Source organism: Pedobacter sp. SG908, from assembly GCF_011759615.1.
GTDB classification, from domain to species: Bacteria; Bacteroidota; Bacteroidia; order Sphingobacteriales; family Sphingobacteriaceae; genus Pedobacter; species Pedobacter riviphilus.
Window position 1 is genome coordinate 1 of sequence record NZ_JAAOYY010000001.1, and the last position, 115,343, is coordinate 115,343.

The 115,343-nt window shown below is 40.5% G+C and carries 105 protein-coding genes and 1 rRNA gene (1 of these 106 running past the window's edge); 56 read left to right on the plus strand and 50 right to left on the minus strand.

Annotated elements, in window-relative coordinates:
- Together rrf and FHT21_RS00010 are read left to right on the plus strand one after the other, a co-directional pair.
- A 5S ribosomal RNA gene (gene rrf, locus FHT21_RS00005) occupies positions 1-87 on the plus strand; the annotation flags it as partial.
- Between the two features lie 375 nt (positions 88-462).
- Entirely contained in the window at positions 463-2,223 is a 1,761-nt protein-coding gene (locus FHT21_RS00010) for a S8 family serine peptidase (protein ID WP_347878494.1), read from the plus strand.
- Between the two features lie 24 nt (positions 2,224-2,247).
- Here FHT21_RS00010 and FHT21_RS00015 read toward each other — a convergent pair whose 3' ends face one another.
- The 4 genes from FHT21_RS00015 to FHT21_RS00030 all read right to left on the minus strand — a co-directional run bounded on the left by FHT21_RS00015 (position 2,248) and on the right by FHT21_RS00030 (position 6,073).
- Complete coding sequence (locus tag FHT21_RS00015) at positions 2,248-3,030, minus strand: polysaccharide deacetylase family protein (protein WP_167292725.1); 783 nt, start codon at positions 3,028-3,030, stop codon at positions 2,248-2,250.
- 1 nt (position 3,031) lies between these two features.
- Complete coding sequence (locus FHT21_RS00020) at positions 3,032-3,964, minus strand: glycosyltransferase family 2 protein (protein ID WP_167292726.1); 933 nt, start codon at positions 3,962-3,964, stop codon at positions 3,032-3,034.
- Positions 3,957-5,144, minus strand: a complete 1,188-nt coding sequence (locus FHT21_RS00025) for a glycosyltransferase family 87 protein (protein ID WP_167292727.1) — start codon at positions 5,142-5,144, stop codon at positions 3,957-3,959. The genes FHT21_RS00020 and FHT21_RS00025 overlap by 8 nt, the downstream gene beginning before the upstream one ends.
- A gap of 293 nt (positions 5,145-5,437) precedes the next feature.
- Positions 5,438-6,073 carry a Crp/Fnr family transcriptional regulator gene (locus tag FHT21_RS00030; RefSeq protein WP_167292728.1) on the minus strand — a complete coding sequence of 212 codons (636 nt, stop codon included), beginning with the start codon at positions 6,071-6,073 and terminating at the stop codon, positions 5,438-5,440.
- 613 nt (positions 6,074-6,686) lie between these two features.
- On the opposite strand from FHT21_RS00030, the gene FHT21_RS00035 reads away from it, so the two are divergent.
- The 7 genes from FHT21_RS00035 to FHT21_RS00065 all read left to right on the plus strand — a co-directional run bounded on the left by FHT21_RS00035 (position 6,687) and on the right by FHT21_RS00065 (position 14,235).
- Positions 6,687-6,764, plus strand: coding sequence for a potassium-transporting ATPase subunit F (locus tag FHT21_RS00035; protein WP_082035969.1), 78 nt, complete (start codon positions 6,687-6,689; stop codon positions 6,762-6,764).
- Between the two features lie 38 nt (positions 6,765-6,802).
- Positions 6,803-8,521: a potassium-transporting ATPase subunit KdpA gene (kdpA, locus tag FHT21_RS00040; protein ID WP_167292729.1), complete on the plus strand. Its 1,719-nt coding sequence runs from the start codon at positions 6,803-6,805 to the stop codon at positions 8,519-8,521.
- A 91-nt stretch (positions 8,522-8,612) separates the two neighbouring features.
- Positions 8,613-10,640: a potassium-transporting ATPase subunit KdpB gene (gene kdpB / locus FHT21_RS00045; protein WP_167292731.1), complete on the plus strand. Its 2,028-nt coding sequence runs from the start codon at positions 8,613-8,615 to the stop codon at positions 10,638-10,640.
- Positions 10,641-10,742: 102 nt separating this feature from the next.
- Positions 10,743-11,306, plus strand: a complete 564-nt coding sequence (locus FHT21_RS00050) for a K(+)-transporting ATPase subunit C (protein ID WP_167292733.1) — start codon at positions 10,743-10,745, stop codon at positions 11,304-11,306.
- A gap of 305 nt (positions 11,307-11,611) precedes the next feature.
- A complete protein-coding gene (locus FHT21_RS00055) occupies positions 11,612-12,682 on the plus strand; it encodes a porin (RefSeq protein WP_167292735.1) in 1,071 nt (356 codons plus the stop codon).
- A 168-nt stretch (positions 12,683-12,850) separates the two neighbouring features.
- The gene (locus FHT21_RS00060) at positions 12,851-13,099 is read left to right on the plus strand and encodes a hypothetical protein (RefSeq protein ID WP_167292737.1); all 249 of its coding nucleotides are present in this window, start codon (positions 12,851-12,853) and stop codon (positions 13,097-13,099) included.
- 5 nt (positions 13,100-13,104) lie between these two features.
- Positions 13,105-14,235: a sensor protein KdpD gene (locus FHT21_RS00065; RefSeq protein WP_167292739.1), complete on the plus strand. Its 1,131-nt coding sequence runs from the start codon at positions 13,105-13,107 to the stop codon at positions 14,233-14,235.
- Positions 14,236-14,489: 254 nt separating this feature from the next.
- Here the strand turns inward: FHT21_RS00065 and FHT21_RS00070 are convergent, their stop codons facing one another.
- Positions 14,490-15,230 (minus strand): SDR family oxidoreductase, encoded by a 741-nt coding sequence (locus FHT21_RS00070; protein ID WP_167292741.1) that lies wholly within the window; start codon positions 15,228-15,230, stop codon positions 14,490-14,492.
- Between the two features lie 120 nt (positions 15,231-15,350).
- Here FHT21_RS00070 and FHT21_RS00075 point away from each other — a divergent pair, with 120 nt between their 5' ends.
- From FHT21_RS00075 to FHT21_RS00110, 8 genes are all read left to right on the plus strand, one after another.
- Positions 15,351-15,926, plus strand: a complete 576-nt coding sequence (locus FHT21_RS00075; RefSeq protein ID WP_167292743.1) for a Crp/Fnr family transcriptional regulator — start codon at positions 15,351-15,353, stop codon at positions 15,924-15,926.
- A 323-nt stretch (positions 15,927-16,249) separates the two neighbouring features.
- Positions 16,250-17,044 carry an SDR family oxidoreductase gene (locus FHT21_RS00080; protein WP_167292744.1) on the plus strand — a complete coding sequence of 265 codons (795 nt, stop codon included), beginning with the start codon at positions 16,250-16,252 and terminating at the stop codon, positions 17,042-17,044.
- A 162-nt stretch (positions 17,045-17,206) separates the two neighbouring features.
- On the plus strand, positions 17,207-18,301 hold the full coding sequence (locus FHT21_RS00085; protein WP_167292746.1) for a hypothetical protein: 1,095 nt from the start codon (positions 17,207-17,209) through the stop codon (positions 18,299-18,301).
- A gap of 126 nt (positions 18,302-18,427) precedes the next feature.
- Positions 18,428-19,030: an RNA polymerase sigma-70 factor gene (locus FHT21_RS00090; protein ID WP_208398841.1), complete on the plus strand. Its 603-nt coding sequence runs from the start codon at positions 18,428-18,430 to the stop codon at positions 19,028-19,030.
- 10 nt (positions 19,031-19,040) lie between these two features.
- A complete protein-coding gene (locus FHT21_RS00095) occupies positions 19,041-20,000 on the plus strand; it encodes a FecR family protein (RefSeq protein ID WP_167292748.1) in 960 nt (319 codons plus the stop codon).
- On the plus strand, positions 20,000-21,736 hold the full coding sequence (locus FHT21_RS00100) for an STN and carboxypeptidase regulatory-like domain-containing protein (protein ID WP_167292750.1): 1,737 nt from the start codon (positions 20,000-20,002) through the stop codon (positions 21,734-21,736). The genes FHT21_RS00095 and FHT21_RS00100 overlap by 1 nt, the downstream gene beginning before the upstream one ends.
- 461 nt (positions 21,737-22,197) lie before the next feature.
- On the plus strand, positions 22,198-22,803 hold the full coding sequence (locus tag FHT21_RS00105; protein WP_167292752.1) for a YdeI/OmpD-associated family protein: 606 nt from the start codon (positions 22,198-22,200) through the stop codon (positions 22,801-22,803).
- Positions 22,804-22,853: 50 nt separating this feature from the next.
- A complete protein-coding gene (locus FHT21_RS00110) occupies positions 22,854-23,816 on the plus strand; it encodes a YafY family protein (protein ID WP_167292754.1) in 963 nt (320 codons plus the stop codon).
- Positions 23,817-23,832: 16 nt separating this feature from the next.
- On the opposite strand, the gene FHT21_RS00115 is transcribed toward FHT21_RS00110, so the two are convergent.
- On the minus strand, positions 23,833-24,291 hold the full coding sequence (locus FHT21_RS00115) for a DinB family protein (protein ID WP_243853809.1): 459 nt from the start codon (positions 24,289-24,291) through the stop codon (positions 23,833-23,835).
- Positions 24,292-24,481: 190 nt separating this feature from the next.
- On the minus strand, positions 24,482-24,874 hold the full coding sequence (locus FHT21_RS00120) for a winged helix-turn-helix transcriptional regulator (protein WP_167292758.1): 393 nt from the start codon (positions 24,872-24,874) through the stop codon (positions 24,482-24,484).
- Positions 24,875-24,966: 92 nt separating this feature from the next.
- Between FHT21_RS00120 and FHT21_RS00125 the strand changes: the two genes are divergently transcribed.
- The gene (locus FHT21_RS00125; RefSeq protein WP_167292760.1) at positions 24,967-25,707 is read left to right on the plus strand and encodes an SDR family oxidoreductase; all 741 of its coding nucleotides are present in this window, start codon (positions 24,967-24,969) and stop codon (positions 25,705-25,707) included.
- 75 nt (positions 25,708-25,782) lie between these two features.
- Here FHT21_RS00125 and FHT21_RS00130 read toward each other — a convergent pair whose 3' ends face one another.
- A complete protein-coding gene (locus FHT21_RS00130) occupies positions 25,783-26,541 on the minus strand; it encodes a helix-turn-helix transcriptional regulator (protein ID WP_167292762.1) in 759 nt (252 codons plus the stop codon).
- Between the two features lie 88 nt (positions 26,542-26,629).
- On the opposite strand from FHT21_RS00130, the gene FHT21_RS00135 reads away from it, so the two are divergent.
- Both FHT21_RS00135 and FHT21_RS00140 read left to right on the plus strand, forming a co-directional pair.
- Positions 26,630-26,875 (plus strand): hypothetical protein, encoded by a 246-nt coding sequence (locus FHT21_RS00135; RefSeq protein ID WP_167292764.1) that lies wholly within the window; start codon positions 26,630-26,632, stop codon positions 26,873-26,875.
- Between the two features lie 5 nt (positions 26,876-26,880).
- Positions 26,881-27,612 (plus strand): DUF3667 domain-containing protein, encoded by a 732-nt coding sequence (locus FHT21_RS00140; RefSeq protein ID WP_167292767.1) that lies wholly within the window; start codon positions 26,881-26,883, stop codon positions 27,610-27,612.
- Positions 27,613-27,852: 240 nt separating this feature from the next.
- Here the strand turns inward: FHT21_RS00140 and FHT21_RS00145 are convergent, their stop codons facing one another.
- The 6 genes from FHT21_RS00145 to FHT21_RS00170 all read right to left on the minus strand — a co-directional run bounded on the left by FHT21_RS00145 (position 27,853) and on the right by FHT21_RS00170 (position 33,524).
- Positions 27,853-29,397 carry an FAD-dependent monooxygenase gene (locus FHT21_RS00145; protein WP_167292769.1) on the minus strand — a complete coding sequence of 515 codons (1,545 nt, stop codon included), beginning with the start codon at positions 29,395-29,397 and terminating at the stop codon, positions 27,853-27,855.
- Positions 29,398-29,473: 76 nt separating this feature from the next.
- A complete protein-coding gene (locus FHT21_RS00150) occupies positions 29,474-30,289 on the minus strand; it encodes a helix-turn-helix domain-containing protein (protein WP_167292770.1) in 816 nt (271 codons plus the stop codon).
- 75 nt (positions 30,290-30,364) lie between these two features.
- On the minus strand, positions 30,365-31,702 hold the full coding sequence (locus FHT21_RS00155) for a HAMP domain-containing sensor histidine kinase (protein WP_167292771.1): 1,338 nt from the start codon (positions 31,700-31,702) through the stop codon (positions 30,365-30,367).
- A gap of 1 nt (position 31,703) precedes the next feature.
- On the minus strand, positions 31,704-32,378 hold the full coding sequence (locus tag FHT21_RS00160) for a response regulator transcription factor (RefSeq protein ID WP_167292773.1): 675 nt from the start codon (positions 32,376-32,378) through the stop codon (positions 31,704-31,706).
- A gap of 5 nt (positions 32,379-32,383) precedes the next feature.
- Entirely contained in the window at positions 32,384-33,235 is an 852-nt protein-coding gene (locus FHT21_RS00165) for a hypothetical protein (RefSeq protein ID WP_167292775.1), read from the minus strand.
- A gap of 4 nt (positions 33,236-33,239) precedes the next feature.
- Positions 33,240-33,524 (minus strand): hypothetical protein, encoded by a 285-nt coding sequence (locus FHT21_RS00170; RefSeq protein WP_167292777.1) that lies wholly within the window; start codon positions 33,522-33,524, stop codon positions 33,240-33,242.
- A gap of 194 nt (positions 33,525-33,718) precedes the next feature.
- Here FHT21_RS00170 and FHT21_RS00175 point away from each other — a divergent pair, with 194 nt between their 5' ends.
- Together FHT21_RS00175 and FHT21_RS00180 are read left to right on the plus strand one after the other, a co-directional pair.
- Positions 33,719-34,516, plus strand: coding sequence for a DUF4382 domain-containing protein (locus FHT21_RS00175; RefSeq protein WP_167292779.1), 798 nt, complete (start codon positions 33,719-33,721; stop codon positions 34,514-34,516).
- A gap of 31 nt (positions 34,517-34,547) precedes the next feature.
- On the plus strand, positions 34,548-35,045 hold the full coding sequence (locus FHT21_RS00180; protein ID WP_167292781.1) for a hypothetical protein: 498 nt from the start codon (positions 34,548-34,550) through the stop codon (positions 35,043-35,045).
- A 51-nt stretch (positions 35,046-35,096) separates the two neighbouring features.
- On the opposite strand, the gene FHT21_RS00185 is transcribed toward FHT21_RS00180, so the two are convergent.
- Complete coding sequence (locus tag FHT21_RS00185) at positions 35,097-35,267, minus strand: hypothetical protein (protein ID WP_167292783.1); 171 nt, start codon at positions 35,265-35,267, stop codon at positions 35,097-35,099.
- A gap of 65 nt (positions 35,268-35,332) precedes the next feature.
- Entirely contained in the window at positions 35,333-35,632 is a 300-nt protein-coding gene (locus FHT21_RS00190) for a hypothetical protein (RefSeq protein WP_208398842.1), read from the minus strand.
- A gap of 146 nt (positions 35,633-35,778) precedes the next feature.
- Between FHT21_RS00190 and FHT21_RS00195 the strand changes: the two genes are divergently transcribed.
- Positions 35,779-36,588, plus strand: coding sequence for an FkbM family methyltransferase (locus FHT21_RS00195; protein WP_167292785.1), 810 nt, complete (start codon positions 35,779-35,781; stop codon positions 36,586-36,588).
- Here FHT21_RS00195 and FHT21_RS00200 read toward each other — a convergent pair.
- The 15 genes from FHT21_RS00200 to FHT21_RS00270 all read right to left on the minus strand — a co-directional run bounded on the left by FHT21_RS00200 (position 36,585) and on the right by FHT21_RS00270 (position 52,706).
- A complete protein-coding gene (locus FHT21_RS00200) occupies positions 36,585-37,988 on the minus strand; it encodes an undecaprenyl-phosphate glucose phosphotransferase (protein WP_167292787.1) in 1,404 nt (467 codons plus the stop codon). The two genes, FHT21_RS00195 and FHT21_RS00200, sit on opposite strands and share 4 nt — an antisense overlap.
- 46 nt (positions 37,989-38,034) lie before the next feature.
- The gene (locus tag FHT21_RS00205) at positions 38,035-39,231 is read right to left on the minus strand and encodes a glycosyltransferase family 4 protein (RefSeq protein WP_167292789.1); all 1,197 of its coding nucleotides are present in this window, start codon (positions 39,229-39,231) and stop codon (positions 38,035-38,037) included.
- Complete coding sequence (locus FHT21_RS00210) at positions 39,228-39,968, minus strand: FkbM family methyltransferase (protein ID WP_167292791.1); 741 nt, start codon at positions 39,966-39,968, stop codon at positions 39,228-39,230. The genes FHT21_RS00205 and FHT21_RS00210 overlap by 4 nt, the downstream gene beginning before the upstream one ends.
- The gene (locus FHT21_RS00215) at positions 39,965-41,065 is read right to left on the minus strand and encodes a glycosyltransferase family 1 protein (protein ID WP_167292793.1); all 1,101 of its coding nucleotides are present in this window, start codon (positions 41,063-41,065) and stop codon (positions 39,965-39,967) included. Before FHT21_RS00215 ends, FHT21_RS00210 begins: the two co-directional genes overlap by 4 nt.
- Before the next feature lie 12 nt (positions 41,066-41,077).
- The gene (locus FHT21_RS00220; RefSeq protein WP_167292795.1) at positions 41,078-41,947 is read right to left on the minus strand and encodes an FkbM family methyltransferase; all 870 of its coding nucleotides are present in this window, start codon (positions 41,945-41,947) and stop codon (positions 41,078-41,080) included.
- The gene (locus FHT21_RS00225; protein ID WP_167292797.1) at positions 41,931-43,355 is read right to left on the minus strand and encodes a hypothetical protein; all 1,425 of its coding nucleotides are present in this window, start codon (positions 43,353-43,355) and stop codon (positions 41,931-41,933) included. Before FHT21_RS00225 ends, FHT21_RS00220 begins: the two co-directional genes overlap by 17 nt.
- A 1-nt stretch (position 43,356) precedes the next feature.
- Positions 43,357-44,274: a nucleotide-diphospho-sugar transferase gene (locus FHT21_RS00230; protein ID WP_167292799.1), complete on the minus strand. Its 918-nt coding sequence runs from the start codon at positions 44,272-44,274 to the stop codon at positions 43,357-43,359.
- Positions 44,274-44,921 (minus strand): methyltransferase domain-containing protein, encoded by a 648-nt coding sequence (locus tag FHT21_RS00235; RefSeq protein ID WP_167292800.1) that lies wholly within the window; start codon positions 44,919-44,921, stop codon positions 44,274-44,276. The genes FHT21_RS00230 and FHT21_RS00235 overlap by 1 nt, the downstream gene beginning before the upstream one ends.
- A 10-nt stretch (positions 44,922-44,931) precedes the next feature.
- Positions 44,932-45,624, minus strand: coding sequence for an FkbM family methyltransferase (locus FHT21_RS00240; RefSeq protein ID WP_167292801.1), 693 nt, complete (start codon positions 45,622-45,624; stop codon positions 44,932-44,934).
- Positions 45,611-46,960 carry a flippase gene (locus FHT21_RS00245; protein ID WP_167292802.1) on the minus strand — a complete coding sequence of 450 codons (1,350 nt, stop codon included), beginning with the start codon at positions 46,958-46,960 and terminating at the stop codon, positions 45,611-45,613. The genes FHT21_RS00240 and FHT21_RS00245 overlap by 14 nt, the downstream gene beginning before the upstream one ends.
- Positions 46,953-49,310, minus strand: coding sequence for a polysaccharide biosynthesis tyrosine autokinase (locus FHT21_RS00250; protein WP_167292803.1), 2,358 nt, complete (start codon positions 49,308-49,310; stop codon positions 46,953-46,955). Before FHT21_RS00250 ends, FHT21_RS00245 begins: the two co-directional genes overlap by 8 nt.
- 7 nt (positions 49,311-49,317) lie before the next feature.
- Positions 49,318-50,079, minus strand: coding sequence for a polysaccharide biosynthesis/export family protein (locus tag FHT21_RS00255; RefSeq protein ID WP_167292804.1), 762 nt, complete (start codon positions 50,077-50,079; stop codon positions 49,318-49,320).
- A 123-nt stretch (positions 50,080-50,202) separates the two neighbouring features.
- A complete protein-coding gene (locus FHT21_RS00260) occupies positions 50,203-51,423 on the minus strand; it encodes an acyltransferase (RefSeq protein ID WP_167292805.1) in 1,221 nt (406 codons plus the stop codon).
- A 452-nt stretch (positions 51,424-51,875) separates the two neighbouring features.
- Entirely contained in the window at positions 51,876-52,367 is a 492-nt protein-coding gene (locus tag FHT21_RS00265) for a cupin domain-containing protein (protein ID WP_167292806.1), read from the minus strand.
- Positions 52,368-52,454: 87 nt separating this feature from the next.
- On the minus strand, positions 52,455-52,706 hold the full coding sequence (locus FHT21_RS00270; protein WP_167292807.1) for an FUSC family protein: 252 nt from the start codon (positions 52,704-52,706) through the stop codon (positions 52,455-52,457).
- A gap of 397 nt (positions 52,707-53,103) precedes the next feature.
- Between FHT21_RS00270 and FHT21_RS00275 the strand changes: the two genes are divergently transcribed.
- From FHT21_RS00275 to FHT21_RS00350, 16 genes are all read left to right on the plus strand, one after another.
- Positions 53,104-53,979, plus strand: coding sequence for an alpha/beta hydrolase (locus FHT21_RS00275; RefSeq protein WP_167292808.1), 876 nt, complete (start codon positions 53,104-53,106; stop codon positions 53,977-53,979).
- 555 nt (positions 53,980-54,534) lie between these two features.
- Positions 54,535-58,911, plus strand: coding sequence for a CusA/CzcA family heavy metal efflux RND transporter (locus FHT21_RS00280; RefSeq protein WP_167292809.1), 4,377 nt, complete (start codon positions 54,535-54,537; stop codon positions 58,909-58,911).
- A gap of 11 nt (positions 58,912-58,922) precedes the next feature.
- Entirely contained in the window at positions 58,923-60,095 is a 1,173-nt protein-coding gene (locus FHT21_RS00285; protein ID WP_167292810.1) for an efflux RND transporter periplasmic adaptor subunit, read from the plus strand.
- Between the two features lie 295 nt (positions 60,096-60,390).
- The gene (locus tag FHT21_RS00290) at positions 60,391-61,509 is read left to right on the plus strand and encodes a Gfo/Idh/MocA family oxidoreductase (protein WP_167292812.1); all 1,119 of its coding nucleotides are present in this window, start codon (positions 60,391-60,393) and stop codon (positions 61,507-61,509) included.
- A 237-nt stretch (positions 61,510-61,746) separates the two neighbouring features.
- Positions 61,747-62,598 carry a chromate resistance protein ChrB domain-containing protein gene (locus FHT21_RS00295; RefSeq protein WP_167292814.1) on the plus strand — a complete coding sequence of 284 codons (852 nt, stop codon included), beginning with the start codon at positions 61,747-61,749 and terminating at the stop codon, positions 62,596-62,598.
- Positions 62,599-62,666: 68 nt separating this feature from the next.
- On the plus strand, positions 62,667-63,851 hold the full coding sequence (locus tag FHT21_RS00300) for a chromate transporter (protein WP_167292815.1): 1,185 nt from the start codon (positions 62,667-62,669) through the stop codon (positions 63,849-63,851).
- Positions 63,852-63,861: 10 nt separating this feature from the next.
- On the plus strand, positions 63,862-64,392 hold the full coding sequence (locus FHT21_RS00305; protein ID WP_208398844.1) for a hypothetical protein: 531 nt from the start codon (positions 63,862-63,864) through the stop codon (positions 64,390-64,392).
- A gap of 184 nt (positions 64,393-64,576) precedes the next feature.
- Positions 64,577-65,065, plus strand: coding sequence for a hypothetical protein (locus FHT21_RS00310; RefSeq protein ID WP_167292817.1), 489 nt, complete (start codon positions 64,577-64,579; stop codon positions 65,063-65,065).
- Positions 65,066-65,181: 116 nt separating this feature from the next.
- Positions 65,182-66,033: an AraC family transcriptional regulator gene (locus FHT21_RS00315; protein WP_167292818.1), complete on the plus strand. Its 852-nt coding sequence runs from the start codon at positions 65,182-65,184 to the stop codon at positions 66,031-66,033.
- A 403-nt stretch (positions 66,034-66,436) separates the two neighbouring features.
- On the plus strand, positions 66,437-67,015 hold the full coding sequence (locus tag FHT21_RS00320; protein WP_167292819.1) for an RNA polymerase sigma-70 factor: 579 nt from the start codon (positions 66,437-66,439) through the stop codon (positions 67,013-67,015).
- Positions 67,016-67,130: 115 nt separating this feature from the next.
- The gene (locus FHT21_RS00325) at positions 67,131-68,279 is read left to right on the plus strand and encodes a FecR family protein (protein WP_167292820.1); all 1,149 of its coding nucleotides are present in this window, start codon (positions 67,131-67,133) and stop codon (positions 68,277-68,279) included.
- Between the two features lie 199 nt (positions 68,280-68,478).
- The gene (locus FHT21_RS00330) at positions 68,479-72,069 is read left to right on the plus strand and encodes a SusC/RagA family TonB-linked outer membrane protein (protein ID WP_167292821.1); all 3,591 of its coding nucleotides are present in this window, start codon (positions 68,479-68,481) and stop codon (positions 72,067-72,069) included.
- A 15-nt stretch (positions 72,070-72,084) separates the two neighbouring features.
- A complete protein-coding gene (locus FHT21_RS00335; RefSeq protein ID WP_167292822.1) occupies positions 72,085-73,545 on the plus strand; it encodes a RagB/SusD family nutrient uptake outer membrane protein in 1,461 nt (486 codons plus the stop codon).
- A gap of 59 nt (positions 73,546-73,604) precedes the next feature.
- Positions 73,605-74,852 (plus strand): TlpA disulfide reductase family protein, encoded by a 1,248-nt coding sequence (locus FHT21_RS00340; protein ID WP_167292823.1) that lies wholly within the window; start codon positions 73,605-73,607, stop codon positions 74,850-74,852.
- Positions 74,853-74,859: 7 nt separating this feature from the next.
- Positions 74,860-75,309 carry a protein-disulfide reductase DsbD domain-containing protein gene (locus FHT21_RS00345; protein ID WP_167292824.1) on the plus strand — a complete coding sequence of 150 codons (450 nt, stop codon included), beginning with the start codon at positions 74,860-74,862 and terminating at the stop codon, positions 75,307-75,309.
- 24 nt (positions 75,310-75,333) lie between these two features.
- Positions 75,334-76,479 (plus strand): AhpC/TSA family protein, encoded by a 1,146-nt coding sequence (locus FHT21_RS00350; RefSeq protein WP_167292825.1) that lies wholly within the window; start codon positions 75,334-75,336, stop codon positions 76,477-76,479.
- 263 nt (positions 76,480-76,742) lie between these two features.
- On the opposite strand, the gene FHT21_RS00355 is transcribed toward FHT21_RS00350, so the two are convergent.
- Complete coding sequence (locus FHT21_RS00355; protein WP_167292826.1) at positions 76,743-77,420, minus strand: LytTR family DNA-binding domain-containing protein; 678 nt, start codon at positions 77,418-77,420, stop codon at positions 76,743-76,745.
- Positions 77,417-78,472 (minus strand): histidine kinase, encoded by a 1,056-nt coding sequence (locus FHT21_RS25100; RefSeq protein ID WP_167292827.1) that lies wholly within the window; start codon positions 78,470-78,472, stop codon positions 77,417-77,419. The genes FHT21_RS00355 and FHT21_RS25100 overlap by 4 nt, the downstream gene beginning before the upstream one ends.
- Before the next feature lie 169 nt (positions 78,473-78,641).
- Here FHT21_RS25100 and FHT21_RS00365 point away from each other — a divergent pair, with 169 nt between their 5' ends.
- The gene (locus tag FHT21_RS00365; protein WP_167292828.1) at positions 78,642-79,940 is read left to right on the plus strand and encodes an erythromycin esterase family protein; all 1,299 of its coding nucleotides are present in this window, start codon (positions 78,642-78,644) and stop codon (positions 79,938-79,940) included.
- Positions 79,941-80,001: 61 nt separating this feature from the next.
- Here FHT21_RS00365 and FHT21_RS00370 read toward each other — a convergent pair whose 3' ends face one another.
- Positions 80,002-80,679 carry a LytTR family DNA-binding domain-containing protein gene (locus FHT21_RS00370; RefSeq protein WP_167292829.1) on the minus strand — a complete coding sequence of 226 codons (678 nt, stop codon included), beginning with the start codon at positions 80,677-80,679 and terminating at the stop codon, positions 80,002-80,004.
- Positions 80,676-81,764 carry a sensor histidine kinase gene (locus FHT21_RS00375; protein WP_167292830.1) on the minus strand — a complete coding sequence of 363 codons (1,089 nt, stop codon included), beginning with the start codon at positions 81,762-81,764 and terminating at the stop codon, positions 80,676-80,678. Before FHT21_RS00375 ends, FHT21_RS00370 begins: the two co-directional genes overlap by 4 nt.
- A 201-nt stretch (positions 81,765-81,965) precedes the next feature.
- Here FHT21_RS00375 and FHT21_RS00380 point away from each other — a divergent pair, with 201 nt between their 5' ends.
- From FHT21_RS00380 to mqo, 5 genes are read left to right on the plus strand one after another with little or no spacing between them, the layout of a single operon-like run.
- Positions 81,966-83,279 (plus strand): hypothetical protein, encoded by a 1,314-nt coding sequence (locus FHT21_RS00380; RefSeq protein WP_167292831.1) that lies wholly within the window; start codon positions 81,966-81,968, stop codon positions 83,277-83,279.
- A gap of 13 nt (positions 83,280-83,292) precedes the next feature.
- Positions 83,293-84,597, plus strand: a complete 1,305-nt coding sequence (locus FHT21_RS00385; RefSeq protein ID WP_167292832.1) for a cation:dicarboxylase symporter family transporter — start codon at positions 83,293-83,295, stop codon at positions 84,595-84,597.
- An 11-nt stretch (positions 84,598-84,608) separates the two neighbouring features.
- Positions 84,609-86,201: a phosphoenolpyruvate carboxykinase (ATP) gene (gene pckA / locus FHT21_RS00390; protein WP_167292833.1), complete on the plus strand. Its 1,593-nt coding sequence runs from the start codon at positions 84,609-84,611 to the stop codon at positions 86,199-86,201.
- Positions 86,202-86,248: 47 nt separating this feature from the next.
- Positions 86,249-87,445: a cation:dicarboxylase symporter family transporter gene (locus tag FHT21_RS00395; RefSeq protein WP_167292834.1), complete on the plus strand. Its 1,197-nt coding sequence runs from the start codon at positions 86,249-86,251 to the stop codon at positions 87,443-87,445.
- A gap of 21 nt (positions 87,446-87,466) precedes the next feature.
- A complete protein-coding gene (mqo, locus tag FHT21_RS00400) occupies positions 87,467-89,044 on the plus strand; it encodes a malate dehydrogenase (quinone) (protein WP_167292835.1) in 1,578 nt (525 codons plus the stop codon).
- A 401-nt stretch (positions 89,045-89,445) separates the two neighbouring features.
- Here mqo and FHT21_RS00405 read toward each other — a convergent pair whose 3' ends face one another.
- Positions 89,446-89,769, minus strand: a complete 324-nt coding sequence (locus tag FHT21_RS00405; RefSeq protein ID WP_167292836.1) for a nuclear transport factor 2 family protein — start codon at positions 89,767-89,769, stop codon at positions 89,446-89,448.
- A gap of 21 nt (positions 89,770-89,790) precedes the next feature.
- Positions 89,791-90,582 (minus strand): SDR family oxidoreductase, encoded by a 792-nt coding sequence (locus FHT21_RS00410; protein ID WP_167292837.1) that lies wholly within the window; start codon positions 90,580-90,582, stop codon positions 89,791-89,793.
- A 141-nt stretch (positions 90,583-90,723) separates the two neighbouring features.
- Here FHT21_RS00410 and FHT21_RS00415 point away from each other — a divergent pair, with 141 nt between their 5' ends.
- Positions 90,724-91,110, plus strand: coding sequence for a winged helix-turn-helix transcriptional regulator (locus tag FHT21_RS00415; RefSeq protein WP_167292838.1), 387 nt, complete (start codon positions 90,724-90,726; stop codon positions 91,108-91,110).
- Positions 91,111-91,244: 134 nt separating this feature from the next.
- On the opposite strand, the gene FHT21_RS00420 is transcribed toward FHT21_RS00415, so the two are convergent.
- The 10 genes from FHT21_RS00420 to FHT21_RS00465 form a co-directional block, all read right to left on the minus strand.
- Positions 91,245-92,105 (minus strand): SDR family oxidoreductase, encoded by an 861-nt coding sequence (locus FHT21_RS00420; RefSeq protein ID WP_167292839.1) that lies wholly within the window; start codon positions 92,103-92,105, stop codon positions 91,245-91,247.
- 78 nt (positions 92,106-92,183) lie between these two features.
- Positions 92,184-92,753 carry a Crp/Fnr family transcriptional regulator gene (locus tag FHT21_RS00425; protein WP_167292840.1) on the minus strand — a complete coding sequence of 190 codons (570 nt, stop codon included), beginning with the start codon at positions 92,751-92,753 and terminating at the stop codon, positions 92,184-92,186.
- 178 nt (positions 92,754-92,931) lie between these two features.
- Positions 92,932-93,762 carry an NAD(P)-dependent oxidoreductase gene (locus tag FHT21_RS00430; RefSeq protein WP_243853811.1) on the minus strand — a complete coding sequence of 277 codons (831 nt, stop codon included), beginning with the start codon at positions 93,760-93,762 and terminating at the stop codon, positions 92,932-92,934.
- A gap of 60 nt (positions 93,763-93,822) precedes the next feature.
- On the minus strand, positions 93,823-94,677 hold the full coding sequence (locus FHT21_RS00435) for a helix-turn-helix domain-containing protein (protein WP_167292841.1): 855 nt from the start codon (positions 94,675-94,677) through the stop codon (positions 93,823-93,825).
- A gap of 140 nt (positions 94,678-94,817) precedes the next feature.
- Positions 94,818-95,726 carry a helix-turn-helix transcriptional regulator gene (locus FHT21_RS00440; RefSeq protein WP_167292842.1) on the minus strand — a complete coding sequence of 303 codons (909 nt, stop codon included), beginning with the start codon at positions 95,724-95,726 and terminating at the stop codon, positions 94,818-94,820.
- 8 nt (positions 95,727-95,734) lie between these two features.
- Positions 95,735-96,091: a hypothetical protein gene (locus FHT21_RS00445; protein ID WP_167292843.1), complete on the minus strand. Its 357-nt coding sequence runs from the start codon at positions 96,089-96,091 to the stop codon at positions 95,735-95,737.
- A gap of 3 nt (positions 96,092-96,094) precedes the next feature.
- Positions 96,095-96,292 carry a hypothetical protein gene (locus FHT21_RS00450; protein WP_167292844.1) on the minus strand — a complete coding sequence of 66 codons (198 nt, stop codon included), beginning with the start codon at positions 96,290-96,292 and terminating at the stop codon, positions 96,095-96,097.
- A 19-nt stretch (positions 96,293-96,311) separates the two neighbouring features.
- On the minus strand, positions 96,312-96,746 hold the full coding sequence (locus FHT21_RS00455; protein WP_167292845.1) for a DUF2147 domain-containing protein: 435 nt from the start codon (positions 96,744-96,746) through the stop codon (positions 96,312-96,314).
- Between the two features lie 10 nt (positions 96,747-96,756).
- Positions 96,757-97,539, minus strand: a complete 783-nt coding sequence (locus FHT21_RS00460; RefSeq protein ID WP_167292846.1) for an SDR family NAD(P)-dependent oxidoreductase — start codon at positions 97,537-97,539, stop codon at positions 96,757-96,759.
- A 3-nt stretch (positions 97,540-97,542) separates the two neighbouring features.
- A complete protein-coding gene (locus FHT21_RS00465; RefSeq protein ID WP_167292847.1) occupies positions 97,543-97,716 on the minus strand; it encodes a hypothetical protein in 174 nt (57 codons plus the stop codon).
- Between the two features lie 61 nt (positions 97,717-97,777).
- Between FHT21_RS00465 and FHT21_RS00470 the strand changes: the two genes are divergently transcribed.
- The 6 genes from FHT21_RS00470 to FHT21_RS00495 all read left to right on the plus strand — a co-directional run bounded on the left by FHT21_RS00470 (position 97,778) and on the right by FHT21_RS00495 (position 107,670).
- Positions 97,778-98,371, plus strand: a complete 594-nt coding sequence (locus FHT21_RS00470; protein ID WP_167292848.1) for a sigma-70 family RNA polymerase sigma factor — start codon at positions 97,778-97,780, stop codon at positions 98,369-98,371.
- A gap of 86 nt (positions 98,372-98,457) precedes the next feature.
- Positions 98,458-99,477, plus strand: coding sequence for a FecR domain-containing protein (locus tag FHT21_RS00475; protein ID WP_167292849.1), 1,020 nt, complete (start codon positions 98,458-98,460; stop codon positions 99,475-99,477).
- Positions 99,478-99,514: 37 nt separating this feature from the next.
- Positions 99,515-103,108, plus strand: a complete 3,594-nt coding sequence (locus tag FHT21_RS00480; protein ID WP_167292850.1) for a SusC/RagA family TonB-linked outer membrane protein — start codon at positions 99,515-99,517, stop codon at positions 103,106-103,108.
- Between the two features lie 11 nt (positions 103,109-103,119).
- Positions 103,120-104,517 carry a RagB/SusD family nutrient uptake outer membrane protein gene (locus tag FHT21_RS00485; RefSeq protein ID WP_167292851.1) on the plus strand — a complete coding sequence of 466 codons (1,398 nt, stop codon included), beginning with the start codon at positions 103,120-103,122 and terminating at the stop codon, positions 104,515-104,517.
- 67 nt (positions 104,518-104,584) lie between these two features.
- On the plus strand, positions 104,585-106,585 hold the full coding sequence (locus FHT21_RS00490; protein ID WP_167292852.1) for a TlpA disulfide reductase family protein: 2,001 nt from the start codon (positions 104,585-104,587) through the stop codon (positions 106,583-106,585).
- Entirely contained in the window at positions 106,585-107,670 is a 1,086-nt protein-coding gene (locus tag FHT21_RS00495) for an alpha/beta fold hydrolase (protein WP_167292853.1), read from the plus strand. Before FHT21_RS00490 ends, FHT21_RS00495 begins: the two co-directional genes overlap by 1 nt.
- Before the next feature lie 246 nt (positions 107,671-107,916).
- Here the strand turns inward: FHT21_RS00495 and FHT21_RS00500 are convergent, their stop codons facing one another.
- Together FHT21_RS00500 and FHT21_RS00505 are read right to left on the minus strand one after the other, a co-directional pair.
- Complete coding sequence (locus FHT21_RS00500; protein WP_167292854.1) at positions 107,917-108,426, minus strand: GNAT family N-acetyltransferase; 510 nt, start codon at positions 108,424-108,426, stop codon at positions 107,917-107,919.
- 244 nt (positions 108,427-108,670) lie between these two features.
- Complete coding sequence (locus FHT21_RS00505; RefSeq protein ID WP_167292855.1) at positions 108,671-109,231, minus strand: Crp/Fnr family transcriptional regulator; 561 nt, start codon at positions 109,229-109,231, stop codon at positions 108,671-108,673.
- A gap of 121 nt (positions 109,232-109,352) precedes the next feature.
- Between FHT21_RS00505 and FHT21_RS00510 the strand changes: the two genes are divergently transcribed.
- The 4 genes from FHT21_RS00510 to FHT21_RS00525 are packed head-to-tail and all read left to right on the plus strand — an operon-like array spanning position 109,353 to position 112,799.
- Entirely contained in the window at positions 109,353-109,685 is a 333-nt protein-coding gene (locus tag FHT21_RS00510) for a DUF2147 domain-containing protein (protein WP_167292856.1), read from the plus strand.
- 53 nt (positions 109,686-109,738) lie between these two features.
- A complete protein-coding gene (locus FHT21_RS00515; protein ID WP_208398845.1) occupies positions 109,739-110,281 on the plus strand; it encodes a hypothetical protein in 543 nt (180 codons plus the stop codon).
- Positions 110,282-110,297: 16 nt separating this feature from the next.
- Complete coding sequence (locus FHT21_RS00520) at positions 110,298-111,419, plus strand: catalase family protein (RefSeq protein ID WP_167292858.1); 1,122 nt, start codon at positions 110,298-110,300, stop codon at positions 111,417-111,419.
- A 30-nt stretch (positions 111,420-111,449) separates the two neighbouring features.
- Positions 111,450-112,799, plus strand: coding sequence for a Dyp-type peroxidase (locus tag FHT21_RS00525; protein ID WP_167292859.1), 1,350 nt, complete (start codon positions 111,450-111,452; stop codon positions 112,797-112,799).
- A 187-nt stretch (positions 112,800-112,986) separates the two neighbouring features.
- Here FHT21_RS00525 and FHT21_RS00530 read toward each other — a convergent pair whose 3' ends face one another.
- A protein-coding gene (locus FHT21_RS00530; protein WP_167292860.1) for a two-component regulator propeller domain-containing protein crosses the window boundary here: on the minus strand, positions 112,987-115,343 show its 3' portion. The gene runs 1,708 nt beyond the window's last position; only the last 2,357 of its 4,065 coding nucleotides appear in the window; its start codon lies off the right edge, out of view; the stop codon is at positions 112,987-112,989.

Below are 115,343 nucleotides of genomic sequence, written 5' to 3' on the forward strand. Positions count from 1 at the left end.
ACCTCTTCCCATTCCGAACAGAGAAGTTAAGCCCACCAGAGCCGATGGTACTGCGGTAACACGTGGGAGAGTAGGTCGGTGCCAAATCTTAAAAGGAACCCTTCAGCAGAAATGCAGGAGGGTTTTCTTTGTTTAAGGCCTTTCTGTAGCCGCACCTGTCCCCGTTTCAGCATTGAGCAGCGGAGAAAAGTTAAGGGGTTTGTTCCTACAGGTTACGCCGATCTTTGCAGCGCATATTCCATCTTCCCTTTACACTTCCGCCCTAAGTGCAATAGCCCTGATGGGAGTGGGCACGGAGCCGATCCTTCATTGGCGGAGTAAAACGGACAGCAGGACGGGACCCAAACTAAAGGCTACTGCCACTGCGCTCCTAAAACTCTTGTTAAAAGATGTGAAATCTTTCATTCAGAAAGTAATAAAACCGTATTATTGCAGTATTACGTACATATTATGATGATAAATGTGAATCTCAAGAAATTAACTTTTCTTGCTTTTATTTTGTGTGTAAATTTTGGCGTTTTTGCTCAAAGTAAAAACGTACAACTCCCAGCAAATTGGTTTAACCTCGATTTAATAGAGAATGGATATTTTGGCATCAGCACGGAGAAAGCCTATCGTGAGCTTTTAAAAGATAAAAAACCTAAAGAAAACATTATTGTAGCAGTAATTGATGGTGGAGTAGATACTAATCACCCCGATTTGCAAGGTGTTTTATGGACGAATAAAAAGGAAATCCCAGGAAATGGAATAGACGATGACGGTAATGGTTATATTGATGATATTCATGGCTGGAACTTTATTGGTTCTAAAAAAGGCAATCTAGAGTTCGATAATTTAGAATTGGTTCGTTTGTTAAGAATTTATACGCCAAAATATCAATCAACAACTAATTTAACTCCTTTAGACAGTACGCAAAAGGAAGAATTTAAACTATATAAGAAAATGGTTGGCGATTTCGGTAAGAAATATGAAGATGCCAGCAATACCTTTTCAGTTCTGATTGCTATTAACAAAGTTTTAGATTCTGTGGCGAAGATTAATAGAAAAGAAATCCCAACGATGGATGACATTGATCGATATAAAGCTGATGATGAAACTGAAGAGCAGGTAAAAACAATCATCAGAAAAGGAGCTAAAGAAGATGGCAGTTTCGAGAAGTTTTATAAGAATATAAAGGAAGGATATAAGCAGTACGATGCGATGTTAAAGTATAACTTAAATCCTAAATACGATAGGCGTGCCGAACTGGTTGGCGATGATTATGGCAATTCTTATCAAAAAGATTATGGGAACAACGATGTAAAAGGTCCGGATGCTTTTCATGGTACACACGTATCAGGAATTATTGGCGCCGACCGTACCAATTCGATAGGTATTTTGGGCGTAGCCAATAGTGTGAGCATTATGGCCATTAGGGTGGTACCCACAGGTGATGAACGTGATAAAGATGTGGCAAATGGTATCAGATACGCTGTAGATAATGGTGCCAAGGTGATTAATATGAGTTTTGGTAAAAGTTATAAATGGGATAAAAAAGCGGTAGACTCGGCGGTAAAATATGCAGAACTTAAAGGTGTATTATTGGTGCATGCCGCTGGAAACGACAACCAGAATAATGATATCGACGAGAATTACCCTAATAAGTTTTTTGACGGTAAAGCGGCTGAAGCTTATAAAGAAGCCCATAAAAAACCAAACAAGCCTGATTTTACACTGCCTAAGCCTATGACACAAAATAACGGAATGGGGGTGAGGCCATCTTATGATCGATCTACATTAGTAAAGCCTGTATCTATTGACTCAGCAAAGTTTAACCTGCCTCATGCCAATAATTGGATTGAAGTAGGCGCAAGTGCTTATAAAGATGATGATAATCTGAAAGCCGATTTCTCTAATTATGGTAAATATAGTGTTGATGTTTTTGCGCCCGGATTTTTAATCAACTCAACCGTTCCTGATAACAAATATGAAGAGGCTGATGGGACAAGTATGGCCTCTCCTGTTGTGGCAGGCTTGGCTGCATTAATTTTAAGCTATTACCCAGATTTAAAACCAGCGCAGTTAAGAGAGATTATCATAAAATCGGTTTCGAAAGTAACACACAAGGTAAAATATAAAAATGAAAGAGGTGAAAACACCCGTGTGCCTTTTAGCGAAATATGTGTGAGCGGAGGTATTGTTAATGCATACAATGCCTTAAAATTGGCCGAAACATATAAATAGTTATCAGTTTACAATTAAAAGTTATCAGTTTGGAGAAATAGTACGAATAAATTCCTGAAAGGTCCCGAATGGATAATTTTTGCTCTTCATCCACGAAATGAGAATTTCCATACGATCGATCATTTTTCTACCTGTATTCTTCCTTACATAACCTGGGAAACCAAAGCGTTCGAAATCATTTAAATCGGTAAATTCCCAAGGGTGGAAATAGATATTCAGGTATTTATCTTTTTTATAAGTCCAGCTGGCTAATATTCTGTAAATGCTTAAAGGCAGATTATGAAAAGACAACCAAAATAGGGGGAACCTAATTAAGGGGCTTACTGAAGCTGGAATCTGCAACACATTATTTTTAATGAAGTGTGTTCTGGAAATATTAAAATTATTATATCGCCCAGGCAAATAGGTTGGGTTAATGGAAGTATTATAAGTATATCCGGCCCTTTCAATTTCCTTTTCGTCAACAGGCATCATTCTCGCCATGCGGTAACCTGTAATTTCTTTGCTAGAAAGTTCTTCGAGCTTTAGCTTTGACTGAAGCAAATGTTCGGGCTTAAAATCAGAATGATAATAACCATGAGAGGCAAGTTCGTGCCCCGTATCGGTAATCCGTTTAATCAGATCGGGAATATTTTCTGCAAAAGTAACGGTACAAAAAAACGTTGCCTTTATCTCGTATTTATCCAAAATGTCTAAAATGGCAATGGTACCTGCTCTCGAAATAGCAATCTGATCTTCGAAAGAAATATCTTTTCCATATTCAAAAGGCATATCAAACTCTTCGATATCAAAACTTAACAATACCATTTTATTTTTGCTGAATATTGGTTGAACGGATAATGTAATTTGGGCGGTTTTTAGACTGCATAAACATTTTACCTACATAAATGCCTATAATGCCCAAGATAATGAGTTGTAACCCTCCAAAAAAAACAATGGTCATAATTACTGATGCCCAACCAGAAACTTCTACATGGTTTACAAATGCATAAATAATGTAAGGGATGTACAGTACAGAGGCAAAAGACAAAGTGAAACCAAGATAAACTGCCGAATACAACGGTTTTATACTGAAAGAGGTAACGCCGTGCAAGGCCAGCCTCAGCATTTTTTTAAATGTATATTTGCTGTTTCCCGAAAAACGTGCTGCCGGGTTGTAGCGAATGGCAAACTGCTTAAAGCCAAGCCACTTTACCAAACCACGCAAAAAGGGCTCATTTTCATGGAAATTCCTGAAAACACTAACAACTTTTTGATCAAGTAAACGGAAATCGGCAGCGCCTGCTTCGAGATCAATATCCGATAGCCAGTTTAAGGTTTTATAGAATAAGTTTGATGAGCTTCTTTTTCCTTTTGATAAATTCTTATCCTCTTCCCTTATGGTGTACACCACTTCGAAACCTTCCTGCCATTTTTGTAACATTTCCGGAATCAGTTCTGGAGGATGTTGCATATCACAATCCATAGAAATTACACAATCGCCAAAAGCGTGGTCCATACCCGCCTTAACCGCCAGTTGGTGGCCAAAATTTTTAGAGAACTCGAGGAAAAATATATTTTCTGCTGTTGAAGCATAATCCTTTATTTTTTCGAGCGTATGATCGGAACTTCCATCATCAATCAGGATAATTTCATAACCATAATCGATGGTCGAAAAAACTTTTTTAATACTTTCGGCTATTACAAAAATATTATCGGCTTCGTTGTAAGCAGGGATTACTATAGAAACTAATTTACTCATTATCGGCAATCAGATAAGACTCAAAATCTTCTTTCATCATTTGATAAATTATAGTTAGCCAAATGATAACGCAAGGTAGGGCTTTAAGCGAATATAGACGAATAAATTCTTTAACCGGTCTGGGAAAAATATCGGTTGGCGATAGGCTGGTTAATACAAATGCAAAAACAAACAACGCTATTATCCACCCTTTTTTTGGGTTTTGCTGCACCATAAACCAAATGGCAACACCTGCAAAAGCTATAATATAGGTTGGCGATTCGGAACCGCTGCTAAATATCACCGTAAAAATAAGTGTCGATGCCAGTAACATTAACCTAAAGCCGAGGTATTTATATTGCCTAATCCGTAGATAAGGTAAACCAAATAATATAACACCAACCAATAAAAAGGGGGTATTCGGAATATTTATATTACCTGTTGTCCGCCTTACTATGCCCATCAAAGAAATATCTTGAAAGGAGGTTAATGATGCATTTAAATCATTTTTATGCGCAAGGGAATAATACCAATCGCTGTATGATTGGATTACAAAGGCCGGCGACGAAATAGCCATTGGCAAGGCAAATAGTGCCGCAAAGGCAATAAAACAACCAACGATGAATTTTAATTTATTCTTGCTAAAAAAGAAAAATGCCAGTCCAACAATTCCATATAATTTAACCAAAGTACCAAAAGCAATAAAAAAGGCAGACTGTATTTCTTTCTTTTTAAGGAGATAAGAAAAACTGAGTAAAATAATTCCAGTTAAGGCAATATTAAACTGAAAACTAAAGAGTGCAGTTAAAGCTTCGTGTGCACAGATCCATGCAATGATAGTACGTTTGTTTAACGATACAGGAAGACTATAAATTCCCCAAAGCAAAATCAATACATTGGCCACATTCCAAAGCACTGCGCCCAAACCATCGGGGAGCAATGCAAAAGGAGCGATAAGGACGGAAAATAAAGGCCCGTAATGGTTGCTGTCTAAATATTCCGGATAGTTATTGTATAAATTTTGCAGATCTACCGTGTGCCAATATACGTATTTGAAAATCAGATAGTTGTTGTAAGTATGATGGTGGTACTGTTTATAACCTGCAACAATAGCCAAGAGAAGGTAAACGGCAATTACGCACTCCTTTTTTAATAGAAATGAGAATAGTTTGTTAAGATTAGCGTTTTTTGAATTGTTCATTATGATTTAGCGCCGCAATATAACTATTTTAACAGTCTGCATAATCATCTATTCTTTTAACGATTCTCTTAGAAAAATACAAAAGCGCATGCTTTACCTTTTAACTTGTCCAACTTTTTGGGCTTCAGTTCCAGTTTTTATCGTGGCTTTAAAGTCTAATTTCAATCATTTATTATCTCTTATCTGTTGGCGACCAACAGGCCTTTCGCTTGATCTTTGATGCTTATAAAAATAAAGTTTTTTCGTATGCCAACAGGTACCAAACTAAATTAAAGGGTTTTATCCACTACTTTTTATATTGAAGCAAGAGATCCACGATTTTCGGCTTTATGCAGCTCTTTGCTTCTAATCCTGCTTAAAGTTTCTAATCTCATTCCCAAATAACTTGCCAAATAGCGGAGTGGTATTTTGTTTAAGTCTACTTTTCTGCTCGCTGCCAGCTTTTGGTACCGCCGCAATGCATTGGGTATTCTGGCCAGTATCGATCTTTCTGATGCAGCATAATAGTGTAGCGCCAGCAGTTTTCGCCCGATAATATTGGCCTCTTCGAAATGGGAATATGCATAGTCGATTAGCGTATAAGGAATACGGATCAGCTCGCAATCTTCTAACGCCTGTAAATATTCTATAGAGTGATTGGATTGTAAATCAGGGTGGCGAATGGCCCCTACAATATTATTTCCAAAGCAAAACCAGGTGGTAATATCTTTGGTGTCGTCTTTTATGAAGCCACGAACAATGCCACTTTTTACAAAGTAAAGTGATGCATTACTATCAACAGGGGAAACAATATGTTTATTCTTTCTGATTGTAACTAATGAGCAATGTTTTTCGTATTGTGCAATAAGGTTATCGGATAGCTCATGGTATTGTTCCATATACTGGATAAGTGGCCGTACAAAAGAACTGTTGTTGTTAGAATTGAGCATAACATGATAAAGTTTTAGTTTCAAAAGTGATCTTTTTTTGATAAAGAATCATCTAACAATTATAATATACAAAATAATCTGGAAGTTGTATTTAAATTATTAAAAGATTCTTCATTGCATGCAGAATGATAAGTATTATCTCTAGTTATCATCCTGGGGCCACGAAAGATCTCTAAGCGATGAAATACAGCAGCGAAACTACATATTTTAAAGCTATAGTTTCATAAGCAATTGCATCCTTCTAGTTTTATCGTCTCGCTAAGACTTTAGTTCTTGCCATGGAAACTTGGAACACGCAATTACATGATGGGGGCTTAACGAGGTGTTAAGACCAAAGTTTAGTCGGGGTAATGAGGGGATTAATTTTTCCCAAATGAAAAAAACCTTTCCAAAATGGAAAGGTTTTTTTTTGCTTCATTTTTATTTATGTAAAATTATTTGTTTAACTTGTTGTTTATCAGGTGTTTGTTTGTGTGATGTCTTTTGTGGTATAAGAGTTGGCAATTGGCCTGTAAAATCATTACAATCATGACAATATTACTTTTTTTAATTCTCGTTCTGCTCTGCTGGGCTACTTACAAATCAATCGACTGGTTCGAAAAAATCTAACATTATGATCGCATTATTTATTATCGCCATCGCCGTATTTATCTATATGATCTACGTGCTGATCAAACCCGAAAAATTTTAATCTTTTCTCCTTACGGAACGCAATTAACAAATCAAAAAATGAACACCGAATTAACAGGCATTATCGCCACCTTCCTGCTCACCCTGGTCATCGCAATACCATTGGGTAAATACCTGGCTAAGGTTTTTGCGGGAGAAAAAGTCTGGACAGATTTTTTAAAACCATTGGAAACTGGTATTTACAAGCTTTCCGGAATCAATATTAAAGAGCAGATGAACTGGAAACAGCAGTTAAAAGCACTGCTTACCATTAATATACTATGGTTATTTTATGGTTTTTTTGTACTTATTTTTCAGAATAAGCTTCCATTCAATCCAGATGGAAATCCTGGGATGACACCAGATCTTGCTTTTAACACCGTTATCAGTTTTGTTGCCAACTGTAATTTGCAACATTATTCCGGTGAAAGTGGCGTAAGTTATCTTACCCAGCAATATGTGCTCATGTTTCTTCAGTTTGTGAGTGCAGCTACAGGTATTGCAGCTGCGGTAGTCCTTTTTAAAGCTTTTAGAGATAAAACAACAACTGAACTTGGTAATTTCTGGGAATTTTTTGTAAAATCTATCACCCGTTTATTGTTGCCATTATCTTTAGTGATGGCCTTGATCTTGACTTTTAACGGTACGCCTGCAAGTTATGAGGGAAAAGATAAATTTATCTCCCTACAAGGAGACACGGTTAATGTTTCGAGGGGACCAGCAGCCCAAATGATTGCTATTAAACATTTGGGCACAAATGGCGGAGGTTATTTTGGAGCCAATTCAGCACACCCTTTTGAAAACCCAAGCTACTTTACCAATATGGTTGAAATGATTGCACAAACCATTATTCCTTTAGCGATGATCATTGCCTTTGGTTATTTCATCCGCAGAAAAAAACTAGCCTGGACCATTTTTGGGGTAATGACCATTGGTTTGTTCATGCTACTACTACCCACTTTAAGTTCAGAATTAGGTGGAAATCCGGCCCTGGCCAAAATGGGTATCGCTCAAACTACCGGAGCTATGGAAGGTAAAGAAGTGCGTTTTGGTCCGGCAGCTACGGCTTATTGGAGTACATTGACCACCGTAATTTCTACCGGATCGGTAAACGGTATGCACGATAGTACCATGCCTTTAACCGGATTATGGCAATTGTTGGCCATGATGATCAATTCATTCTACGGGGGCTGTGGTGTTGGTTTATTGAATTATTTCATTTACCTGATTGTTGCCGTATTTATTTCAGGCTTGATGGTTGGTAGAACGCCGGAGTTTCTTGGGCATAAAGTAGAAGCCAGAGAGATTAAAATTGCGGCCATTATCACTTTGTTGAGTCCATTTTTGATCCTGGCAGGAACTGCAATTGCAAGTTACATCTTCACTAATCATGGCAATGCTGCATGGGCTGTTCAGCCTAAAAGCTGGCTTAATAACCCTGGTTTCCATGGGTTTTCAGAAATGTTGTACGAAATGACTTCATCAAATGCCAACAATGGCTCAGGGTTTGAAGGATTAGGCGATAACAATATCTTTTGGAATCTATCTGCGGGGATTGTGATTTTCTTAGGCCGTTTCTTGCCGATTATTGGCCCGGTTGCCATCGCTGGATTATTAGGCGCTAAAAAATTTATACCTGAATCAGCCGGTACGCTTAAAACAGATACCAAAACCTTTGCACTGATGACTTTTGCGGTGATCATCGTGTTAAATGCACTTTCTTATTTCCCTGCCCTGGCTTTAGGCCCGTTGGCAGAATATTTTACTATGCTTAAATAATAAGAATTGTCACCAATAAACTTAGGATGACAAACCATACCATAATCTGTGAAATCGATTAAATCTGAGAAATCACATAATAAATAAAAAAATGAAACCCAATAATAAATTGTTCGAACCTGCCTTGGTGCAGACCGCACTAAAAGAATCTTTCATCAAGCTTGATCCAAGGGTAATGGTACGAAACCCGGTGATGTTTACCGTAGAAATCGGAACGCTGGTAATGGCTTATGTTACCATATACTCTTTCAGCCATAACGGGCAGGGATCGCCTTTATACAATTTCTTTATCTTTTTAGTTTTATTGCTTACCGTACTGTTTGCAAACTTTGCCGAAGCCATTGCCGAAGCAAGGGGTAAAGCACAAGCTGATAGCCTTCGTAAAACAAGAGAAGAAACACCAGCTAAAGTGCTTTTAGCAAACGGAACCATCGAGATCCGTTCATCAAACCAGTTAAAAAAAGGTGATGTGTTTATTTGTGAAACCGGCGATACCATTCCTACTGATGGAGAGATTATTGAAGGTATTGCGACTATCGACGAATCGGCCATTACAGGTGAGTCTGCCCCTGTAATCCGTGAATCAGGAGGTGATAAATCTTCGGTAACCGGAGGTACAAAAGTTTTATCAGATGAGATTAAAGTTCAGGTGAGTACTGCTCCCGGAGAAAGTTTTTTAGATAAAATGATTGCTTTGGTTGAAGGTGCATCACGTCAGAAAACACCAAATGAAATTGCTTTAACCATTTTACTGGCCAGTTTTACTTTGGTATTCATCATTGTATGCGTAACCTTGAAACCTTTTGCCGATTATGCCAATACACCGATAACCATTGCGGCATTGATTTCTCTTTTTGTCTGTCTGATTCCAACAACCATCGGCGGACTTTTATCTGCCATTGGTATAGCCGGAATGGACAGGGCATTAAGAGCCAATGTAATTACCAAATCGGGTAAAGCGGTAGAAACTGCAGGCGATATTGATGTGTTGCTGTTAGACAAGACCGGAACCATCACCATTGGTAACCGTAAAGCCACCAATTTTTATCCAACTACAGGGCTAAACATTAAAGCTTTTACCGATGCCTGCGTACTAAGCTCGTTGGCAGATGAAACCCCAGAAGGAAAATCGATTGTTGAACTGGCTGCTGAGCAGGGTATCAAATCTCCCGGAACACCAGAAGGATCTACATTCATCAAATTTACCGCCGAAACCCGCTCAAGTGGCTTAGATACAGCCGACGGGAGAAGGATTAGAAAGGGTGCTTTCGATTCGATCAGGAATATAGTTGAAAAAGCTGGAAATATTTTCCCTTCCGACATTGAAAATCATGTGAAAACTATTGCTACCAATGGAGGAACACCACTTGTGGTTTCTGAAAATGAAAAAGCCCTTGGCGTAATTGAGTTGCAGGATATTATTAAACCTGGCATCAGCGAACGTTTTGAACGCTTGAGGAAAATGGGCGTGAAAACAGTAATGGTTACTGGTGATAATCCATTGACTGCTAAATATATTGCAGAGAAAGCTGGTGTTGATGATTTTATTGCAGAGGCTAAACCTGAAGATAAAATGAACTACATCAAAGATGAGCAAACAATGGGTAAACTGGTAGCAATGATGGGCGATGGTACCAATGATGCCCCAGCTTTGGCCCAGGCCGACGTGGGTGTAGCGATGAACAGTGGAACACAGGCTGCAAAAGAGGCAGGTAATATGGTTGATTTGGATAACGACCCAACCAAATTGATCGAGATTGTGGAAATTGGTAAACAATTGTTGATTACCCGTGGTACACTCACTACTTTTTCCATCGCAAATGATGTGGCCAAGTATTTTGCCATTGTTCCGGCGTTGTTTATTGCGTCTATACCAGCTTTGCAAAGCTTGAACATTATGGGCTTGCATTCGCCAGAATCAGCTATTATGTCGGCTGTTATTTTTAATGCCATTATTATTCCAATCCTGATTCCGCTAGCATTAAAAGGGGTTGCCTATAAACCTATCGGTGCAACTGCTTTATTACGTAGAAACCTATTTATATATGGTATTGGTGGTGTAGTAGCTCCGTTTATAGGCATTAAAATAATCGATTTATTGGTCGGTTTATTTGTATAAAATTTTCGTCATTCCCGCGTAGGCGGGAATCGTAATGCAGGCGCTTTAAGATTCTCAATCAAGTTGGGAATGACGAATCGAATAAGAATTTAAAAAAATATTATGAAAAAGTACATTATTCAATCTATCCGCTTAACCCTAGTCCTATTGGTACTGTTATGCGTAGTATATCCTATCAGTGTAGCCCTTATCGGTAAAATGTCTAAAGGGCACGGTGGAGGAGAAAAAATCACCAAAAACGGTAAAACCGTAGGGTATGCATTATTGGGTCAGTCGTTTACCAAACCTCAATATTTCTGGGGAAGACCATCAGCTGTGGCCTACAATGCAGCAGGTTCTGCAGGTTCTAACAAGGGACCATCTAATCCCGATTATTTAAAAGAAGTACAGTCGCGTATCGATACCTTATTGAAATATAATCCGGGCATTAAAAAATCAGATATCCCTGCCGATATGGTTACCGCATCAGGAAGCGGACTTGATCCAAATATTTCGGAACAAGGTGCCGCCATTCAGATCCAGAGGGTTGCCGCTGCCCGTAAAATCGATGTTAAAAAAGTGAAAGAACTTGTAGCTATGAATACCCTGAAACCATTTATGGGTGTTTTTGGTCCCTCATCGGTAAATGTGCTAAAATTAAATCTTGCCCTTGATGAGCTTAATTAACAGAAATCGTCATTGCGAGAAGGCTTTTTCAGCCGACGAAGCAATCTTTATCGCAATGGTCGCTAGCATGAAAGATTGCTTCGTCGTTCCTCCTCGCAATGACGACATTTCTTAGGTATCTGTTATCCTGAGCTTGTCGAAAGACAAAAAGTTGTTCTTTTTAATGATTAAAGGTCTTCTACAAACTCAGATTGACAACAATTTAAGTAAACAATTTCCCAAACAATAACAATGGTAACGTTTTAAGGTCTGGTGTCAACAAGCCAGGGCCTTAGGCTTTGCCCAATACGAAACAATCAGATAAAATGAAAAAAATACTGTTACTTGCTGCTACACTTACAACAGGATTCTTTGCTAAAGCACAAGAAGAACCAAAAATTAAAGTAAGCGGTTATCTTGAAGCCTATTACGGATACGATTTTAATAAACCTGCAGACCATAACCGCCCAGGCTTTATTTATTCCCACAACCGCGCAAACGAAGTAAACCTGAACCTTGGTTTTATCAAGGCAGCTTACGATAGTGGAAATATCCGCGCCAATTTAGCGGTAATGGCCGGAACTTATGCCAATGCCAATCTTACTGCTGAGCCAGGAGTTTTGAAAAATATCTTTGAGGCCAATGCAGGTGTGAAATTATCCAAAACAGAAAATCTTTGGATTGATGCCGGAATCTTTTCTTCGCACATCGGTTTCGAAAGTGCGGTTTCGAAAGATTGCTGGGTGCTTACCCGAAATATTTCTTCAGAAAATACACCTTACTATGAATCGGGTGCGAAAATTACTTATGGTACCAAAGATGGTAAATTTACGGCTACCGCATTGTACTTAAACGGATGGCAGCGCATTACCCGCCAGAATGGAAATAATAAACCTGCAGGCGGACTTCAGCTAACCTGGAAACCAACAGACAAGATCACGGTAAACTATAGTAATTATCTTGGAACTGAAGGTGCTGATTCGGTTAGGGTAAACAGGTTTTACCACAACGTTTATGGTATCTTTCAGGTTACTGATAAATTTGGTGTAACCCTTGGATTTGACTATGGAACTCAACAGAAACAAAAAGGCAGTGATGATAAAAACGAGGTGATCTCACCTGTGGCAATACTTCAATATAAATTTGCACCTAAATGGGCTGTTGCCGGAAGATTTGAATATTATGAAGATAAAAACGGGGTTTTTATTGCAACAGGCACGCCACAAGGTTTCAAAACCAAAGGTTATTCCTTAAATCTTGATTACTCGCCAATAGCCAATGCCGTTGTACGGCTGGAAGGAAAAGCCTATGATAGTAAAGATAAAATTTTTGCAAGAGAGGGGGCAGCGGTTAATGCCAATGCTAGCCTAACAGCAAGTATTGCGGTATCGTTTTAATACGTGGTTCGTCATTCCCAACTTAATTGGTAATGACGATTACTCATTAAGATTTGTCAATCCTGAGCTTGTCGAAGAACTAGCCAAAATGTATGGTAAAGCGTTTCGACAGGCTCTCCGTAGGAGTCCTTTGGACAACGTGACTAGAATAATTTTAATATTAAAAGAATGCATCCTTATATAGAAATATTGTTCAGTCTGTTTTTAGCAACCTCTGGAATGCTGATGATCAGAAAACTCAGTTCATTAAAAAGGAGAAGAACATCCAACGTAAAGAACAGTTATGCAACAGAAAAACAGATCAAACTGATTTCCAAAAAGATTTCACTTAAATTTACGATGGTTTTATTCACCCTTATTATGATTGTTGCCATCACCATATTAATAGAAAAAGGAATAATGACTGTTACCTGGTAAAGATCATGGAAGAAGAACAAAAGGAAGAATCGGTTAAACACTTTTTAGATCTGGTTAAAAAATCCAGGCGTGGAAAGCTCAAAATCTATATCGGCATGAGTGCTGGTGTGGGTAAAACTTATCGTATGCTTCAGGAATCGCATGCACTGCTGCGAAATGGCGTAGATATTTGCATCGGTTATGTTGAAACCCACAAAAGGGCAGAAACAGAGGCCCTCGTTGCCGGCCTTCCTGTTATTCCAAGGCGCAAAATTTTCTATCGGGGTAAGGAAATCGAAGAGATGGATCTTAAAGGAATCATAAACCGCCATCCGGAGATTGTTATTGTCGATGAACTTGCCCATACCAATGCCGAGGGCAGCAAAAACACCAAACGCTGGCAGGATGTTTTCGATCTGCTTGAGGCAGGGATCAGCGTAATCTCGGCCGTAAATATTCAGCACCTGGAAAGCATTAATGAAGAAATTGAGCAGATTACGGGTATAGCCGTTACCGAACGCATCCCAGATAAGATACTGGAAATTGCCGATGAAATCGTAAACATCGACCTTACGGCCGACGAATTGGTTACCCGCCTTAAAGAGGGTAAAATTTACGATCAATCTAAAATCGAAAGGGCATTGGGCAATTTTTTTCAGTCAGATAAAATTCTTCAGCTGCGCGAGTTGGCCTTAAAAGAGGTGGTACACCAGGTAGAGCGGAAAATCCAGACCGAAATTCCCAAATCGATTAAACTTAGGCCCGAACGCTTTTTGGCCTGTATTTCTTCTAATGCCGAAACTGCAGGAGTGGTAATCCGGAAAACAGCAAGACTGGCTTCGTATTACCGATCACCTTGGATCGTGCTGTATGTGCAGAGCGATAGTGAAAGCATGGAACGCATTAAACTGGATAAGCAACGCCATCTGATTAACCATTTTAAACTGGCTACCGAGCTTGGGGCCGAAGTGATCAAAGTGAAAAGTAATGCGATAACCAAAACCATCATTGATATTGCAAACGAAAAAGAAATTACGACCATTTGTATTGGCAAACCCCATCTTAATATTTTTCAGGTTATTATGCGTACTGCGGTTTTTAATGGTTTATTGAAAAATTTAGCAATGAAAGACATCGATCTGGTGATTCTATCTTAAATAAAAATGACTGATCACATCATTCTCGAATAATCAAAACCATATCCCTTTATATTGGGTTGAAATATTAGCACTAATAACACAGCAAATTGTATGATATTTTGGAGTTGTGAAAAGTCGTCATCTCGATCCGAGCGCTATCGGATGAAACGTAATGGAATGAGGAGATTTTCAATAGATTTAGCTTCGCTAAGCACTACCTGGTTTCCAGACAGCGTTGCACCCCGATCGAAATGACGATTTTTTATTGTGGTTTATACCAGTACCGAACCACCATCTACCACAATTACTTGCCCTGTACCGTATTGTTGTTTCATGGTGTATAAAAATGCCTGTGCAATATCGCTGGCTTCTCCAACGCGCTTTACAGGTAAACGTTCACCTACACCAACATAGAGGTTATTTCTATCCTCATCGCTCATGCTGTTCCATAAATTGGTTTTAACCACACCTGGCGATACCGAATTTATACGTACTGGTGCCAGTTCTACAGCCATTGCACGGGTAAAACCTTCCATGGCGCCACAAATACTGGCCGCTACACCCCAGCCGGCACTTGGTCTTGGGCTGGCAATACCTCCTGTTAAATTAATAGAACCGCCTGCCTTAATCTTCTTTGCTGCATATTTAACTGCAGCAAAAGCACCCCAATACCTTAATGTAAAAAACTGACGGGCATCATCCAGATCAGTTTCATTAATCGTATTCAATACCATATTTTCGCCTGCGGTATATACCAGGTGATCGAAAGGTTCGACTGAATTAAAAAACTGTTTGATGTTTTCTTCTTTGCTCAGATCTATGGCAAAGCCTTTGCAGTTTTCGGGTAAGGATCTTAATGCTTCATTAATCCTGTTTTCATTACCGGAAACAATTACCACTTTTGCACCATCGTGTGCTGCGGCCTGTGCGGTTGCAAAACCTAGGCCTGAGCTTCCACCTAATATGATCACTGTTTTTCCATGCAGTGTAAATTCATTTGCTTTTATTTTCATGATGTTGTAAATTGAAGTGCAAATTTTAAGATATCAATAACCAATTCACTTACCAATTGGTAAAAACGGTCTGAGCTTGTATTTTTGTTCAACTCAATTCCATACCATATATAAATCCCAATGCCGAACAAACTTATCTGCTACCTGAAACTGTATCATCAAATTTCGGCAGAAGAAGAACAGTATATTGTAAAAGCCTTTAATCCCAAAATGTTTAAAGAAGGAGAAGCGCTCTCACAGCCAGGCAGTATTAGTAAAGAACTTTTTTTTATTGTTGATGGCGTACTCCGGATTGTTATCCGAAATGAAAAGGGGAATGAAGTGACCCATTATTTTTTAAAGGAAAATCAGTTTTGTACGATATTGAATAGTTTCCATAAGCAGATACCGGCAGAAGAGTGTATACAAGCAGCCTGCAATTGTGAAGTTTTAGGCATTAGCAGAGCAGCACTTTTGAAACTTTATGAACAGATACCATATCTTAAAACACTTATTGATCAGATTACACAACAAGCTTTAATAGACAAGATCAATATCCGAAATGCCTATTTGGGGCAGGATTCTGCTAATAGATACCGGTTGTTTATTGCCCGTCAGGCCGATATTGCCCTGCGCGTATCATTAACAGATGTGGCTTCTTATTTGGGCATCACGCCACAATCTTTATCCAGGATCAGAAGGCAGATCAATAGCTAGTTATTATCTTCACTAATTACAAGGTCTCTTTTTAACAGCAGATGAAACATGATCTACTGTGCCTGTTACATAAACGTAAATCAACTAACAAATCAGGGATACCTTTATGGATAAGAAAATATGTTTATTGGAAATGATAAGGGAGGCTATTTTGGCATTTCTTGCTTTAACCTGTCCCTGTTCAAAAGTAATATCCGATTATTTTAGTCTTGCCATTCATTTTAGCATATTCCTATGACACTTTTTAGCCAGAAAATTGTTCAATTTATATCACCCACATAGCAATATAAATTTTATCGTAAACATTATTTAAAAATCAAAGAATGGATTTACAGTTAAAGAATAAAACAGCTTTTATAAGCGGTTCTACCGCTGGTATAGGATTCGCAATTGCCGAAAGTTTATTAAAAGAAGGTGTAAAAGTAATTATCAATGGCCGGTCGCAAAGCAGCGTAGACGATGCCGTGAAATCGTTGCAAGGTATTGCCGGGAACGAATTTATTTCGGGCATTGCCGCTGATTTTTCGAAAGCCGATGAGGTAAATAACCTGATCGATAAACTTCCGGAGATAGATATACTGATTAATAATGCAGGCATTTTTGAACCTAAAGCTTTTGAAGAGATCAGCGACGAAGACTGGTTTAGGTTTTTCGAAGTCAACGTTATGAGCGGAATCAGGTTGTCGCGGCAGCTATTTCCTAAAATGTTAAAGAAAAACTGGGGGAGGATTATTTTTATCTCCAGTGAATCGGCTGTATTTATCCCGGATGAAATGATCCACTATGGTATGACTAAAACGGCACAACTGGCAGTTAGCCGTGGCTTGGCAGAATTAACTCAAGGTACCGAGGTAACTGTCAATTCAATTTTGCCCGGCCCTACAAAATCAAAAGGGGTTGGCGGTTTTATTGAAGATTTAGCCAAAAATGGAAATATTACCATTGCTGAGGTAGAAGCCGATTTCTTTAAAAACATGCGGCCTACTTCATTATTGCAACGCTTTCTTGATGTGAGTGAAATTGCAAATGCAGTTACTTTTTATGTAAGTCCGTTAGCCTCGGGAACCAATGGGGCTGCCATTAGGGTAGAAGGCGGTTTAGTGAGATCGATATTGTAGTATGTTATAGCTGATTTGGGAGCCTATAGGTACGCTAATGAACTTTTAATTTTTAGACGCTAAAAAAGACTTCTAATAATAATGATGTGCAAAAAATATATTTTTTTGCTGCAGATAGGGGTAAGTGTTGTATTTGTTGTCTCATTTTAAAATTAGACAGAAATGAATACAACTTCGACAAAAATTAAAAACAGCTTTGCAACAAACATCAACTTCAAAAAAGCATCTGGTGTTAAAACATTGGGTTTAGCGATATTATTAAGCACAGGTTTAAATAGTTTTGCACAGGAAGGTAAAAAGGGGAAAGTAAATATTGGTTTGGTATATCCGGTAAGCACAAACGGAACCCATGCAGCGCTAGATACAAATGTATTTTCTTTAAATGCTTTGGTTGGTGTTTCGGCAGCAGAAAAAGGGCTCTCATTTGCAGGCCTTTCCAATATTGTGCGTAAAAATGCAAGCGGTACACAGTTCGCAGGTTTTTCCAACCACATTGGTGGCAAAACAAGTGGTGCACAGTTTGCGGGTTTTATCAATACTTATGGTGGAGGGAATGGGGCGGCCATTGCCGGTTTCGCCAATATCTCAAAAGAAAACAGCGGTGCACAGGTAGCTGGTTTTATGAACTGGACTTTGAAAAATGTTTCTGCCGTGCAGGTTGGTGGTTTTATGAATAAAGCGGGCGATGTAAAAGGATCGCAAATTGCAGGTTTTATCAATGTAGCAAAGAAAGTAAAAGGCGTTCAGCTTGCCGGTTTTATTAACGTGGCCGATAGCAGCGATTATCCGATTGGGATTATCAATATTGTTAAAAACGGTGAGAAAAGTATTGCTTTAACCACCAACCAGAATTTAACTACCATGGCTACATTCAGATCGGGCGGGAAAGTATTATACGGTATTATTGGGGTTGGTTATAACTTCAAAAATAAAGATGAGGTTTATGCTTTCGAAGCAGGTTTAGGTGCTCACTTTTTTCAATCAGAACATTTTAGGTTAAATGCAGAACTTACCGCGGGTTCATTGCAAAACTTTAAACGGGGCAATTATTTCAAATCTACCTTCCAGTTACTACCATCACTTAGGATAGGCCAAAATTTAGAAATTTTTGCAGGGCCATCGTTCAATTTTGTGTCAACCAATACCGAAGAGGGAAAAAACTTACAGAAACACTATGTAAAAAGCTGGGACAGAAAAGACAATACCTTACATGCCCTATTTTTAGGTTATACAGGTGGTTTGGCCATTAGTTTTTAGATAGGTGAATGATTGAATGACTGAGTTTTGGATGATTGAATTTTAAGTGATCGATTTTAATATTCTCTCATTCCATCCTTCTCCCTCAATCACTAATTCTCTCATTAAATTATTAAAAATATATATTTGACTACAATTAAACCCGTGGAATTAACAGCAGTAGCTTCCGAAATTAGCCATCAATACCATGATGATACCGCATTTGAACATTTGTTCAAAACGCATTACAATGCGCTGCATGCTTATGCTCAGGTGATTTTAAAGGATGAAGATGTTGCTGAGGAAATTGTACAGGGAATGTTCTTGAAGTTTTGGGAAAAAAGGGAAAACCTTAAAATACAATCTATAAAAGCATACCTCTACAAATGTGTTTACAACGATAGTTTAAACTATATTAAACAGGAAAAAACCAAAAGCAAATACCAGGAATTTACGGTACACACCATGAATACAGAACATGAACCTGCCGCTGCAAAAGTTGAGTTTTCAGAGCTACAGCAGCATTTAAGAGATGCCCTGAATCATTTACCCGAGCAATGCCGCACCATTTTCCAAATGAGCAGGTTCGAAGAATTGAAATACCGCGAAATTGCCGATCATTTAGGTCTATCAATAAAAACGGTAGAAAATCAAATGGGAAAGGCTTTAAGGATTTTAAGACTAAAACTTGCCGATTTCCTGGTGTTTATTTTACTCGGATTATGGTATTACAACGATTTTTTTAATTAGAAGAAAGCACATGACTGATGAATTATTGATAAAGGTTCTTCTAAAAGAAAGTACTATAGAAGAAAACGAAAAGGTAGAAAAGTGGCTAAATGCTGCTGAGGCCAATAAAAAACATTTCTTGCAGTTAGAAACCATCTGGAACGTAAGCAACACCCTAAAAAACGAAAACAAAAGGGATGAAGAACAGGCATGGGCAAGTTTTAAGACAAGAAGGGCAGATTTAAAACCAGGGGGCGACAATATTAAGCCATTAAATCTTGGTAAGATTTGGCTAAGGATAGCTGCGGTATTGTTTATTGCGGTGGGCGGTTGGGTGGCGTATAGTTTATACAGTAGCGGAAATTATACTGAACTCGCGGCTACCAACCAGGTGCGCACCGAAACCTTGCCCGATGGATCGGCCCTTACCTTAAACAAGAATTCTAAAATAAGTTATGCTGCTAACTTTAAAAACAACAGAAAACTGAAATTGGAACAAGGTGATGTATTTTTTGATGTAGCTAAAGATAAAATCCATCCTTTTGTTATCGACATTGAAAAAATCAGTGTAGAAGTGGTAGGTACCTCGTTCAACATTAAGCATATAAAAAAGGATACCGAAATTAACGTAGAAACCGGGATTGTGAAGGTTCGCCTGGCCAACAATGAAATTAAGCTTTATAAGGGCGAAAAGATCCATATCGACGGTAATACCAGCAAACTGGTAAAAGAACAAAGTACCGATCAGCTTTACAACTATTATCGTAGTAATCTGTTTCAGGCGAATAACATTGCTTTATCCAAACTGGTGATTACCTTGAACGAGGCTTATGGAAGCAACATCACTTTAGATGAAAAGATTAAGGGTTTAACCATTAATACCACTTTAAAAATGGGATCGATAAACCAGAATCTTGAAATTATCTGCCAAACCTTCAATTTACAGTTATCCCGTAACGGCAACAGCATTTTGTTGTCTGCTAAAAAATAATGAAGACAAAACTGATTATCTTATTGCTCTTTATTTCGGGCTATTGCAGCGCACAGGTTACCACCGTTGATTATAGAAGGAATTTATCAAAAGGAGTAAGTTTAAATGTTAAGCAGGAACGGATTGGCAATGTTTTGCAGATGATAAGCAAAGCTGGCGGATTCTATTTTTCTTACAACGGAGTATTATTCCGACAGGATAGCCTGGTTAACCTGAATGTGAAAAATGTTCCGGTGCGCGAGGTTTTAGATCAGCTATTTGATGGTAAGGTAGATTATAAAGAAAATGCCGAATACATTATTCTTCGTTATGCCGTAAATCATTTAACAATAGAAGCAGAGCACATTGCTAATGGTGAAAATGAATATGCAATAAGCGGTTATGTAGTTGATACCAGAACCGGAAATAAAGTTAAACAGGCCAGTGTTTACGAAAAAAAACTGCTTCAGGCTGCGCTTACAGATAATAATGGTTATTTTACCTTGCGTTTTAAAGGCGAGCACAGTGGCGTAATTTTAACGGCAAGTAAAGAAACCTATCGCGATACAGCCCTGGTTTTTTTGGCTGACATCAATATAAAGCCCGGGAAATACGAAGATCCAGATAAGGAGAAGGGCGCATTTTTTACCAACACTTTTGGAGGAAGGGGAATATGGCGTTTTTTGCTCTCCTCAAAGCAACGTATCCAGAATCTGAATATTCCTGATTTTTTGGCACAGACACCTTTTCAGGCATCGTTTACACCTGGCTTAAGCTCGCATGGCAGCATGAGTTCGAGTGTAGTAAACAAGGTATCTTTAAATATACTTGGTGGTTATACTGCAGGAACAAATGGCTTTGAAATAGCGGGGGCGTTTAATTTAACCAAAGGTGATATTAAAAAGATTCAGGTAGCAGGTTTATTCAATGTAGTGGGCGGATCAGTAAAAGGCACTCAATTTTCGGGTGCTTACAACGATGTAAATAGGAATGTAGATGGTTTACAGGTGTCCGGTTTGTTGAACAGGGTAGAAAATAAGGTAAGGGGAGTACAATTGGCGGGGGTTGGTAACCTCTCGGGCAAAGATGTTAAAGGAGCGCAGGTAGCCGGACTGATTAATGTGAGCAAAAATACCACAGGGGTTCAGTTGGCAGGCGTATTGAATAAAACATCGGGCCGTTTAAAGGGTATGCAGCTTGCCGGATTGGTTAACCATGCTCAAAATATGGACGGTTTTCAACTTGGTGTGGTAAATCTGGCCGATTCATCATCAGGCATCAGTATTGGGTTGATCAACCTATCCAATAATGGCTACCGCAAAATAGTGGTCTATAGCAATGAGGTAATCAATACCAACATCGCCTTTAAAACCGGAAATGCCAAATTATACACCTTATTAATTGCAGGTAAAAACTTTTCTGATACTGCCCGTGCATTTACTTTTGGATTAGGCCTTGGTCATGATTTTATATTAAACAAACGCTTCTCTATCGCCGCCGAAGGAACGATCCAATCTATATATATCGGTAATTTTGAAGAAGCAAACAACCTGTACAGGCTACAGGCAAATCTGCAGTTTAACGCTTTCTCGATGCTTGCCATCTTTGCCGGACCTGCCTATTCGTATTACGTAAAAGGAGAAGCTGTTCCCAGTGAAAATTATAAAAAGGAATTAGCTCCTGCCTGGCAGCACAGCTTTAAAAACGGTGCCCAGGGTTGGTTAGGCTGGAACTTTGGTTTTATGTTTTCTCTATAGATCGTTTATTTTACCGATTTATGGCTTCAATTAATTAAATGGCTATATTTGATTACCAATTTTATTCTTATGTTATTATTCGCTGTTCCATTATATTTTATTGCGTTTTTTGGCTGGATCGCTTACACTGCCTTGATTAAGAAAAATTTGAAACAAAATATGCCAATGTTTTATTTTGGAGGTGTATTTAGCTTGATCTGGATTGTGATTATAACGATTGTCTATATTTAAATACTCCAATCATTATAAAAAGGATTGGACTCCTGCTTTCGTCATTATTTTAGAGAAATCAATTATCCAGATAAAGATGGAGAGCTGTCGCCTCAAACTGAATGAAAATTGTTTTCAAAGGTTTTTATAAAAGATAAAATCACCACTGCCATAAGGTTGTCACTATACCCTGCTAAATTTGCTACATAGTTTGAATAATTTATGTACAATCTGTTCTGGAAAATTATTTTATGGATTGCGAAATAGTGGAAAACAAAGTAAAGAATATAGAAACTTTTTGCCCTGCCAACATCAAAGAATGGCGGGATTGGTTAGCCGCCCATCATGAGCTTAAATCATCTGTTTGGCTTGTTTATGGTAAAAAGGGTTCTGGTTTGCCAAGCCTTACCTGGAGCGAAGCTGTAGATGAAGCTCTTTGTTTTGGCTGGATAGACAGTATAAAAAAGCCCATCGATAGTGAGCGGTTTATGCAGTTTTTTTGTAAACGGAAACCCAATAGCGTTTGGTCGAAAATCAATAAAGAAAAGGTAAAGCATCTACTGGCACAAGATCTTATCGCAAAAGCAGGTTTAGAAACCATTAAAAGGGCAAAACAAAATGGGTCATGGATAGCTTTAGATACAGTAGAAACACTTAAAATACCTAAAGATTTAGCCTTAGCATTTAAAAACAGTAAAGACGCAAAGATTTTTTTTCTTGGCTTAAGTAAATCGACTAAGAAAGCCATTCTGCAATGGATCGTAATGGCAAAAAAAGCAGAAACCCGGCAAAACAGAATTCTTGAACTCGTAAAATCTTCATCAGAAAACGTATTGCCAAAGCAATTTCTCCGCTAATGGGCAAGCCATCTAAATGAACTGTTTAGTTAAATACCTACATTTTTAAAATGGATATTACCAAAAGATTTGACCGGATACTACAGATATTTTTTTTATTGCAATCTAAATCTGTAGTCACTACAGCAGAATTACAAAAGCGGTTCGAAATCAGTTTAAGGACAATTTACAGGGATTTAAAAGCCCTTGAGATTGCCGGTATTCCGATTGTAAATGAATCAGGATCTGGCTATTCGATTATGGAAGGTTTTAGGCTTCAGCCATCGAGGTTTAGCCAGGAAGAAATTCTCAGTTTAATGATTGCAGAAAAAGTGATGCAGAAACATGAAACCGAGTTTATTAAAAAACATTTTGAGGTGGCACTTATCAAAATAAAAAGTTCTTTTCAGGTGAATCAAAAAAGAGATTTCCTGCATTTAGAAGATGCAATACACCTTAAAAATGATTTTAAATCTAACGATTACCTGCCTAACATTATCGACGTTTTACTCAACAGTACTTTAAGGAAAAAAATAACCCATATCGATTACCTTAAAGGTGGTGATATTCATACGGTCGGAAGATCAGTAGAGCCAATCGGCGTATTTTATGAACACAGTCTTTGGTATCTTTTAGCCTATTGCCATTTAAGGAAAGATTACCGCAATTTTAGATTAGACAGGATCAAAAAAGTTTTAGTACTCCAAGAGAACTTCACCATTACTCATCCACCAATTAACGAATTCAGAGATAAAGGCCTATCCGAAAATATAATGAAAATCGAAATCAGGGTAGACCGGAAGTATGCACATTTTCTATATTGGGAACGACAGATTTTCGGATTTACAGGCGAAGAAATTTCAGATGATTTTGTGATCATGTATTTCGACTGTTCCCTTTCTGTTGTTTCTTTTGTCCGCTGGTTTCTTAAATTTGTTGATGTTGCTGAAATTATAGAACCGGCCCATTTAAACAACGAGCTGATTGAAATAATGGAATCTGGTTTGAAGAGAATAAAAAACAAAAGCGCTTAATAAAGCGCTTTTGTTTTTAATAACGGTCCCAGAAAAATGGAGGCTCAATGCCTAATGCCCTTAAATATACAAAGCCTTGCCCGCGGTGGTGTATTTCGTTATCAATGAAATACAAAAGGTGGCTAATGATCGAAAACTCGTACTGCCCGAATAATTTAATTGTTTCGTGAAGTTGATCTTCAGAGATTTGGTTAAAGTATTCTATAATTTTTGGTGTATCCTCGTCCCATTTTGTTAGTAGCTCTTCTTTGCTATTAAGCGGGAGATCATGACTAAAAGGAGTTGTTTCTCTGGTGACCATTTCTTTTAAACCAGGAACATTAATCGATAACAACTCTTTAATTAATGAAGAAAAAGGCCTCATTCCACCCACCGAAAATTCGAATAATTCTTTCTCGGGAAATTTTTCAATGGTTTTTCTGGTTAGTTTTCTGTGGCCTAACCAATGCTGTAGTAATTCGCTTTTAGTAATCATAGTTGTTGACATCTTGTTATATTAATTTAATAGAACAAAACTAAGACTGGCCTATGACAGCTGTTTGTCAGTCGAAAAACAGCATATTGTTTTTTGTTAAAATTTCTGTTTATTCTTTAGAATCTGATGAGCAGGACTAATCTTTAAAAATCATAAAATTTGCAGTTTTTAAAGAGACCACAAGTTTCATTTACTTGTCTTGCAATACGCTAGCAGATAAATCTTGCATTTGGTTGATATGTTCCCGGTACATATTGCCCCAGTCAGACATCGCATCCAGCATCGGTTTCATGGTACGGCCCAAATCGGTTAGGCGATATTCTACCCTTGGCGGTACCTCTGGAAAAACAACACGAGTAATAATCTGGTCTTTCTCCAGTTCTCTTAACTGCGCCACCAACATCCGCTCTGATATACCGATAATGTCTTTTTTAAGCTCGCCATAGCGCATGGTGCCATAAGAAAGGCGGCACAATATGGCGGGTTTCCACCTTCCGCCGATTACCGCCAACGATGAGGACATGCCGCAGCTGTCGATCATCATTTTTTCGTTCAAAGCATTGGTTGATGTTTCTTTTCTCATTTCTTACTTTTTTGTTAGTACCTAACAATTTGTTGCTTACCTGCAAATGTAAAGTATCTCTTTTACTTTAGCATAAAATTTAAAAAATACAGATGAAAAAGTTAACAGATAAAATTGCCTTGGTAACCGGAGGAAGCCGGGGCATAGGTGCAGCGATTGTAAAAAGATTAGCTGCCGAAGGTGCAAAAGTAGTATTTACTTATGCCAATTCACCAGAAAAAGCTTCGGCCGTAGTGGCTGAGGTTGAAGCTGCGGGTGGGCTTGCCGTGGCATTAAAAGCAAGTAGTATAATACCAGCTGAAGTAACTGGCGCAGTGGCTAAAACAATTGCCGATTTTGGCCACATAGATATCCTGATCAATAATGCCGGTATTTACATTGGAAAAGCCTTTGAAGAGCATACCCTTGAGGATTATAATGAAATTATGGCCGTTAATGTTCAGGCAGTTTTTGTGGCGGCTTTGGCTGCGGTAAAAGGCATGCCTGAAGGTGGTAGGATCATTACCATCGGCAGTAACATGGGCGATAATGCGGTTGGTCCAGAAACCACTTTGTATACCATGAGTAAATCGGCACTTCAGGGTTTTACACGTGGTTTGGCACGCGATCTTGGTGCCCGTAAAATTACAGTAAACCTGATTCAGCCCGGACCAATCAATACCGATATGAATCCTGCAGATGCACCATTGGCTGATTTCTTAAGAACCCGTATGGCATTGCCAGATTATGGTACTGTAGAAGATATTGCATCATTTGTAAGCTTTATTGCAAGCGAAGAAGCCAGGTACATCACCGGCTCGTTTTTAACAATCGATGGCGGATTGAATGCTTAAGGCGATTACTAATAAAGCCAGGCTTTGGTCGGGAGGGCAATTCCCGGCCAAAATATTGTAAAAAAATGGGTGAGACTAAATCATCTTACTATTAACTGCGCGTGAAAGTGCCTCTACCATATTACTCACTTCCAATCGTTCAAAAATCCGTCGCCTATAATACTTTACGGTATCAGGTGCAACAAATATTTTTTCGGCAATTTGGTTAATGGTTAAGCCTTGTGCATGCAGCTGCAATATTTCGATTTCCCTCTTGCTGAGTTTTGGTTTCTCTGATTTATGCCAGATTTTACTTTCGATATTTAACGCCCATAGCTCATCAGTACCCTGTTTGTAAATATAGATATTGCCGGCCTGCTGATGGTGCGAGATGGAAACAATACACATCGCTTTCCACATTTTACCTTCGCCAGTTAAAAACAAGGGCGTAAGTTTATGGTTAATCAGCGTGGGTTTACCTTCCTGGTTAATCAGATGAAAATCGTAAGTAATGCTATAGTGTTTTTTTTCTCCATCAGTTAGTTTGGCAAAAAAATCGAACCCGGCTTCGTTAATCAGACTCAATAATGCAAGATCCTTTTCAGGTACATTTTTAAAATAAAATTCATAGCCTAAATCCAAAACTTCGTTAGGCGAATAACCACATAAAAATAAAGGGTTTTCTGAAACATACTCAAACGCCATTTTTTCGTAATCGATCACATATACGCTTTCGTAGGTTAAGCGCGCAAAAGCTTTTATAGCTTCCATGTAATCTTGCTGAAGAAGGTCTTCAGTTGATATTTTTTCAACCTTATTCTTGGTAAGCAAAGTGGAGGTAATGCTGTCTTTCATTTAGGGGATGGCTTAATAGCAAATTTACACTAAAGTGTAGTCTCTGAAAATATTTTTGTGCCCACTTTTACAGAAAAGATTTTGAACGATGAAAAAATGGTCTGAATTAAGCTTGGCAGAATTAAACAAAACCAGAGCGAAGTTAAAGGGAGCCTTAATTGGATTTATCGTATTTGGAGTGCTTATTTCTTTAACCTTGTTTTTGCTCAAGGCAAAACTAGTGTTATTCATCCCGGCAATGGTGTTGCCCATTACCTGGTTGCCGATCTACAGCTCCTTAAGATCGGTAAACGATGAGATCAGATTACGTAATGCACCAAATGTTAACCAATAAACTTTATGCATACTGATCTAATAAGTTGCAGAAACTGTAGCCATGTTGTAAATGATGATTTTTGTGGACGTTGTGGTCAACCGGTCCATATTAAAAGGGTAGATGCGCATTACATCCTGCATGAAATCCAACATGTTTTACATTTCGAAAAAGGAATACTCTTTACGGTAAAGGAACTGCTGATCAGGCCTGGCCAGAATATCAGGTCATTCATTACCGAGAACCGCAGCCGGTTGGTAAAGCCCGTTATATTTATCATCGTTAGCTCGTTAATTTATACGTTAATTAGTCATTTCTTTCATATTGAAGAAGGTTACGTTGAATTTACCGAGGTAAAAAAAACAAGCATCGGTTTAATTTTCGATTGGGTACAGGGACATTATGGTTATGCCAATATTTTAATGGGTGTTTGCATTTCCTTGTGGTTAAAACTATTTTTTAAAAAATACAGCTACAACTTCTTCGAAATATTAATCCTGCTGTGCTTTGTGATGGGGATTGGCATGTTAATCATTTCTGTTTTTGCTATTGTCGAGGGGCTTAGCAAAATCAGTTTGATGGAGGTTTCGAGCATTATAGTGGCAGTCTATAGTACATGGGCTATAGCACAGTTTTTTAACGGGAGAAAAGTGGTAAGCTACTTAAAAGCAATTATTGCTTATAGCCTTGGGATGTTAATGTTTGGCCTTTTGGCAGTGTTTTTAGGGGTTTCGATTGATCTACTGATTAAACATTAAACTTTCGTAAAATCGCTCCAATTTCTAATCATCTAAAACTAACCAATGTTTATTTATCTTCTCGAAGGATCGTCATTGCGAGAAGGCTTTTTCAGCTGACGAAGCAATCTTTACAGCGAGGATCACCTATATGAAAGATTGCTTCGTCGTTCCTCCTCGCAATGACGAATTTCTATAGGAATCTGCCAACGGTAGCGCGGCAAACTTTTAAAGAAACTTGTTTTATGATACAATCTCTTTTTATGTTAACCAAAACCAAGTCGCCATTGCTTTTTGCAATTCGCTAGTCTCTATCAAATCATCTGTAGCCCAGGCTACAATTCCATCAGGCCGGATCAATACTGCACATAGACCCAATTGATTTTTCGCAGTTTTCGAAATATAATCAATCTGATTGTATTCGCTGGCTAACTCTCTGATTGCGATATTGTGGCCAAAATCAAGCAGTATTCCTCGGCCATCCTGCATCAGTTGGCCAATTTTTGTCTCATCTTCAAACTCAAAGTTAGGAACACTGCAGCCAACCAGCGGATGTTTGCCATCGAGATTAATTTGGGTAGAAACACCCCACACTCTTCCTGCAAAATAGGTGGCACCATCAGTGGTATTGATAAGATCGGTAATAATGGCATGCAAAGCGCGGGCATTGGGTTCGGGTTTCATAATCGCTGCCTGAGCGCGAGACCAATCGAGCACCTGTGCACCAATTGGATGTCGCTCTGTGCCATAACTATCCAATAAACCTTCAGGAGCTTTCCTGTTGATGGTTGCCGCGAGTTTCCAGCCCAGGTTCATGGCATCGCCCAAACCCAGGTTAAGTCCCTGGCCGCCTAAAGGTGCATGAATGTGCGCAGCATCACCAGCTAAAAGTACACGTCCGTTGCGGTAGCTTGTCGCTTGCCTTGCGCGGTCGGTCCAGGTGCTTGCAATATGTAGCGTACTGATGGTAACATCGGTGTTTGAAACACGGCGCAGTACCTCTTGCAAATGTTCGCGTGTAACTGGCTTTGCCGAACCATGAAATGCACCACCATCAAAATCCTGTATGGCCAGATAACCTGGCTGCGATTGCATGTACATGCCTGTTGGCGTTACGTTTCGTCCTGGTTTAAGCAGTTCCGGATTGAGGATGTCTACCTTAGCCGTGTAACCAGTAAATTCAGGCTCTGTTCCGGCAAATTCGAAGCCGCCCGTTTTGCGTACTACACTTCGGCTTCCATCGCAACCTACAAGCCATTTACTTTCGAAAGATTGCCCACCCGCCTGTACAGTTACACCTTCGTTATTTTGATGGAAGCTCGTAATGGCAAAACCTCGTTTAATTTCAACGCCCAAGATTGCTGCACGCCGGGAAAGTACCGTTTCCAGCTCCTCCATTTCGGTAATTAAACTGGTAGGTGTAGAACTTGGTAGGCGATATTTCCATTGGGCAGTATCAATATCACCGTCGCGAAATGGAATGCCAGCGAAATGTCCTGCCTGGCGACGTGGCCCTTGCACGGCATTTTGGTGAGGGTTTTTAAGGTGTTTATGAATTTCAAGTTCTTGCAGCAGGCCACGGCGATAAAGTGCTTCAATTGTTGGTGCCGACAAGCCACGGATACCGAAAGGAAGCTGTTTTAAAGGCGAGTGAGCTTCCACTGCTTTTTCGAGTATCAGTACCGAACATTTGGCTAAAGCCAATTCGCAGGCCAGGAACAGGCCTACAGGGCCGGCACCAGAAATAATAACATCGTAAATTGTATGGGTGTGGTTGTTTTTTTTATTTTTAAGTGTTGTGTTCATATCGTATGATTAAAACACAAAATTCAGCAATGTACTTAAGTTAGGCTTGTATAAACACGACAATCCTCCGTTGGGTTCAGGAGGAGAGATTAAGAAGGTCGTTGCTTAACGCTTGTTTGCCTTTTTTGGCCTTTCGGGCAAATGCCGCAGGAGTAGTGCCGCTGTAACGTTTAAATTCCCTGCTGAGGTGCGGTTGATCGGTATAACCAAACTCATGTGCCAAACTGGCCAGGTTGGCATTCGGATCAAGCCACAATTGGTTACGTACCTGCTCAAAACGCATCAGGCCCGATACATCTTTAACCGTATGGCCTGAAGATCGTTTAAAGTTTCTTTCCAATGTACGCACCGTTACATGGGCTGCTGCCGCTACCTCACTCACAGGTATGGTACCCTTTGCTTCCTGCATGGCAATCCCGGCTTTGAACAACATACTGTTAGCAGCAACCTGCGCTCTTGCCTGTAAGAAATATTGCTTTACTGCTGCCACTGCTTCATCTATTTTCCCATCAAGAATAAATGCATTTAGTTTGGGTTGAAGCTGAGCCATGGGGTGCTCAAATAGATGTAATCCATGCTTGTTGGATGGGAGGCCGAGCAAATCGAATACAGTCCACGGAAAGCATCTGATTCCAATGATCTCAAAACGGTTTTTCGTGTAAAAAATAGCAGGCTGATTAAGTAATCCCATCATAAAAGGTGAGGGTAGTGGACGCAATTCTCCACCTGAAGAAATGCTACAGCCGCTGCCAAAGTGAAAAATGATCTCCGCGTAACCATCAGGTACAACTTCAAAGCTCGATAGTTCTGCTCCAGATACTCTCCTGTTGTACCAAAAGCACTTTATCGTATCCTGTAGTTCTTCAGGAGGTTCGAATTCTTGATGATGCATTTTGAATGGCGGCATATTCGGGAGGATTGGATTTAAAAAAAGGCACTTCTTATGAAAAATTTATAGCTTCCGGCACTAGGTTATAGATTTGCTAATGCGTTGTTCTATTTCGAAAATAACTTTAAAACTTGCTCCCTCACCCAGTATTGAGTTTACCTGAACTTTTAAGTTAAGGTAATTCGCTATGCTTTTTACAATGGCAAGTCCTAACCCATAGCCCGCATTTTCGGCATGACCGGTTTTTTTAAAACGATCAAATACATGCGGTATATCTTCTGCTTTAATACCTTGGCCACTATCGCTAACCAGAATAGAATAATAACCTTTTTCAAGATGATCAGAAATCTGTATGCTTCCATTTTCTTTGTTAAACTTAATGGCATTGTTAATTAGGTTATAAAAGAGCTGAAACAAAAGGTCATGATTGATATGGCTTAAACGTTTGTTATGGCTAAGCTCGATGTCGATTTGAATGTTTTTCTCTTCGAGCCTATGGCCTATTTCTTCCACTATTTCATTAAAAAGTGTTTGGGGTTCTATCTCCTCCTGTTTGGAGAACTGTTCATTTTCTATTCTCGAAATGAGTAGGAGCGAACGCGATATTTTCTTTAACCGCTCTAGTGTTTTCATCATGTCAACAACATGTTCCTGTACCGCTTCGGATGCCGATTCCTCAGTAAGCAGATTTTCCATCTTGTTTTGTAATATACTAATGGGCGTCATAAACTCATGCGAGGCATTAGCTGTAAATTCCCGCTCTTTTTCAAAAGCCTCATTAATCTGGTCCATTAACGAAATGAGCGAATGATCGAGGTATTTAAAGTCTTGGGTACTGGTGTTAATATGGCCATGTTTCTTTTTAAAAGGAAACCGGCTATTGGTTAATCTTAATTTGATAATCTGACCGAGTGGTTTGATTAACTGCCGCGTAAAAATCAGGTCAATGATAATACTTAGGGCAATAAGGATAATGAGCACATATAAGGCAAAGCGTTGGAGCGCATCATTATAAAGGTTAATGCTGGCGGTGGTTTTGCCGATTTCTAAGAGATAATTTTTTTGGTTTTTTTGAAAAGTAAAACTCAGTACCCGATAAGCGATGGTATCTTGTTCTACTATACGTTTGGTATCGCGTATGGTATCTAATTTCAGTGTTTGTACTACCGTTTCGAGTGCAATGTATTCATCTTTCAGCATGGTGTAGCTACCATAACTGTTATCCCCTTCGAAGTAATAATCTATTCCCTTTTTATTGATGTTTTGGAGTACTTTTTTCTGCTGGTTTCTAAGCGAAAAATTGGTGTAGTTAGAAGCAATCTGCCTGATTAAAAAAGGGAGCAACAGGATAAACAGACCTACAATGGCGAGCTTAGATCCCGTAATAAATAAAGTGAGTTTAGTAGATAGTTTCAAATTACTTCTTAATTCTATAACCAACGCCTCTAACGGTTTCTAGCCATTCGGTAGAGGCATAACCATTTAATTTCTTCCTGATATTTTTAATGTGTGCATCAATGTAGTTTGAGTCGTAATCATCATCAACAAAATTGCCCCAAATATGTTCGCTCAATTGCATCCGGGTAAGCACCCTGTTTTTATGCAGTAAAAGGTAGCTTAAAAGATCAAATTCTTTGCGCGAAAGTTCAATCTGCTCCTCCTCAAAAAATACAAAGCGTTTTTGCAGATCGATGCTAAAATTTCCGAGGGGAATTAACTCTTCGGCCACTTTAAATTTTCGCCTGGCAATGGCCTGCATCCGCGATTGAAGCTCGGGTAAAAAAAAAGGCTTCGCTAAATAATCATCTGCGCCCATGTCTAAGCCGGCCACGCGGTCTTCTAATTTACCTCTGGCGGTAAGAATAATATAGGCCGCATCTGGATTGCTTTTCTTCGCCTTGCCGAGCAGTTCAAAGCCATCGCCGTCTGGCAGACCTAAGTCAATCAGCACATAATCATATTGATTTAACTCTAGCTTATTAAAGCCCTGTTTAAAGCTATGGGCCAGGTCGCATAAGAAGAAAGCCTTTTTAAGAAACTTTTCCATTTCAAAGGCAAGCGTTTTTTCATCTTCTATGATCAGTACCTTCATGTTGATTAAAATTGGTAGTAAACTGCTAAACCAAAGAAAGATTGTTGGTGTTTTACATTTTCTTCTTTTCTGTTTCCAAGTATGGAGAATTGATAACTGGCTTCGGCAAGGAAATTTCCGTTACTCCAGTTTAAAGGTAACTTAAAATTGTAAGACAATAGCTTAAACTGATTGACTGTGTTTTCCACTACCTCGCTGGTATTTCCATTAACTATTCCGGGTGCCGTATCACTTTTTCCCTTTCCATTTCCATTCGAATTTTGCCTTTTGTTTTTTTCGATGATATAGGTTTCATAAAAGTGGGTGGTACCTGCAGTAATCTCTATAGCTGGCGTAATTGAAATGAGATTCTTTTCGTTGAACACCGTTCCCAGTTCAATTTCTTTTGAATTTCCAAAACTGATAAATCCATCGGTTTGCTTTCCAAAGGCCAAATCTAAGCTAAGATCTGTTTTAAACCAAGGCCAGTGGTAGGCGGCCGATGCATTGATATTATTGTTATTGGATGCCTGGAGCAAAGGAGAATTAGCAGGGAAAAAAGAATGGGTATAGGTTAGTCCGGCAGTAAGTTTCTCATTAAAATCATAATCGTAACCTATGCCTAAATCTGTTTCCGAAATGGTTGAGCCATAGTTTAAGAGCTTATAACCACCGCCCGAAAAATATAAACCGCTTGGAAACCGTAAAGTGGCGTTAAAGAGTAGATATGGGTATTTTTCAGGGGTAACCTGTCCGTAATAATTAATGTTACTATTGTACATGGCCGCAAGTGTAAGCGTAGCTTTTGTCGAATCTTGCTGCGCTTTTACATTCGATATGACCAAAAACGAGAAGAAAATTAAGAGACGGGTGCGCATATATTTATGGCCTTTTAATCTTAGGTTTAATAATCTTGATGGGTTTTACCTTTACATTGGGCTTTACCGCCATGGGTTTTAGCTGTTTTTTGGCTTTTGGTACTTCTTTGATTTGAAGTGGCTCAGGTTTTTGATTTTCAGGTTGTTTATCTTTTTTTTCTTTATCCTGTTTTTTAATCAGTTCTTCTTGAGGATTTGAAACAGTTAAAGCGGTAGAATCTTGTTGCACGGCAAAAACACCCGATAACGGGGCAATTGCCAGGCAAAAAATAACGGCGAATCGGATCATTTTATAAATATAAAAAAAGTTTACCCCCTAAGAGGTAAACCCTACCTAAAAACCACCATACATGGTGCGCTCACATTTCAAAAGTAGATGGACAACATGAAATTAAGATGAAAAAAATAAATTTTAAATTTCATGTTGGTTTCATCTTCGGCCATCAACTTTGAAGCGTAAAACTTTAAATAAAATCTTCAGTTATGAAAACAAATTTTGTAAATACCATTTTAGTCCTCTTCGCCGTAATCGGGATGACTGCCTTTTATGGATGTAAAAAAAATGAATCAAGCCAGGGAACGACTAAAGTTCAGATTAAAATGACCGATGCTCCAGGTAACTTCGATAAGATCAATTTAAGTGTAAAAGAGATTGTACTGGTATCGGGCGATAAACCTTATGTATTTGCAGCCAGCGCAGGTATATTCGATATTCTTGATTTTAGGATCGGCACCAGTAATCCTGATATTTTGGTTGCTTCAGGTGAAATGCCTTCAGGTGAAATTACCGAAATCAGACTGGTACTTAACGAAACCGGAAATACCATTGTGGTAAATGGTGTTCAGCAGGAACTTAAAACGCCAAGTGCACAAACATCTGGCTGGAAGGTGAAATTAACCGCTAATCCAGAATTGGTTGAAGGTGCTGCTTATACATTACTATTAGACTTTGATGCGGCGAAATCTATCGTAAGCACCGGAAACGGAAAATATTTATTAAAACCAGTGGTACGTGGAATTGCATCGGCCACTACCGGATTAATTTCTGGAACTGTTTTGCCTTTAGCAAGCCATCCTGAAGTATTGGTTATTGCAGGTACAGATACTGTGGGTACCGTTGCAGATCCTTTAACAGGTAAATTTACAGTTGGTGGCTTATCTTCTGGTACCTACTCGGTTAAATTTGCACCGGTTGTTGGTTATAGAGATAGTACCATTACTGCCGTTAAAGTGGCTTTAGGTCAAAATACATCGCTGGGCACGGTTACTTTAAAACAGTAAAATCCCATTATTCATATCTAAATTTAAAACGATGAAAAAGCTATTCTTGCTGTTGTTACTTATGGTAAGCGGCGGCCTTACTTTTAAAGCTCAGGCCCAGGTAAGTGTAAACATAAACATTGGGGCACAACCAGCATGGGGCCCAGTTGGTTACGATTATGTAGATTATTATTATCTGCCCGATATTGAGAGCTATTATTATGTGCCTAAGAAACAGTTTATTTATATGGGGGCTGGAGGCTGGGTTTTTACCACCTCTCTTCCGCCAAGATATAGCGGGTACGACTTATATAACGGCTACAAGGTCGTAATTAACTCACGTCAACCTTACCGTTATTTCGAAACCCACAAAGTAAAATATGCGAAATTTAAAGGCAAACATGGGCAATCGGCAATAGGGAAAAGCAAAGGGCATAAATATTCGCCGGCGAAAGGCAATGGTAATTTTTACAAAGAAAAGCCTTCAAAAGCACAACATTTTAATAAAGGAAACGGAAAAGGCCATGGAAATGGCAAAGGAAAACATTAGTTGTTTGTGTAATAAAGAAAGAAACCCTCCAAATTTGGAGGGTTTTCTTTTTTAATTTCTTTTTTGTTGTCCTGGAGCAAAAGGTCTGGCCGATTTTGAACCTGTTCCTTTCTTGGCTTGCCCTGGTGGAACTTTCCCACTGTTACCAGCAGTTCTGATGCTATAACAAGCACTGGTAAGTAACATTGCCGATAACGCTACAATTAGATATATCTGTTTCATGGTAATACAGTAAGCGATAACTGTGCCAGTTGCTCATTTCTTTTATTAAACAAGTCATGAGGCTACTATCCCAGAAAATCCTTGGGGTAGGTTTGCTGATTGTATTTCAAGTCCATCTCTTTTAAAAATGCTTTCCGCTCTTCTGTTAGTTCAGGAATGGGCAGCGTTTGCCCAGGAAGAACAGGCGTACCTATTTCATGAAATAGATTTTCCAGTCCGGCAGGTACTACTGTGCAAAGCAATCGTGCAGGTTTTTCGGAAGTATTTTTAAAGCAATGAACGGCTCCACCAAGAGGAATATTCACAAAGCCATCTTTTGAAACGGTTTGTTTACACTGCTTGTGCGAAATTTTTCTTTCTGCCATTGTTTTAACTGTCTGATTCAGGAATCAACCCACCACTTCAAATTAATCGAATTTAATGTGCTGTGAATAAAGTGAATACATTTACAGTACAAAATATGAGTACATTAGTGTTTATAATATTGTAGCCTGATGATAACATTTAAAGTATGAATGCCCTGGGAAAATCTGTTAAAAGAGTATATGTACTCTTGTTTGCACGGCGGATTTTTTATCCCGCGAATCTTTTTTTGTATAAGCTGAGTCTGTTCGGATTGGGTCTCAGGAATTATGAGAACGACACCGTGTCAGGTGAGAAAGCATTTATTAAGTTTTTGAAGGCGCTCAGAAAGTTTGATTCAGGGGCGATTCTAGACATTGGTGCCAATATAGGTAACTATTCGGTGATGCTAAGAAAGAATGGGGTTACCCAGCCAATCTTTGCTTTTGAGCCACACCCGGTAGCATTCAATAAACTAAGTGAGGTCGCGGTGGCGTACAATTTCACAGCGGTGCCAGAGGGAGCAGGGGAAGCACATAGTATGGCTGCTATTTACGACTATCAGGGCGATGGCGGATCAGAACATGCCAGCATGTATAAAGGCGTAATAGAACATCTTCATAAGGGGAAAGCCGAGGAAGTAGCTATTACCCTTACCACCATTGATGAATTTGTAGCGAAACATGATATTTCGAAGATCGCATTATTAAAGATCGATACAGAAGGTCATGAGCTGAGTGTGCTAAAAGGAGCCAGGCAAACCATCGCTGGCGGAATGGTGGAAGTTATACAGTTGGAGTTCAATGAGATGAATATCATCTCCAGAACCTTTTTCAAGGATATTGTGGATGTGTTACCTGGATACGATTTTTATCGGATGTTGCCTGATGGGCTGAAAGCGCTGGGACCGTACAACAGCACGAACTATGAAATATTTTCTTTTCAGAATATTGTCGCGCTAAAGCAGCTTCATAACTAATAAGCGTTTTTATCTCCTTTGATCATATTCATCAGTGTCTGGAAAATGATCTGGCAATCTAGCCATATACTATAATTTTCAATATACCACAGATCAAAGTCAACACGTTTCTGCATCTGGCCTTCGACCTTGGTTTCACCCCTGTAGCCGTTCACTTGCGCCCAGCCAGTAATTCCTGGCTTCACTACATGCCTTAGCATATAATTCTGTATGGTGTTTTTTGATTCCTGGTGTAATGGAATGGGATGGGGACGTGGCCCTACCAGTGCCATATCTCCTATTAAAACATTGAAAAATTGAGGAAGCTCGTCGAGATTTGTTTTCCGAAGGAACTTTCCTATCGGGGTAACCCTTGAATCGTTCAATGTGGCCTGAAGATATTGTCCGTTTGTGTTTATGGTAGCGCTGTTGCGTATCATCGAGCGGAATTTATAGCAGATTATTTTTTTGTTGTTTAAGCCCTGCCGCTCCTGTTTAAAAAAGACGGGACCAGGGGAAGAAAGTTTGATGAGCAGGCCAATGAAGGGAAACAGCCACCAGAAAATAGTAATGAAAAGTATAGTGGTGAGGCAAAGTTCAAAAATGCGTTTGAACCTTTGTTTGGCCGGATCATCCAGCGGAGAGGTACGGATCGTTAAAAGTGGAAATGTGCCGAATAAATTCATGCTAGCCGTTGAAGTGCAGAAGCGGTGGCAATCTGCTATAATCCTTACCCGCTTGGCTTCTTTTTCACTGGCGATAATAATTTTTTCCATTTCTGTATTCTGCGTTTCAGGTAAGGCTACAATAACATCGTCAATTTCATGATCTTCCAGGATTCTGGGGAGATCAGATATTTTACCCAGATACTGCCCGTTGAGATGGGGATTGGTTTGTTCATCTATAAATCCAACACACCTGTATCCGAAATGGTCGTTGGATGTAATGGTGTTATAGAATTTCATTGCGGTATCGCCTGTACCTATTATCAGGACATTTTTTATATTATAACCATTTGATCTCAGCCGCAGCAATGATTGTTTTACAATGAATTTAATCACTGTAATGCCTATAAAGATTAAAAGAGCATGTAGTAAAGTAAAGGTTCTAGGATAAGGGTAGTATTTAAAACAATAGAAGAACAGGAATGTGAAGAAACAGGTATGAAGTAAGGTAGTTTTAAGAATAGCTATAAATTCGTAAGCGAACGACCTTGTTCTAAATTCCTCGTATAAATGGACCGACATCCCAATAATGGTCCATGAGGTGATACTTATACTAAACAGTAATAGGTTGAATAACGAAAAGAACACACTTCTCAAGCCAAAAATATAATGATAAATGCACAGAAATGCCAGTAGCAATACAAGATAATCTATCAGGAGTCTTACTAAGAAATTAATAGGAGAGCCAGTTTTCATTTTATGCGCGATTAGAGGATTATGAACAGGAACAGCTTATTCTTAATTAGTTTAGGATGGTGTTAAATACTTCCATAAATTGGTTTTCAATATGTGTGATGTCGAAATTTTTTTCTGCATATACACGGCCATTACGCCCCATTCTCCTTCGTAACACGGGGTCGGCTACCAGTTTCTCAATCAGTTGGAAAAAGCCTTGCAAATTATCCGGTGTAATACAATAGCCTACCTTATTATCTACTACAATAGCGGCGCTCAGGTTATCTGGGGGCATTGCGAGTACTATCGGTTTTTCTGCACACAGGTAAGCGAGTACTTTCGAAGGCACTGAGTAGGCGCTAGCATCATTTTCTAGTATAGCCAGCAGGATGTCTGCGGTGCCGAATACTAGGCTCATGTCTTGAAAATCCTGAAAGGGAAGTAACAGGAGATTGTCCAGCTGCTTTTTTTCTTTTTCTTTTTGCAGAAAATCTGCCCCTAAACCTTCGGAGATAATAATAAAAAGCACTTCTTTATGTTTGCGGAAATATTGGGCTGCGGCAGATAGTATGGATGGATTATGCTTTAATCCAAGTGTACCCGAATAAACTACACAGGTTTTATCAGCTACCTGGTGCCGGTTAGCCCATTCATTGTTTTTGCCTTTAAGTGTTATTTCAGGAAGAGGTGCCCAGTTGGGAATGTAGGTTACCCGTTTCGGATCAATCTTCCATTTTTGAAAGAGGTCATTAAAGGCCGGTGTAATACTGATCACATGTGTGCTTTTTCTCAGCAGTCCAGCTTCCAGTTTTTTGAAGTAGTACCACAATGGGAAGCTCATAAAACCCAGTCGCTGTTTTGCAATCTGCTGAATGGCAATAGAATATATGTCCTGGCACCAGTATACAAATTTGATTCCCTTCCTGATGCAGTATTCTTGTAAATGCTGCTGCACAAATAATGGGGTTGTACTGCTTACCACCACGTTAGGCTGAAATGTTTTCAGTGTAGTGATGAGCTGCTGAGCGTATTCAATTTCCTGTTTCCGTCTTTTTAAAAGAGAATATTTTTCGAATTTACCTTTAATGGTAATGGGCAGTATGCTTAGGCCAGATCCTGAATGGTGAAGGTCTTCAAAGTTTCCTTTGGGCGATTGGAAGGAAACCGAATAAGCATACAATACCTGATGCCCGCTTTGTGCGAACTGCTTACTAAGCTGAAGGGTGAAGGCGTGGCCTGAGTGATCGTTAACTACAATTTTCATATGTTTTTCCTTTTATATAAAAGATCCATTTGTAGGATTTGTAATTTCTCAGATTGAAGGAAGCCTACAGGGGCAATGAATTCAAAACCCAGTTCTTTTACAAAATCATGCATTTCATCAAACAGAGGTTCACCATCATACATCTGAACAAAAGAGGTTTCAAATAACAGGTAATCAATTTGTGGCAGGCTGTTTATTGCACCTTTTAATACTTCCTTCTCAAATCCCTGTACATCCATTTTAAGTAATACCGGCGAGGTAAAGAGTATTTTGTAGTGCAGGTCATCCAATCGTTGTACAGGTGTTTCTATCTGGTGGGAAATGGCTGTTTTAGGGAGCATGTTTTTTTGCAGTGCAGATACATGCAGAGCCGAACTGGCATGAGAGTAAGCATTACTATAAAATTCAAGTGTTCCGCTTGAGTTGCCCAAAGCCATGTTATAAGTGCTAATGCTATTTAACCTGCTTGTATTACGTTGTAAAATCGAAAATACTTCAGGTAGCGGCTCGAAAGAATGTATATGTGCACCAGGGTAGAAGTGATTTGCAGCTATTGCAAACTGGCCCTGATTAGCGCCTGCATCTATAATAGTACCTAGTACCGGTATGTAATGCCTACAGTTGTGCAGTATCAGCGTAGAAGCAACCGAGGCACCTTTTTCTGATAGCGCCCCGAGGCTCCTGCCTGAGGCCAGGAATACTTTTACAGCATCTGTTATTTTAAAAAGCATATTCATGTCGAAAATTTGAGGTTCCAGCAGTCTTTATAAAAATTAATTGTTTCTTGTACACTTTTGTTCCATGTAAATTGTTGCACCTGTTGCAGTCCCTGGGCAATCAGCCGTTGTTTAAATGTTTCATTCTCTAGCGCGCTGATCTTTTCAGCAAACAACAGGGGGTCTGGCCTGTCGGCCATTAGTCCGGCCTTGCCTACTACTTCGGGCATCGATGTCATATTGGTAGTTACTACAGGACAACCAGCTTTCATGGCTTCTCCCAGAGGAAATCCGAAGCCTTCATAAGCGGAAGTATAAAGAAGGCAGAAAGCATGATTATATAATATATTGAGATCGGACTGGCTTATTGTTTGGAAAATACGATAGCGCCCTGGTATTTTTTTGTTCATCATACCTATTTCTTTTTTATCCCATAGCTCACCACCTACCACTACCAGGTTGAAGGATGGGGGCAGCAGCTCTATTGTTTTTACTGCCGTAAAAAAATTCTTATAATTCCTGCGAGCACCTACATATAGGATAAATTTTTCACGGAGATCGATGTCAAGCGAACAGTTAGCCGGTTGCTGTTTGTTAATCGGGTAAAAGTTACCGATGCCATGATGGATCACTTTTATCTTCGCTGGGTTAATGCCAGGAAAAAAGTGAAGTAGTTCTTGTCGGGTACTATTTGAGATGCATATGATACCATCGGCGCGTCTGATGCCATACGCCTTTTGCATTGTGTTTGCCAGTCCTCGTGGGAACTTTGAGGCCAACTTTCGCTCATGGGCAAAATCATGCACGGTAAGGATATTTAGTATGTCCTTTTGAGGGGATATCCGTAGATATCCTCCATGAAAAATGGCAGCAGTAGGAAGGGTATAACGTAGCGGCAGATACCGAAGGTACTTTAAGGGTATCCTGCTCTCCTGGATACAATGGAAGCGGTTATAGTCTATTTTCTTTTCAAAAATATTGTCTGATTTTGGCCGTGCATTTAAAAAGCCTATTGAAAGCTCGCTGTTGCACATGCCAGACAGCAGTTCATACCAATAGGCAGATACACCGCCGGCTTTCTGAATGGAAAATACACTGTTGTCGAAAAATACCTGCATCTAAAATTGTCTTTATATCCACATGTGTAACATTACTGGGTTGCCGGATAAATAATGAATCCCCTTTACGAGATAATTGTATTCCGGTACCACGCTTTTAATCAAAGCGATCAGTTTTTCATAATCCTGTCCTTTATGATAGGTGGTGATCGCTATTTTCGGTTTGCTTGTGCGGATGGTTTCAATCGCACCCCTGATCATATTTTCCTCAAATCCTTCAATGTCCGCCTTCAGATAATCTATCATAATCCCTTTATCAGCGAAAAGACTATCGATGGTAACCACATCTACTTCAATCGCTTCACTGTTTTCACTGTGCTGACCAACGGTACCATTTAGGACAGTGTCATCGGAGGTCATGTTGATATATGCCTTTTGGCAGGTATCACCTGCCGCTACGGGCAGGATCACCACGTTATCTTTTTGTCCGAAAAGTTGCTGAAGGGAATCTATAAACAAGCGCAAAGGTTCCAGTATATAAATGCGACCGGCAGTGTACTGATGTCTAAAGGCAAAAAAACCTTCTGCACTACCACAATCAACAACCACGTCTCCTGGCGCAATTGCTGTTTGCGGAATTTCGTAGTAATGCCAGTGTTGCGGCCTTGCTTCGGTTATGATCATGGCAAAACTGTAAAACGGTGCGGTTGCAGGGTAAATGAATAAGTCCTCATAACCTGTTATCTGGTAATAGCAGTATTTTTCGTCTTTATTTACCAAGGTGGCTTTTTCATTGGCCACCTTATACATCCGTGGTGAAAACAGGTGGTACAGCATTTCATGCCATGTCGTTCTCCTTCTAACCTTTTTATTGAAAAGGTAGTGATACAATAAAGACAGTCGGAATCGAATCCCCCAGAGCATACTATGTACTTTGTTCATGTCCATTTTCATTTATTGATTCGTTATATGCACAGAGTAATGCCACTATGACTAAAAAAAGATCGATCTGACTAAAAAAGAAACAAACAGCCAGATATGCCAGATAACTACGTTGAAAAGGTGGAGTCTCCTGCGCCGTTCTGGTTAGTATCAGGAAGAAGAAAAACAGGGAAACAGCACCGAATTCTGCCAGAATAAAGAACCAGCGCATATTTAGGTTCTGGCCGCCAATGCCTTCCACCCGGTTTTGATAACTCATCTGCCCGAAAAAATAACGCGGAGGAATGAAGGTGCTGTTTCCAGCTCCGTAACCGGATATAAAGAGATAAGGTTCATCCTTCAAAAAATCTACTACCGGTAGTTCCATATCCCGCTGCAGCGGAATCCCTAGAAAAATGTTATTTTTGCGCCATATCTCATTATTATAGCGGTAAGTGGATCTCTCAAGTAGCAGCCGATATACGGGATGGTTGCGGTTAGCCAGGTATTGTTTCATGAAATATTCCTTGGAGGCCGCAATGGCGAGGAAAATACCAACGATCATGCCCATGGTACCAATTATTTTCCATCTCACCGACATCAATTTTGGCAGACAGAAAAAAAGAAGACCACCAGCCATGATATTAACCCAAAAGGTTTGCGAAGAGGTGAGTATACCTACAACAAACATTACCGCGGCCGCCCTGTAGTTCCGATCCCTCAAGAAAAAGGGAATAGCTAAAGAAAGAAAGGCGCTGAATATTTTAGGTTCGGAGAACAGGGCCTGTACGCGAACCCCGAGCGGGCCATTGATTTCCATGATTAGGTAACGGCTTTGAAGCCCTAAAAGCTCGCTAAGTTCTACATTCTGGAAAACGAGCTGTACTACAATCTGGATTGCGGCTATGATACAGGATATAACCGCAATTTTTTTTATGCTATTGGCAAATTTTTCAAATGAAAGCTGTCCTCTTTCCTGCACGATCTTGGCGCCAATGGCAAATAAAGGCAGATAGGTTTTGAGGTAAAAATAAATGGGCTTGGTATAAAAAGCGTACAACCTGCCACCAGGATAATTAAAAGGATCTTTGTAAAATTGTGTGATCAGGAATACTACAACACTAGATAGCAGGGGTAATATCAATAAAAAGAGATATTCTTTACGGATGTATTGCTTGCCGGTAAATAACTGATGCGCCTGTTCTACAAAGATATAAATGCCAACAAAAAAAGTAGCCGTAAAAGTAGGCCCGATTACAAGCATGGTATAGGCTTCTGTTGCAAAGGCGTAGAGTAGCGTATCGATAATAGAGATCCGCTTGTTATAGTACAGGTATAGCAGTGTTACGGCAATAACCAGGGGCATGCTTTCTCTGAAACATTCCACGAATAAATTACTGCTCTGAAGACTTCTGTATCCGGTTTCCATATTAATTTATCAATCTGTAAATACGTTTGCACTGGTTGAATAGCCACATATTGTTTTGCACCATTTTTTTGATTCTTATATAAAATTTGCCTGGGTTATATAACGTTTTGAGGCTATGCCTGTCTGCTTCTTCATCGATGTTATAGCTGTTGGGGTGCTTTATTTCTGTTATTTCGCCATATTGTATCTTGCTAAACCAAACGGGAACGGAGTGGGTGTGGGTAGCGTTTTTGCCATAACCGATATTTTTGACAAGACTGATATTGGGCGTGATTACCAATCCCTTATTGAACCACACGCTCATAAACCATTGGATATCCCAGGTATCTGTTTGGGCATTGTTTACGGATTGCAGTTCTGACTGCAGGAAGCTGTTGAGACCCTGTCTGGAAGCATTCTCGTAGCGCTGAAGGCTGAAGTCGTAATGCCGCCAGGCACGCCGCCAGCTTGCCCATCCCCACACGTGTGCATAGCGCGAAAAATAGTAGGAGCCATTTCCCCTCAGCATGCCCGCCTGGTAGTTGCTTCCGTTAACATGCATAATATTCTTGTTCAATCGGTATTTTTCTAGCATCGCCTTACAGAAAGAGAAGAAGGTTGGATTCGGCAAACAATCATCTTCCAGGATAATGCCTTCTTCTACATTGTTAAAAAACCAGTCGATGGCGGTGCTTACCGCTTTCCCACAGCCCAGGTTATCGGGGCGGAATAGGGTTTCTACCTTACAAGGCCAGTCGATGCCATTTAAGATCGTTGTTCTGGTGGTTTCGCACAGCGCAGCTTCTCCAGGCTGATCGGCCCGGGGACCATCGGCAGCAATAAACAATCGTTCAGGCTGCTGCAGCCTGATCTGCCCGAATATCAGCAATGCTTGTTCGGGACGGTTAAATACCAGAAGTAAGATTGGCGTGTGTAACATTATTTTGTTGCCTCCAATGCAACGGCATTATTAAATCTAATTTCTTCTTCTACCAGTTTAAACATGGGATCTGGGCTGTCGTTAAACGCACAATTTCTGATGTTTTTAAACCCTGCGGCAGCAAGCTGATGCGTTAAGGAAAGGTGGTCCCACATGTACAGGTGTTCGCGGTTACCTAGGGCCAGCTGTATCAACTGTTTCAGCCCCCTGATCCTTTTTTCTTTTCCCAGCAATGTTTCTTCCATAAAAGCGGTATTGGCTTTAGGGTCATTGTTTGAGAGTTGCTCGAGATATCTCTTTGCGGCACCAGCAAGATCTGGCAGTACGCACCTGAAGTAACCGCCGGGCTTTAGCATCCGAAAACTATTCCTGATCGCCAGAAGGCAGTCGTTATAGGCCAGATGCTCCAGTACATGCGAACAGTAAATGCCATCGCAAGCGTTATCCTCTATTCCTGGAAGGCCTTTCAGTATATCGCCCAGTAAAACATCAGGGTGGAAAGATACATGCATGGCCGGCGCGAGCAATTTCCCAATCAGGGGAATCCGCTGGATCCTGAGTGTGGGCGATGCATCGTAGTTTTTCCAGCCATCTGGTGCTGAAAAAGGGCCACTGCCATATTGTACGTATAACTTGCTTCCAGACATATTATGTGTGTTATGTGTGCATATTTTTAAAAATGTATGTGTAATAGGTTTTGGCAAACAAGCTATAGCCTATCTGTTGCATAAATTGGTATAATTCGCTGCTCTCTGGCTGGAATACCTCGAAGGGAGGCGATTCGGCCAGTACATACTCCGGTTTGTATTTATTCCAATTGTTAGATCGAAGTACTTCTAAATCGAGCCCTTCGGCATCGATGGTGAGAAAGTCGATGGTCGTATCTTTAGCCAGGTATTCATCCAGGATATCAGCCAGTGGCCAGGTTTCGATCTTCTTTTCTGCAATTACATGGTATCTCGCTGCCTGCGAGTATTCTTTTACTTTTTCAGGAGAAAAAGTGTTTAAAGCAGGTTCGTTAAATATGAAATAGGTGAGTTGCTGTTTTACTGCAGATACGCCCATTTCAAGGTTAATATCTTTAGGCCGATGCCTGTTAAATACGGCCATTGAACCTGGCATAGGATCGATGTTGATACCAGTCCAGTTCTGCTTGTAAAGCAGGTAGGTATTGGATACCCTAAAGGGATGATGTGCGCCCACATCTACATAAACACCATGTTGCTTTTTATCAAAGATCCTTTTTAAGATCATATCTTCTCCTTCTGAGCTGTAAGCACGCACACCGTAACTGAGCCGGGGAAATAGCGTGGTGACTATTTTTGATGCTATATTTTTAATGCTGCTCATTTGGCATAACGTTTTTGGTGAATAATTTGCTGGTAAAAATCCTGAGACTGTTATTTAACTGTTTGATATCTGAAAGCACCAGTATGGGGTTGAACATTTTTTTTGTGATCAGAAAACCCTGTCCACTTTTGTCTAGCAATAGCAATACACCAAATACAGTAAAGTAAGCCGCTACCGTGGCAATTGCCGCACCAATACCGCCATAGCCGGGTATTAAAAAGATGTTAATGGCTACATTAACAATCAAACCATACAGGTTGGCGTACAGATAGATCTTATATTCCCCTTCTACGAAAAGATATTGCACTAAAACGATGCACAAGAAAACGGGAATACCTGCCCATACATGGATCATCAGCATCCAGGAAGCAGCCCTATAGCTGTCACCGTAAAGGAACGGAATAATCAGGTGTGCAGTTAGTGTAACCAGTGTAGCAATAGCTGCGCTGAGCCAGAATGATAATCGGAGCCATTTTTCCAATGTCAACAGGTAAGCGTTTTGGCTGATCTTTTTCTTTTGTATGAGACCCGGCAGTATGGCTACAGATATCACCGTAGGAATGGCATACCATAATTCAGAGATCCGCGCAGCACCTACATACTTACCCAGTTCGGCAGGGTTAGAAAGCACATCCAACAATACCAGGTCTATCTTCATAAATAATACTACCACCAGGTTTGATAGGATCAATGGCCAGCTTTGTAACAGCAGCGCTTTGGCCAGCGACCGATCGATCTTAAGGGTAAAATCTGGGGCATTATGGTAACTAAATACCATTATGATGATGAGATAGGTGAGGAATAATTCGATAACTGATGCCCACAGAAATGCCATCAGAGTACCGCCAAGAAATATAATGACGAGCTTTACTATACAGAAAGTAATGAATACGGCCACTTTTGGGATGATTACTCTTTTTACCTGGTTTTTTGCCTGGTAGAAATAATCAAGTACATCAAAGGATTGCAGGATGATAATCAGTGCAGAAAAAATGGTACAGTATAAATAAAGCTGCTGGTGTTTTCGGGCAAATAGTACAATGCCTATGCTGATGACCATACAGATTGTACTGGCACTGATCCTCATTAAAATAACAGTGGCTACAATAGTTCCCTGTCTTTGCTCATTATTAATAATTTCTTTTACAGCGAGCCTGTCCATTCCAAGAATGGCCACACTTCCTATAATCGTGGTAAGTGCAAGCGTATAGTTCCATATCCCGAATTCTTCAGGGCCCAGGTGCCGGCCAATAAGTGCCATAATGATAATGCCCGGAAAAAGTTTACTGAGCTTATCAATCAGGAGCCAACCGCTATTTTCAAATAGTTTATACAATGCGCTGTTTTATTTTTTTAACCAATGATGACCATGTACCTTTATGTTGTTTATTTTCTGCGTATGAATACTGATCGTAATAGGAATGGAAAGTATCTTGTTCTATGCCGTTAAAGATGATCCCTATTTTTTTGAAGAAGCCTTTCACCAGGTTTTCCGATACTGCTGACAGTTTAGATTTCAGTGTGAAATTGTACCGCACCACAAACAGGGCACAATCTATGAGGTTTGAAATGCTTTTAGCATCGGATACGATGCCGATAGGGGACATATCAATAATTACATAGTCGAAGCGGCCCTTCAGCTGGTTCAGCAGGTCTGTCATACGCTCTCCTTCAATCAGCTCAATTGGATTGGGCGGAATAGCGCCCGAAGAAACGAGGTAAAGCTCTTCTGTACCTGGTATTTTTTTAATAATCTCTTCCAGGGTTTTATTGCCGATGATATAATTGGTTACACCAACATTATGATCCAGCCCGAAGAACTGTGAAAGCTTAGGGTTCCTGAGATCGAGTTCAACCAGTACCACTTTTTTATCACCCATCGTTAATGAATTTCCAAGATGGGCCGACAGGAATGTTTTCCCCTCACCCGAAACGCTTGAAGTGAGCAGGATAGTAGGCGTACCGATAACTCCTGTAAGCAGAAATTTTAGGTTTGTACGCATGTTAAATGCCTGTTCTACCAGTATTGACCTGTTATGGAGTGACATGTCGTGTGGCTTGTCATCTTGCTGATAAATTTCGGCGATCATAGGGAGATCGAACACCTGTTCAATTTCTTTTTTATTGAGTACCCTAGGGTTTAAGAAATATTTAAAATAAATATAGGCACTGGCAAGCACCAGCCCAGCGGCAATAAAGCCAATAAATACAATGGCTTTTTTTGGAGAAATGGGCTTTTCGGGTACAAAAGCTGGAGCAATCACTTTATTGTCTACCACATTGCTGGCGTAGGCAACTGATGCTTCTTCTTTCTTTTTTAACAAGTAAAGATACAGGCTTTCCTTTACGCCCTGTTGCCTTTTGATGTTGATGTATTCTTTTGTGTAGGTCGGTATATTGGCTATTTTCCCCTGTATCTGGTTTACTTTACGCTGTGTTTCTTTTTGTACCACGCCCGCGTTCCGTCTGTACCCGGAGATATAATCGCTGATGGTTTTCCGGGTATCGGCAATCTGCGATTCCACGTTTTTCAGGATTTCGCTGGTAGGTTTGAGGGAGAGCGACAAGCGTTTCTTTTCTTTCAGCGCTTCCTCATAACGGTTGATCATAGAAGTTAATGTTTGATCAATATTGCCGAGCACGGGTGCAAAGGGGTAATTGCTAGAAGGATTGTTTACATATCTTTCCACTTGATCAAGAACTGAAAGTTGCATATTGGCTTCACTGAGCCGGATATCTGCTTCTTTTACCTGTTCAAGTGCCAGTTTAGAGCTCGCATCAATATCTGTGATGCCCCTCTGGATCTTGAAATTTTCTTCCTGTTTTTCAAGCAGTCCCAGTTCTTCTTTTAACGAATCGATCCGCACCCCCAGAAAATGAATGGTTTTAAAGGCAGTCCTGTTCTTGTCATCAAGGGTATATTCATTATAGGCATCGAGCAGAGCATTGAGGAAATTGGCGGCCCTTTCGGGCACAGGATCGCTGTAGCTAACCATTATTACGGTAGCATCACGGTTCACAAGCGCCGCGCCTATTTCTTCTATTTTGTCATAAGCACATTCTGCAACCGAGTCTATCTTGATCTGGAATGTATTTGCCAAATCAGCGGTAGCCTTTGGAGCGTAGTTGATCACGAATTTATCTTTCGCCACGGTGAATGCTTCGCCGGGTTTGACGGTTAACTGCCTGCTGGTATCGGCAGTAGTGTTTACCTGTTTTATTTTTAGCAGGTTGTTTTCACGCGTGACATCAAAAACATAGGAGCCTACTTTTGAACTGTCGCTCAGTACGCGGATAGTAAGTGGTGGACGGCCATATATTTCTTCATTTTTTACCGTTCCTTTTATATAATACCGGATGTTAAAGCCATTAGCTGCAATCACTTTTTCTACCAGGATAGGAGATTTCAGCACCTCCATTTCATTTTCAATATTTTTACCGCTGTTGAAAAGAGATAGTGATTTGAGCGCATCCATTTCTTCCCCACCGCCTTTTTTTTCATCCTTTAGGTATAGTTTAGCGCTCGACATGTACATTGGTTTCTTGTATTTCATGTAAAGCATGCCGCCTGCCACCATAGCCAACAGTACCAAAAGGTATAGGGGCCAGTGAAATAGCATCTTCTGAAAGAGATCGTTCAGATCTATTACCGAGTTTTTATTATTTGTTGTTTTTTGCTGGTTCATAAGGCGATCACTTATTTAAAATGACAATCGTGGTAATCAATGATATCACGCCTATGATGGCAGGCAGGAGCTGAACTGTTTTAGATGTGGCAAACTTGCGATCGGGGCCCGGCTTAACATAAATCACATCATTATTTCGGAGATAATAATAATCAGAGGAGAGTGTTTTGCTATCGTTCAGGTTTACTGACGTATACTTTTTGATTCCATTGATTTCGCGGATGATCATAATGTCGTCCCGTTTGGCCGTGATGTTCAGGTCGCCTGCCATGCTCAGTACATCCAGTATAGAAGCTCTTTCTGCTCCTATGCGGAAGGAACCTGGATGGGCCACATCACCCAGAACAGATACCCTGAAATTTACCAGCCGTGTAGATACGTAAGTGCTGCGCACTGTTTTATCCAATTCTTGCGATACCAGGTCGTTAATGGCTGTTGTTGTTTTATTCTTTACGTTTATTTTCCCGATCACCGGTAAGGTTATAATGCCTACGCTGTCTACCAGGTATCCCTGCTCTAGGCCGCTACCAGAGGCTGGGCCAGAAGCAGCCACATTGGGGTTAAACATTTGTGATACTTCTTTATCAAGCGTGGTGATGGTGATTTGCAGGATATCACCAGGCTGTATTTTAAGTTGTTGCATGCGGTGAAGGGAATCTGTCCCGGTAACCGCCGCAATGTCATTAAAGTAAGTGAGTTTCCGGGTGTTTGCGCATCCCGTAACAATTAGCAAGGCCAGGATCAGTGGTAAGCTAAATTTTAATTTCATATCTAGTAATTAATTTATCAATGCAGTATTGTGTAAAAATGCTTGTGAATGTGGGAACTTTACTGCCAACTATTCACTACACGCCATCCGAGGTTGGAATCGGCTCCCAACCACAGAAGTTTATTATGTTTTTACTTCAACCCCAGCTATGCTTAGGTTTGAACTTTTAGTTTTATAGAATTTTTCCCTGATTTTTTCTTGGGCAGGCAACTCGAAATAATAGTAGATCATTAGGCTCAGTGGCAGAAGAATCAGGAAAAAGATCAGTAAAGTAACAGGCGATCGGAGTACCAGACGGTTGATATGAAAAGCATCAACTATGAGTACGAAAATGACCTGTAGCGAAAAATGGATTAAATACATGGCATAGCTGCAATTACCAAGCAATGCCCATTTCTTGTTAATCGTACCCTTGCTGGTTTCCCACAGTGTTAAGACGAGAATGGTGCAAGGCGACACTAGCGTTCTGAAAACAAAGTTTTTGCCCAGTCCAAAAGCTGTTTCTGCCGAGTCGAGGGTTTTGTTGGGAAATGTATGTAGATACTGCTTTATAAATATACCTCTAAGGAATCCAAAATAATACTCGGCAAAGAGTAGAACCCAAAGTAATCCGGTGAAGATGATCAGAGGCGACAGGTGTTTTTTTGTCCTGTTTTCTTTAAGCATCCAAACATAGAGGTAATAAACCAGTGCGCCTAAAAAGAAAGAGTACATACCTTTTCCGATAAGGGTAAAATAATATTGTAAAAATATTCCCAGGGGCATAAGGAAGAATAACAGCCATTTTTTATTTTGCAGTTTCAGGTAGCAGATTACGAAGAATGCTAAATAAAGAAATACTTCTACAGAAACCGACCATGATGGTCCGTTAAAAGAGGCACCTTTCTCAATTCCCCAGCTTTGGATAAAAAGGAGGTTCAATATAAAATGATAACCATCGTTATAATGAATAATAAAGTAATGACCTACATTTTTGAACATCAGCCATTGGAGTGCCGCCATCGATAATAAGGTAATCAGGTGGATGGGATAGAGCCTGCTCATCCGGAAGACCATAAATTTACCGAAGTTCATTTTCATGGTGGCAATTCGCTCGGCATACAGCCAGAAAAAAATGAACCCCGAAAGGAGAAAGAACAAATCGACCGCGATTACACCGTCATTATAGATGGCCGATAGATAAGGATAGAACGGAAGTGCCGTTTTCTCAAAGCCACCCTTTACCCAGATATCGTTTGCATAATAAAAGAATTGCCAGTGATATAGAATAACTACTATGGCCGCAAGGCCTCTAATGGCATCGAGAGTGTAAAAATGCTTGGGAGGACTTTGATTTGTAGTCATGCAGGGATCTGAATGGTAAAAAAACAATCGGCAATGCTCAAACTTATTATACAAACCCAATTTAATTTATAAAGCTGATAGTTTTGATTTTGAGTGGGTTAATGAATAGAATGAACAAAATAAAAAGAGGTTGGTGTGAATTATATTTTACATCAAGGTGCTGTGTTGTTGTAAAATAAGTACAATGGTTTGCTAATTAAACAGACAATGTTAATGGTTCATCATAAATTGCCAGTTATTCAAAAGCAGGGGCACAGCGCTGATAATAACTTTGTATCTGATGGAGAAATCTTAGTCTTTGATTTTGGGATATCCTTCGAAGGTAGAATCGGCGAGGGCATATGCAGAGGTTTTCTGGAATATTGATTCAACAGATAATTGATTAGAACCGCGAGAAAAAGAACCAGTTCTATTACGTTTTTTGAGACAATAGGTAGCCACTATTAAGAATACTATCCCAGAAAATCCTTGGGGTAGGTTTGCTGATTGTATTTCAAGTCCATCTTTTTTAAAAATGCTTTTCGCTCTTCTGTTAATTCAGGAATGGGCAGCGTTTGCCCAGGAAGAACAGGAGTGCCTATTTCATGAAATAGATTTTCCAGTCCGGCGGGTACTACTGTGCAAAGCAATCGTGCAGGTTTTTTGGAAGTATTTTTAAAGCAATGAACGGCTCCACCAAGAGGAATATTCACAAAGCCATCTTTTGAAACGATTTGTTTACCACTTTCTGTTTTAAACTCCACTTCTCCTTCCAATACATGGAACATTTCCTGTGTGTCGGGGTGGGCGTGCGGTGGTGGACCGCCTCCTGGGGGAACAGTCATTTCAATAACCGAATAGTTACCATTGCTTTGCTCACCAGAAATGATGATCCTGTAATTGCCTCCTGCTATGCCTAAATACTCGCCTTCATTTTTATTAATGATTTTGATGTTAGATCCCATTTTTCTTAGGTTTTTCGCTGCATATTTTTACTTTTCAATCTGTTGGCTAAGATCATTCACTGTTATCTGATTATCAGCCAGCATTTTTTATTTCAACCCTCTTTCTTTCAAAAGATTTTCTAATTCCTGATGGTTATATTTCGAGTTATTGATCAGCTTATAAGCAAAAAATAAAGGGATGAGGGTCAAAAATCCTAAACTGTTTTTCATCACGCTGAAAAATACAATACCGATCAGAAATCCAATTAATATTGCATTGATTATGGCTGCCGATTTTCTTTTTTTTGCTTCTTGCAACAATTCTTCATCTGTTAGTTCCGTTAATTCTTTTTGTATCATTTTGCCTGGTTTTTGAGCGTAATTGACTTGATGGTAATGCTCAAATATACACGATAGAGGTAACTACTAAAAGCGGTAGATCAGGTTTAGTTAAAAAAAGCCCATCTTTCGATGAGCTTTTAATCAAAAGGTTATTTAACCAAGTCCTTCAACAAGCGACCCCTACAGAAAGGTCGTCATTCTCGCGCAGGCGGGAATCTTAAAGCGTATTGCATTACGATTATCTTTAATGAGTACTCATGGTTCCCAATCAAGTTAAGTATGACGAGTGTTCACAGCCTATCGTTGCAATGTCGCAATTCGCCACCGAAGTTGTCGTTTTTACGTCGTGTTAAAGCCGCGAATGAACTGCATATTTGTATAGTCAATATCGTTCAAACTAAATTTAAATAGCGTTATGAAAAATTTATTCCAAATGGGTAATATGCTTAAATCAGTACTACTCCTCACAATCATCCTGTTTGCAGCACCTCAGTCGAAAGGACAACAGCTTAAACCTGCCGAGAGTGGTTATGCACCGGTTAATGGCCTTAAAGTTTATTACGAAGTATACGGTGAGGGTAAACCGTTGGTATTACTACACGGTGCATTTATGACCATTGAAACAAACTGGGGGCAATTAATACCCGAATTATCGAAAACCAGAAAAGTGATCGCTGTTGAATTGCAGGGCCATGGGCACACACCATTTTCAGACCGGAAATTAGACCAGGCTACCCTCGCCAGTGATGTGGAAGGAGTAATGAATCACTTAAAAGTAGACAGTGCCGATGTTGTAGGCTATAGCATGGGTGGCTCTATAGCTTACAAGTTGACCATACAAAGCCCTAAACGCGTAAAAAAATTAGTAATCATTTCTTCAACTTATAAAAGCACTGGCTGGAGACCTGAAATAGCAGGTGCATTTAAAAATATGAAACCTGAAATGTTTGCAAATACGCCTATGAAAACGGCATATGATGCGGTAGCGCCTGACAAAACAAATTGGACAAAATTTGTAGAAAAGATGATTGTTTTTGCCGGGACACCATTCGATATGGGAGACGCCAATATTGCGAAAATTACTTCACCCGTATTAATCATCGCAGGAGATAATGATGGCCTGGATAAAATAGAGCTGATTAAAACCTACCAGCTGCTGGGCGGCGACAAATTTGCCGATATGGGGGAGATGCCAAAATCGCATTTGGCCATTGTTCCTGCTCAGGGGCATGTAAGCTTAATGATGCAGACGAAAACCATATCAGCTTACCTAAATGATTTTTTAAAGTAAGGCCGGTTAATGGCTATCAATTAGTAAATAAACAGGTGGTTTTTTAACCATCAAAGCAGAAAAGGGGGGTAAATAAAACGGGTTTTATGAATTAAAAACTTTAATCATTACATTTGCCCTGGTGAAAAACTTTGTATTCCTTTTTTCTGTTTACCTGATCCTTCTGGGCTTTATGCCTTGCCAGGACAAGGAAGATATGGTTTCCAAGTCACACACAGAAAGCATTGTGCACAGCGATCAATCAAAAGCTGAGCATATGCATGGAGAATCCTGTCCACCATTCTGCAGCTGTGCCTGCTGCTCTGTTGGTCAGCACTTTCCAACCGAAAAGTTAACAGACCTGATTGTACCGGTATTCCGGAAACCATATCCGGTTTTCCAATGCTCTGCATTGAAAAAACAACCACTTGATATCTGGCAACCGCCTAAACTCGTTTAATCAATTTCTTATTTTCATGGCTTTGTCCATGAAAAGCATGCTTTTTTACATGCTCAATTTTGCACCATGAGGTGTAATGATGCCCCGCTATTTATTGATTTTTGATTTAAACGAAAATGTTGAACAGAATAATACAATTCTCCATTAGGCAAAAACTGCTGGTGGGAATTATGATGCTGGCACTGATTGCCTGGGGTATATACTCCCTAAGGCAGCTGCCCATAGATGCCCTTCCCGATATTACCAATAACCAGGTCCAGATTATTACTTCCTCACCAAGCAACGGTGCAGAAGATATTGAACGTTTTGTAACTTACCCGGTAGAACAGACCATGGCCACTATTCCAGGAATAGAGGAAATCCGTTCCTTTAGCAGGTTCGGCCTTTCGGTGGTGACAGTGGTATTTAAGGAAGGTGTAGAGATTTACTGGGCCCGCCAGCAGGTAAGTGAAAGGCTTGCTGAAGTAGAAAGAGCTATTCCTAAAGGGATCGGCATACCCGAGGTTGCGCCGTTAACAACCGGACTGGGAGAGATTTACCAGTACGTCATCCATCCCAAAAAAGGATACGAAAAAAAATATGATGCCACCGAGCTTCGCACCATTCAAGACTGGATTGTTCGCCGCCAGCTATTGGGCGTAGAGGGTATAGCAGATGTAAGCAGCTTTGGGGGATACCTTAAGCAATATGAGATTGCCCTTAATCCCGACAAGCTCAGGAGCATGGATATATCCATCAGCGATATTTTTAAGGCACTTGAAAAAAACAACCAGAACACTGGCGGATCTTACATCGATAAGAAGCCAAATGCCTATTTTATCAGGAGTGAAGGACTTATCAACAGTATTGCAGACATTGAGAACATCGTTGTACGGACTAATGAGAACAGCATTCCCGTGTTGATCCGAAATGTAGCGGAGGTGAGGATCGGTGCGGCCACCAGGTACGGCGCCATGACCAGAAACGATCAGGGCGAGGTAGTAGGGGCGGTAGTGATGATGCTAAAGGGCGCCAACTCTTCCAAGGTTATTGCAAACGTAAAAACCCGGATGGATCAGATTGCAAAGAATCTTCCGGAGGGCGTGGTGATCGAGCCATTTCTGGACCGTACAAAACTGGTAGACAGTGCCATTGGTACGGTAACCAAAAACCTGGCAGAAGGTGCATTGATTGTGATCTTTGTACTAGTGTTGCTTTTGGGGAATTTCCGCGCCGGACTGATTGTGGCCTCGGTTATTCCACTGGCCATGCTTTTTGCCATATGCCTGATGAACCTTTTTGGTGTTAGCGGAAACCTGATGAGCCTTGGCGCTATAGACTTTGGTCTAATCGTAGACGGGGCAGTAATCATTGTAGAGGCATCTCTCCACCATCTGGGTACCCGGAAAAACAAAAACAGGTTAAGCCAGCAGGAGATGGATGCAGAGATTTTTGAATCTGCTTCCAGGATCCGTAACAGTGCCGCTTTCGGCGAAATCATTATCCTCATCGTTTACCTGCCTATTCTGGCACTGGTTGGTATAGAAGGCAAGATGTTCAGGCCAATGGCCCAAACGGTGGCTTTTGCTATCCTTGGCGCTTTTATCTTGTCGTTAACTTATGTACCGATGATGAGTGCGCTGTTTTTAAACAAAACCATCAGTACCAAAAAAAATATCTCAGACAGGATCATGTCCTTTTTTCAAAGGGTATATACCCCAATGCTCAATTTTGCACTTCGGGTAAGGGTGGCCGTTGTGGGCATTGCAATAGGGTTATTTGCCATTTGCCTTATTATTTTCAATTACCTGGGCGCAGAATTTATTCCTACACTAGAGGAGGGCGATTTTGCTGTAGAAACCAGGGTGCTTACCGGAAGCAGCCTTTCTCAAACCATTGAGGCCGCTACACGGGCTTCAAAGGTATTAAAGGCCAATTTTCCTGAGGTAAAAGAGGTAATCGGAAAGGTTGGGTCTAGCGAGATTCCTACCGATCCCATGCCGGTAGAAGCCTGTGATCTGATTATTATTCTAAAAGATAAGGGTGACTGGACAAGTGCTTCGACCAGGGATGAGCTTGCGGGAAAGATGCAGGCCAAGCTGGAACAGTATATTCCTGGTGTTACTTTTGGGTTCCAGCAGCCCATCCAGATGCGCTTTAATGAACTCATGACGGGTGCAAGGCAAGATGTGGTGATCAAAATCTATGGAGAGGATTTTTCGAAGCTGAGTACTTATGCAGCTAAGATCGGTGCTATCGCCAGAAAAATCGAAGGTGCCCAGGATGTTTATGTAGAACAGGCTTCTGGACTTCCACAGGTGATTATCAAATTTCATAGAGAAAAAATTGCGCAGTTCGGATTGAATATTGAGGATGTGAATACGGCTATCCGCTCGGGATTTGCCGGAGAGGTGGCTGGCCTTGTATTTGAAGGAGAAAAACGATTCGATATGGTTGTCCGCCTGGAGAAAGAAAACAGACAATCGCTTGAAGATGTGAAGAACCTGTTCGTAACAACACTCAATGGCAATCAGGTTCCGCTGGAGCAACTGGCTGATATCCAGTACAGGGAAGGGCCAAACCAGATTCAGCGCGATGATGCAAAGCGACGGATAACTGTTGGCTTTAATGTAAGGGGAAGGGATGTGGAAAGTATTGTGAAGGAAATCCAGCAGAAGATTGATACAGAGGTGAAGTTTTCACCGGGATATTACCCAACCTTTGGCGGCACTTTCGAGAACCTGCAGGCAGCCACTAAAAGACTGGGCATTGCCGTACCGCTGGCGTTATTACTCATTTTACTATTGCTTTATCTCACTTTTTCATCCATTAAACATGCGCTTTTAATTTTTACCGCAATTCCATTGTCGGCCATTGGTGGCGTATTTGCCCTCTGGGCACGGGGTATGCCCTTTAGTATCTCCGCAGGCATCGGTTTTATTGCGCTTTTTGGAGTAGCGGTGCTGAATGGTATCGTGCTAATCAGTGAATTTAATAGGTTAAAAAAAGAAGGAATGAACAATATTTTCGAAATAATTAAGATAGGTACTTCGGTCAGGCTTCGCCCGGTGATTATGACCGCCCTTGTAGCCTCTCTGGGTTTTCTTCCAATGGCCATCTCTGGTGGAAGCGGGGCTGAAGTGCAGCGCCCATTAGCAACGGTTGTTATCGGTGGTTTGATCTCTGCAACATTGCTGACGCTTTTGGTACTTCCGGTGCTCTATATCTGGGTAGAAAAAATGGGCCGCAAAAAGGTAAGCGTTGCTCCGGTAGCAGGCATAATCGTTATCTTTATTACCTTATTTGGATTGCAGCCTGCTAAGGCCCAAACGGCGTTAACCCTTAAACAGGCAGTATCTTCGGCATTGGAAAACAACAGGGCGATTAGTGGGGCTAACCTAGGTGTAGGGCTGCAGCAGGAGCTTAGGAAGGGGGCCTTCGAAATGCCCAAAACGGAAGTGTCTATGCTTTACGGGCAGTATAATAGTCTGGTTAAAAACGACAACAATTTTACCGTTTCGCAAAGCATTCCCTTCCCAACACTTTTCGCTGCAAATGCGGCATTAGGGGATGAACGTATCAAAGCAGGCCAGCTTCAGGTTGCCTCAAGTAAAAACGAACTCATTTTTCAGGTAAAAACGGTCTACACCAATCTTCAGTACCTCTATTCGAAAGAAAAACTGCTGCTCGGGCAAGACAGCATCTATAAGGGTTTTGTAAAATCTGCCTCGTTAAAATACAAAACAGGCGAGGGTAACCTGCTTGAAAAGGTAGCCGCCGAAACACAGCTCAGGGATGTAGAGAACCTGCTCGATCAGAATAGCGCTGATATCGAAATTTATAAAGCGCAGCTTGCTACACTTCTGGGTAGGAGTGGGCTACCCCTAATTGCCGACAAGTTTTTAAGGGAAACGCCTGAAATTTCGATAGGAGATACGGCGCTTCTAAATGAAAATCCGGCCATTGCCTATTTCAGGCAACAGATCGTGATTGCCGAAAAACAGCGGAAGGTGGAACTTGCCAAAGCACTACCCGATTTTACCCTTGGTTATTTCAACCAGTCGCTAACCGGTTTTCAAAACGTTAACGGCAATGATGTTTTCTTTGGCCGCGACAAACGTTTCCAGGGTTTTCAGGTAGGACTTTCCGTTCCGCTATTTTACCGGGCTTATTCGGCGAAGGCAAAAGCCGCATCGATTAACAGGGATATTGCCTCGAACGACCTGGAGCTCCAGCAGCGAAAACTAACCGGCCAGTACCAGCAGGCCCTGGGCGAATACCTGAAAAACAGGAAACGTTACGACTATTTTATTACTTCGGCCCTAAGCAATGCGGCACTGATATTAAAAAACAGCCGCATTGCCTATCAGAACGGGGAAATAGGCTATTCGGAATACCTGTTGAACCTTAAACAAGCAAATGGTATTTACGAGGGGCGCCTGATGGCCCTGCTCCAGTTAAGCCAGAGCATCAACCATATTGAATTTTTGACCGGTAATAACAAATCATTTTAAGCATAAATCTCATGAGATCCATATATAAATATTTTATCCTGATATCTTTCCCGTTTTATTTGGCTGGCTGTAGCAGTCCTAAGTCGGAAAAAGAACCCGAAAAAGAGGCTGTTCACGAAAAGAGCGATATCGTAACCCTTACCGCAGAGCAGCATAAGCTATCAGAAATTACCCTGGGAGATATTGAGCTGAAGGAATTAAGCGGAACAACAAAAGTAAACGGCGTGCTCGATCTTCCCCCGCAAAGCCTGGTATCCATTTCTACGCCGCTGGAAGGGATTGTAAAAAGTACCAACATGCTGCAGGGAAAACGGGTAGCCAAAGGGGCGCTCGTAGCTGTAATGCAGAATCCCGAATTTATTCAGATGCAACAAGATTATCTCGACTATAAAAGCCAGCTGCAGTTTTTAAAGCAGGAACTCGACCGCCAGGAAGAATTGGCAAAGGAAAACGTAAACTCTAAAAAAGCACTTCAGAAAGCAAGGAGCGAATACCAGAGTGTAAGTGCAAGATTGCTGGGGCAACGCTCAAAACTTTCTTTACTGAATATCAGTTTTTCGGCACTGGAAAAAGGGCAGATCCAGAAAACCTTTAACCTCTATGCGCCGATGTCGGGTTACGTAACACAGGTTAACACCAATATCGGTGCCTTTGCCAGCACCACTGATGTATTGTTCAAAATTGCCGATACCGAGCACCTTCATGCAGAGCTTACGGTATTTGAAAAAGATGTACCCAAGCTTAAGCTGGGGCAGAAAGTCCGCTTTGTACTGGCCAACGAGGAAAAGGAACGCATGGCTACGGTTTATCTCATCGGCCGGGAAATTAGTAAAGAGCGTACCGTGCAAATTCACTGCCACCTGGATAAGGAGGATACACAGCTGCTTCCGGGCATGTACCTTAGGGCTTATGTAGAAAGTGGTATGAACAAGGTAGAAGCTTTGCCTGATGCGGCAATTGTTGAATTTGAAGGCAAAAAGTTCGTCTTTATAGATCAGCCCGATAGTAAGGGCAGCAACACTTACCGATACAGGATGACGGAAGTAAAAACAGGCGTTGCAGAGAATGGTTATACGCAGGTTTCTTTTGCAGAGCAGATCGGTGATGTAAAGGTAGTGGTAAAGGGAGCTTACGATCTGTTAAGCAAGGTGAAAAATGCCGAAGAAGAGGGTGAGGGACATTAAAATCGAGCAAGATTGTAGTATAAGAATCAGGTTGAGTTTCCAAACTCAACAATATTTCATCTCTCCGTAGCGTCGCTGCTTAACTCTACGGAGAGATGGATTCGCGAGATTTTTCAGGTAATTGCATAATAATCTTATTGTTCTGACGAGGCTAAAAATCATATATTGAAAACTAAATGTGAACGATTGTTGTTGCATATCATAAAGAAAATCAATCCATTAACTGAAAAAAAATGTGAGATCACGTATATTGCTTAATAATTTTGCTGGATAAGGTACATAACCACAGGATAATATGAATACCAGAAGAGACTTTCTACAAAAAATGGGTGCATCAGTATTGATGCTGCAATTGGGTTCACTATCGGCATTTGCGAACGCTCCCGACGAGGTTGAACAACCTTATGAGGGCAGGGTACTTAACGTAGCCATAATGGGTTTGGGTGGATACGGCACCCGGGTAGCGGAGGCGATGAAGGCCTGTACCAAGGCGAAACTGGTAGGCGTAATCAGTGGTACGCCTTCAAAAATTAAAGAATGGCAAACGAAGTACAACATTCAGGAAAAGAATTGTTATCACTACGACAACTTCGATGAGGTGAAAAATAATCCGGATATAGATGCGATTTACGTGGTTACGCCAAATGCACTGCACCATAATCAGGTTATCCGGGTAGCAAAAGCAGGAAAACACGCCATATGCGAGAAACCGATGGCATTGAATGCCAAAGAGGCCCAGGAGATGGTTGATGCTTGTAAAAAAGCGAATGTAAAGTTACTGGTTGGCTATAGGATGCATTTTGAACCCCGTACGCTCGAGGTGATCCGGATGAGAAATGCGGGCGAATTCGGTAAGATTATGTTTTTCCAGGGACAATGTGGTTTTAAAATAGGTGATCCTAGGCAGTGGCGATTAAACAAAGCGCTTGCAGGTGGCGGATCAATGATGGATATTGGAATCTATGCGATTAATGGGGCAAGATATATGGTAGGCGAAGAGCCGGTTTGGGTGACAGCTCAGGAAACCAAGACTGATCCTATAAAGTTTAAAGAAGGTGTCGATGAAACCATACAATTTCAATTGGGTTTCCCGAGCGGTGCAGTTGCTTCCTGCTTATCAAGTTATAACATCAATTACCTGGATAGATTTTTTATGAGTGGCGACAAAGGATTTGCAGAAATGCAACCTTCTACCGGTTATGGCCCGATCAAAGGGAGAACACATAAAGGTGAACTCACGCAGCCCATAACTACGCATCAAACTGTACAGATGGATGAATTCGCAGCTATTATTTTTGAAGATAAGGAACCAATTGTTCCTGTAAACGGCGAGGAAGGTTTGAAAGATCTTAAAATTATAGATGCCATTTATGAGGCTGTAAAAACAGGGAAAAAGATCAAATTAATGGCTTAGCCAAATGGTTTTAAAGCGGGTTTAACTAAGTCCGGTCGAAATAGCTTCAAAACCTGTTTTAGTGCAGCCACATTGTACGGGCCTTAGCAGAAAAGCAAGCTTGTAAAAAAGAAAGGCCATTTGAAGAGTCGCCATATACAAACTTCAGACAAATAATTATTAGTGTTCATGAAACAATCAACAGGTATTCTGGTTGCTAACAATTAACTTTGTAAGCATGACTATATTGTTCCTACCATGAAGTGGATTACCAGGGAAAGACCAAAAATTGACCGGATAGCCTGTCCGTGGCTGATCAAAAGATTTATAGATCCTGGAGCAGAGATCATCTACGTGCCCTTTGAACGGGTTTTAATTTTGGCTGATGAACTTGATGCTATTCCTTTCGACCTTCCCGGGGTAGAATACAGCCATTATGAAGATCGCTGTACATTTGATTATTTTTTAAAAAAGCACCAGATCAGGGATGAAGCGCTCGACCGTATGGCAGCAATTATTCGTGGTGCCGATACGGATAGGCTTGACTTTGCGCCTCAGGCAGCCGGACTTTCTGCTATCTTTCTGGGGCTTTCCAGAAATATAACCAATGACCAGGAACTACTCGAACTTGGCATGAAGGTTTATGACGGATTATATACCTGGGCCAGGCACCTGCATGATCAGCGGCATACGCAATCACCTGTTGAGCAGCTATTGCTCGAAGTGTACAATAAGTATTTAAAATCCAGTGAAAAAAAGGCTCCAGAATGGACCAGGGAATTGCGGGAGATGATTCAGGATCAGCTGGACACTAATATGAGCATGAGCCTGCAACAAGCCTCTGATTCGCTTGAGATCAGCCCTGCATACCTTTCACGTGAATTCTCAAGATATTTTGATAACCTTTCTTTTGGCGATTACATCCGTAAGATGCGCATCGATAAGGCAATTAGCCTGATGGAAACGGTATCTTATTCATTAACGGAGATTGCATACCTCACAGGTTTTTCAGATCAGAGCCATTTCAACCGGATTTTCAAGAAACAGACCGGCGAAAATCCCTCTGCATTCAGAAAAAAATTGCTCAAAGGTAAAAAGGATACAAAATAGTTAATTCCGTTCAATTTTTGCGTATTTCCATTGGCTAATATTGTGGTTTAAAAAATCACTTAAAAGCAATGAAGCATCAAAAGAAGGCTGATCAAAACATCGCCTACTCGCTTAAACAAATAGTATTCTACTTTCTAAAACTCGGTACCTGGGGCTTTGGCGGGCCAGTGGCTTTGGTAGGCTACATGCAACGCGACCTTGTTGAGGATAAAAAGTGGATCAGCGAAGAGGAATACAAAGAGGGACTGGCACTGGCTCAACTTGCGCCAGGCCCACTGGCCGCGCAACTGGGTATTTATATCGGTTTTGTACACTATGGTTTTCTGGGCGCAACGCTAAGCGGACTTGCCTTTGTGCTCCCTTCTTTTATTATGGTGGTTATCCTCGGAATGGTATACCAACTCTATGGTGGACTGGCCTGGATGCAGGCCGTTTTCTATGGGGTTGGAGCCGCAGTAATTGGAATTATCGCAGTAAGCGCCTATAAACTTACCATTAAATCCATTAGTAAACTGGAGCTTTCAGCAATCCGTTCGAACTGGCTCCTATGGATATTTTATGTGTTGGGAATAGGGATTACCGTAATTACCGAAAGAGAAGAGATATTACTCTTTTTAGCTTGCGGACTGTTTTATATGGTGATAAAGGCACCTCCTAAATGGTTAAAGAAATCTTCATCACTTCCTGCTGGTATTTTTATAAGTACAGGATTTTGGAATTATGACAGTAAGACATTACAAGAGATCGGTTGGTTTTTTGCCAAGGCGGGTGCGTTTGTTTTTGGGAGTGGCCTTGCTATTGTACCATTTCTACACGGTGGGGTGGTAAAGGAGTTTGGCTGGCTCACAGAACATCAGTTTGTAGATTCGGTAGCAGTAGCCATGATTACTCCGGGGCCGGTTGTAATTACTGTTGGCTTTATTGGCTATCTGGTTGCAGGCTTTCCTGGTGCATGTGTAGCCGCACTGGCCACATTTCTGCCCTGCTACCTTTTTACTGTAGCCCTTGCGCCATCATTTAAAAAGATTGCCAGGAATGTGAGTATAAAAGCTTTTGTACAGGGTATAACAGCAGCAGTGATTGGGGCACTGGTAGGGTCGGTAATCGTTATCGGCTTGCGGTCCATTACTGATATCGCAACAGCCGCTATTGCCATTGGGGCTGTACTCGCACTAATTTATATTAAAAAAATCCAGGAACCCTATATTGTAGCTGCGGCTGCGATAATCGGTTTGCTTATTAAATTTATCTAAACAAGTTATCATGTTAAAAACGAATACCAATTTAATCATCCGCATGCTTCTGTTAACAGTTTGTGTTACTGCATCATCAATGTTTTCTGCAAATGCGCAACAATCTTCTCCATACCCAAAGGTAACAGGCTACGTGGCTATACTCAACCCGATAGGCAGCTGGAGCAAACAAGGTTTTGCCGATAATTTTTCAAAAGTATATACCATAGGTTTTCCCTTTGGCATAAACATCTTAAAAAGCGAACATTTTGGCGTTAGCTTTGAATTGGTGCCTTCCATCCGAACAGAGAATGGCATTTCAAAAGTAAATTCAGTGCTTTTTCACCCCGGTGCAATGTTTCGCTTTAGTCACGGTTTCACATTTATTGCTAGGGCAGCTTTCGAGACCAGCGGCAGGTTTGGTTTTACACCAGTTGTTAATCAGATTTTATTGAAGGGAAAGAATATTAACTTATATGCAGCTGTTCCGGTTCCGTTCCGGTTCGGCAACGGCCAACCGGCATCCTTAGGCGCAGGGTTGCAAGTAGGCGTTGGATTTTAATATCTAAGATTCACTGGTACTGGGTTAAACCAGTGCCAGTGTCTGGCCATTGCTTTAGGTTGGTCGCAACACATCTGGTCATTTTTGAACGGGATTACCAAATAATTGAACGAATAAACAAAATCCCTTAACTTTACTATAGCCACTTTTGTAAACAACAATTAGATACTCAACAAAAAAGACTATGGGACTATCAGGTTTAGGAATTTTTCATACCATCATTGGTATAGTGGCCATTGTAGCGGCAATCATTTCATTTGTACGCTTTGGCAAAATTGATTTAACGCATCTTAGTGGTAAAATATACTTTTATACCACTACCGTTACGGCTTTAACAGCATTAGGGATCTCCAAACACGGTGGTTTTAATGCGGGGCATATTTTCTCGGTATTCATTTTTATTTTGGTGGTGGTCGCTTTTTGGCTCTCGGTAAAGCGAAGCACCAGTAATAAAGCCCGCTATGTGGAGAATTTTTTACTCTCTTTCAGTTTCTTTCTCTCACTCATCCCTACCGTAAACGAAACCTTTACCCGCGTACCACTGGGGCATCCGTTGGCCAAAGGCCCTACAGATCCGCTAATTGCCAAAACCCTGCTGGTGCTTTTAATTGCATTTATTGCAGGTGCTGTTTACCAGTATATTAAACAACGGAGGATAACTAAATTGAATTAAGAGGCATAATGCCTTTTGCATCATTCAAATTTTTATAATTAATAGACTAATGCAGGGTGCTTAAAAGCCAAATCCTGCATTAGTTTTTCTATTTTTATAGCCGAAGGTTTTTTAATATGATTATCGACCATAAAAAATACGACTTGTTTGGTAAATCCATTATCCAAAATATCAGGATAAAGGCGCCTTTCACCTTCGATTTTCCCATTACCGATAATGCCTGCTTTTTGTACATGTTACAGGGCGAAATGCAATATCACCGCGACGGAGACCGGGTAAATATACCACATAAACATGCTTTGTTTTTAAATTGTATACAAGCCAGCAAAACCATCAGTAGCTTAAGTAGAGGGGATATTAACGAAATTATGATCGTTAATTTTCATCCCGATATTTTAAAGCGGATTTACGATCGAGAGATGCCGGTCATACTTCAAGCACCCGGTCGGATGGTTTCGAACAAAAGTGTCGAAATTTTAAACAACAATTTTTTAATCGAAAAATATATCGAAGGCTTGCTGTTTTATTTTCAGCATCCGGCACTGGTTAACGAAGATATACTGGTTTTAAAGCTAAAGGAAATTATCCTGCTTCTGGCCCAGACTGCTAATGCCCGGGCCATACAAACCATATTTGCACAGCTTTTTTCGCCTACTATCTATACCTTTAAGCAAATTATTGAGGCCAATCTGTTCGCCCAGCTCAGTATCGATGCCCTGGCACAGCTTAATAATTTGAGTTTATCGTCTTTTAAACGCGAATTTGCCAGGCATTATAACGATACGCCAGCCAATTACATCAAAACCAAAAGACTCGAAAAAGCTGCCGAAATGCTGTTAATTTCAAAGGAGAGGATTAAAGATATTGCTTTTAATTGTGGCTATAATGATTTGGCCAATTTTACCAAAAGCTTTCGCCATAGGTATAAGTGTACACCTAGCGATTTTCGGGAACGCCAGCAGCGCTAAGGCTGCGGCACTTAGACAGCGATGCCAATATTTTTCTTGAAAAGCACACAAAAGGCCTGATCTGCTTGCCCATATCGTTTTTCATAGCCTACCAGGCCATTAATGTAATGGTTTAATTCCTTGTTGGTTAAAGTTGTTGTTTTTTACAGCATTGAGAAGCCCGTTGGAGAAACCAGAAACAAATAGACTATAAAGTTTTGCTTTTCATTGTATTAGCGATTTGATGAACGGGAGAAGGTATACTGGTTTATCCAAATGTTTCGCATTCTTTTTTATTCTAAAATTTTTATATTTTTATTAAATATTAAGATAATTTTAACAAATTAATTTAATAAAACCCCAAGTTTAGCCTGATAAATATTTGTGATTTAATCACGATTTCTGGCGATAGGTGTGCATCAGGATGTCAAAGTTAACACGTGAAAAAGAGCTGGAATTACTTCGTCGCCTATTATTGGATGATGAGGAGGCTTTTGCTTCTCTTTTTTACGGCTATAAAGATAAACTCTACGGCTTTATTTTTAGGATAACAGAATCCAGCGAGATTGCAAAAGATATCGTTCAGGATGTTTTTCTAAAAATTTGGAACACACGTCATAATACCCATCATGTAGAAAATTTCAATGCTTTTGTCTACCGTATGGCCAAAAATGCTGCTCTTGATCACTTGAAGCGAAAATCGCGTGAGTTAATAGCTGTTTCCGATCTTCGCCTGATTTCTGATGAGCACATGGCCAGCAATCCATTCGAGGATATGAAAGCCACAGAAATCCAATCGAAATTCGAACAAGCTTTAAAAAATCTGCCAAAGCAGCAGCGCGTAGTCTATGAGCTAAGGCATTTGGAAGGGGAAGAGTATTCTGAAATTGCAAAAAAACTAAATCTTTCTGTTGCAACGATTCGGAGCCATTTCAGAAATGCGCTCATTGCGCTAAAAGCAGGCCTTTTTTTGCTGCTTTTCATGATGTTTTTTCGCTTCTAATTTTAGAAGTGCAAAAAATAAAATAAAAAAATAATTTTCTCTTGCACATTTTGACTATTCTGTCGTCTTACCTTTAAAAACACGCTAAAATTGCGTTGATTTTTAAATTAGGTTTATGTCAAATGATACAATAACAGCTTTATTAGCAAAATATCTAAAGGGTGAATGTGATAAAGAGGAACGGGATCAGTTATTTAGTCAGCTGGATACATTAGAACCCAAACAGCTCGATGATCTTTTGAACAGCGCGTGGAAGGATTATGAATCTGACATTGAACTTTCAGAAGGAGATTCACGGGAAATCCTCAATGCGATCTTAACAAAGCGCAGTAAATACTCTTTAAAATATATCTCTATCGCTGCGTCTATTTTAATTGGTATCGTTACAGTTACCTACTTATTCCTTACTTCTAAAAAAATCACCAGTACCCAAAATATGGTCTACACAGATATTAGGCCTGGCGGTAACAAAGCTGAACTTCTCATGGCAAATGGGAAAAAAATATTACTGGGTAGCGGCTTTCAAAAAATTGAGATGCCAAATACCGATTTGATAGTGCAACAGCATTCCAACGGATCATTAACTTACACCAATGGTATAAATACATTACCTGCAAAAATTGCCTATGATACCCTTCGGACTCCAAGGGGTGGGGTTTATCAGGTTAACCTGAGCGACGGCACGAAAATTTGGCTCAATGCTTTTAGTGCGATCAGATTTCCTGAAAAATTTGCCAGTAACAGACGTGATGTCGAACTTCTATATGGTGAAGCATATTTTGAGGTAAAGCATATGACAAATGCACCGTTTGCCGTTAAAACAGCTGCAGGGATTGTTCGGGATTTGGGAACCAGTTTTAATGTAAACAGCATTTCTAATAAGGGCCATGTTGCCGCCACTTTATTGGAGGGAGCTATTGAAGTCGAATCGAACGGTCAATTTAAAAAGATAAAGCCCGGTCAGCAGGCGTTATTTAGTAAAAATAAAATATCGGTTAACGATGTAGACGTTGAGGAGATGACTGCCTGGAAAGATGGGTATTTTATGTTCGACGAATCGATGGAAAGTGCCATGAATAAAATTGCCTTGTGGTACGATGTAAAGGTTGAATACCAAAACGAAGCCCTAAAACACATTCCGGTCTTGGCTACCATAACCCGCTACGGCGAGATCAAAAATGTGCTGCGGATTTTGGAAATGACCAAAAAGGTGCGCTTTAATGTGAATGGAAGAACAATCAAAGTTGTGCGTTTTGCACCATAACCTAATATTAATGAACTGATTTATGATCAACTACCAAACCAAACTTAACTAAACCAAACCACATGAAAAGTAACTAATTGCCATCACTTAAAAGAGGAAAAGGAGTGCTGGAACACCCCTTTCCAAACTCTTAAATCTTTCCGATCAGATCGGAAATGAACGTTTCTTACTAGGTAATTCACGATTTAAAAGAATGTAAATGTATAAAATTTCTACGACAGATTTTATGCAGCTTCCACGCTGCGTCCACAAAGTTTTTAGGCTTACCAAGCCAACTTTTTTCCTGCTACTGATCTCGCTGTTACATGTAAGCGCATCAGGTTTAGCACAAAATATCACAATTAATCAAAAGAAAATCTCTTTAGTAAAGGTGTTTAGGGAGATCCGATCACAAACAGGGTATAGTTCAGTTTGGACTGATACGGAGGAGAAGAACAAAACTTTTAATGTGAGTCTTACCAATGCGCCTTTAGAAGCGGCACTTAAACAAATACTTGCTCAAACAAATCTTTCCTATAGCATTGATAAAGAAAATAGGGCGATTTTGATCTTCACTAAACCAAACACAGCAACAGTAAGCCCCCCGGGCTTGATAGATGTAAAAGGTGTTGTTGTAAATGTGCTAAAACAGCCACTGCTGGGCGCCACCGTTAAAGTTAAAAACAGCGCAATCTCCACACAAACAGGTGCCGATGGCTCATTTCGTTTAGCAGGTATTGCCAGTGATGCTGTTTTAATGATCTCCTATGTTGGATATGCAGTTAAGGAGATAAATGCATCGCCGGATATGGGAACCATTCCGCTTGAATTTGCTGCCAATGATCTTGAATCGGTAAATGTTACCTTCTCAACAGGATATCAAACGCTCTCGAGGGAAAGAAGCGCAGGCTCATTTTCAAAGCCCAGCCTGTCGGTTATGAACGATAGATCAAGCAGCACAAATGTATTGCAAAGGTTGGATGGATTGGTACCTGGTTTAGCCGTGAACAATGCTCCCGATGCAGGTAACAATCCCTTTTTGATACGTGGTTTATCATCAATCAATTCCAACAGAGGTCCGCTTGTGGTTTTAGATGGGGTACAGGTTCCCGATAATTTTATTCAAAACATCAACATGCAGGATGTTGCAGATATCACCGTACTTAAAGATGCAACCTCCTCCTCTATATGGGGTGCTAAAGCGGCTAATGGCGTAATTGTGATTACCACAAAAAAAGGCACTGCCGACGAAAAGTTGAAAATTGATTATGACGGGTATCATAATTTTCAGGGCATGCCTGATCTGAGCTATATCCAGAAGATGAACAGCGGCCAGTTTATTGCTACAGCAAAGGAGCTATTTCCACAATATGTGGGCAGTAATTCCTATAATTCTGTTCAATTAATTGCCCCTGTTACACCTCATTTGCAGGCACAGTATGATGCAAGCAGAGGCTTAATAACCCAGGCCCAGGCTAATGCAAAACTCGATAGTTTAGCGGGAATAGATAACAGCGATCAGCTTAAAAAGTATTTCTACAGACAGGCAGCAACTACTAACCATACCTTATCTGTATCCGGTGGTGGTAAAACACATTCATTTTATGGTTCTGCTAATTATATTGGAACGGTTAATAATACTCCGGGCCAGACAGACGACCAGTACAAAATCAACCTGCGCCAAGACTTTAAGTTCAACAAACGCCTCCAGGTTTACCTCATCACCGATCTCACCAACAGGGTTACCAGGAGTAATAATATAACCGTTCCAAGTTTGGATCTGGTGCCTTACCAGTTATTTGCTGATCCCGCAGGAAATCCATTAATAGTCAATCATATGGGTAATTATAGCGATGATCTACGTAAAGATTATCAGGCAAGAAGCCGTATTAATCTGGATTATTCCCCTTTACAGGAGATAGAGAATGGATACACCAAAGGTAATGCATTATCTACAAGAGTTGTGGCGGGTGTGACACTGGAGCTTATAAAAGGCCTCCGTTATGAAGGAACATTCGGTTATAACATTAATTCTTTTAAAAATCGCGTGCAGCTGGATCAGAACAGTTATGCGGTAAGAGACGAAGTAATGACATTTACCCAGGCGCCTACGCTTAACAGTACCCCTATCTATAATGTCCCGGCTTTTGGGGGCCGGTTAACTGCTACTGATGAACTGCTCAAAAGCTGGACAATCAGAAACCAGTTTTTGTATGATCATACCTGGCTTGATAAACATCAGTTGACCATTATGGCAGGACAGGAAGCAACCAGTAACTCTCCGCTTTCAACAACGACCATCTATAGGGGATGGGATGATCAGCTTCAGGTAGCAAGACCTATAAATTATCAATTATTAGGTGAAGGTATCACCGGAACGGTAGCAGGCGGAACAAGGACATTAGCTAATAATGTAACCGGTGGCGAAGGTGTAATCAGCAGGACATCCTCTTATTTTGCCAATTTAGGTTATACATTCGACCGGAAATACACGCTAAACAGCAGTATCCGTATTGATAGAAGCAATTTGTTTGGCTTTGACCAATCGGCTCAGAACAGACCGGTGTGGAGCGTTGGGGGTAAATGGGCACTTGGAAGAGAGGAATTTATGAAGCCCGTAAATTGGTTAAGCCGTTTAGATCTTAGGTTTACCTACGGTATCACAGGTAATGCACCCACTCCAGGTACTGCAGCATCATGGGATATTTTACGTGCCGAAACAAATGTCAATTATCCAAACGGCGTTGGCCTGATCATCAATGCACCCGCAAACAAAAAACTTACCTGGGAACTCACCAAAAACTATAACCTGGGTCTGGATTTTGAAATCCTGAATGGCATATTGTTCGGTTCGATAGACGGTTATATCCGGAAAACAAATGATTTGATCGGTAACCTGACAACCGCACCGCTTACGGGCTTTGCCTCTGTGATCGGGAACTTTGGCGATTTGCAAAACAAGGGTTTAGATATCTCGCTTGGTTCGCTAAACATCAGCAATAACAATTTCACCTGGACCACTTCATTTACCTTAGGTTATAATAAAAATAAGATATCGCGGCTTGCAAATGCTACGCCCATCACTACCGGGCCAGGCATGATCAGTACCAGGTTCTTGGATGGTTATCCTTCTTTTGTGGTATTTGCCTATGATTATGCGGGTTTAAATGCTTCCGGAGATCCCCAGGTCAAACTGGCTGATGGAACGGTTACTTCAAATCCGACAGCAACTACTGCTCAAGATGTAGTATACATGGGAAGTTCACAACCTGTTTACAGCGGTGGTTTTTCTAACAATTTCCGCTATAAAAATGTCACATTGGGCATCAATATTATTTATAACGGTGGAAACGTAATGTTTCGCGATGTAAATACATTTTGGTCAGGCGTACCTTATTTAAATTACATGACCAGCGAATTTGCCAACCGTTGGAAAGTAGCCGGAGACGAGAACAAGACCGATATCCCTCGATATGCTGCCACAAGTGCGGTTAGTGGGAATAGAAATACGAACTATTATACTTATGCAAATAGCAACGTGTTTAATGCTTCCTTCGCGAAGATCCGCGACATCACATTAGCCTATGATGTTAGGGGTGGGCTAATCAAAAAACTGCATGCACAATCTATAACATTCAGGGCACAGGTTTCCAACTTAATGTTATGGAAAGCCAATGATTTAGGGATCGATCCAGAGTTCCAGTCTTTAGGAAATGTTGGTGCAACTCAAACCGCCGGCAACACCGGAGCGATAAGAAACCTGCGTACAGGGCAAGGAACAATAACATTAGGGGCCCATATCACACTTTAAATAGAATTAACAATTATGAAACTCACAACGAAATACTTTTTAATAACACTGGTTGCCTGCACCATGCTTTTGGCTGGCTCCTGCAAAAAAGATTTTTTGGAAATACAGCCCAAAGGATCACTGATTGCAAAAACAACAAACGATTACGAACAGATTTTAAATGGTTTGTTTTTGCAAAACACCGTTTCTGCTTCTATATACCTTGGAGATGACGTGGCCCTGCAAAATAATTATCTTGAAAGCGTGCCTTTACGCGTTCAACGTTTGTTCCGGTATGAAGATATGGTTTACGAGCAGAACGAACTTCCGCAGGAAATAACGGCTCCCACGGGTTATATTCAAAAGCTTTACCTTTTTAATAAGATCATCAACGAGGTAATGGGATCAACACAGGGAAGTGATCAGCAGAAAAAGCAGTTATTGGCTGAAGCAAAAGTTGGTAGGGCTATTTGCAATCTGGCCTTTTTAAATGACTTTTCTTTGCCTTATAATCCTGCTTCAGCTTCAACTGATTTGGGCATACCGCTCATCACTGCCGCCGATGTTACCCAAACATCGTTTACCCGTGCAACTGTAAAGGAATGTTATACTGCAATCATAAAAGATTTAACAGAAGCCTTTCCAGACCTCGGGCCGGTTACGCACCGCAGAAGGTTATCAAAAATGGCTGCTGAATTTTTTCTTACGAGAGTATATATGAATATGCTTGATTTTACTTCGTCTAAAACACATATTGACGGTGCTTTTGCAGAGTTATCTAAATCAACCATACCACTCTCCCTTTATGATTACAACGTTGTTTTAGATGAAAATGCGGCTGGTTCCTGGTTTCCACTCAACTTCCTGGGGGCGTTAAGTAACCTTCCCCTTGCAGCAAACAACAGCCAGGTCATTTATAATATTTCTACCACTGTCTGGAATTTCAACTTTGCTGATTGCCCTGTTTTTACCCCTCAGGTAGCAAGTCTTTATAGTGATGATGATAAACGATTGCTGCTTTATTCAGACACCGAGTTATTTGGCGACCTGATTTATCCTAAAAAAGTTCGTCGTTATCCCAATTTCTTTCTAGACATAGGACCATCTCTACCCGAAATGTATTTAATGCGTGCAGAAATAAAGGCGCGGGGAAATGATCTGAACGGAGCAAAGGCAGATGTTGAAGCTTTACGGTCAAAAAGAATGCCCGCCTCAGCTGTGGCCCTGCCTTCAAACGTAGTTTCGGATCAACAGGCCATGGTTAGATTTATTTTAGATGAACGCATTAGGGAGTTTGCGCTTTCAGGCTTGCGGTGGTTGGATATGCGTCGTCTTTCAGTAGATCCGATCTATAAAGATCATATCAATCCTAACCACTACCTCCTGGATTCTGACGGCAATGTTTTAAAAACTTATACGTTAACGCCGAAGCGCTATGCGATGAAATTTGGAAGCCTCATGATCAACCAGAATCGAGGATTAGTAGACAATCAATAACCTTTCTTTCGGCTAGCATCCCTGCTAGCCGCTATTATATCATATATCAAATGTCAGTTATGAAAATCAACAATTTAAAAAAATGTATTGCGACTGTAGTTCTGGGGCTGATGATCGGTTTCGGAGCTCAGGCACAACAGCCTAATCCTTTGGCTGAAAAGTATGACGAGTTTACCCTTATTGATAAAGCACAGGATCAGGAGAAATTTTATAAGGACTTAATTAAAAAGATACCTGAAACGGAGAAAAATAGAAAACTTTACGACCGTATCAGGGGAGCAATAGCCATCAACTGGCTTCATGAGGAAAATTTTGATAAGTTCAAACAATATGATCAGTCTGTTAAAGATGGTCTATCATTGTTTGAGCTAACCAACATTCTTGAAAAGTGGTTAGATGACAAAAAAAACCTAGCATGGATGGATGTAACTTCCAAACAATATCTTAAAGATATTGAAAACGGTTTACGTAAAGATGATTTCGAACACGCACACGAAGTCTTATTGGAAATTTCAGCAACAATAGATTGTATAAATGGTGATAAAAGTGCCGCATTAGCAAAGATTAATGAAGCGCTTAAAGATGCTAAAATGAGGAACATGAATTATTTTAAAGATTCAAAGCCAAATTTTATCAGTCGTTATGCGTTCATTTTAGATGCAAACGGCCAAACCCAAAAGGCGATTGATACACTTACCGTTTCCGTTAAAGATGCAGAATCCAATCCCAAACTTTTAGCTATCCTTAAAACCATCTATGCAAAAGTAAATGGAGAAGATAATGCTACAAAATATGTTGCTTCATTGCAAGATGAGGCCTATCAGCGCTATTATAAAGAACTCGAAAGTAAGTGGGATCCAATTGGCAAACCCGCACCAACAGTTGCCATCACTAAATTAAATGGGCAGGAATTTAAAGTGTCTGATTACAAGGGAAAAATCCTGGTAGTTGATTTTTGGAGTACAACCTGTACGCCCTGCAAAGCCTGCTTCCCTGCTTTCGAAAGAATTGTTGCAGACTATAAAAATGAACCATTTCAGTTATTCGTAGCAGGAATAGCAGAAGATAAGGAAACCCAGCAGCAATATGTTGATAAATCTAAGCTGACTTTAGATGTATTAAGAGATCCTGAAATGGCATTCTATAAAGCAATTGGTGCGAAAGGTACACCACATAAGTTTATCATCGATCCTAAAGGAATAATAAGAATGGACGGAATTGGTTACGCTGGCTCAACAGATCGCGAATACTATGAAGTTAAAGCAATGATAGAGATTACTAAAAAGCATGCCGCCAACAATAATTAATAACAATATGAAAAAAAATCTCATTCTTTTGTTCATCTGCTCATTTTTTACACTGAAAGGATTCGGGCAAATTTATCATCCCATAAAGTGGAGTTATGCTGCAAAGAAAACGGGTAAAAATGAAGCAGTTGTATTCGTAAAAGCCACCTTGGAAAAAGGCTGGCACTTATATTCACAATATGTCGAAAAGGGTGGTCCACAACCAACTAAATTTACTTTTGAAAAATCCAATACCTATAGCCTGATAGGAGCTACAAAAGAACCTCATGCGATTATGCGTTTGGAACCCACGTTTATGATGGAAGTCGGCTTTTTCGAAAATGCAGTCATTTTTCAGCAAAAAGTCAAGTTAACCGGTAAAAAAGCCGCGGTAAAAGGGAAAGTAGAGTTTATGGTATGTAACGATAAAATGTGCCTTCCTACAGATGAAGTCGAATTTACCGTTAACGTAATTTAATATCCAGAACTATAAAATAACAACATGAAAAAATTAGTGATCGTCGCTTTATCAATAATTCAATTGAGTGCTTTTGCACAGGACGCGAAAAATAAATTTACGATATCAGGTAAATACGGAACATTTAATGCCCCTGTAAAAGCTTACTTACAGTATAATATAAACGGTAAAGACATAACAGATTCTGTTACATTGAAAAATGGGATTTTTAAGTTTACCGGAACAGCCACACCTTCACCCGTTTATGCTGATCTGATTTTTGATTCTAAAGCTGTTGGAAAGGAAAAAAGTCTTGAACGGGGTATCGTAATTATAGAGCCTGGTAATATCACGGTTGCTACAAAAGGCAATATTACCAATGGCCTAAAAGTTACCGGCACACCTTCAAATAACGATTATACCGAATTTAATGCTATTGTAGATACTGAATTCTCCAAAATGTCTCCTGATGACAGGAGTATCATGGACGGGAAAACCAACGCTAATAACACTTCCAATTTTGAGGAAAAACTGGAAGCATTCAAAAAGAGGTATAGTAAATTAACAAATGACGCTTATATAAAATTTGTAAAAAGCCATCCCAACTCTGATCTTGCATTGGATCTAATGTCAAAAATAGCATATGATTCAGAATACGCTGAAGTTAAACCTTTATTTGACGGCTTTTCTGATAAGATAAAGAATAGCGCCGATGGCAAAAGTTTTGCTAAAGCCTTAGAACAGATGAAAGCTACTGAAATTGGTCAAAACGCACCTGATTTTGAAATGGCTGATACTGAAGGTAAGCTGTTTAAACTTTCATCTTTAAAAGGAAAGTATGTTTTATTAGATTTTTGGGCGTCGTGGTGCGGACCCTGTAGAGCGGAAAATCCAAACCTTATAAAAATTTATAATAAGTTTAAAGATCAGAACTTTACGATTGTAGGTGTTTCACTGGATAAGGCTAACGCTAAAGACCTTTGGCTGGCTGCTATAAAAAATGATGGCCTGCCATGGCTGCAACTTTCAGATCTGCAGAGCTTTGATAATACAGCAGCTAAACTGTATGGTGTGCGCGCAATACCACAAAATTTCCTGATTGATCCCAGCGGTAAAATTGTTGGTAAAACTTTAGTCGGAAAGGGGCTTGAGCTTAAACTTACGGAAATGCTTGGTAATCCCGTTAAATAGGATTTATATGTATTAAATTATTGATAATGAGTTTGTTGTGTTGTTTTTTTTGTTGGTTTGGTCCGTTTTCAATAAAAGACACATTTACGGCTTTCCTATTGATGTTTAAACACAATCTTACCGTTATACTCGTATTATTTCCCCATGAATAGTATTAATATTTATGGGGAAATCTATTAAACAAAGAGAACGCTTTCTTCGATATTAAAAATGTGCGTTTATTTTTGCAATGCTGGTTGGTTGCTAACTTTCTGATCCCGAAACTAAATACCTAACTTTTCCATCAACTGCTTTTTATAAGCTTGCCCGATAGGAATAAACTGCTGGTCGTTGAGAACTAGACTGTCCCTCACTATGCGAGCAATTACTAGCTTATTGACCAAGTAAGAACGGTGTGATTGGATGAAATATTTCTGGTTTAACTTGTCTAAAATTCCCTTCAGTGTATGGTAGAGTAAATACGTTTCGGTAGTAGTGATGATTTTTATATAGTCTTTATTTCCTTCAATTAACCTGATGTCTCGTTGTTTGATTGTGAGATAGCTATCCTTTACCCTGATGACCAGCTGATCTTCAAAGGCGCTGTTTGGTTCACTTCTTGGCGAAAGCTTGTCAATAGCCTTTATAAATCTTTCGTATGAAAAAGGTTTTAGAAGATAGTCGGCCACACCCAGCTCGAAACCTTCGAATGCATAATCTTTAAAGGCAGTTGTAAAAATGGTACTGGGCCTATGTTTTAGTGCTTTCAAAAAACTGATGCCGTTGATAAGCGGCATTTCGATGTCTAAAAAAAGCAAATCAATTTGATGGCTTTTCAAATATTCAAATGCTTCAACTGCATTTCTGAACTGTGCTACCAGCGTCATTCCGGGAGTTTGCGCGATATAATGTTTCAGCACATCATGTGCAAATGGCTCATCATCTAAAATTACGCACTTCATTTCAAGGTTATGCTTAGGTTCGCCGTATAAATACCGTTCAATTCTTGTATCTGGAGATGGTGTTTGCCTTGGTAATAGAGCTCCAGTCTTTTTCTAATATTCACTAATCCTATACCGCCCCTGTTGCTTTTTAAGGGTTGGCTCGGCAGCATCTCATTTTCTATTTTGAAGAACAAAACCTGTTCATCTACCATTAACTCGGCTGAAACACCTGCGTTATTTTCCAGTTTGTGCCTGCCGTGCTTGAACGCATTTTCTACCAAAGGCAAAAATAGCAGTGGTGGCATTTTTACATCGGGTATGGTTTCCGAGACGTTAAACCGAATTGAAGCGTCTGGAAACTTTTTCTGCTCAATCTCAAAATATCCTTTTAGGAAATTAACTTCTTCGCTTAGCGGAACCTCCTCCCGGCTACAATCATACAAAATATACTGCATCATTTGCGACAGCAATAAAATAAACCTAGAGGTATCTTTAGATTGTATTAGGCTCATGCCATATAGACTGTTTAACGTATTGAATAGAAAATGAGGCTGGAGCTGCGCCTTTAACAAGCCTAACTGGAGCTTCAAATGGTCGGTTTCTACCTTGTGGCGGATCATCTCATTTTCGTAGGAGAACCTCGAGAAGGCGATGCTTAAAAAGGCAATCGAATCGGTCATGATCAGATTCCAATCTGAAAAGAAACCATTGTACTGGCGATTAAAATAGGCATGCACCGGACTACCATAGGTGAATTGTTTGAAAATCCATGACAGGAACATGTTGATGTAGGGTGTCATAAATATGAAGTATACTACAGTGATGAGTATAAGGGCCATATATTTTCTTAGATGCAACAGTTTTGGAATCGCCCACCGGTAATAGGGAATAATGGGTAATGTGCTGCAAATTCCAAACAGGCAGATCATTGGATAGGGGAAATCGTTACCTGGAATTCGTTGTAATCCCGAATTTTCGATCAGGTACGAATATTTATATATTGTAACATAGAATACCCAAATCAGGATTTCGAATATGGTTGAGAAGTTGAAGGCTGTTCTTTTGTTCACCTTTCAAAAATCGCTAAAATAGTTGAAATAGTTTTTCCCCTGCGATAAACCTCAGGTTTTGCACGACGAATAGACGCATATGTTAATTTATCGTGCAAGGAAGGCCTGTGGTCGAATTTTTTTTCATGCCACGGGCGAATGCTCATTCTTTTGCTTCATAAAACAATACATGATGAAACACATTACCTTAATAATTTGCCTGGCCGTCATCTTTGCGTTCAACAGCCAGATCGTTTTCGCTCAGCAAAAAGACACGGTTTCGAAATTGACTGTTGTCCAAAAAAAATCGCTGAAAAGCGTCTCTCTTGAGAGCTATGAAAAGTTTAAAGCCTCCGTTAAACCATTAATTGCCGAAATGGGGGCGAAGCAGATTGTAGGTCTTGGAGAAGGAACACACGGAACGGCAGAATTTTATAAACTCAGGTATTACATCAGCAGGATATTGATTGAAGAAAAAGGATTTAATCATGTTGCTTTCGAGAATGATGTTGCCGAGATGTGGTTAATGAACCAGCAGTTAAACCAGGCAACTGATGTTATGGCATTGATGAAAAAATACATGATCGGAATCTGGCAGAACAAAGAAACAAAGGAGCTGCTGGATTGGATCAGGATATATAATAAAAGTCACAAAAAAAAGGTTTCGGTAAACGGTATAGACTTCCCTGTTCAAAAGCCCGATATTGATATGATTACGCTTTTGCTTAAAAAAGCGGGTATTAACAGTTTTCACGAAGAAGTTGAGCGCCTGAATGTTGCTGCTCATTTTCAGGATGAGGCCTGGTTTGGCATGAACCAAAAAGATTTTAAGGTAGATTGGAAATTGCTGAACCAATATTGTAGCCAAGGTTACTTCACCGCCGATTCCCTGGAACAGCAAGTTAGTAAAATAGAGATGGAAACAAGCCTCAGATCTGATCTTCTATTGGCGATTAGCAATCTTAAACAGGGGTTTGAACCGTTTAAGCCAAAATCCAAATATGTACCGAGAGATAGCATCATGGCCCACAATACCGCTTTAATGATAAAAGGAAAGGAAGATAAAGTGATTATCTGGGCACACGATGCCCACCTTGGGAAAAAAGAGATTTACGATAATTCTGTTGGCGGAACGGGAAAATACCTGCTAAAACTATTTCCCAACAATTATTTCGTTCTGGGTACAGGAACGGCAATGGGTGAATTTGGGGCAACGACCGATGCCCGCGCTGTAAATACCACTGTGATGTTGCCCTATAAACTTGAGGAGCCGATCAAAGGTTCATGGGAAGAATTATTGGGTACATTGACCAAAACGAATGTATATTTCTTTACCAAGGCCTTTAACCCAAATAACCTGGTCAAACCACAGCGATTTATAGGCTATGGTACAAAAAGCGGCGTGAGTTTGTACGATAAGGTAAATTTAGCCGAGTTATATGACGCTTTTCTTTTCGTTAGACAAAGCCATGCGCCAACAACGCTTTGATTTTTTGGGGTAGGTAATGATTTACTCCCAAAACACACTAAGTAGGCGCTTTTAGGCGGTTTTATTTTAACAAATCTTTATATGTTCTTCCAATGGGTAACTGCTTGCCGCCTTTTACCTGAACACTTTGGGCGCTTATTGAGACAATATCTTTTTTTCTTACAATATACGATTTGTGAATGCGAACAAATCCCAGTTCGCCGTTTTTATTCATGAAATCTGAAAGCCGTTGTAATACAAGATACTGCTTAAACCTGGTTACAATTTTAATGTATTCACGAAATCCTTCAATCCATTGTATATCATCTAATAAAACTCTATTCAACTTGTAGTCAGATTTAAATGTCAGGTAGGATTGCTCCACCTCAGATGTCGAAAATTTCAAATAATCAATAGCCTTTTGAACTGCTTTTTTGAACCGGTCAGGAAAAACAGGTTTAACCAGGTAGTCGATAACGTCCATGTCGAAGGCTCTGGCCGCATAGGTCGGATCAGCAGTGATGAAAATACAGAGTTTACCCTTAGGAACCAAGGCCAGGAAGTCTGTTCCGGATAAGCCAGGCATCTCAATATCGAGGATTAGTAGTTCTACAGATTCCAGTAATAGATAATTCAGGGCTTCCGTAGGATCTAAAAAGGTATCCATGAGTTCAATTTCGGGCATGTCCAAACAATATTTTTTGATGAGTTCTAAAGCAGGAGCCTCATCATCAACATAAATGGCCTTTATCGGTTTCATAAATATATGTTTAAAATTGCTTTATATACACTACCGTCATTACTGCTTTCAAAGTTATAATTACTTTGATAATGGTTTTCAAGAATATTTTCAAGCACTTTCATGCCAACGCCACGATAGGTGGTATCATCATTGTCGATTATTTTATTTGAGATTGAATTTTCAATGCAAAATTCTAGCTTAACTTCTGAAATGCTTACTGATGCTTTAATTCTAGCCGTCTTGTCAGATCCCATAGCAGCATATTTGATGGCATTTTCAAACAGCGTGAGATAAATTGTTGGTGGGATCTCAACAATTTCAAATAGATTATCATCAGGAAAACATAGGTCGATATCTAACCCCGAGCCATGTTTCAGTTGATAGAGGCCGCTCAGGGCGATAATCATTTGTAATTCTCTATCAACCGGTATGGTGTTTTTTGAAATCTCATATGTGGTATACTGCATCAAAAGGCTTAACTGTTTAATTAAATTGGCCGAGCTTCCATCTGTAGCATAACTGTGCGAATAGATATTATTTAAGGTGTTAAACAAAAAGTGAGGATTTATTTTTGATTTTAGCAGTTCAAGATCTGCTTCTTTTTTTCTCAGGCTGAGTTCTGCAAGTTCACGCTCAGCAATGAGTTTGTATTTTGAAATGCCTTGAATAGAGGGAACTAAAATGATGATGATCTGCATCAGGTAAATCATAAAAAGATAACCGCCATCAATCTCCGCCCCGAAAAGTTGAGGCTCAATTAGTATCCTGACCAAACTTGAAATTACAAAAATGGCGGCAATGTAGCGTACATATTCTCCATAGCGCTTCGTCTGGTAATACGCTGGTACCAAAACGCTAAAGCATAATAAATAAACAGGGATGTTAATACAAAGCATAAATAACAACCGCAGTGCTGCCTCTTTTAAGTCCCAAAAGTTCAGATAAACGTAACCGCTCACAGATAAGAATACCAGCCAGAAAACAATGTGCTGAATGATAATTAATCCAGGCCAACGACCATTTACTAAGAAATGCATCACCTTTTTATCAAAAGAGAGCCTGAGCACTAAAATCAGGAGTATAAGGTTGATCAGCAGATTCATTTATAAGGGGCTTCAATTGTTGTTTGTTAATAATTCGTGTAGTTTATTGATATAAATCTTTTTAAGCTTAAGATAGGTGCATATTTATTAACCCGTTACAAATTATGTATCGGAATTAACCAAATATATACAACGGATTAAAATCCGCCTAGTTGAGATTAAATGAAGGCTAATATCCCTATTTTTTTTATAAACGACGGCATGAGCATATCAATTACCAGATTCTCATTAGTCATCTTCCTTTTTGTGGGGCGCCTGTTAACAGTAAGTGCTCAGGAAAAAAAGGTTAATAAGCCACTAAAGTATTACTTGAACGATGATAAAACACATTTTATAGCATTTTCAGGTTATGCGCAGATTTGGGCAAGATATACCGAGCTCAATCCCGGCAGTAAGATAAATGAAAGTAACGTAAATTCAACCGCTGATATTTCTTTAAGAAGGCTTCGCATGAAAATGGTGGTTGCGCCAACGGATCGGCTTACCATGGTTTTTCAGGGAGGGACAACTAACCTGACCTACCTTTCTGATAATGAAAGTGCTTTTGAATTACTTGATGCCTACGGAGAATATAAACTAAGCAACAAATTTACTTTAGGGGCAGGCCGATCTAACTGGAAAGGGTTTACCCGTTTTGCTTCTGGCCCAACTGCTACTTTATTGTATGATGTACCTTTTATAACACTGGGTAACGTAAACAGAACCGATCTTACCCTACGGAACCTGAATGTTTTTTTCAAAGGTCAGCTAGGAAAGTTAGACTACCGGTTTATCATAGCCAAAACTTATGTGCCCTTTACCGGAAAGCCTTTACAAGACATCTCTACCTTTAATAACCTGGAGGTTAAACCCAACTTTTCATCCTATTTCAAATGGCAGTTTTTTGAAAAGGAAAACAGTACACCTACTTCTCCAGGAAGTTATTTAGGGAAAAAAAAGGTATTGGCCCTCGGCGTCGGGATGGAATATCAGAAAGATCTGCTCTGGAGCCTGAAATCTGCAGATACTTTGCTAAACGATATGAAACTCTTTTGTGCAGACCTCTTCTTCGATACTCCGATTAATTTGAGCCGAGGAACATCATTTAATTTTTATTCAGCAGCTTTTCTTCATGATTATGGCCCTGGCTACATCAGAAATCTGGGGATAAACAACATTTCGAATGGACTGGATAATAAAAAAGCATCCTTCAATGGGGCGGGCAATAGTTATCCGGTTGTAGGAACCGGACACAGCTTTTATCTGCAATCTGGTTTCACCCTCCCTTATTTCAATCAGCAAAAGAAAAGCTTGAGATTGATGCCTGCATTGGGTTTTCAGTATTCCCGGTTTGAGCGTCTCTCCGAGCCCATGATCAGTTATGATCTGGGCCTTACCTTATTACTAAAAGACCATGCATCGAAACTTGTTTTTAATGCCCAAAGCAGGCCCATATATACCGATCAAGGCGATGGGCTAAAAGTAGCTGACCGGAAAATGATGTTCGTTTTAATGTACCATATCAATATAGACTAATAAAAAAGAGCCAATGTTAATCGAAAAATTACCTCAAACATTAGATGAGCAAACCAAGGCGACTCGCCGCATTTGGAAGCGAATTGTAACCAACCTTACTTTCTGGGTGCTCATTGCCATTATTGCAGGCGTTCTACTGGGCACTGTTGCCCCTGCAATTGCCGTTAAAATGGAAATTATTGGCAAAACTTTCATCGATATTATTAAACTCTTTATCGCCCCAATTATATTTCTGACCATTGTTTTGGGTATAAGTGGCATGGGCGATCTGAAAAAGGTTGGTAGAATTGGTATCAAATCCCTCATTTATTTTGAAGTAGTTTCCACTTTTTCCCTCGCCATAGGTATCGGCATGGCTGTTCTTATCAAACCAGGAAACATTGATAAAGCAAATTTGCAGATTCAAAATGCCTCGAAGTACACCTCATCACCAGAAAAAGGTTTTGACTGGGTGCATTTCTTTATGAATAACCTCACCATTCAGGTATTATTGGTTGCTATAATTGTTGGAATCGCTCTTAACTATTCTAAACATCGGGAAAAAGCAGTTTTTGGCTTAGAATATTTATCTAAAAAAGTGTTTCTGGGCTTAAAATATGTCATGTATCTCGCACCGCTTGGTGCCTTCGGCGGCATGGCTTATACCATTGGCAAATTCGGACTTCATACCCTTATACCCCTGGCCAAGCTCATGGGAACAGTATATCTCACCATGGGGCTGTTTATATTTCTGGTTTTGGGCGGCATTATGAGATATTACAAAATGAGTATCTGGAAATTTATCAAATACATTAAGGAAGAATTATTGCTGGTTTTGGGCACATCTTCTTCCGAATCGGCATTGCCTTCGATCATGCAAAAACTCGAAAAGATGGGCTGCAGCAAGTCTGTTGTTGGGCTGGTTATTCCAACGGGCTATTCTTTTAATCTGGACGGTACCTCAATCTATCTTTCTATGTCCATCATATTTCTTGCCCAGCTTTACGGCGTTCATCTCTCGATATGGGAGATGTTAAGTATCATCGGGATCCTGATGGTGACTTCAAAAGGTGCGGCTGGTGTAACAGGAAGTGGTTTTATTGTTTTAGCCTCAACACTTGCAGCTATCCATAAGATTCCGATAGAAGGACTGGCTTTTCTTTTAGGGGTAGATAAATTTATGAGTGAAGCGCGCGCATTAACAAATATTATCGGTAACGGGGTGGCTACAATCGTTGTTGCGCAAAGCGAGAAAGAGTTTCACCCACAAAAGGATGATGACGTGCGATCAAATGCAAATCAAAAAAATAGGGTAATAAAAAAAGAATTGGTATACTAAAATTAGATCAAATGAATACAGCAGAAACATTTCATGAATTAGGATTCAAGCTTTATGGTAAGTATGTTCATTATCAATTAGAAGCAGCGCAACTTGTTAGACAGACACTGGAAAGAGGCCAGGGGATTTTGAACAATACAGGAGCATTGTGTGTAGATACCGGAAGTTTTACTGGCCGGTCGCCAAAAGATAAGTTTATCGTAATCGATGAAACAACCAGCGATACTGTTGATTGGGGAGAAGTAAACCGACCTATCTCGAAAGCTCATTTTGATGTTTTGTATAAGAAAATGAGAAGCTACCTTGCTGAACGTGAAGTTTGGGTGAGAGATGTTCATGCCTGTGCTGATGCAAGGTTTGGATTAACCATTCGTATTGTTAATGAAACGCCATGGGCAAATCTATTTTGCCATAACCTTTTTCTGAGGTCGGACGCACATAATGTGCTTAGTCCGGATACGGAATGGCTTATTTTGCAGGCCCCTGGTTTCTTTGCCGACCCAGAGACTGATGGGACACGTCAAAAGAATTTTACTGTGGTCAATTTTAGCCGCAAGATCATTTTAATTGGTGGAACGGCATATACCGGAGAAATGAAGAAAGGGATTTTTAGTGTATTAAATTATGTTTTGCCCTTACAACGTAATGTTTTAAGTATGCACTGTTCGGCCAACGAAGGTGAGGATGGTAATGTCGCGCTATTTTTTGGCCTTTCGGGTACAGGCAAAACAACACTGAGTGCAGATCCCAACCGTTCATTAATAGGTGATGATGAACACGGCTGGTCGGAAAACGGTGTGTTTAATTTTGAAGGAGGGTGTTACGCTAAAGCGGTAAATCTTGACCCTAAGAAAGAGCCTGAAATTTTCGGGGCCATCAAACCCGGTGCATTACTGGAGAACGTAGTTATAGATACTGATGGGCGCATAGATTTTTCGGATATTTCCAAAACAGAAAACACCAGGGTAGCCTATCCAATTCAGTTTATAAAAAATGCTAAAGAACCATCAACAGGGGGGATACCCAAAAATATATTCTTTCTTACCTGTGATGCCTTTGGAATACTCCCACCAATAAGCAAGCTAGATAAGGGGCAAGCCATGTATCACTTTATTTCTGGTTACACAGCAAAGGTAGCAGGTACAGAAATGGGGGTATCCGAACCACAGTCAACCTTTTCTGCATGTTTTGGAAGCGTGTTTTTGCCTCTTCATCCTTTAAAATACGCAGAGCTGTTAGGTGAGAAATTGGATGCTAACCCGGAAATTAATGTGTGGCTTGTTAATACCGGATGGATTGGTGGCTCTTATGGAATAGGAAACCGTATAAGCCTAAAATATACACGGGGACTTATTACTGCAGCCATGAATGGTAAATTAGACGACGCCATATTTGTTAACCACCCGGTATTTAAGATTTCGGTACCGCAGCGCTGTGAAGGAGTGCCGGCAGAAATCCTAAATCCCCGGGATTTATGGGAGGATGTTCAGCAATATGATAAAAAAGCAGCTGAACTGGCTATGCTTTTTGAACAACATTTCTCAAAATACATCGCCCATGCAAGTGATATTATTAAGAAGGCTGCCCCGGTATTGTTAGATTAACGGGTAGATTTACTATATTCAAAGATAAGAAAATTAACACCTTCATTTTGAAGTTGATCGCTAAAGTAGACCTGATTATAGATAAACTCAATAAATATTTGAGCTTACAGATTATTCTTGCGATAGTCGCTGGGACTCTCTGCGGCATTTTTTATCCAACTAGCGCTACTAAAATGCAATGGATAGGTAGCCTTTTCGTCTCGGCTATTGAGCCCTTCGTAGCTCCGGTAATCTTTCTCACAGTTGTAACACTATTCGGCGGTCTTGAAAATCTGAAATCAATAGGGCAAATTATCATAAAAGCCTTAATTTATTTTGTTTTGATCAGCACAAGCGCTATCCTTTTCGGTATTGGTATTGCTTCATTAATCCAGCCGGGAAAGATAAATAAAGCGCTACTTTCTGAAATTTTACCGGGCCAGTTAATTACCAGTCAATATCCCCATTGGGTAAACGTAGTATTTCAGAACAGTATGCTGATATTACTACTTACAGCTGTTGTGTTAGGCTTAATCATCAATCAGTCCAGACTTAAAAAAAAAGCAACTTATTTTTTTGATCTACTCAGGAAGTTTGTGATGAAATTGCTGCGGTATATTTTTGTATTTGCACCATTTGTTGCCTTTAGTGGCATAGCCTATACGGTAGGCAGATATGGAACGGATAGCTTACTACCCATCGGGAAGATGCTCGCAGGTACATACATCGCCATGTTTCTCTTTGTTTTTTTAGTTCTTGGATCAATCTTGCTTATGCTTAAGGTGAACATCGTTAAGTTTATTGCCGCTATCAAAAACGAGCTGTTATATGCATTGGGAACCTCCTCATCAAGTTCAGTAATTCCCTTGTTAATGGACCGCCTGGAACTTATAGGTTTGAAGCGTGATGTTGTAAGAGTGGTAACGGTTATGGGAAACTCATTAAATCTTAATGGTACTTGCATTTACCTGGGTATGTCTGTGATTTTTTTAGCCCAATTATACAATATCAGCTTCTCATGGGCAGAACTTTTAAATATAGTAATGATTATTCTGCTTACCTCGAAAGGTGCAACCGGTATTCCTGGTACTGGCTTTCTGGTATTGATAACTACAGTAAACAGTATTCAACGCATTCCGGTTGAAGGACTTGCTGTATTGCTTAGCATCGACCGGTTTATGAGTGAAGCAAGAGCAATTACCAACACCATCGGGCACGGTGTGGCGGCGCTCGTTGTTTCAAACACAAAAGATAAAACCATTTAACGTATTAAGATTAAATTTAGAATGAAAAATATACTACTCATATTGCTTATTTCAGCAGCTATAGTGGGTTGCAGAAATAAAGAAGCGCAGGAGCAAACAGACGTTGTACTGGTTGGGGCAGGAATAATGAGTGCAACACTAGGTTCAATGATCAAAACACTGGATCCAAAATTAAAGATAAACATTTATGAAAGATTAGACCTTGTTGCCGCTGAAAGTTCTGATGCATGGAATAATGCCGGAACCGGGCATTCTGCATTCTGCGAACTCAATTATACTCCCCAATTGCCAAATGGGCAAATTGAATTTAAAAAAGCAATTTCTATAAATGAGCATTTTGAGGTTTCAAAACAGTTTTGGGCCTATATGGTTAGCGCGGGCAAGCTGCCAGCACCAACCTCGTTTATAAATAATGTGCCACATATCAGTTTTGTTTGGGGCGATAAAAACGTAATTTACCTGAAAAAACGCTACGATGTTTTAAGTAAACAACTGCTTTTTAAAGGAATGAAGTATTCAGAAAACTACGATACGCTAGCCAAATGGATGCCTCTGGTAATGAAAGGTAGAAGCCGTAAGCAGAAAGTTGCTGCTACCTATATGTCAATTGGTACAGACGTTAATTTTGGTAGTTTAACCCGGGGGCTGATCTCATCCTTAAGAAAGGAAAAAGAGGTTAAGGTAGAGTTGAATCATGAGGTGAAGAACCTTAAAAGAAATCCCGATGGTACCTGGTTGGTAACGGTTACAGATCTCAAGACCGAAAAAGATAAATACATAAGCGCAAAATTCGTTTTTATTGGCGCAGGGGGCGGGGCCTTAAGGCTACTTCAGAAATCAAAAATACCCGAGGGAAAAGGTTTTGGCGGATTTCCGGTGAGCGGGGAGTGCTTGGTTTGTAACAATCAGAAAATAGTAGAAAAGCATATCTCAAAAGTATATGGAAAAGCAGGAGTAGGCGCACCGCCAATGTCGGTTCCGCATTTGGATACCAGAATCATTAATGGGAAAAAAGCACTTCTTTTCGGTCCATACGCTGGGTTTTCTTCAAAATTTTTAAAACAGGGTTCTTACCTAGACCTTACCCGGTCAATAACCCTGAAAAACATGTGGCCTATGCTGTCAACCGGAATGGATAATATCCCCTTAACAAAATACCTGATCAGGCAGGTTACACAGTCTGATGAAGATCGTTTGAAGGCGCTAAAGGAATATTTCCCTGAAGCTGAAGCCAAAGACTGGAAACTCGAAACCGCAGGGCAAAGGGTACAGATTATCAAGAAAGATAAAACTCATGGCGGAGTTCTTCAGTTTGGGACAGAGGTAGTGAGCGCACAAGATGGCAGTCTTGCAGCCCTTTTAGGTGCCTCGCCCGGAGCATCAACATCTGTTGATATTATGTTAACCTTGCTCAAACAATGCTTTCCGAAAGAGGTGGCCTCTAATGCCTGGCAACAGGGATTGCGCAAAATGATCCCATCCTATGGTAAAATGCTTTCACAGGATGTGGCGTTGGCTAATCAGGTAAGGTCTTCTAACAGCAAAACTTTGGGATTGAATTTTTTTGTGCTTGATAGCACGTGGAAAGCAGGTAAGTAGAGGTAGATTGATTTATCTCGCCGCTATCCGTAGAGTTCCGTAGGAGTTCTACGGATTAGCCAATAGAAAAGAGTCTCCGACTCGATAAAATGAAGTAAAATAACTCAGAAAAACATTTTTGGAGGGCTTTTCGTAAGTGGTATGAATAAGCATTCGTTTGAACATTTGAAAGTTATTTCAGAATTTCAATTGATTGAAAATTAATAATTAAATTCATAGGAAAAAGAATGAGACCGTATCACAAGGCATAATTTCGCTCCTAATTTGTTGAGTTGAGCTTAGCCTGTATTGAGTTTGCTGAAGTATTGAAACACCTTTAAGGCATTTAAAAGAGATCCTTCGACAAGCTCTTCGTAGGAGCCCTTTGGACAGGATGACAATATAATACAGTCTCAATCCACTTATCCTGTAATGCTCAATGACTGTATCAAATCATTAGCTATTTCTAAATGATAACTCAATACAATAGGGCTTCCGTCAAATTTTCCTGAAGCTTCTGCTTTTAAAATGCTTTCCGTTTCTTTTTCTTCAAAGCTTAGGGGCTGCATGGTAGCCTCGTACCGCTCATTGGCATCCGCAATCCAATGTTCTATCTCTTTTCGTCCTTTGTGCGTTTTGCCTTCATCATAAACGATGGCTGTTTCGGAAAAACAATTTGCGTAAGCCACGCTATCAAAGTTGTTTTGCGTTTTTACTAAATCTGATACTACTTTCGGTAAGTTCATTATTTTTTATTTTTGAGGTTATTAAATAGTAGGTACAGTTCCACCGTCAATTACAAAATTTGTTCCTGTTAAATAATTGGCTCTTGGTGAAACTAAAAAACCAACTAATTCGGCTACTTCCTCCGGTTCGGCAGGCCTGCCATAAGGTATCCCGCCCAATGCATCCATTACACCTTGCTGCGCCTCTTCTACCGTACTATTTGCATTTCTTGCGATCTCGCCCAACCAGGCAATCGATGCTGTTGTGTTTATCCATCCTGGCGAAACCGTTAGCACACGGACACCTTTTGGCGTAACTTCATTAGATAAACTTTTACTGTAATTGATTAATCCTGCTTTTGCAGCGGCATACGGCAAAGTAGAATCGTACAGCGGCAATATGCCCTGAATGGATGCGATGTGAATAATGACACCACTTTTTCGGTCTATCATTTGTGGTAAAAAACCTCTGTCCAGCCTGACAGGTGCGAGCAGATTAGCTTGCAGGGTCGATTCCCAATCTTCATCATTCAACGTTGAAAAACCGCCGGCGGGTGTTGATGAACCACCAAGGTTGTTCACCAGGATATCCAGTCTGCCATACATGGACAGTACTTCGCTGATTACTTTTTGTGTTCCCGCGGCCTTACTCAAATCGGAAGGAATGAAATGCAGATTGCTGTTATCTTTTTCAGGAGCGTTTCTTGCGGTAATAATAACTGTTGCCCCGGCTTGCAAAAGCCTTTCTGCAATTGCACTTCCGGCTCCCTTTGTCCCTCCGGTTACCAGGGCAATTTTACCTGATAACTCATTGTTGAAATTAAACTGTTCCATTTTAATGTTCTACTTTTAAGAATTAATTACAGGACAAAATTGGCGCATAAAAGAAGTTTAGACAAGTACGGAATTACGATTCAGATAGGGATAAATTAGTCCCCTATTGCGTAGATTGATTCATACGTTTAATTTTACAAGATGTATAAGAGAAAAATAATACCGAACTTGAATTGCGGTCTTGACCTGATAGGTGAAGTACTTTACGGCAAATGGAAGATCCGTTTGCTTTGGTTTATCAATGAAGGACATAAAAGACCAAGTGAGCTGCAACGTAAAATACCCGATGCCTCGCGCAGGGTTTTAAATATTCAGTTGAAAGAATTGGAAGAACACGAACTGGTTACAAGAATAATCTATCCCGTTGTACCGCCAAAAGTAGAATATAACCTTACCGAATTTGGTAAAACGTTAATTCCCGTTATTGCTACATTAGGGCAATGGAGCGATGAACACGAAGACCGTTTGCGGGATGTAATTTTGAAACAAGTTGTGGGTTCTGATTTAGACGATACCCTAATCAGTTAATCTGTTTATCAACGGTATCTTTCTATTTTTATCTTCTTACATTAAAAAGGTGTTACCTGTAAATGCTCCAACAGGTAAAAACAAAAAAACAGCAGTTGCCTAAGCTACTGCCGTTCTCATTACATCCGTTCCGCTTACAATAACTCACCCATCCCGAACACCTTCAATCCTTTTGTAAATTGCTCTGCTACCGCCTGGTTGGCAGCTTCAATGTATTGGCCGGTTATAGGGTCGACTACCGTACGTAATGGCCTGGAGCCTTTTGGGGTACCGATCAATTTTACAATGGCATCCGCAACATCCTGTGGGTTGGGTTTTTTAGCCTGCATTTCTCCACCCAATGCGGCTACCATTTTGTTGGGTATAGCGGCAATGGCGCCGTAGCCCTCAAATACACTCTGATCAGATGCAGGATTGTTCTTTTGCTGCATTTCTGTCGGGAAAGCACCCGGCTCCACGAGCGCCACATCTATTCCTAAACGTTTCACCTCGTAATGCAGGCCTTCGCTTATTCCTTCCAGCGCAAACTTAGAGGCCGCATAAATGGTCGCGAACGGGAACGATACCCGCCCAAAGCCGCTGGTTACGTTAATAATTAGTCCCTCGGCCTGTTTGCGCATGGCAGGCAGCACTTGTTTAATCAGTCGCCAGGGGGCATAAACGTTGATATCAAAAGTAGTGTGCACATCGGCCGTGGTAAAGCTCTCGGCTACCCCGGTCATGGCGTAACCGGCGTTGTTCACCAACACATCAATAGTGCCTTCTTTGGCCAAAATGGCATCAACAGCCTGCTTCACGCTTTCATCGTCAGTCAGGGTAACGTCCAAAACGGTTATATTCTCAACTGCGGCTAAAGCCTGGGCCTTTTCAACATTACGTCCCTGGGTATCGCGCATTGTGGCATATACCTGATGCCCTAAGGCGGCCACGCTGTGGGCGGTAAGCCAGCCAAAGCCACTATTTGTTCCGGTTATTAATACGATCTTTTTGCTCATCTTTTTGTATTTTTAAATGAATAAGCAAAGGTTGAGAATGGCACTCAAAAAACATTTACCATTTGGTAAAAAGCATCGCTAGCGGATATTACGACGTATACGGCTCAGCGATTGCTGGGTAATGCCCAGGTACGAGGCTACATACGAAAGCGGAATGCGGTTGATGAGGTTGGGGAAGCCCTCGATGAACGACAAATATCGCGTGGTGGCATCTTCTGAAACCAGCGGACTGCGCCGTTCCATAGCCAGCGTAAGGCATTTTTTGACCATGTTGGCCTTCATCATTTCCCAACCTACAATGGTGTTAGATATCTCGTCCCAGTCCTTTTTGTTAAAAACCAGCACCCGGCAGTCGGTAACGGCCTGTACATATTCCGTGGCGGCGATTTGCGATTCAAATTTTTCGTTATCCACCACAAAATTGCCTTCGTCAACAAAATAATTGGTCACTTCTTCGCCCTTGTTGTTATAATAACAGAAACGGAACACGCCTTCCAGCACAAAGGCCACATAGCGGGGTACCTTCCCGGCTTCAGACAGGTAATCATCTTTTTTGAATTCTAGCATTTCAACCTTGCTCAGCAAAAAATCGATTTGTTGTTTGTTCAGGTCACCAAATTGCAGGATAAGATTTATTAATGCTTCCATTAGGTAAAGATAGCAGACATCGCAAAGCAGCCATTTACCATATGGTAAAAAATGAGCTGAGCCAGACACAAACACCCAAAGCCCCTGAACTATCCAGGAGCTTTGGGTTAGAGCGACTTAAAGAAGACGCCTGCCTCTTTGCTGTAATTCCGGCGTCGACTAAAAAATTATATAGCTGTCAGAGCAGGTTTTCTTGCGCCGCCTGGTGAACTGTTCTCACCGAAGCCCGGAAGCCTAAACCACGGGCCAGCGATGCATCGACATGCAGGTGCCAGGGGTTAACCAGCGGGGCTGCAGATGAGGCCATCGGTTTGCCAACAAGTTGCAATAATTCGTAAAGTGTTGTTGGTGCCTCATCTGCGATATTAACTACCTGGCCATCCATGATCCCTTGTAAAGCCATCATGATGGCGGTATATATATCGCGATGGTGGATCGTACTCATGCGCATTGCCGGATGAAATTTAGCGGCAACTACGTGTTTAGGCAATTCTTCCAGGTGGCCGTCGCCATCACCGTAAACAAAGGGGAAACGGAGAACCGACCCATTCAATCCGCTTTCGCGTAATTCCTTTTCTGCAGCCGCTTTACTGGCCGGATAGGCATGCTGCGGGCTAAGCGCATCGTCCTCACGGCCGGGGTGCGGGTTGTCTGCGTCATAAACATTACTGGTACTTGCCAATATGAAGCGGGCATCTGCAGCATTACGCTTTACGGCGTTAATGAGGTTGCGTGTACCCTCCAGGTTACTTTTCCAGATCAGGTCTGTATCCGGTGATCGGAATACGGCGGCCAGGTGAATGATGGCTACTGCATCTTTTACGGCCTCTTGCAGTGTCGGCTGATCGAACAAGTCGCCCTCTATAGGAGTTACTCCAGCCGGAACCTCTTTGCTACGTACCAGTGCAGAACAATCATATCCTGCTTCAACAAGGCGGGGCAGAAGCCTTGAGCCTACTAAGCCGGTTGCACCGGTTACCAATATTTTACCAAATTGTCTGTTCATCATGAATTATTTTTAGACAAAGGTGGTGCTAATGTAGTAGATAGGTTCGGACAAAAACCGCTTTTACAGGGACAAATCCTGATAAAAGGCAGCTATCGTTTTACCGGTTACTTTTTTGAACAAACGCGAAAAATAACCCGGGTCATTAAAGCCGAGTTCAAATGCCAGTTCCTTTACAGAGGTATTGGGTTCATTATACATCCGGTGCCGTGCCTCTATGATTAAACGGTCGATGATGAATTCCTTAGGTGAAACACCTGAATGTTGTTTTACGATCCTATACAAACCATCGGTGCTTAAGGCCAGCTTTTCTGCTATTTCCGTTATAGCAGGTTGCTCGGTAAGGTTATCTTCTACAAACAGCCTGAACCCTAAAAATTTATCAAGGCCCGCTGGCGCAGGTTTTTTATGCAGTACAAAATAAGCAGCATTTATTTCTGTAAGCAGGCTGTTCAGGTAAGCCAGTATCAGCTCCGGATTACTGTCGACAGTGTGTAACAGTTCTTTTAAAATCTTAAACGTATTCCAAAGCCTAAGTGCAGCATCAGGTAGAAAGCTGATTTTTTGCCGGTTCAGGGGATTGAGCAAAAAGGGGAATTTTCTCGGCAATCGTAAAAGACACTCGTCGTCAAATCCCAGTTTATAATAATCTCCGCTATGGCCAGTTGAAGGGAGTTGCCTGACCTGGTGAGGCAACGCAAAAAAGAGTTCATGTTTGCCTATTTCGATAAGCTCCCCGTCAATAATCTCTTGGCTGTTCCCCTGCAGCACGAAAAGAAAGAAATAATAAGGCAACCGCTGGGCAGAACCGTATTGACTCGCTGACTCCGGCGACAGATGCCCAAATTCAGGGGAAACAATACGTATGGAAAGCCCTTTGTTCTGACTCAGGTTTTCAGGAAAAGTTTTAATGGCCATAATTTCTAACGATCATCATTAAACAAAGTTACCCATTAATCGCTATCATTTATTTTAAGCAAGGTTAGGCTATCTCAAACGATTGGCAGAATAATTTGCCGGGCTACAAACCCGTTACGTCTGTTGCTAAAACAAATATTTCAGTTAAAGGATTGCCGGAAATCCAACGGACTTTGCTTTGTCTTGCTTTTAAATAATTTATTGAAAGACTGCGGATGCTCGAAACCAAGCTGATAAGCGATTTCACTTACCGACATCCTGGTTGTAGATAATTTTTCTTTAGCCTTCTCAATTAGCTTCTCATGGATGATCTGCTGCATTGTCTGGCCGGTTAGTTGTTTTAACAAGCTACTTAAATATTTAGAGGATAGGTTTAAAGCATCGGCAAAGTATTGCACGGTTGGCAGTCCTTTAGAAAGCAGGGCTTCGTTGTTTAAATAGCTGGTTAAAATTTCTTCCACCTGGTTTAATACCTGGTGGTTCGCGATCTTCCGGGTGATGAACTGGCGTTGGTAAAAACGTTCGGCATAATTCAGCAAAGTTTCCAGGTGCGAGATAATAATATCCTGGCTAAACTTATCCATATTGGAATAATATTCAGCTTTAATATTCCTGACCAGGTCATTGATCACCAGTTCTTCCTTGTCTGAGAGAAACAGTGCCTCACTGGTAGCATAGCTAAAGTATTCGTAGCGCTTGATCTTAACAGCAAGCGATGTGTTCCAGAGAAAGTCAGGATGTACGAAAAGCATCCAGCCATCCAGGTCAGGAGGTACACCGTTCTCTTCGCCACGCAGAATCTGGCCGGGAGACATAAAGGCCATGAGCCCTTCGTCAAAGTCGTATTTCTGTTGCCCGTAATGTAAGCCATCACATCCTCTTTTCATAGATATCACATATAAGTCGAATACAACCGCATCTATACCTGTGTCATTTCTCAGGCCTTTCAGGTCAACGATGCTGATCAAGGGGTGGTGGGGCTTAGAAAGCCCCATCAAACGGTGTATCTCCGTTATGGAACCGATCCGGTAGGGTTTGCTGTTTGCCATAATGCAAGTTACTTGAATTTAAACGGATATTTTAGCCATATCATCACTAATGGCATGATTAAAAATGGAATCTCAATTAACACCATACGGTAATTTCCCGCCCGCACCGCCAGCCCCATAATCATCGCGATCAGCATTGCATTCAGCATATTACCTAGGAAAAAGGTTTTGGGGATGAGCAAAAGCACGCCGACTGCTATGGCTACAGAAGCCAAATATGGAATGAATGTTTCGCTGATCCCTAAACTTTCCATCATCTTAACGGATTCCTCATTGTTTTTGTAATGCAGGGTATCCCAGGCATGTTTGAAGCTGAGCGTTACCGAAATGAACAGCAGCAGTGCGGAAACTATGTTTCTTATCATGGCTTAATCAAGGATAAAAGTGTTCATGATATAACCTCCGAGCAGGGCTAGCGGCATGCCGATCATTGCACTTGTTAAAGCGCTTTTGGCCTTATTTGGATAGGCCTTCCTGTGTCTGAAATAAAGGAAGAATCCAATAGGAGGGAGGGCATTGGAAACGATGAACCAAAACCTCGACAGGTGGTCTTTATGATCTTTCATGAGCATTGTTTTTAAAAATTTACTGAACCCTTTTCCATTTAAATGATTTTCCTACCAATGGGATGCCTTTGTAACCCCGGGTTTCAAGATCATTAGGACCTTTCAGTTTACCTTTTAAACTATAGGTATTTCCATCATCTACGCTATACAATTTGCCATCAACGTATTCGCCATCCTTGTAAACAAGATCGGTAATATGCGTAAGGCCTTGTACTGACCTCTTGCGGAGTTTTTCATCAGGATTTTTAACATCCTTCTTTGCTGTTTTACCATCTGCTTCGAACATCACCTTCGACCATAAGAGCTTGGCCGAGTACGTCTTACCTGCTTTGAATACCTCGATCTTATAATCGTCACATTTCCAGATCCCTGTAATTTCATCAGCAGGGAGTTTCTGTGCGAAAGCAGCCAGTGATAACAGCAGCGCAAACATTGCTAATATTGATTTTTTCATAACGGATTGTTTATTGTTTTTTATTGAGTTGTTTAAATTTTTCAAATTCCCTGTGGCCTAGCCTCATCAATTGCTTAGGCATCAGGCGGCTTAAAATTTTGATTACCTGAACCAGGAACGGCTTGATCTCGGGTGTGTCGTTTAGCAATCCTTTAATGGCTACACTAACCAGTTTATCCACGTCCATCATTTGGCTGGGATTAGGTGGCAGTACCCAATCATTCTGGAGATTGGTATTTACACCCGGAGGGATCAGCTCGAATACCTTGACACTGGTTTTGTTCAACTGCAAACGCAAGGCCTGGGAATAAGCATGAACACCTGCTTTTGAAGCGCTGTAAACCGGAGCCGTTGAGTAAGGCATAAAAGCAATGGCAGAGGAAACATTCACAATTGCTGCTGTACGCTTTTTAATCAGGTGGGGCAAAAACTGATACACCATCCGGATTGTTCCGGTAAGATTGATATCAATCTCACGTGTGATGTTTTCCAGGTCCTTGCTGGCGTCCTGAACATCAAGCAACCGCATCTCCCCTGCGTTGTTAACAATGATATTCAGATCAGGGAATTGTTGGGTCACCTCTTTATACAGGCGCTCAATATCCTGCGGGTTACTTACATCGCTTTGAAAGAGGTGTATATTTGGGAAACGCCTTTTGGTTTCATGTAAGGCCTCTGGTTTACGACCTGTAACAATGATTGTTGATTCTTGTTCGGTAAGTTGTTTAACAAGCTCCAAACCTATACCGCTGGTCCCTCCTGTGATCAGGATGGTGCTATTCTTTAAATCCATATATTACTCACTATTGTTGATACAAAGTTCGGCCAATGTGGGTAAGCCAATGTATCCAAAAGTCGCAAGGTTGTAGTCAAAAGGAAGATGATCGGCTTCGGCAACAGGTAATACTGTATGCCTGAGATCGGTACATACTAATTGTTTCCTGCCTGGCGATATGAAATAAAATAGCATATTCCCATTTCAAATTCTGTTTTGAGCTATTTTTTTTGGTTATTTGAATATTCTTCTCTAAGTGGCAAATGATTTAAATGATATAGACCTTTGGGGCAACCTGGTAAAGGGTAACAGAATTGCCTTGAATAGTATCTATTCGAGATATTTTTCTTCCCTTTATCAGTACGGTATGCGCATGTTACAGGATGAAGATGCTGTTCGCGATTGCATTCAAAACCTTTTTGTGCATTTATGGGTGAACCAAAAAAAACTCCCGCCGGTAAACAACCTGAGGGGTTACCTGATCTCTGCGCTAAGAAATAACATGATCAATTTTAAAAACGTTGAAGGAAGATTTCAAAAAGTAGACCTGGAAGCCAACGAGGTTTTTGATTTAAAATTTTCGGTTGAATCGGCATTTATCCAAAAGGAAGAGCAGACCGAGCAGGTCAGGCAGCTTTCTCTGGCCATGAATAAACTCACTCCGAGGCAAAAAGAGATCATTTACCTGCGGTATTTTGAAGAATTAGACTATGCTGAGATTTCTACGATAATGGATTTAAGCATAAAAGGCACTTACAAACTTAGCGCCCGGGCTTTAGAGGCACTTCGCGAAATTTTGAATATTGATAAAATGATGCTTTTAGCCATCTTGCTGAGCTTAAAGAATTAATTTTTTTAAAAAAAATAAAATTCCGTGGGGTAATTTCATTTTTTTTCTTGTCTTCATATTGAAAGACCTAAGAGGGGATGATCAATATGACCAGCAAACTTTACCATTCATTTCAAACAGAAGATTTTTTAGCTGACGAAGACTTTTTACGGTTCGTAAAATATAGTTATCCTGATGACGTAATCTTTTGGAGTAACTGGACGGAAAAATCGCCTGAAAACATTCAGGCATACCGAAGTGCGGTGATTCAGCTCAAGCTTATTTTAAGCGATAGCGAAATCGGTGTTTCTCCATCTTTTCGCGAAAATCTTTTAATGGATATAAATGATTCAATTAATGAGTTCGAGCGAAAAAGAAAGAACAAACGGATAAGAACAATCTGGCTTTCGGGTGCTGCAAGCATCATCCTGATGGCAACCTGTTTTTCCTGGTACTTCCTTTCTACTATTGTAGTCCGGGCAGATTACGCTGAAGACCTCCTGGTGCATTTACCTGATGGTTCTGAAGTGAGGATGAACAAAAACTCTACCTTAAGTTATGCCCGGGCCTTTAACTGGAAGGCAAGAAGGGAAGTTAGCCTGGATGGTGAGGCTTATTTTAAAGTTAAACACCTCAATTTAACACCAGACCAAATTAAACGGGGCGAACTTTTCGTAGCGGTTACCAATGGTGTGGCGGTGCAGGTTTTAGGTACAGAATTTAACCTGAAAGATCGTCATCACAAAACCAATGTCACACTTATAAAAGGTAAAATTCAGGTACAATCTAAAAAGACAGGCAGAAAGTATATGCTTCGTCCCGGAGAACTGCTTGATTTTGATGAGAAGGGAATTGCTGTTCAAAAGATGCAAACAGCTGAAGTCCAGACAGCCTGGTTGAGTGGCAAGATCATCGTAAACCAAACAAAGGTTAGCGATATCCTGCAAGAATTTGAGGATCTGTATGGCTACACGGTCATTGTCGATAACCCTGCACTTCTGCAAAAGAAAATAGACGGTGCCATCTCGATCAAGAGTGAAGAAAGCCTGCTCTTTACGCTCAAAAATATCTTAGATGTAGATGTCAAAAAAGAAGGAAAAACAATCTATCTGAAAAACAGGAATTAACTGTTTTATTAATATATCAACTAACAACCAAACAAAAATGAAAAAAAGATTTACCCGATTACTGGGCTGGATTTATCTGTTGTTTATGTCTGTGATTTTTGTTGCGCCGGCAATGGCGCAATCGGGGAAAACCATTTCAGTAGAAGCAGCACTAAATTCGATCTCAAAAAAATACAATGCTAAGTTTGCCTACGAGCACGAAATTGTGCAGGGCAAAACAACGGATGTAGAAAACTTAAAGGCAAAAAATCTTGATGAGGTACTGAAACGTGTATTGTATCCCAATAATCTGTTATTTCTATATGTGAGTGAAGGTAATTATACCATCGTAAGCAGAGAAACTACAATTTCTTCCAATCAAGGTGGAGCAATAAAACCTAATCCAGCTCCAGGTGAGCAAGAAATTTTTATCCAGGGACAAGTAACGGATGAAAATGGGGGCGCGCTTCCCGGAGCAACTATAAAGGCCAATATGTCTAACCGTTCGATCAGCGCTGATGCCAACGGAAAGTTTTCGATGTTGGTGCCAAACGGTACAACTGAGGTTTATGTGAGCTATTTAGGTTATGAAAGCAAAGTCTTCGGTGTTGCCGAACTCCAGAAAAACAGAAGCATTAGCCTAAAACCTGCCTCTTATTCTCAACTGGAAGATGTCAACATTGTATCCAATGGTTATCAGTCCCTTCCAAAAGAGCGCTCAACAGGTGCTTTCAGCATTGTAACCGCAGAGGACTTGAAGAAAACCCCCGTAGCCAACTTAATACAGCGTTTGGAGACAACTACTCCAGGTGTGAAAATCAGTTTAACTTCGGGTGATAATAGCTTTGTATATGGTAATAGTCAGATTGCTATTGGGGGTGATACCCGTACGGTAGGCAAGAGCGATTATAATATGCAGGTACGTGGAACAAGTACCTATTTAGGTGAAAGCTTTCCACTAATTGTTGTGGATGGTGCCATCACCCAGCTGGACATATCTACTATTAATCCAAATGATGTAGAAAACATTACATTTTTGAAGGATGCTGCCGCGGCATCGATCTGGGGAACACGGGCTGCCAACGGAGTAATGGTTATTACGACCAAACGTGGAATAAATAATCAGGCGCCAACGGTAAGTTTTTCGGCTACGGCCGCGATATCGAGCGCTCCGAATCTTGACTACCTACGTACAATGAACTCGGCTCAGACCATTGAGTATGAAAGAGAATTAGTGGACAAGGGTTTAATTGCTACACCAAATGCTGCAACGGCACTTGGACAGCCAATTGCTGATGCTACAGATCTATACTTTAAACTAAAAGCAGGTACTATTACCCAAGCCGCTTATCAGGATGCAATTGATCAATATACCTCTAGAGATAGCCGCGATCAGATCAAACAATATTTCTTGCAGCCTTCGGCCAACCAACAATATAATCTAGCAGTTAGAGGTGGTGGCAATGCATCCAACTACTTCTATTCTGCCTCTTACAGTAAGGAAAGACCATATGCCGTAGGAACCCAAGGTGAGCGTTTGACCATTACCCTGAACAATACTTTCAAGTTATTTAAAAAAGCTACCCTGACTACGAGTATCAAAGGTGCCTTTTTCAATCTAAAGAACAATGGTATTTCGCTGAACAGCTTTTACAGTCCAAGTGCCGTGACTTTCATGCCTTACAACCAGGTCGTAGATGATAATGGAAACCGTGTTCAACGCTCTAACCGTTATTATTCTGGATGGCAGAACACGCTTCCCAGTAAAGGTTTTCTGAACTGGGGATATAACGCGCTTGATGAACTTGACAATGCTGACAATACCCAAAAAGATAATAATTATTCGGCCAACATTAACCTTAATGTTCCTATTGTTAAGGGTTTATCGGCAACAGGCTTTTTTGGAACAGAACGCACCTTTAGTAAAACGCGCCGTTATTATAATGAAAACAGTTATTATTACCGCGACCAGGTGAATCTTTTCACGCCGCTTCCAGCAGCAGGTGCAACTACAACGACCAATTCCATAGGTCTTGTACCGGGCGCTGGTATCTTGTCACTGGTCAATACTACCAATAACAATTATAACGCCCGCGCGCAGCTGAACTATGATGATAAGATCGGAACGGATCACCAGGTTACTATGCTTGCCGGTACAGAAATCCGCCAAACTATAGTTGGACAGGGATTAAATACTTATTACGGCTACAATATGGGGACTGGTATATCACGTGCAGTAAACTATTTTACTCCTTATGCAACAGTTCAAGGGTTTAATCAAAGCCTTTCGGGGGCGCCAACTCAAGGGGACAAAACACGTCGCTACCTATCGTATTTCGCTAACGCTGCTTATACTTATAAACAAAAGTATTCCCTCACAGCCAGCGCAAGATATGATGATTATAACAACTTTGGCGTGGACCGTAAGTTCAGGGCTACACCGCTTTGGTCTGGAGGATTCAAGTGGGATGTGAGTAAAGAATCCTTCTTAAAGAACGAAAGCTGGATATCTAATTTAAGCCTGCGCACCACTTATGGCGTGAACGGAAACATCTCAACCACGCTTTTCCCTTTCACCTATATTTCAATCGGCAATGTGGATTCACCTACAGGACTTCCAACGGCTAGCATCATTGCGCCGGCCAACCCGGAACTGAGATGGGAAAAGACCTATGTTGCTAATATTGGTTTAGATTTCGGCTTTTTCAAAAATCGTTTGAATGGTACCGTGGATGTGTATAATAAAAAAGGAAGAGATTTATATTTTTCTTTCCCACTGAACGGAACTTATGGCTTTACGACACTAACCAGAAACTCTTCTAGAATGACCGGAAATGGTGTCGATTTGGGTATTGGCGGAACCATTATTCAATCTGGTGATTGGGAGCTAACCTCCAGACTAAATTATTCTTATAACACCAATAAAGTGGAAGATGATCGTATGGTAGCCAACTCTCAAACATTTTCAAGCCCAGCCTTTTCTCCTACCATCTCGGGATATCCCACTGATAGGCTTTTTGTTTACCAGAATGCTGGACTGGATGCCAATGGATTGACTTTGATTTATGATGAGACCGGAAAGAAAATTCCAGCTAACCAAAACATTACTTCTTTAGCTGCATTAAAATATGCTGGTAGAACAACTGCCCCTCACTTTGGTAGCTTAAATACCGCTCTAAGATATAAAGACTTTACCTTGATGGCGATTGCTACTTATCAGTTCGGAAGCGTATTCTTAAAACCGACCATTTCCGGGTACCCTACATTGCGTAACGGAACCAAATATGATTTGAGTGAAGATGTTGCACTTCGGTGGAGAAAAGCTGGTGATGAACTGACTACAAATGTTCCAGGTGTAGCCGGCACTTCATCTCCAGTAAGCTTAACCAGATATATGCAATCTGATATCAATGTGCTTAAAGGAGATTATATCCGTTTACGTGAGCTTTCTTTAAGTTACCGTATTCCGGTTGATAAGATTACTAAGGCAGTAAAAACTGCGGATTTTGGTTTTGCAGTTAGAAACCTTGGCCTATTGTGGACAGCAAACAAAGAGGGGATCGATCCTGATTTTACAGGAAACTTGAGCTCCACTACGCTTGGCCTTCCTGCAACAGTATCTTATAGCTTTTCATTGAACGTTAACTTTTAATCCAGCAGAACATGAACCTTAAATATTCTTACCCATTGATCATTGCCGGATTATTGGCTTTCTCCGGCTGTAAAAAATATGTGGACATTAAAACCCAGGGAAACCTGGTTCCAAAAGAAACTCAGAATTACCGCTACCTGTTAAACGCTTCGTCGAGTCTCGAACGTAGCCCGAGTCTTTTTGAGCTTGCATCGGATGATATTAATATCGTCGATGCCAGTCAGTTGAATTCTTTGAACTCGCTTTTTTATGGTTATTACCTCCGTGCATATTCTTGGCAGCCAGTAATTTATCAGGTGGGGAACGTAAGTTATGAACAGGACGATAACTGGAATGCAGAATACAGCTTAATTTTTTATTGCAATACGATCATCAATGAGCTTCCAGCAAGTAATGGTACAGGTAATGAAAAGGCCGCACTAACTGCTGAAGCTTTAGTTCACCGCGCAGATGCTTATTTAAATTTGGTAAACCTTTACGGTAAACCCTATAATGCTTCAACTGCGGAAACTGATCTTGGCGTGCCTCTGATCTTAACGCAGACCTTATCACAAAAACTAAATAGGGCTTCAGTCCAGGCTGTGCACAATCAGATCATTGCCGACTTGACTACCGCGATCCCTTCGCTGCCTAATACCCAGGCTTATAACACGCTACCAAGCAAGGTATCCGCTTATGCGCTGTTGGCACGTTGTTATTTCTATATGAAAGACTATGCTAATGCATCAAAATTCGCTGACCAGGCATTAGCGGTGAGAAGTACCCTGAATGATTTAAGCACAATTACTGCGGTAACTACTGCTAATTATCCACGAAGAGTATTCGATCCGGAAATCTTACTGTCTAAAACGCCAATCAATGGAACTATTTCATTTACCCCAACGGCATATCGCTTAAGTGATGAGTTGGTAGGTCTGTTGGGTACAAAAGATCAGCGTTATACACTCTTTACTGTTCCTGCATCTACGATATCTGCCGATTATACCGGTAGATATTTCTACCGCGATCGCGCAATAGGAGAAGCGCGTAATGTTGGACCTTCTGTTCCTGAAATGATGCTAATCAAAGCTGAAGCACTTGCCAGATCAGGTGATGCGGCTGGAGCGATGTTATTGGTTAATAACCTTCGGGTTAAGCGGTTTAAACCAGCTGACTATGTTGCTTTAACTGCAGCGAGCGCAGCCGATGCTGTGGTAAAGGTGGTAGAGGAACGTCGCCGTGAATTCTTTGGGCGCCCTTTGCGTTGGTGGGATATGCGAAGACTAAAAAATGAAGCACCTTTCCAGCGCACCTATACCAAAACTTTTTCAGGCGTAACCTATACGTTGGATCCTAACAGCGACCGATATGTATTTCCGATCGCAGAATTCTTGACCAATTTGAATCCTGAACTGGAAAAAAATCCCTAAACAAAGCGATAACAACTACACAAATACATGCTGCCGGGCATTTTGCTCGGCAGCTAAACCAATCCCAATGAAAAAAAGAGTTCAAAAATCAATCCTGTTCTTAATCACGCTCTCGCTATGGGCAGGTGCGGCATTTGCCCAAACGCACACAAGCTTTCGCATTGTTCCGGAAAAGGCTAATCCGGGACAGGATATTGAAATCGTTTACGATGCGGCAGGCACCATATTGAACAACCAAAAAAATGTAAGTGCAGTGGTTTATGCTTACCGAAACTACAAGTGGTATGCATCAGACCTGAGCTTAAGAGGCAGTGGTAAGGTTTGGAAAGCACCATATAAGGTTCCAGCCGACTGCGGAATAATCGCAGTGAAATTTAAGGCTGATACATTGGTAGATAATAACAAAGAAGAGGGGTATTTTACCATGTTTCTGGATAAAGACCGCGCAGGTTTAATAGCAAAGGGGGCCTATGCAGGATGGGGGTTGGCACGTTCCCCGAAATATGGAATGGACATTCCGGGTTACATCAAATTTGAAGGTATTAGTGATTCGGCAACCTACCACTGGTTAAATCAGGAGATAAGCTTTAACCAATCGGCAAAATCAGTTCTTGTTTACCCTTATGCACTTGCAACAAAGGCAACTTATAAAAATAATGCTGGCCCACGATTGCAAAGGGTGCTCAATTATCTTAAAAGAGCCGATGCCAGTGAGGTAGATTTATTAAACGCCAGAAAAATACTCCTTAGGATTGTGCAAGACAAGGCCACTGCTGATTCAGTCGACAAGGTAATGCTGCAACGTTTCCCAAAGGGTAGCCTGGCTCGTTTAAATGCTTTTAAAGCGATGCCGGTAGGGTCGGATGTGAGCCTGCTCTTAAAGTCTAACAGGCAGTTTTTGATCGACTTTCCCGAACAAGGGGGCAATGAAGAATTTGCCCGCGAGAACAGGATAGATTATCCAACGATTTATCAGAACATCATTGTTTTGGGCGCTTATGCCGATAAGAACTATGCTGAGCTGGATAAATACATCGGAAAAATACCTTTCAGCATGTTACCAACGCTCTACTATAAAATTGTAGAAATTCCCTTTAGCAGGAAAGAAGTTTCAGAAAAAGCACTGCTTCCGGTTTCTGAAAAAATAATAAAAAGAATCGAAATGCTCAGGGATAACCGTCCGGATGAATACGCTTATCTTTCTCCGGCCGAATGGGTTAAATTCGTGAACGGATCCATCGCCAAACGCATTCTACCAATTCATGTTCATTTATTAAATGCAGCGGGTCGTTACCAACAGGCATTGGGTTATGCCAACCAATCTAAATTATTGCTTGGGTACACAAGTGCTGCCCTAAATGCAGAGTTGGCCAACATTTTAGTCCATCTTGGCGACAAGCCAGCGCTCAGGACCCTTTTGGAAAAAAGTGTTTTCGAAAACCAGAGCAGTGCTGAAATGTTATCGATGCTTAAGGATATGTACATCAAAAGAACTGGTACTGAAAAGGGCTACGACCAATATTTAAAAGGTTTGAGAAATAGAGCTAGAGGGGTGAAAATGACTGAAGAAATCAAAAAAGAGATGTTCAGTAAGCCGATGGTCGATTTTGCTATGGAAAATCTGAACGGGGCAACCGTGAAGTTGGGTGATCTAAAAGGAAAAACCGTGGTTTTCGATTTCTGGGCAACCTGGTGCGTGCCCTGTAAAGCATCCTTTTCAGGAATGAAATTGGCTGTCGACAAATATGCGAGCGATCCAAATGTTGTTTTCTACTTTGTAGATACCGAAGAACGATCGGCAAATTATAAAGCAGAGGTTGCCCAATATATTAAGGATAATCATTACAATTTCAATGTATTGTTTGATAATAAAGCAAAAGATGCCAAAGCTACCGGCGAAGTATTCGAACGCGTTTGCAAGGCATTTAACATCTCAGGGATCCCGCAAAAAATAATTGTAGATTCCAATGGAAATGCCCGTTTTATTACGGTCGGTTTTAAAGGCAGTGCTACTGAACTGGCAGACGAGATTTCTGCTATGGTTGATATTACAAAAACAGGCAAATAATGAGGTGCTTTGCTTTTGTTTTTCTGCTTTTTTCGGCAATTTCTTCAAGTGCGCAGGGGGAAAAGGTTTTTGAGGTGGCATCAGATAGTGTTCGCTTTAAGAGCGCCGATGGTAAAATTGTATTTGGCGGCACCTTGAGCAAACCTGTTGGCAAGAAGTCGTTCCCAACTGTGGTCATGGTATCGGGCACGGGCAAGCAAGACCGCAATGGTACGATGGCCGGACACCGGATTTTCGAGCAGATTGCCACCTATCTTGCAGCACATGGAATTGCAATGTTGCGCACTGACGACAGGGGCGTAGGTACAACAACGGGAGTTTATGAAACGGCAACCACTGGCGATTTTGCTACAGATGCACTCGCCGCAGTAGCCTACCTAAAATCGCGAAAAGATATTGAACCTGATAAAATCGGTTTGATGGGGCACAGCGAGGGCGGAGCAGCAATCTCCATTGCCGCCGCTGAAAGTAAAGACGTTAAATTTTTAGTGAGTATTGCCGGTTTGGCCATGAGCGGATTGGATGCCCAGCTTAAACAGAACGCAGATCTTATTGCTGCATCGTCATTGCCGGATTACGACAAGAAACGGTCAAATGAAATTAATGCCATTATGTTTAAAACAGCTTATCGCTATGCAAATTCCGATAGCCTGGAAATGAAGCTTAACGATGTTTACCAGCAATGGAAAGTTAAGGACGATGCCTATTTCAAAACCTTGAATATCCAGTTTGACCATTTCCGTTTTCCAATTTATAGTTATGTACAAAACTCCAAAGGGGTATGGTATCGATATTTTATCCGGTACGATGCCGAAAAAACCATTGGACAGATCAAGGTTCCTATTCTCGCCATTAATGGAGATAAAGACTTAATGGTAGCCGCCGATGATAATCTGGCCAATTGGAAAAAGTTCGCGCTGGCGGGAGGAAACAAGAAGGTAACAACAGCGAAAATTCCGGGGCTGAACCATTTAATGTTGCCTTGCAAAAGTTGCGACAATAAAGAAATTTCGAAAATCCAATCTGGCTTTTCAATGGAGGTACTAACCTTAATCAAAGATTGGCTTTATAAAACGGTTAAGTAATCCTACAAATGAATAGAAGTATAGTTAGTTAATGATGATGGCCAGGATGGATATCCTGTAGTTGAGGACGAAGGCCAGGATGGATATCCTGGCTCTTTTTACCGCTAAACATAAGCAGGTCGAAACGATCCCTAGCGTCTTCATTCTACTCCAGGGAATTAGCGTTAGAACATGGATCAGCTGATGGATTTTCCGAATTGCCAGGGTTAGGGAAATCCGGGTTGCACAGATAGAAATCGGCTGGATCTAAACAAAGATCATTTCTTCACCGATCGATAAGTCATAACGTTGCTCATTCACCAGTTTTCCTAAAGCTTTGGATAATTTTTCTTCTGTAAGTTTAAAGCCATGCCTCGTATACAAGGAAATGGCAGTGTCCAAGCCCTGGAAAGTCCACAGATAAGAAGATTGGTAGCCTTTTTCTTTGAAAAAATCCATATAAAGCTGCATGAGTTTTTTACCCAGGCCAAGGCCCCTGTATTCAGCATCGATATAAAAAAAACGAAGCTGCGAAGCGTTATTTTCGCGGTGCATCAGTAAAATGAAGCCAATGATCTTTTTCTTGTGCTCACAAACCCAAACCCTGTCTTTTTCAGGGTCATAACTCTCACAAAATTCATGCATGCCGGCAAAGGCATAAGATTCAAACTCAATCCCCAGGTTGTGTTCTTGCTGATACAGCAGCGTTTGTTTGTAGATCACATACGATAAATCTCCTGGTCTTAGTTCGGTTCTGATATCGATTTCATCTAACATTCTGTTTGTTTAATTTATTTATAACCTAATCCTCTATAGCATTTAGCAGGGAGCCAATTGATTGATATTGTAACTACAGGAATACACTATAAGAGGCCATTTTAGCAGGCCTGTGGTAACTGTCTTCTTCGATATATTTTTGCGTTGGCTTTTTACCATATCGCAGCATTTTAAATAAGTCATAAATAAGCTTTTCCCCAAGCCTATTAGGTTTACGATTGAAAATTTACTTAAAACGCCATTGCTATTTTCCAGCTCTTATTACACTTAATGTTTGCTGCGTAATGCCCAGGTAAGAGGCAATATGCCCTAATGGGGCACGCAGTAAAATGTTTGGCGTGGTATGCAGTAAATCTTTGTACCGCTGATCTGCCGAATGGAACTGTAAAGAATAAATCTTTTCCGACAGTCGACTTATCATCTTTAGGGCAACCAATAGCTTGTGATCCTTAAATGCAGGAATGGTATTACATAATACATCCAGTTGTGCGTAAGAAATGGTTCGCACGTTGGACGGCTCAACAATCTCCAACCCATATGGATGCGCACGATTAAAAAAAATGCTTTCAAAAGCCACCAGAAAACTATTTTCATCAAAGAACATATGCGTGATGTCTTTTTCTTCTTTGTAATAAAAAGCTCTTACCAGCCCCTTTTCAATAAAATATACCTGCTTAGAGAAATTTTCCGGCCGTTCCAATAATACATTTTTCGCATACTCCTTTTTTGAAAATGATCTGTCTACGTGTTCCGCTTCACCAGGGGAAAGTTTTGTCGCTGTATTTAAATATTTTATCAATTCCATCCCTAGCCGATCTGGTTAAAGCAAATCTATCAATCATTTTTTAAGATATATTAAAAACACTGCAGATTTTTTGAATTTACTTTGCAGTATCAAAATCATTAAAATATTAAAATAATAGATCATGAAGAAAGTATTATGTTGCCTTATAGCGATGTTTATAACAGCTATTGGCTTTGCCCAATCTGCCAATGATAATTTTGCAGGCAAATGGAAAACCGAAGATGGTGTCATTATCACCATTTCCAATAATAGCGGAAAATTTTCCGGTGTTGATCCCAAAGGCCGTCCAACGCTTTATAATGTACGTTTTGAAAAAAATGAATGGAGAGGTACTGTAGAAAACCACGAAACCGGCCAGAAAGGCAATTGCGAAATTTACCTGGAGGGAAAAAAGCTAAAAATTGTAGCGCATAAAGGCATTTTTTCAAAAACCATGTATTGGGTAAAACAGTAAGCACGAAAATTATTTGTTTTTAATTAAATTTATTTATCTCTAATTCAATGTATATGAGCATCAAACAACTCACACAGGATGCGGCACTAAAGCTGAAATTATATTTAGCTACGGTTGGTGAACCGCTGGACAAAGCACACGATGTAACCAGCGCCGGGGATGCCGGGTTGCGTAGTGGCGAACTCTCTGAATTAACTATCATCACAGATTTGAAACCCGATGGAGCCCGAAATCTGCGGTTGATTTTTGAAACCTTAAAAGGTAACCTTACAGGGGCAAGAAAAGTAGGAACACTACACGATATGCGTTTTGTGTTTTTGGAAAATGATACAAAATTGCTTTTCTGTACTTGCTATGATGGCGATTGGGATACCTATATCAACGACTTTGCCACCAAAATACCGGAGATGATGGATTTGATTTTTGGAAATATTGAAGGATGGCCTGGTATTAAATCTCCAACCGTAAAAGAATTTATACTTAGCAAACAAATTACTGCTTCTGCCTGGTTTGTCAGCCATCCGAACCTTACGGTTGCCGATACAACACGTTTGGAAAAAATAGGTGCAGGACTGAACAAACTTTTGGAATTGTAGATTTAACGCCTTCTTAATGAAACGGGAATATATTTTGTTTTCGCAGGAAGCCGAAGATTTACCAAAAGATTTTGAACAGCATACAGCCGCCATCAATGCGGACGTAAAGGCTTTTGTAGAAAGGTCTCCATCTGTAAGCAATACAAATTATCATACAAGGGATGCCCATGCAAAAGGATATGCAGCGCTGAAAGCGGAATTCACTATTTTTGATAATTTACCTGAGGAACTGGCGCAGGGAATTTATGCACATCCGGGAAAACATGAAGCGGTCATTCGATTATCTAATGGAGCGGCACGGGCTTCCATGGACAGGTTTAGTGGTAATGCCCAGGGCATGGCGATCAAAGTCCTGAACGTGCCGGGCAAAAAATTGGCTCCTGGAGAGGAAGATACTCTTAATGTGGATTTTAACCTCATTAATCATCCCGTCTTCTTTTGCAACTCTTCCCACGACTATATGTTTATAGACAAGCTGTTTCACAGATTGCACGAATACTTTGGCAAAGGTGCCTGGGGGAAAATTGAATTGGCGTATCTGTGGACAACCGAAATGGGCAAAGCATTTCCAAGCAGAAACACACTCAAAGAGTTGAAGGCGCTATTGTCTTTCCAGGACATTAAGCCCCAAAATACATTTTTGTACAATTTTTATAGCATGGGAGCGGTACGGCATGGCAAGTATATAGCTAAGCTTAGGGTACGTCCTTGTGAGGAGTCGGTAAAGAAGGTGGATCAAATCGATGTGGATGTTGATAAGGACGATGAAGCCTATCGAAAATCCATTTTAGAAACCATTCGTAAGCAGGACTTTAAATTTGAATTTCAGGTACAGCTTTGCCAAGATCTTAAAAAAATGCCTGTAAACGACCTTACCGTAGAATGGCCTCAGGAATTATCCCCCTTTCAAACGGTAGCGGAATTGTATATTCCCCGACAAGAAGTTAATGACGATGGAAATTTTGAAATAATGGAGCATCTTTCCTTCACTCCCTTTCGCTGTTTAGAAGCCAACCGTCCAATGGGTGATCTTCAAATGGCAAGATTGAAGGCATACCAAATTTCGTCAGAAACAAGGCATCGGCTTAATGGGAAGGAACGGGAAGAGCCCAAAACGCTGAAAGAACTTTTTGGTTAACATTTCAAATTCTCTAACTTTAATTGTCTTATGTTCTTAAAAAAATTATTTAAACGCACTGCCGAAAAAATAGAGCTGCACGACATACAGGCCATTATATTGCGCGATAGACCTCTGCCTTATCATGGTGTAAATGTTTTTCTGGAAATTCTAAATGCTGCTTCCGCAAAAGCATTTTTGAAAGAAATAGTGCCTTACGTTACCAATGCCAAAAATTGGTGGGATAATGATGACGCCTGGCTTGCAATTGCCTTTACTTACGAGGGACTAAAGAAACTTGAACTTCCACAGTCTACAATGGAGAGCTTTCCTGATGCCTTTAAAAAGGGAATGGCTGCCCGCAGTGAAAAACTAATGGATATTAATGAGAATGCCCCCGAAAAATGGGACGCCGTTTTTAAAGCAACCGGTAACCACATTGCCGTTTCCATCTTTGCAAAGGGGGTGGATGACTTGAATTCCAAAAAAGCGCTTGCCCTTCAGGTATTGGAAAAACACCGAGGTGTTAAATTGTGTTATCAAGCCGATTTTGATACGCCGATAGAAGGCAATTTCAACCATTTTGGCTTTCGCGATGGCATCAGCAATCCGGAAATTGAAGGCAGTGGGGCAGCGCATTTAAATTCAAAAGAACGGCCAATAAAGGCAGGTGAATTTATTATGGGATATGCCAACGAAGCAGGCAACCATTATCCTATGCCGCAGCCAATGGAGTTTGCCAAGAATGGTACATTTGTAATTTTTAGAAAATATCACAGTCACGTTGCTGCATTCAATAAATACCTTAGCGAACAAGCAAAATCGACAGCTGAGCAGGAATTGCTGGCGGCTAAAATGGTAGGCAGATGGCGAAGTGGTGCCCCATTAAATATGTGTCCATTTAAAGATAATGCAGCATTAGGTGCAGATGCCAGGAAGAATAATGATTTTGATTTTAGCAATGACCAAAATGGCAAAATAGTTCCTTACTCAAGCCACATGCGCCGGATGAACCCGCGTAACAGTAAAATGGCTGTAATGTCGGACGTGAACCTGCACCGCATTATACGCAAAGGTGTAGGCTACGGTGTTCCGCTGGCAGAAGGCAGTACCAAAGATGACGGTAAAGAGCGAGGGCTTTATTTTATAGCATTCAGCGCAAAAGCAATGGAGACCCTTGAATTTTTGCAAAAAGAATGGGTGAACAATGGAAACTTTGTTAGCCTCAAAAATGAAAGAGATCCTATAATAGGACTAAACGAAGGCAAAGGAACTTTTACGATGCCTGGCGATCCTTTACCAAAGCGCTATATTGGAATGCCCACTTTCAATACATTAAAGGGCGGTATGTACCTTTTTATGCCAGGAATCAACGCCATAAAGTGGATGAGTGGCGTATAGCTTAACAATAAGGCAATTAATGATCGCTAGGGGTAGTTTTTCTACATCAATCTCTTGGTATCTGACTGGTAAAAATTCTAAAAATTGCTCACATATCTTTTTCAAGTCCTTCTTATTGACCCTAATAGGAGTAATTATTTCCTGATTAGTTATTTAATAATTTGCTTCCGAACAGTCAATCAGTATATTAGTTTTTGAGATAATGGCTTGGGGTGATCCCATATAGTTTTTTAAACTCGCGGCTAAAATATTTTACATCGTTGAATCCCACCTGTACTGCTACGGAAAGAATAGAAGTTTCGCCCTGCTGCAATAGCGTAACGGCATGTTTCAAACGCTGTGTTTTAATAAACTCATTTAGCGAAAGGTTGGTGAGCGCACTAAATTTTTTATAGAGCACAGATTTGCTCATTCCGATCTCCAGGGTTAATGCAGCGATATCGAAATCTGCATTGGCCAGATTCTCATCAATGATGAGCTGTAGTTTGGATAGCAGTTTTTCATCGGCGGATGCATTTGGCGGATGGATAATGGGAGGTAACAACAGCTGTTCGCTGTATTTCTTTTGCATGGCTGTTTTTAAAGCCAGCATGTTGTGGATATTGAGCTGAAGGATTTTGTTGCTGAATGGCTTGGTAATATACACATCGGCACCGTGCTGCAGACCTTGTATTTCATGTACCTGAGCCGATTTAGCCGTGAGCAGAATTACCGGGATGTGAGAGGTGCGGACATCAGTTTTAATTTTTTTGCAAAAGGTTAGCCCGTCCATAACCGGCATCATAATATCGCTGATAATCAAATCTGGCAAGCTCGTACTGGCCGTTTCCCAGCCCTGCAAGCCGTTTTCACTTAGCTGAACCTGGTAATCGTTTTCCAGTGATTGCTTAATGAAATCCCTCAGTTCGGCGTTATCTTCTACAATAAGTACTGTAGGCTTGGTTTGGTTAGGGCCTGCGATAGTTTGCCTGAATGGGGTTTCGTTATCATAATCAGGTTCATGTTCCAGCGCATAGCGCTCTGATGTTAAAGGGGGATCGGTAGAAGTATCTCTTAAATGACTATTGCCCAATTGTAACAATACTTTAAAAGCCGTGAAACCCCGTTCGTTCTCAGTGGCCAGCCTGCTGTTGACACTAACTTCTCCCTTGTGCAGTTCTACCAGTTTTTTTGACAGTGCCAAACCGATACCCGTACCCATACTTTGGTCTTCCTGATAAAAATTCTTGAAAATATCGTCGATGTTATAAAGCGCAATACCTTTCCCGTTATCGTTAACCGTAATACATACCTGTTCAGGACTGTTTAGCTCAATCACCAGGCTTATTTCTCCATCGGCCGGAGTAAATTTAAATGCATTGGATAGCAAATTGAAGAATACCTTTTCCATTTGGTTTTTGTCAAAATAAACGGGTATTGCTTCGTCTGTAGTTTTAAATGCATAGCGTATGTTTTTGGCTTTGGCCAGGTGCCTGAAATTTTCAAATACCCCACGTAAAAAAGCCACTATATCTGTTTCCGCAAAGTATAAGCGCAGGTTTTCCGAATCGGCCTTTCTAAAATCGAGCAGCTCATTTACCAGGCGGTATAGACGCTCCGTATTGTTTTTAATGGTTAGCGCGTATTGGTGTACAATGGTGTTATCGCTCGTAATCTCTTCCAGTTTCTCCAACGGGCCTAAAATAAGCGTAAGTGGTGTTCGTATTTCATGTGATATATTGGTAAAGAAATCCAGTTTCATCTGGTAGTTTTTCTTCTGGTGTTCGGCTTCAATATGTTCCAGATATAGCTCTTGCTTCAGTTTGGCTTTCGCCCTGAAAAATTTAATGATGTAGGCCACAATAAAGTAAATGGCTATGGCATAAAGCAAATAAGCCCAGATGGTTTTCCATATTGGCGGTAAAACCGTAATGGTAACCGATTTGATTTCCTTGCTCCAGATACCATCGTTATTGGTTGCCTTAACCAGAAAAGTATAGGTTCCTGCCGATAAATTGGTGTAGGTGGCAGTAGGTACTTCAACATTGTTCCAGTTGCTTTCAAAACCTTCCAGCTTATAGGCATATTTGTTTTTACTCGGTTTTATAAAGTTTAGTGCCGAAAACTCCAGGGTAAAATTGTTCTGCAGGTGGTTAAAAGTAATGTTTTTGCTCAGGTTAATGTCTTCGGTAAGGAGTCCGGTTTCATCGTTAATTTTAACGGGGTTATTAAAAAGCTTTAAGTTCGAAAGCACCACTTTGGGGGCAGTATTGTTTTTTTCTATTTTTTGCGGATCGAAGGTAACCAGACCATTAAATGTGCCGAAAAACAATGTTCCGTTTGCGGCTTTGTAAAAAGAACTGGTGTTAAACTGATTGTCGGGCAGGCCATCCAGCATGTTAAAACTCCCGAAAAAACGCGCTTTACGATCGTATTTTACCAGGCCATTGTCGGTACCAATCCATAAATTGTTTTGATTGTCTTCAACCAGACTTAAAATATTATCGCTGGGCAGGTTGTTTTTATAGTTAAACAGCCCGAAGGTTTTATTGCGCTGATTGAGCA

Bases quoted from the DNA above. Each gene is read 5' to 3' on its own strand.
- FHT21_RS00015 (WP_167292725.1), bottom strand. From the start codon at position 3,030: ATGGTATTGTTAAGTTTTGATATCGAAGAGTTTGATATGCCTTTTGAA.
- FHT21_RS00020 (WP_167292726.1), bottom strand. From the start codon at position 3,964: ATGAGTAAATTAGTTTCTATAGTAATCCCTGCTTACAACGAAGCCGAT.
- FHT21_RS00025 (WP_167292727.1), bottom strand. From the start codon at position 5,144: ATGAACAATTCAAAAAACGCTAATCTTAACAAACTATTCTCATTTCTA.
- FHT21_RS00030 (WP_167292728.1), bottom strand. From the start codon at position 6,073: ATGCTCAATTCTAACAACAACAGTTCTTTTGTACGGCCACTTATCCAG.
- FHT21_RS00035 (WP_082035969.1), top strand. From the start codon at position 6,687: ATGATCGCATTATTTATTATCGCCATCGCCGTATTTATCTATATGATC.
- kdpA (WP_167292729.1), top strand. From the start codon at position 6,803: ATGAACACCGAATTAACAGGCATTATCGCCACCTTCCTGCTCACCCTG.
- kdpB (WP_167292731.1), top strand. From the start codon at position 8,613: ATGAAACCCAATAATAAATTGTTCGAACCTGCCTTGGTGCAGACCGCA.
- FHT21_RS00050 (WP_167292733.1), top strand. From the start codon at position 10,743: ATGAAAAAGTACATTATTCAATCTATCCGCTTAACCCTAGTCCTATTG.
- FHT21_RS00055 (WP_167292735.1), top strand. From the start codon at position 11,612: ATGAAAAAAATACTGTTACTTGCTGCTACACTTACAACAGGATTCTTT.
- FHT21_RS00060 (WP_167292737.1), top strand. From the start codon at position 12,851: ATGCATCCTTATATAGAAATATTGTTCAGTCTGTTTTTAGCAACCTCT.
- FHT21_RS00065 (WP_167292739.1), top strand. From the start codon at position 13,105: ATGGAAGAAGAACAAAAGGAAGAATCGGTTAAACACTTTTTAGATCTG.
- FHT21_RS00070 (WP_167292741.1), bottom strand. From the start codon at position 15,230: ATGAAAATAAAAGCAAATGAATTTACACTGCATGGAAAAACAGTGATC.
- FHT21_RS00075 (WP_167292743.1), top strand. From the start codon at position 15,351: ATGCCGAACAAACTTATCTGCTACCTGAAACTGTATCATCAAATTTCG.
- FHT21_RS00080 (WP_167292744.1), top strand. From the start codon at position 16,250: ATGGATTTACAGTTAAAGAATAAAACAGCTTTTATAAGCGGTTCTACC.
- FHT21_RS00085 (WP_167292746.1), top strand. From the start codon at position 17,207: ATGAATACAACTTCGACAAAAATTAAAAACAGCTTTGCAACAAACATC.
- FHT21_RS00095 (WP_167292748.1), top strand. From the start codon at position 19,041: ATGACTGATGAATTATTGATAAAGGTTCTTCTAAAAGAAAGTACTATA.
- FHT21_RS00100 (WP_167292750.1), top strand. From the start codon at position 20,000: ATGAAGACAAAACTGATTATCTTATTGCTCTTTATTTCGGGCTATTGC.
- FHT21_RS00105 (WP_167292752.1), top strand. From the start codon at position 22,198: ATGGATTGCGAAATAGTGGAAAACAAAGTAAAGAATATAGAAACTTTT.
- FHT21_RS00110 (WP_167292754.1), top strand. From the start codon at position 22,854: ATGGATATTACCAAAAGATTTGACCGGATACTACAGATATTTTTTTTA.
- FHT21_RS00115 (WP_243853809.1), bottom strand. From the start codon at position 24,291: ATGATTACTAAAAGCGAATTACTACAGCATTGGTTAGGCCACAGAAAA.
- FHT21_RS00120 (WP_167292758.1), bottom strand. From the start codon at position 24,874: ATGAGAAAAGAAACATCAACCAATGCTTTGAACGAAAAAATGATGATC.
- FHT21_RS00125 (WP_167292760.1), top strand. From the start codon at position 24,967: ATGAAAAAGTTAACAGATAAAATTGCCTTGGTAACCGGAGGAAGCCGG.
- FHT21_RS00130 (WP_167292762.1), bottom strand. From the start codon at position 26,541: ATGAAAGACAGCATTACCTCCACTTTGCTTACCAAGAATAAGGTTGAA.
- FHT21_RS00135 (WP_167292764.1), top strand. From the start codon at position 26,630: ATGAAAAAATGGTCTGAATTAAGCTTGGCAGAATTAAACAAAACCAGA.
- FHT21_RS00140 (WP_167292767.1), top strand. From the start codon at position 26,881: ATGCATACTGATCTAATAAGTTGCAGAAACTGTAGCCATGTTGTAAAT.
- FHT21_RS00145 (WP_167292769.1), bottom strand. From the start codon at position 29,397: ATGAACACAACACTTAAAAATAAAAAAAACAACCACACCCATACAATT.
- FHT21_RS00150 (WP_167292770.1), bottom strand. From the start codon at position 30,289: ATGCATCATCAAGAATTCGAACCTCCTGAAGAACTACAGGATACGATA.
- FHT21_RS00160 (WP_167292773.1), bottom strand. From the start codon at position 32,378: ATGAAGGTACTGATCATAGAAGATGAAAAAACGCTTGCCTTTGAAATG.
- FHT21_RS00165 (WP_167292775.1), bottom strand. From the start codon at position 33,235: ATGCGCACCCGTCTCTTAATTTTCTTCTCGTTTTTGGTCATATCGAAT.
- FHT21_RS00170 (WP_167292777.1), bottom strand. From the start codon at position 33,524: ATGATCCGATTCGCCGTTATTTTTTGCCTGGCAATTGCCCCGTTATCG.
- FHT21_RS00175 (WP_167292779.1), top strand. From the start codon at position 33,719: ATGAAAACAAATTTTGTAAATACCATTTTAGTCCTCTTCGCCGTAATC.
- FHT21_RS00180 (WP_167292781.1), top strand. From the start codon at position 34,548: ATGAAAAAGCTATTCTTGCTGTTGTTACTTATGGTAAGCGGCGGCCTT.
- FHT21_RS00185 (WP_167292783.1), bottom strand. From the start codon at position 35,267: ATGAAACAGATATATCTAATTGTAGCGTTATCGGCAATGTTACTTACC.
- FHT21_RS00190 (WP_208398842.1), bottom strand. From the start codon at position 35,632: ATGGCAGAAAGAAAAATTTCGCACAAGCAGTGTAAACAAACCGTTTCA.
- FHT21_RS00195 (WP_167292785.1), top strand. From the start codon at position 35,779: ATGAATGCCCTGGGAAAATCTGTTAAAAGAGTATATGTACTCTTGTTT.
- FHT21_RS00200 (WP_167292787.1), bottom strand. From the start codon at position 37,988: ATGAAAACTGGCTCTCCTATTAATTTCTTAGTAAGACTCCTGATAGAT.
- FHT21_RS00205 (WP_167292789.1), bottom strand. From the start codon at position 39,231: ATGAAAATTGTAGTTAACGATCACTCAGGCCACGCCTTCACCCTTCAG.
- FHT21_RS00210 (WP_167292791.1), bottom strand. From the start codon at position 39,968: ATGAATATGCTTTTTAAAATAACAGATGCTGTAAAAGTATTCCTGGCC.
- FHT21_RS00215 (WP_167292793.1), bottom strand. From the start codon at position 41,065: ATGCAGGTATTTTTCGACAACAGTGTATTTTCCATTCAGAAAGCCGGC.
- FHT21_RS00220 (WP_167292795.1), bottom strand. From the start codon at position 41,947: ATGAACAAAGTACATAGTATGCTCTGGGGGATTCGATTCCGACTGTCT.
- FHT21_RS00225 (WP_167292797.1), bottom strand. From the start codon at position 43,355: ATGGAAACCGGATACAGAAGTCTTCAGAGCAGTAATTTATTCGTGGAA.
- FHT21_RS00230 (WP_167292799.1), bottom strand. From the start codon at position 44,274: ATGTTACACACGCCAATCTTACTTCTGGTATTTAACCGTCCCGAACAA.
- FHT21_RS00235 (WP_167292800.1), bottom strand. From the start codon at position 44,921: ATGTCTGGAAGCAAGTTATACGTACAATATGGCAGTGGCCCTTTTTCA.
- FHT21_RS00240 (WP_167292801.1), bottom strand. From the start codon at position 45,624: ATGAGCAGCATTAAAAATATAGCATCAAAAATAGTCACCACGCTATTT.
- FHT21_RS00250 (WP_167292803.1), bottom strand. From the start codon at position 49,310: ATGAACCAGCAAAAAACAACAAATAATAAAAACTCGGTAATAGATCTG.
- FHT21_RS00255 (WP_167292804.1), bottom strand. From the start codon at position 50,079: ATGAAATTAAAATTTAGCTTACCACTGATCCTGGCCTTGCTAATTGTT.
- FHT21_RS00260 (WP_167292805.1), bottom strand. From the start codon at position 51,423: ATGACTACAAATCAAAGTCCTCCCAAGCATTTTTACACTCTCGATGCC.
- FHT21_RS00265 (WP_167292806.1), bottom strand. From the start codon at position 52,367: ATGGGATCTAACATCAAAATCATTAATAAAAATGAAGGCGAGTATTTA.
- FHT21_RS00270 (WP_167292807.1), bottom strand. From the start codon at position 52,706: ATGATACAAAAAGAATTAACGGAACTAACAGATGAAGAATTGTTGCAA.
- FHT21_RS00275 (WP_167292808.1), top strand. From the start codon at position 53,104: ATGAAAAATTTATTCCAAATGGGTAATATGCTTAAATCAGTACTACTC.
- FHT21_RS00280 (WP_167292809.1), top strand. From the start codon at position 54,535: ATGTTGAACAGAATAATACAATTCTCCATTAGGCAAAAACTGCTGGTG.
- FHT21_RS00285 (WP_167292810.1), top strand. From the start codon at position 58,923: ATGAGATCCATATATAAATATTTTATCCTGATATCTTTCCCGTTTTAT.
- FHT21_RS00290 (WP_167292812.1), top strand. From the start codon at position 60,391: ATGAATACCAGAAGAGACTTTCTACAAAAAATGGGTGCATCAGTATTG.
- FHT21_RS00295 (WP_167292814.1), top strand. From the start codon at position 61,747: ATGAAGTGGATTACCAGGGAAAGACCAAAAATTGACCGGATAGCCTGT.
- FHT21_RS00300 (WP_167292815.1), top strand. From the start codon at position 62,667: ATGAAGCATCAAAAGAAGGCTGATCAAAACATCGCCTACTCGCTTAAA.
- FHT21_RS00305 (WP_208398844.1), top strand. From the start codon at position 63,862: ATGTTAAAAACGAATACCAATTTAATCATCCGCATGCTTCTGTTAACA.
- FHT21_RS00310 (WP_167292817.1), top strand. From the start codon at position 64,577: ATGGGACTATCAGGTTTAGGAATTTTTCATACCATCATTGGTATAGTG.
- FHT21_RS00315 (WP_167292818.1), top strand. From the start codon at position 65,182: ATGATTATCGACCATAAAAAATACGACTTGTTTGGTAAATCCATTATC.
- FHT21_RS00320 (WP_167292819.1), top strand. From the start codon at position 66,437: ATGTCAAAGTTAACACGTGAAAAAGAGCTGGAATTACTTCGTCGCCTA.
- FHT21_RS00325 (WP_167292820.1), top strand. From the start codon at position 67,131: ATGTCAAATGATACAATAACAGCTTTATTAGCAAAATATCTAAAGGGT.
- FHT21_RS00330 (WP_167292821.1), top strand. From the start codon at position 68,479: ATGTATAAAATTTCTACGACAGATTTTATGCAGCTTCCACGCTGCGTC.
- FHT21_RS00335 (WP_167292822.1), top strand. From the start codon at position 72,085: ATGAAACTCACAACGAAATACTTTTTAATAACACTGGTTGCCTGCACC.
- FHT21_RS00340 (WP_167292823.1), top strand. From the start codon at position 73,605: ATGAAAATCAACAATTTAAAAAAATGTATTGCGACTGTAGTTCTGGGG.
- FHT21_RS00345 (WP_167292824.1), top strand. From the start codon at position 74,860: ATGAAAAAAAATCTCATTCTTTTGTTCATCTGCTCATTTTTTACACTG.
- FHT21_RS00350 (WP_167292825.1), top strand. From the start codon at position 75,334: ATGAAAAAATTAGTGATCGTCGCTTTATCAATAATTCAATTGAGTGCT.
- FHT21_RS00355 (WP_167292826.1), bottom strand. From the start codon at position 77,420: ATGAAGTGCGTAATTTTAGATGATGAGCCATTTGCACATGATGTGCTG.
- FHT21_RS00365 (WP_167292828.1), top strand. From the start codon at position 78,642: ATGATGAAACACATTACCTTAATAATTTGCCTGGCCGTCATCTTTGCG.
- FHT21_RS00370 (WP_167292829.1), bottom strand. From the start codon at position 80,679: ATGAAACCGATAAAGGCCATTTATGTTGATGATGAGGCTCCTGCTTTA.
- FHT21_RS00375 (WP_167292830.1), bottom strand. From the start codon at position 81,764: ATGAATCTGCTGATCAACCTTATACTCCTGATTTTAGTGCTCAGGCTC.
- FHT21_RS00380 (WP_167292831.1), top strand. From the start codon at position 81,966: ATGAGCATATCAATTACCAGATTCTCATTAGTCATCTTCCTTTTTGTG.
- FHT21_RS00385 (WP_167292832.1), top strand. From the start codon at position 83,293: ATGTTAATCGAAAAATTACCTCAAACATTAGATGAGCAAACCAAGGCG.
- pckA (WP_167292833.1), top strand. From the start codon at position 84,609: ATGAATACAGCAGAAACATTTCATGAATTAGGATTCAAGCTTTATGGT.
- mqo (WP_167292835.1), top strand. From the start codon at position 87,467: ATGAAAAATATACTACTCATATTGCTTATTTCAGCAGCTATAGTGGGT.
- FHT21_RS00405 (WP_167292836.1), bottom strand. From the start codon at position 89,769: ATGAACTTACCGAAAGTAGTATCAGATTTAGTAAAAACGCAAAACAAC.
- FHT21_RS00410 (WP_167292837.1), bottom strand. From the start codon at position 90,582: ATGGAACAGTTTAATTTCAACAATGAGTTATCAGGTAAAATTGCCCTG.
- FHT21_RS00415 (WP_167292838.1), top strand. From the start codon at position 90,724: ATGTATAAGAGAAAAATAATACCGAACTTGAATTGCGGTCTTGACCTG.
- FHT21_RS00420 (WP_167292839.1), bottom strand. From the start codon at position 92,105: ATGAGCAAAAAGATCGTATTAATAACCGGAACAAATAGTGGCTTTGGC.
- FHT21_RS00425 (WP_167292840.1), bottom strand. From the start codon at position 92,753: ATGGAAGCATTAATAAATCTTATCCTGCAATTTGGTGACCTGAACAAA.
- FHT21_RS00430 (WP_243853811.1), bottom strand. From the start codon at position 93,762: ATGATGAACAGACAATTTGGTAAAATATTGGTAACCGGTGCAACCGGC.
- FHT21_RS00435 (WP_167292841.1), bottom strand. From the start codon at position 94,677: ATGGCCATTAAAACTTTTCCTGAAAACCTGAGTCAGAACAAAGGGCTT.
- FHT21_RS00440 (WP_167292842.1), bottom strand. From the start codon at position 95,726: ATGGCAAACAGCAAACCCTACCGGATCGGTTCCATAACGGAGATACAC.
- FHT21_RS00445 (WP_167292843.1), bottom strand. From the start codon at position 96,091: ATGATAAGAAACATAGTTTCCGCACTGCTGCTGTTCATTTCGGTAACG.
- FHT21_RS00450 (WP_167292844.1), bottom strand. From the start codon at position 96,292: ATGAAAGATCATAAAGACCACCTGTCGAGGTTTTGGTTCATCGTTTCC.
- FHT21_RS00455 (WP_167292845.1), bottom strand. From the start codon at position 96,746: ATGAAAAAATCAATATTAGCAATGTTTGCGCTGCTGTTATCACTGGCT.
- FHT21_RS00460 (WP_167292846.1), bottom strand. From the start codon at position 97,539: ATGGATTTAAAGAATAGCACCATCCTGATCACAGGAGGGACCAGCGGT.
- FHT21_RS00465 (WP_167292847.1), bottom strand. From the start codon at position 97,716: ATGCTATTTTATTTCATATCGCCAGGCAGGAAACAATTAGTATGTACC.
- FHT21_RS00475 (WP_167292849.1), top strand. From the start codon at position 98,458: ATGACCAGCAAACTTTACCATTCATTTCAAACAGAAGATTTTTTAGCT.
- FHT21_RS00480 (WP_167292850.1), top strand. From the start codon at position 99,515: ATGAAAAAAAGATTTACCCGATTACTGGGCTGGATTTATCTGTTGTTT.
- FHT21_RS00485 (WP_167292851.1), top strand. From the start codon at position 103,120: ATGAACCTTAAATATTCTTACCCATTGATCATTGCCGGATTATTGGCT.
- FHT21_RS00490 (WP_167292852.1), top strand. From the start codon at position 104,585: ATGAAAAAAAGAGTTCAAAAATCAATCCTGTTCTTAATCACGCTCTCG.
- FHT21_RS00495 (WP_167292853.1), top strand. From the start codon at position 106,585: ATGAGGTGCTTTGCTTTTGTTTTTCTGCTTTTTTCGGCAATTTCTTCA.
- FHT21_RS00500 (WP_167292854.1), bottom strand. From the start codon at position 108,426: ATGTTAGATGAAATCGATATCAGAACCGAACTAAGACCAGGAGATTTA.
- FHT21_RS00505 (WP_167292855.1), bottom strand. From the start codon at position 109,231: ATGGAATTGATAAAATATTTAAATACAGCGACAAAACTTTCCCCTGGT.
- FHT21_RS00510 (WP_167292856.1), top strand. From the start codon at position 109,353: ATGAAGAAAGTATTATGTTGCCTTATAGCGATGTTTATAACAGCTATT.
- FHT21_RS00515 (WP_208398845.1), top strand. From the start codon at position 109,739: ATGAGCATCAAACAACTCACACAGGATGCGGCACTAAAGCTGAAATTA.
- FHT21_RS00520 (WP_167292858.1), top strand. From the start codon at position 110,298: ATGAAACGGGAATATATTTTGTTTTCGCAGGAAGCCGAAGATTTACCA.
- FHT21_RS00525 (WP_167292859.1), top strand. From the start codon at position 111,450: ATGTTCTTAAAAAAATTATTTAAACGCACTGCCGAAAAAATAGAGCTG.